The organism is Leptothoe sp. PORK10 BA2, assembly GCF_034932105.1.
In the GTDB taxonomy this organism is placed as follows: Bacteria; Cyanobacteriota; Cyanobacteriia; order Phormidesmidales; family Phormidesmidaceae; genus Leptothoe.
Genome location: NZ_JAYGIG010000005.1, coordinates 1 through 102378, shown reverse-complemented (window position 1 = coordinate 102378; position 102378 = coordinate 1). Strand labels below are relative to the sequence as shown.

General features: G+C 52.2%; 69 protein-coding genes and 3 pseudogenes. 33 read left to right on the top strand and 39 right to left on the bottom strand.

Annotated features, from left to right (window positions below):
• Nucleotides 1–129 precede the first annotated feature (129 nt).
• From VB741_RS02815 to VB741_RS02805, 3 genes and pseudogenes are all read right to left on the bottom strand, one after another.
• Nucleotides 130–1257: pseudogene (locus tag VB741_RS02815) on the bottom strand (IS256 family transposase); the annotation flags it as partial.
• Between the two features lie 134 nt (nucleotides 1258–1391).
• Entirely contained in the window at nucleotides 1392–2396 is a 1005-nt protein-coding gene (locus VB741_RS02810) for a WD40 repeat domain-containing protein (RefSeq protein WP_323363624.1), read from the bottom strand.
• A gap of 250 nt (nucleotides 2397–2646) precedes the next feature.
• Nucleotides 2647–3195: a phosphoribosyltransferase gene (locus VB741_RS02805; RefSeq protein WP_323363623.1), complete on the bottom strand. Its 549-nt coding sequence runs from the start codon at nucleotides 3193–3195 to the stop codon at nucleotides 2647–2649.
• A gap of 130 nt (nucleotides 3196–3325) precedes the next feature.
• Between VB741_RS02805 and VB741_RS02800 the strand changes: the two genes are divergently transcribed.
• Nucleotides 3326–4732: an MFS transporter gene (locus tag VB741_RS02800; RefSeq protein WP_323363622.1), complete on the top strand. Its 1407-nt coding sequence runs from the start codon at nucleotides 3326–3328 to the stop codon at nucleotides 4730–4732.
• Between the two features lie 21 nt (nucleotides 4733–4753).
• Here the strand turns inward: VB741_RS02800 and VB741_RS02795 are convergent, their stop codons facing one another.
• On the bottom strand, nucleotides 4754–5179 hold the full coding sequence (locus tag VB741_RS02795; RefSeq protein ID WP_323363621.1) for a HEPN domain-containing protein: 426 nt from the start codon (nucleotides 5177–5179) through the stop codon (nucleotides 4754–4756).
• 298 nt (nucleotides 5180–5477) lie between these two features.
• On the opposite strand from VB741_RS02795, the gene VB741_RS02790 reads away from it, so the two are divergent.
• Nucleotides 5478–7244, top strand: coding sequence for a serine/threonine protein kinase (locus VB741_RS02790; RefSeq protein WP_323363620.1), 1767 nt, complete (start codon nucleotides 5478–5480; stop codon nucleotides 7242–7244).
• Nucleotides 7245–7343: 99 nt separating this feature from the next.
• Here VB741_RS02790 and VB741_RS02785 read toward each other — a convergent pair whose 3' ends face one another.
• Nucleotides 7344–8177, bottom strand: a complete 834-nt coding sequence (locus VB741_RS02785) for a prohibitin family protein (protein ID WP_323363619.1) — start codon at nucleotides 8175–8177, stop codon at nucleotides 7344–7346.
• Nucleotides 8178–8269: 92 nt separating this feature from the next.
• Complete coding sequence (gene purM, locus VB741_RS02780; RefSeq protein ID WP_323363618.1) at nucleotides 8270–9352, bottom strand: phosphoribosylformylglycinamidine cyclo-ligase; 1083 nt, start codon at nucleotides 9350–9352, stop codon at nucleotides 8270–8272.
• A gap of 517 nt (nucleotides 9353–9869) precedes the next feature.
• Between purM and VB741_RS02775 the strand changes: the two genes are divergently transcribed.
• Together VB741_RS02775 and VB741_RS02770 are read left to right on the top strand one after the other, a co-directional pair.
• Nucleotides 9870–10841 (top strand): septal ring lytic transglycosylase RlpA family protein, encoded by a 972-nt coding sequence (locus tag VB741_RS02775; protein ID WP_323363617.1) that lies wholly within the window; start codon nucleotides 9870–9872, stop codon nucleotides 10839–10841.
• Nucleotides 10842–10997: 156 nt separating this feature from the next.
• Entirely contained in the window at nucleotides 10998–12563 is a 1566-nt protein-coding gene (locus tag VB741_RS02770; protein WP_323363616.1) for a bifunctional pantoate--beta-alanine ligase/(d)CMP kinase, read from the top strand.
• Between the two features lie 416 nt (nucleotides 12564–12979).
• Here VB741_RS02770 and VB741_RS02765 read toward each other — a convergent pair whose 3' ends face one another.
• Together VB741_RS02765 and VB741_RS02760 are read right to left on the bottom strand one after the other, a co-directional pair.
• The gene (locus VB741_RS02765) at nucleotides 12980–13744 is read right to left on the bottom strand and encodes a YebC/PmpR family DNA-binding transcriptional regulator (protein ID WP_323363615.1); all 765 of its coding nucleotides are present in this window, start codon (nucleotides 13742–13744) and stop codon (nucleotides 12980–12982) included.
• Between the two features lie 201 nt (nucleotides 13745–13945).
• A complete protein-coding gene (locus VB741_RS02760) occupies nucleotides 13946–14968 on the bottom strand; it encodes a glucokinase (RefSeq protein WP_323363614.1) in 1023 nt (340 codons plus the stop codon).
• 211 nt (nucleotides 14969–15179) lie between these two features.
• Between VB741_RS02760 and cofH the strand changes: the two genes are divergently transcribed.
• From cofH to VB741_RS02740, 4 genes are all read left to right on the top strand, one after another.
• On the top strand, nucleotides 15180–16328 hold the full coding sequence (gene cofH, locus VB741_RS02755; protein WP_323363613.1) for a 7,8-didemethyl-8-hydroxy-5-deazariboflavin synthase subunit CofH: 1149 nt from the start codon (nucleotides 15180–15182) through the stop codon (nucleotides 16326–16328).
• 249 nt (nucleotides 16329–16577) lie between these two features.
• Complete coding sequence (locus VB741_RS02750; RefSeq protein WP_323363612.1) at nucleotides 16578–17300, top strand: hypothetical protein; 723 nt, start codon at nucleotides 16578–16580, stop codon at nucleotides 17298–17300.
• The gene (locus VB741_RS02745; RefSeq protein WP_323363611.1) at nucleotides 17227–18078 is read left to right on the top strand and encodes an alpha/beta fold hydrolase; all 852 of its coding nucleotides are present in this window, start codon (nucleotides 17227–17229) and stop codon (nucleotides 18076–18078) included. Before VB741_RS02750 ends, VB741_RS02745 begins: the two co-directional genes overlap by 74 nt.
• Nucleotides 18079–18507: 429 nt before the next feature.
• Complete coding sequence (locus tag VB741_RS02740; RefSeq protein ID WP_323363610.1) at nucleotides 18508–19215, top strand: 2OG-Fe dioxygenase family protein; 708 nt, start codon at nucleotides 18508–18510, stop codon at nucleotides 19213–19215.
• A gap of 48 nt (nucleotides 19216–19263) precedes the next feature.
• Here the strand turns inward: VB741_RS02740 and VB741_RS02735 are convergent, their stop codons facing one another.
• From VB741_RS02735 to VB741_RS02720, 4 genes are all read right to left on the bottom strand, one after another.
• Nucleotides 19264–19647, bottom strand: a complete 384-nt coding sequence (locus VB741_RS02735) for a hypothetical protein (RefSeq protein ID WP_323363609.1) — start codon at nucleotides 19645–19647, stop codon at nucleotides 19264–19266.
• Between the two features lie 77 nt (nucleotides 19648–19724).
• Complete coding sequence (locus tag VB741_RS02730) at nucleotides 19725–20762, bottom strand: alpha/beta hydrolase (protein ID WP_323363608.1); 1038 nt, start codon at nucleotides 20760–20762, stop codon at nucleotides 19725–19727.
• A 346-nt stretch (nucleotides 20763–21108) separates the two neighbouring features.
• Complete coding sequence (locus VB741_RS02725; RefSeq protein ID WP_323363607.1) at nucleotides 21109–21756, bottom strand: hypothetical protein; 648 nt, start codon at nucleotides 21754–21756, stop codon at nucleotides 21109–21111.
• Nucleotides 21757–21913: 157 nt separating this feature from the next.
• Complete coding sequence (locus tag VB741_RS02720; RefSeq protein ID WP_323363606.1) at nucleotides 21914–22603, bottom strand: response regulator transcription factor; 690 nt, start codon at nucleotides 22601–22603, stop codon at nucleotides 21914–21916.
• A 135-nt stretch (nucleotides 22604–22738) separates the two neighbouring features.
• Between VB741_RS02720 and VB741_RS02715 the strand changes: the two genes are divergently transcribed.
• Together VB741_RS02715 and VB741_RS02710 are read left to right on the top strand one after the other, a co-directional pair.
• The gene (locus VB741_RS02715) at nucleotides 22739–24337 is read left to right on the top strand and encodes a sensor histidine kinase (protein ID WP_323363605.1); all 1599 of its coding nucleotides are present in this window, start codon (nucleotides 22739–22741) and stop codon (nucleotides 24335–24337) included.
• Nucleotides 24338–24637: 300 nt separating this feature from the next.
• Nucleotides 24638–24946, top strand: a complete 309-nt coding sequence (locus VB741_RS02710) for a tetratricopeptide repeat protein (RefSeq protein ID WP_323363604.1) — start codon at nucleotides 24638–24640, stop codon at nucleotides 24944–24946.
• 227 nt (nucleotides 24947–25173) lie between these two features.
• Here the strand turns inward: VB741_RS02710 and VB741_RS02705 are convergent, their stop codons facing one another.
• The 5 genes from VB741_RS02705 to VB741_RS02685 form a co-directional block, all read right to left on the bottom strand.
• Nucleotides 25174–26385: a pentapeptide repeat-containing protein gene (locus VB741_RS02705; RefSeq protein WP_323363603.1), complete on the bottom strand. Its 1212-nt coding sequence runs from the start codon at nucleotides 26383–26385 to the stop codon at nucleotides 25174–25176.
• 462 nt (nucleotides 26386–26847) lie between these two features.
• Nucleotides 26848–28614, bottom strand: a complete 1767-nt coding sequence (locus tag VB741_RS02700) for an ABC transporter substrate-binding protein (RefSeq protein WP_323363602.1) — start codon at nucleotides 28612–28614, stop codon at nucleotides 26848–26850.
• 150 nt (nucleotides 28615–28764) lie between these two features.
• Nucleotides 28765–30246 carry a DUF2330 domain-containing protein gene (locus VB741_RS02695; protein ID WP_323363601.1) on the bottom strand — a complete coding sequence of 494 codons (1482 nt, stop codon included), beginning with the start codon at nucleotides 30244–30246 and terminating at the stop codon, nucleotides 28765–28767.
• Between the two features lie 262 nt (nucleotides 30247–30508).
• Nucleotides 30509–31369 carry an RnfABCDGE type electron transport complex subunit D gene (locus tag VB741_RS02690; protein WP_323363600.1) on the bottom strand — a complete coding sequence of 287 codons (861 nt, stop codon included), beginning with the start codon at nucleotides 31367–31369 and terminating at the stop codon, nucleotides 30509–30511.
• Between the two features lie 168 nt (nucleotides 31370–31537).
• Entirely contained in the window at nucleotides 31538–32911 is a 1374-nt protein-coding gene (locus VB741_RS02685; RefSeq protein WP_323363599.1) for an aminopeptidase P family protein, read from the bottom strand.
• 102 nt (nucleotides 32912–33013) lie between these two features.
• Between VB741_RS02685 and VB741_RS02680 the strand changes: the two genes are divergently transcribed.
• Nucleotides 33014–34246 (top strand): molybdopterin molybdotransferase MoeA, encoded by a 1233-nt coding sequence (locus VB741_RS02680; RefSeq protein ID WP_323363598.1) that lies wholly within the window; start codon nucleotides 33014–33016, stop codon nucleotides 34244–34246.
• A gap of 262 nt (nucleotides 34247–34508) precedes the next feature.
• Nucleotides 34509–36542: a hypothetical protein gene (locus tag VB741_RS02675; RefSeq protein ID WP_323363597.1), complete on the top strand. Its 2034-nt coding sequence runs from the start codon at nucleotides 34509–34511 to the stop codon at nucleotides 36540–36542.
• A gap of 33 nt (nucleotides 36543–36575) precedes the next feature.
• Here the strand turns inward: VB741_RS02675 and VB741_RS02670 are convergent, their stop codons facing one another.
• The 3 genes from VB741_RS02670 to glgX all read right to left on the bottom strand — a co-directional run bounded on the left by VB741_RS02670 (nucleotide 36576) and on the right by glgX (nucleotide 41755).
• Nucleotides 36576–38684, bottom strand: coding sequence for a cation:proton antiporter (locus VB741_RS02670; RefSeq protein ID WP_323363596.1), 2109 nt, complete (start codon nucleotides 38682–38684; stop codon nucleotides 36576–36578).
• Nucleotides 38685–39140: 456 nt separating this feature from the next.
• Nucleotides 39141–39485, bottom strand: coding sequence for an MGMT family protein (locus VB741_RS02665; protein WP_442786275.1), 345 nt, complete (start codon nucleotides 39483–39485; stop codon nucleotides 39141–39143).
• Nucleotides 39486–39559: 74 nt separating this feature from the next.
• Nucleotides 39560–41755 (bottom strand): glycogen debranching protein GlgX, encoded by a 2196-nt coding sequence (glgX, locus tag VB741_RS02660; RefSeq protein ID WP_323363594.1) that lies wholly within the window; start codon nucleotides 41753–41755, stop codon nucleotides 39560–39562.
• Nucleotides 41756–42196: 441 nt separating this feature from the next.
• On the opposite strand from glgX, the gene VB741_RS02655 reads away from it, so the two are divergent.
• Together VB741_RS02655 and pip are read left to right on the top strand one after the other, a co-directional pair.
• Nucleotides 42197–42349: a hypothetical protein gene (locus tag VB741_RS02655; protein ID WP_323363593.1), complete on the top strand. Its 153-nt coding sequence runs from the start codon at nucleotides 42197–42199 to the stop codon at nucleotides 42347–42349.
• A gap of 103 nt (nucleotides 42350–42452) precedes the next feature.
• Complete coding sequence (gene pip / locus VB741_RS02650) at nucleotides 42453–43400, top strand: prolyl aminopeptidase (RefSeq protein WP_323363592.1); 948 nt, start codon at nucleotides 42453–42455, stop codon at nucleotides 43398–43400.
• Nucleotides 43401–43455: 55 nt separating this feature from the next.
• Here pip and VB741_RS02645 read toward each other — a convergent pair whose 3' ends face one another.
• Nucleotides 43456–43947, bottom strand: a complete 492-nt coding sequence (locus VB741_RS02645) for a hypothetical protein (protein WP_323363591.1) — start codon at nucleotides 43945–43947, stop codon at nucleotides 43456–43458.
• A 442-nt stretch (nucleotides 43948–44389) separates the two neighbouring features.
• Here VB741_RS02645 and VB741_RS02640 point away from each other — a divergent pair, with 442 nt between their 5' ends.
• The 4 genes and pseudogenes from VB741_RS02640 to VB741_RS02625 form a co-directional block, all read left to right on the top strand.
• A complete protein-coding gene (locus tag VB741_RS02640; RefSeq protein WP_323363590.1) occupies nucleotides 44390–45526 on the top strand; it encodes a tetratricopeptide repeat protein in 1137 nt (378 codons plus the stop codon).
• A 448-nt stretch (nucleotides 45527–45974) separates the two neighbouring features.
• A complete protein-coding gene (locus VB741_RS02635) occupies nucleotides 45975–51623 on the top strand; it encodes a phytase (protein WP_323363589.1) in 5649 nt (1882 codons plus the stop codon).
• Between the two features lie 106 nt (nucleotides 51624–51729).
• A complete protein-coding gene (locus VB741_RS02630; RefSeq protein WP_323363588.1) occupies nucleotides 51730–58713 on the top strand; it encodes a choice-of-anchor I domain-containing protein in 6984 nt (2327 codons plus the stop codon).
• A gap of 475 nt (nucleotides 58714–59188) precedes the next feature.
• Nucleotides 59189–59316 (top strand): annotated as a pseudogene (locus tag VB741_RS02625) (IS4 family transposase); the annotation flags it as partial.
• Between the two features lie 15 nt (nucleotides 59317–59331).
• Here VB741_RS02625 and VB741_RS02620 read toward each other — a convergent pair.
• Together VB741_RS02620 and crtL are read right to left on the bottom strand one after the other, a co-directional pair.
• Nucleotides 59332–59817: a response regulator gene (locus tag VB741_RS02620; RefSeq protein ID WP_323363587.1), complete on the bottom strand. Its 486-nt coding sequence runs from the start codon at nucleotides 59815–59817 to the stop codon at nucleotides 59332–59334.
• A gap of 261 nt (nucleotides 59818–60078) precedes the next feature.
• Nucleotides 60079–61323 carry a lycopene beta cyclase gene (crtL, locus tag VB741_RS02615; protein ID WP_323363586.1) on the bottom strand — a complete coding sequence of 415 codons (1245 nt, stop codon included), beginning with the start codon at nucleotides 61321–61323 and terminating at the stop codon, nucleotides 60079–60081.
• A gap of 286 nt (nucleotides 61324–61609) precedes the next feature.
• Here crtL and VB741_RS02610 point away from each other — a divergent pair, with 286 nt between their 5' ends.
• On the top strand, nucleotides 61610–62929 hold the full coding sequence (locus VB741_RS02610) for a glycerate kinase type-2 family protein (protein ID WP_323363585.1): 1320 nt from the start codon (nucleotides 61610–61612) through the stop codon (nucleotides 62927–62929).
• Between the two features lie 49 nt (nucleotides 62930–62978).
• Here the strand turns inward: VB741_RS02610 and VB741_RS02605 are convergent, their stop codons facing one another.
• Entirely contained in the window at nucleotides 62979–63407 is a 429-nt protein-coding gene (locus VB741_RS02605; RefSeq protein WP_323363584.1) for an ArsR/SmtB family transcription factor, read from the bottom strand.
• 171 nt (nucleotides 63408–63578) lie between these two features.
• On the opposite strand from VB741_RS02605, the gene trxA reads away from it, so the two are divergent.
• From trxA to VB741_RS02580, 5 genes are all read left to right on the top strand, one after another.
• Nucleotides 63579–63914 carry a thioredoxin gene (trxA, locus tag VB741_RS02600; RefSeq protein WP_323363583.1) on the top strand — a complete coding sequence of 112 codons (336 nt, stop codon included), beginning with the start codon at nucleotides 63579–63581 and terminating at the stop codon, nucleotides 63912–63914.
• A gap of 155 nt (nucleotides 63915–64069) precedes the next feature.
• Nucleotides 64070–64375 (top strand): DUF4342 domain-containing protein, encoded by a 306-nt coding sequence (locus tag VB741_RS02595; RefSeq protein ID WP_323363582.1) that lies wholly within the window; start codon nucleotides 64070–64072, stop codon nucleotides 64373–64375.
• A gap of 169 nt (nucleotides 64376–64544) precedes the next feature.
• On the top strand, nucleotides 64545–65585 hold the full coding sequence (locus tag VB741_RS02590) for a hypothetical protein (RefSeq protein ID WP_323363581.1): 1041 nt from the start codon (nucleotides 64545–64547) through the stop codon (nucleotides 65583–65585).
• 144 nt (nucleotides 65586–65729) lie between these two features.
• A complete protein-coding gene (locus VB741_RS02585) occupies nucleotides 65730–66353 on the top strand; it encodes a Crp/Fnr family transcriptional regulator (RefSeq protein WP_323363580.1) in 624 nt (207 codons plus the stop codon).
• Nucleotides 66354–66558: 205 nt separating this feature from the next.
• The gene (locus VB741_RS02580; RefSeq protein ID WP_323363579.1) at nucleotides 66559–68298 is read left to right on the top strand and encodes an ATP-binding protein; all 1740 of its coding nucleotides are present in this window, start codon (nucleotides 66559–66561) and stop codon (nucleotides 68296–68298) included.
• On the opposite strand, the gene hpsE is transcribed toward VB741_RS02580, so the two are convergent.
• The 6 genes from hpsE to VB741_RS02550 all read right to left on the bottom strand — a co-directional run bounded on the left by hpsE (nucleotide 68295) and on the right by VB741_RS02550 (nucleotide 78319).
• Nucleotides 68295–69278 carry a hormogonium polysaccharide biosynthesis glycosyltransferase HpsE gene (gene hpsE, locus VB741_RS02575; protein WP_323363578.1) on the bottom strand — a complete coding sequence of 328 codons (984 nt, stop codon included), beginning with the start codon at nucleotides 69276–69278 and terminating at the stop codon, nucleotides 68295–68297. The genes VB741_RS02580 and hpsE overlap by 4 nt on opposite strands.
• A gap of 203 nt (nucleotides 69279–69481) precedes the next feature.
• Nucleotides 69482–72991: a transcription-repair coupling factor gene (gene mfd / locus VB741_RS02570; protein ID WP_323363577.1), complete on the bottom strand. Its 3510-nt coding sequence runs from the start codon at nucleotides 72989–72991 to the stop codon at nucleotides 69482–69484.
• 149 nt (nucleotides 72992–73140) lie between these two features.
• Nucleotides 73141–74499 (bottom strand): 8-oxoguanine deaminase, encoded by a 1359-nt coding sequence (locus VB741_RS02565; protein WP_323363576.1) that lies wholly within the window; start codon nucleotides 74497–74499, stop codon nucleotides 73141–73143.
• Nucleotides 74500–74556: 57 nt separating this feature from the next.
• Nucleotides 74557–74925 carry a hydroxyisourate hydrolase gene (gene uraH / locus VB741_RS02560; protein WP_442786274.1) on the bottom strand — a complete coding sequence of 123 codons (369 nt, stop codon included), beginning with the start codon at nucleotides 74923–74925 and terminating at the stop codon, nucleotides 74557–74559.
• Between the two features lie 223 nt (nucleotides 74926–75148).
• Nucleotides 75149–76315, bottom strand: coding sequence for an FAD-dependent urate hydroxylase HpxO (gene hpxO / locus VB741_RS02555; protein WP_323363574.1), 1167 nt, complete (start codon nucleotides 76313–76315; stop codon nucleotides 75149–75151).
• A 123-nt stretch (nucleotides 76316–76438) separates the two neighbouring features.
• Nucleotides 76439–78319, bottom strand: a complete 1881-nt coding sequence (locus VB741_RS02550; protein ID WP_323363573.1) for an iron uptake porin — start codon at nucleotides 78317–78319, stop codon at nucleotides 76439–76441.
• Nucleotides 78320–78817: 498 nt separating this feature from the next.
• Between VB741_RS02550 and VB741_RS02545 the strand changes: the two genes are divergently transcribed.
• The 3 genes from VB741_RS02545 to VB741_RS02535 all read left to right on the top strand — a co-directional run bounded on the left by VB741_RS02545 (nucleotide 78818) and on the right by VB741_RS02535 (nucleotide 81714).
• Complete coding sequence (locus tag VB741_RS02545) at nucleotides 78818–79957, top strand: ABC transporter substrate-binding protein (protein WP_323363572.1); 1140 nt, start codon at nucleotides 78818–78820, stop codon at nucleotides 79955–79957.
• A 125-nt stretch (nucleotides 79958–80082) separates the two neighbouring features.
• Entirely contained in the window at nucleotides 80083–80913 is an 831-nt protein-coding gene (locus VB741_RS02540; protein WP_323363571.1) for an ABC transporter ATP-binding protein, read from the top strand.
• A gap of 24 nt (nucleotides 80914–80937) precedes the next feature.
• The gene (locus VB741_RS02535) at nucleotides 80938–81714 is read left to right on the top strand and encodes an ABC transporter permease (RefSeq protein ID WP_323363570.1); all 777 of its coding nucleotides are present in this window, start codon (nucleotides 80938–80940) and stop codon (nucleotides 81712–81714) included.
• A 175-nt stretch (nucleotides 81715–81889) separates the two neighbouring features.
• On the opposite strand, the pseudogene VB741_RS26235 reads toward VB741_RS02535, so the two are convergent.
• Together VB741_RS26235 and uraD are read right to left on the bottom strand one after the other, a co-directional pair.
• A pseudogene (locus VB741_RS26235) lies at nucleotides 81890–82021 on the bottom strand (transposase); the annotation flags it as partial.
• A gap of 88 nt (nucleotides 82022–82109) precedes the next feature.
• Nucleotides 82110–82616, bottom strand: coding sequence for a 2-oxo-4-hydroxy-4-carboxy-5-ureidoimidazoline decarboxylase (gene uraD / locus VB741_RS02530; protein ID WP_323363569.1), 507 nt, complete (start codon nucleotides 82614–82616; stop codon nucleotides 82110–82112).
• A gap of 245 nt (nucleotides 82617–82861) precedes the next feature.
• Between uraD and VB741_RS02525 the strand changes: the two genes are divergently transcribed.
• The gene (locus VB741_RS02525; protein ID WP_442786273.1) at nucleotides 82862–84304 is read left to right on the top strand and encodes a glycoside hydrolase family 13 protein; all 1443 of its coding nucleotides are present in this window, start codon (nucleotides 82862–82864) and stop codon (nucleotides 84302–84304) included.
• A gap of 110 nt (nucleotides 84305–84414) precedes the next feature.
• On the opposite strand, the gene VB741_RS02520 is transcribed toward VB741_RS02525, so the two are convergent.
• The 5 genes from VB741_RS02520 to VB741_RS02500 all read right to left on the bottom strand — a co-directional run bounded on the left by VB741_RS02520 (nucleotide 84415) and on the right by VB741_RS02500 (nucleotide 91807).
• Complete coding sequence (locus VB741_RS02520; protein WP_323363567.1) at nucleotides 84415–86001, bottom strand: WD40 repeat domain-containing protein; 1587 nt, start codon at nucleotides 85999–86001, stop codon at nucleotides 84415–84417.
• Between the two features lie 63 nt (nucleotides 86002–86064).
• Complete coding sequence (locus VB741_RS02515; protein ID WP_323363566.1) at nucleotides 86065–87195, bottom strand: glycosyltransferase family 4 protein; 1131 nt, start codon at nucleotides 87193–87195, stop codon at nucleotides 86065–86067.
• Between the two features lie 217 nt (nucleotides 87196–87412).
• The gene (locus VB741_RS02510) at nucleotides 87413–88612 is read right to left on the bottom strand and encodes an NAD-dependent epimerase/dehydratase family protein (protein ID WP_323363565.1); all 1200 of its coding nucleotides are present in this window, start codon (nucleotides 88610–88612) and stop codon (nucleotides 87413–87415) included.
• Nucleotides 88613–88908: 296 nt separating this feature from the next.
• Complete coding sequence (locus VB741_RS02505) at nucleotides 88909–90120, bottom strand: esterase-like activity of phytase family protein (RefSeq protein ID WP_323363564.1); 1212 nt, start codon at nucleotides 90118–90120, stop codon at nucleotides 88909–88911.
• Nucleotides 90121–90163: 43 nt separating this feature from the next.
• Nucleotides 90164–91807, bottom strand: coding sequence for a hypothetical protein (locus VB741_RS02500; protein WP_323363563.1), 1644 nt, complete (start codon nucleotides 91805–91807; stop codon nucleotides 90164–90166).
• Between the two features lie 534 nt (nucleotides 91808–92341).
• On the opposite strand from VB741_RS02500, the gene VB741_RS02495 reads away from it, so the two are divergent.
• Together VB741_RS02495 and VB741_RS02490 are read left to right on the top strand one after the other, a co-directional pair.
• A complete protein-coding gene (locus tag VB741_RS02495; RefSeq protein WP_323363562.1) occupies nucleotides 92342–93307 on the top strand; it encodes a phycobilisome rod-core linker polypeptide in 966 nt (321 codons plus the stop codon).
• A 288-nt stretch (nucleotides 93308–93595) separates the two neighbouring features.
• Nucleotides 93596–94837 (top strand): hypothetical protein, encoded by a 1242-nt coding sequence (locus tag VB741_RS02490; protein WP_323363561.1) that lies wholly within the window; start codon nucleotides 93596–93598, stop codon nucleotides 94835–94837.
• Between the two features lie 217 nt (nucleotides 94838–95054).
• Here the strand turns inward: VB741_RS02490 and VB741_RS02485 are convergent, their stop codons facing one another.
• Both VB741_RS02485 and VB741_RS02480 read right to left on the bottom strand, forming a co-directional pair.
• On the bottom strand, nucleotides 95055–95849 hold the full coding sequence (locus VB741_RS02485) for a glutathione S-transferase family protein (protein ID WP_323363560.1): 795 nt from the start codon (nucleotides 95847–95849) through the stop codon (nucleotides 95055–95057).
• An 81-nt stretch (nucleotides 95850–95930) separates the two neighbouring features.
• Nucleotides 95931–96713: a DUF4230 domain-containing protein gene (locus tag VB741_RS02480; RefSeq protein ID WP_323363559.1), complete on the bottom strand. Its 783-nt coding sequence runs from the start codon at nucleotides 96711–96713 to the stop codon at nucleotides 95931–95933.
• Nucleotides 96714–96942: 229 nt separating this feature from the next.
• On the opposite strand from VB741_RS02480, the gene VB741_RS02475 reads away from it, so the two are divergent.
• The 3 genes from VB741_RS02475 (at nucleotide 96943) to VB741_RS02465 (ending at nucleotide 102334) form a co-directional block, all read left to right on the top strand.
• On the top strand, nucleotides 96943–97350 hold the full coding sequence (locus VB741_RS02475) for a hypothetical protein (RefSeq protein WP_323363558.1): 408 nt from the start codon (nucleotides 96943–96945) through the stop codon (nucleotides 97348–97350).
• 210 nt (nucleotides 97351–97560) lie between these two features.
• Nucleotides 97561–100440: a CHAT domain-containing protein gene (locus VB741_RS02470; protein WP_323363557.1), complete on the top strand. Its 2880-nt coding sequence runs from the start codon at nucleotides 97561–97563 to the stop codon at nucleotides 100438–100440.
• 247 nt (nucleotides 100441–100687) lie between these two features.
• Nucleotides 100688–102334, top strand: a complete 1647-nt coding sequence (locus VB741_RS02465) for an NACHT domain-containing protein (RefSeq protein ID WP_323363556.1) — start codon at nucleotides 100688–100690, stop codon at nucleotides 102332–102334.
• Nucleotides 102335–102378: the final 44 nt, after the last annotated feature.

The following is a 102378-nucleotide window of genomic DNA, read 5'->3' as shown; positions in this document are numbered from 1 at the left end:
ATATTGTTGGGACTAGATTGGCGTTCATATTCCAACTCTAGTCCTATTTCCTGCTTGATGCTCTACAACCTCCAACTGACAATACTTCAGCCCCTTTACTGATGGCCGAGGAACACCGGTTACGCCCATGACCTTCAACGCCGATTCATCCGTTGGAAAGGAGCGATGATTTCGTAAAACCTTCCGCAAGGTCATATTGAGGGATTCAATGGCGTTTGTGGTGTAGATCGCCTTACGAATATCAGCAGGAAAGGCAAAGAAAGGAATAATTCGGCTCCAGTGGTTGAGCCAAGACTTACTAATGGTGGGGTATTGTTTGTCCCAGCGCTGGGCAAAAGCCATCAGAGCCTGTTCTGCCTCAATTTCCGTGGCAGCTTTGTAAATTGTCTTCAAGTCAGCGGCCACTGCCTTACGGTCTTTGTAGGACACATAGCTGAGCGAATTTCTGACGAGATGGACAATACAGAGCTGAACCTGAGTTTGTGGAAAGACAGCCTCAATCGCCTCTGGGAATCCGGTGAGGCCATCGACACAAGCGATGAAAATATCTTTGACTCCTCGGTTTTGGAGTTCTGTGAGCACCGATAGCCAGAACTTGGAGGATTCATTCTGAGTAACCCACATGCCCAGGAGTTCCTTATGCCCCGCTAGATTTACCCCCAAAGCCAGATGAATGGCTTTATTAATCACTCGTCCTTCATGGCGCACTTTGACGACAATCGCGTCCAGGTACAGGATCGGATAAATCTCATCAAGACTGCGATTCTGCCATAATTTCCGTTCCGCTTCGACGGCTTCAGTGACGTTGGATATCAGGGTATGAGAGACATCCACCCCATACAAGTCCTTGAGTTGGGCTTCGATGTCACGGGTACTCATGCCACGGGCATACAGAGAAAGGATTTTATCGTCAAACCCGTTAAAGCGGGTCTGGCCTTTGGGGATAAGCTGGGGTTCAAAGGCTCCGTTGCGGTCGCGGGGGATTGCGATCTCGGCAGCACCAAAATCTCCTTTGATGGTCTTTTTGCTATGACCGTTGCGGCGATTGCGGGGCACTTCTGGCTCTAGCTTTGAGCGTTCTTCTTCTCTGTGAGTATCGAGTTCTGCGCTTAAACATCGTTCAATAAGGGCTTTACTCAATTGCTTGAAGATCCCGCCTTCTCCCATCAAGTCTTCAGGGTTACGGTAGTCTTTGAGTAGTTCATCAATAAGTTCGGGTCGAAAGGTCATTGGGCGTGTCTCCGGTAGTTTGTTCATTAGATCTTGTTTTGACCTTTGACACAAACTAATTTACAGTCCCTTCAGTGCCTTACCGGCTTCTGGCTTCTGACCCCTGAATCCCCACCCAGCCAGGATTTCCCGGCTTAAATTGATACCCCACCTTTTGTCCCTTAGCTAGCTGAGCAGCCTGTCTTTTGATCACTCAGCGGCCACGTTTTCACTAAGCCATCATAGCCACCGCTTGCTAGCACGATTCCCTGTGGGTCAAACGCAAGGCCATAGACAAATCCCGAATGCCCTCGCAAGGTACAACTTTCTGTAGATTGTTCCCAATCCCAAACCTTGATGGTTTCGTCAAAACTACTGCTGGCTAACGTTGCTCCATCGGGACTGAATTCTACGTTAGCAACAACAAAATCATGGCCAGTCAGAGTTTTTTCAACAGCCGCCGTTGCTAAATTCCAAATTTTTATACTGGGGTCGTAACTACTACTCGCGATGTACTGTCCATCAGGACTAATGTCAACATCTGTGATTCTATCCGTTCCTGACTTATAGGTCCGGACGGCTTTTTTATCAAGCATATTCCACAGGGTAACAACGCCATCTTGATCACCAGCGACTAACTCCTGGGGATTGGTTGGCGAAAATGCCAGACCGTTAACCGGTGGTCCAGACTCTAGCAACGTAGATGATTCCAGTTTTTTTTCTAGATCCCACAGACGAATAGTGCCTTTACTACCTCCGCTAGCTATCAAGGTCCCATCAGAATTAACAGCCAAGCTAACAATTCGGCCGGAACGACCGGAAAATCGGTGTTCTTCCTCACCAGTCTCTGAGTTCCAAACAGTGATATCGCCATCCCCGCCCCCTGTGATCAAATACTGTCCGTTAGGTGTAAACAGTATGCTATTGACCCGTCCCGCATGGTTGATTGTGCGCTGCACCATACCTGTATTAAGGTCCCACAGCTTGACCGTTTGGTCATAACTACCGCTAGCCAGCAGGGTAGAATCTGGCCGTAGGGCTACGCTGAGTACGGTGGCCGTATGCTGAGTGAGGGAACGCTGCGTTGGCGTTGCCGCTGGCAAAGATTCAATACCAGATGGTTTCTGGGAGATATTAGAGGTTTGATTTAGGCTGCGCCAAATCAGTCCAAACGTTATGCCAATCATCCCAATTGCGACCAAAACAAAAATAGAGGGGATGATAACTTGATTTCTCTGGACCATTGTTTACTTATTTCACTCCGCTGTTACGAGACTGGCAAATTCCCGTTGAAAAAACATAAAGCGTAGGGAGGCTAGCATTGTTTTACCTAGGGTTATTCGGCAATGCTGGGCTCTGCATAGTGCCATGGTTCATGTATAAAAATTATTTTAGATAGATGCTTACTTGTGACCTGTGTCATAAGAATGGTTCAGTCTATCCTTTTGACTCCCGTATTAGCGTATCAATGGTCATCTCTTCATACTTCTCAAAGGGTTGATGAATCCACGGATTGTTGGCCAAATAGTCAACGTAGTAATCCGGCTTAATGACTGAACAGTCTTTGTACCAAAGTACGGCGGTTCTAATATCGTCAATATAGAAACCATATCGTTGTTCTAACCAACGGATGCTGCGCTGCAAACTTTGGCCTGAGTCTACTAGGTCGTCTACTAAGAGAACATGGGTACCAAGGTTGGTGGTGGTCATGCTGAGATCCCTAGAGAAGGTAATCGCCCCACGGGTTCGGTTACCTTCGCCGCCATAGGATGACGTTGAGAGAATTGCCAAGGGCTGATCATAAATACGGCAGAGGATATCGCCAATCCGTAAACCTCCTTTGGCCAGACAAACAATTTGGTTAAATTGCCAGCCTGACTGATGAATCGCAATGGCTAATTTTTCAATGGACTGATAGTAGTCTGACCAGGAAACGTAGAGATCGTTAGAGTCGTTGGAATTTTTGAGATTAGAGGGGACTGACATAGGTAACTGGGAATAGGGAATGACACAAATAGGGCAATAATATAACGTTGGCGTTGCTGAGTACCGTGTCTTAGATCGGTTTATCTTCTAAATCGGCGACTGCATAATTTCTCACAATTCCCCGGACCCTATGGAAACTTCAGACAAATTACAGTCCCCACCCAAATTGACTTGGCCAGTAAAATTGGCCTATGGGGCCGGGGATCTGGGGGCTGGTCTAACGTCTAACTTACTGGCATTTTCATTTCTGATCTTTTTAACGAATGTTGCTGGGCTAGAGCCATTAACAGCAGGTTCCGTGCTTTTGATTGGCAAAATCTGGGATGCGGTCAATGATCCAGCTATTGGCATCCTGAGCGATCGCACCCGCTCCCGCTGGGGTCGACGCTACCCATGGATCGTGCTGACGGCCATACCCTTTGGGGTCACCTTCTACCTGAATTGGATTGTGCCAGGGTTGACTAGTCCAATCGCGCTGTATTGGTATTACGTGGTTATTTCCGTTGTCTTTCAGATATTTTTTACAACGACAAACTTGCCATACTCCATCCTGACCGCTGAAATGACTGAGGATTATGACGAACGGACTGAACTCACGTCATTTCGCCTGTCATTTTCCCTATTTGGGGCTGTGTCAGTGTTAGCCCTGGGGTTGATCGTCAGCCAAATGGTGGCCGATCCGCAACGACAGTATCAAATACTCGGCTCCCTGGGCGGGGTGATTTCCATCGCAGCTATCTTCTGGTGCGTCTTGGGTACCTTTCCCTATTACAAGCGACAGGCCGCCTATCGTGGGCGATCGCTCAATTACACCGGCAACGAAAAGAGCAGTTCGTTTCTGCAGCAGATAAAAACTGTTTTTAGCAACCGACCATTTTTATTTGTTGTAGGCATCTACATGTGTTCATGGCTGGCGTTGCAAATTACGGCCACGATTATTCCGTTTTACGTCACCTTTTGGATGGGGGCTGATAACTATTTTTTAGCGGCCCTGTTAGTACAGGGGACTGCCATCTTCATGATGGCGATCTGTAATTTATTGGCCAAACGCATTGGCAAAAAAGGACTGTATTTCCTAGGCAGTGGTATTTGGGTGATCGTACAGATCGCCTTATTTTTCTTACAGCCAGGGCAACTGAGTTTTCTCTATGGCCTCTGTATCGCAGCCAGCTTTGGTGTAGCCACAGCCTATGTTGTACCTTGGTCAATTTTGCCTGACGTAATTGAGTTAGACGAACTCAATACCGGGCAGCGTCGTGAGGGGGTGTTTTATGCCTTCATGACCCTGCTACAAAAAATGGGATTGGCTATCGGTATTTTTCTGGTTAGTTTAGCCCTGCAGACCTCTGGTTTTGTGAAGGCGGCGGCTGAGCAACCAGAATCAGCCCTGTTGGCTATTCGTTTCTTTATGGGACCGGTGCCGCTGGTGCTGGTACTGTGCGGCATGGTGTTGGCGTACTTCTATCCGATTACCAAAGCCAGCCATACAGAAACCTTGCTCAAGCTGGCTGAACGCCGCAAACAGGAATCACCCTAGGGCCGTTGTCCAGCCTTGGGCCTATACTCGGCCTGTACTGATCTCAGCTCGGCCTGCAGCTACCGGCTCTGCTTTGAGGTAATGCTTGGCCAGATCTAGGAACGCTTTAGCCCGGTTGATGTGCTGTTTAGCCCCGATTAGGGTTGCCTTTTCGTCATGGCAATAGTCGGCTCGTAGTCTTGCTTCTAATCCGCTGTTGAGATAAACACCGTAGGGCTGAAATAGGGGGCTTTTTTCGGAAAACCGCTCTGCGAACAAGCTGTTGACGGCCTCATGTTGTGTGGGTATGGGCGTTGTTTGCTCTAGAAGCAGAGCCTCAGCTACGTACATCATGGCGTAGTAGGCTCGGGAGATGGCAATATCGTGAAAATGACTGTGGGCGAGTAACTGAGCCGCTTTGATATTTTCCTTCGCATTTAGAAGGCGCTGCCATTGCTCAGACTTCATGGATGGAAAACTCCGAAACATTCTGAAAACATCCGTCCCAGCGGACATTAAAGCACAAACTAGTCCCAGTGTTAAAGGTTTTTAACACTATAAATGGACAACGGTTAGAGGGGGGATGGGTGCAAGGGGGGCTAGGGGACTTGGCCCAACAACATCCAAACGGTCAAGATACCCGATAGTATCTTGTTCAGAAGATTTTTCGCAGCAAAATATGACCCAGTTCCTGTGCTGTCGTCAATATCATGCGGTGGAGGAAATTTTATGTTAAAGATTATCCTGTGGAATCGGGTGGATTGGCATGGTGAACAGTGCGAACTTGGTGGGCACCAGTCTCCAAAATGGCAAGTATGTCATTAAGGATGAGCTGGGACGAGGTGGGTTTGGTGTAACCTATCGTGCGGTCCGTCATCCGCTTAACCAGGTGGTGGTCGTTAAAACCCTATACTGGCCAGAAAATTCGTCCAGACAAGAGCAGCAGGGGCAACAGCTACAGCAATTTGAAGCGGAGGCTCGCCGTCTGGCCCAGTGTAAGCATCCCAATATTGTCAATGTAACGGACTTTTTTGTAGAAGCTGGGCGGCCCTATCTGGTGATGGATTTTATTCCAGGCCAGCCCCTATCGGCCATGATCTTTCCCCGTCGACCCCTGGGGGAAGAGTTGGCTTTGCAGTATATTCGACAAATCGCCAGTGCGCTGCAAACGGTCCATGGGCAGGGGTTACTCCATCGGGATGTAAAGCCGCAAAACGTCATGGTGAATGGTGCCAATGCAATTTTGATTGACTTTGGTATTGCCCGTGAGCTGTCTAGTGGCCAAACCCAAACCCATACCAACCTGGTTTCGGAAGGCTATGCTCCCCTGGAGCAGTATTTGCCTAAGGCGCGACGTTCGGAGGCTTCGGATGTCTATGGTTTGGCGGCTACGCTGTATGCGGCGGTGACGGGGGAGGTGCCTGTGGCGTCTGTGTTGCGATCGCACCAACCCCTCACTCCGCCAAGGCAGCTAAACCGCAACCTGAGTCCCGGTCTGGAGCAGGCTATTCTCCAGGGCATGGCCCTAGAACTATCCCAGCGCCCCCAGTCCATTGCCACCTGGTTAACGCTGTTGTCCTCATCCTCGACCCCAGGGGCATCGTTGTCTCAGCGGGGGCGTCAGACCGGCTCAACCACCCAGCCCACCCAGGTTGTTGCTCCTGGTTATCCCACCGGCTACGGTCTGAATCGGGATGATTCTCGCACGGTCGCCACTGAGATTCCCCCAGACCGAGTCTCAGAACGGTCAAGGGCTCGTCCCCAGCGCCAGGGACCCGGCCTATTTAAGATGTTAATGTCGCTGATGTTGCTCGGACTCTTGACAGGGCTGGGTTTTGTTGGCTATCGCGTCTATACCGCTGTCCGACAAGCCATGGACAACGTTAGGGAGAAAACAGCCAACCTGCCTGAGATCTCTGTGCCTGAGGTGCAGCTACCCGATGTCACACTACCCGACATCAAGCTACCGGAGCTAGAGGAAATTTTGCCTGAGGAAACGCCTCCTACGTCGGCAACGGATAGTGAGGTTACGGCGGATATTGCACCAGAGCCAGAACCAACCACGCCCCAGACGTCCGATGCTCCACCGTTGATATTGAGTAACAGTGGTGACCCTAATACGGCAGCGCCCGGTGGCGGCAATGGGGGGGTATCCATCCCTGGTTTTGCCCCTGGCACCAGCGCCAGTGCGATCGCAAATCGTCTAGGCACCCCCACCCGCCAGTCGACTTCGCCATCGGCCACCACCGCCGTCTATGAGCTAGACCCCAATCGGGCGTCTGTCGCCTACGTTTATGACGCTGGGGGTAACACCGTGCAGCAGGCCGAAGCGGTGTTTGCCCCGTCTTACGATCGATTGATTATGCGGGTTGCCCTGGCGGGGATGCTGGATGGCCAGTCCACTCAGGAGATTGAAACCGGCCTAGAGCAGGTGCGCACTGGTGAGGTAGAACGCTACCCGTTTGAACAAAACGGCCTTACTGGCAGCATCGAACGCAACAGCAATGGGTTTATCCACATTTATGTGCGTTAGGTGCGCAAACAAAGGCCCCCTTGTGTAGAGATGTTCCATGGAACATCTCTACACAAGGGGTTGCGGATATTAGACGAAATCATGCCGTAAAGGTAGGGCCTATTCCTTATCCATGTTGAAGATAAAGGGTATGCCACTGCCCTTATCTCCACCTATCACTAACACCCTGGGAACCTGGGAACCTCCATCTTTCCAAGCTTCTATCGCTTCCTTTTGCAAAACTAGATCACCCCCTTGGGCCTTGAGGGTTTCTGCCAACAGGCGCTGGGCTTCGGCTCGACCCTTTGCCCGGTTGATTTCTGCCTGGGCCTCCTGCTCGGCCTGCTGGGCGACATACACCGCGCGGCGGGCGCTTTGCTCAGCAATTTGCTTTTGCTCCACTGCGCGGGCAAACTCTTCGGAAAATGACAAGTCAACCACACTAGTGTCGAGGATGATGATGCCGTACTTTTCTAGACGACTGCTGAGGGCATCGTCAAAGTCTTCCTTGAGTTTGGTCCGTTGGGTAATGGCTTCCTCAACCGTGCGGCGAGCGGCGGCAATTTTGAAGGATTCCTGGGTTTGGGGAGCGATGATTTTAGCCACCACATTTGCCAGGGTGCCTTGCTTGCGTCGAATTTCGACAATGTTGGCCGGATCTAGGCGAAAGTTGATGGCAAACCGAGCCCGCAGATCTTGAAGGTCCTTAGTGGAACTTTCCGCAGGGACTTCAAATTTTTGGACCGTCATGTCGTACACATCCACAAAGGACACCAGGGGTGGCTTGATGTGGATGCCCTCTAACAGCGGTGAGTTTTGAGCTTTCCCTAGAATGCTCAAAACCCCGGCCTGACCAGGGTTGATGATGACTAGGGTACTGGTCAAAATCAGGCCAGTAATAATGGCTAAAAGTGCGATCGCAGCTGGTTGCCAGCTACCTGTCCGAGCGCTCAAAATCAATTCCTCCGATTGGATTTAGGATGGGCTATGCCCACCGTCCTCATGGGTAAAATTTTCTAGACAAGAAATTTTTACCCCAACGTATCCTAACCTTCCGGTAATCCTGTGACTACTCCATTGCCGTCAAGAGTCCCCTCAATTACCGTACCAATCCGATAGGCGGGCTGAAAATGGGCCAATGCGTCATCAACCGCCGACTCTGGCACCACCACAACAAAACCAATACCCATATTAAACGTCCTAAACATTTCAGCCGGAGCCACATTCCCCGCTGCCTGGAGCCATTTAAAGATCGGCAACAATGGCCAACTGTCAGCCTCTATATATATAGATTGATTTTCCCCCAAACAACGGGGCAGATTTTCGGGAAAACCGCCCCCCGTGACATGGGCCATGGCATGGATCTCTAACCCAGCCTGAAGGGCCGCTAGCACGGGTTTTACATAGAGCTGGGTGGGAGCCAGTAACACCTCTCCCAGAGACTGACCTGCCAGCATCTGGGGACATTCATTCCAGCCGTAGCCTATGGATTGATCCGGAGCTGCCGCTTTGTCTCCTAACTCTGGCCGTCGAGGCGCTTCTGCCATAATTTTACGCACCAAGCTATAGCCGTTACTGTGCACACCGCTGCTGGGCAAGCCAATCAGCACATCCCCAGGCTGGACCTGGGATCCATCCAAAATAGCTCTCTTCTCTACAATGCCGACACAAAAACCCGCCATGTCATACTCACCCTGGCCGTAGAACCCTGGCATTTCAGCGGTTTCACCCCCCAGTAAGGCACAGCCCGACTGGCGGCACCCCTCCGCCACCCCAGCCACCACCTGGGTCAACTGGTCAGGGGCCAACTGACCCGTGGCCAAATAATCTAAAAAGTAGAGGGGTTCGGCCCCTGATGTGAGGACGTCATTCACGCACATAGCCACCAAATCAATCCCCACCGTATTGTGACGGTTGAGCATGTGGGCCAATTTAAGCTTGGTGCCCACCCCATCCGTGCCGGAAACCAATACGGGCTGCTCATATCCCGGAGGTAATTCAAAATAGCCCCCAAATCCCCCCAAACCCCCTAACACTCCAGGGCGATAGGTCCCTTCCACCAGGCTGCGAATGGTCTCCACAAACGCCCGTCCCGCCTCAACATCCACACCCGCTTGCCGATAATCCATGGGCCTCACCCGAAATAACTTGATTACTCTACTTTGGACCGTGGGTACTGCCCACCCCACCCCAATGCTTATTCTCGATTTGTTATCCCTGCTTGTCCGTTTTTAAGAGCATTACGTCAGGAAAACTGAACATAGGAAGTCACTAACCTCCCAAAAAACGCTTTTAATTTTTTTTGCATCCATTAATAATCTGGAACCATTACAAACCGACACATAATTTTTCGAAAACTAATTATGCCAGTGGGACAGCTCAAAAACTGTCTACAAACCTTACCAGTTGACGAATGGCGGAACTGTGTGAAGAAACCATGAAGTTATCCATCTAGGCCATTGTCTGTTCCCACGGGCAAAAATGCGGATCTGAATCAGAAATCCTTCGTGGTAGATTGGCACTCGTTGACTTTTTTGATTTGTCCGCGATGCATCGTCATCCTGAAGCTGCCCTATTCAATTCATTGAGTTTGCTGCCACTTCTCGCTCTGCGATGTAGACGCTTATGCCTAGTGCCATCTAGTTGATGAATAAACAATTTATCTGGCATGTAGCAGCTACAGTCTTGCTGACTACCGCCACCCAATTTTTTGAACAGGCCCACGCCGAAGTTTTAGATATCAGCGATACCAGCTCCCACGCCGAAGTTTTAGATATCAGCGATACCAGCTCCCAAGAAGCCATTGAGGTTTCCACCAATAATCAGTCTTTAGAGCCGTCCTTGACCGACACGTCTCAAGCCCTCCTGAGGTCAACGGCCACCGTGCGAGTCAATGCCCACCAGCATGAGAACAGACAAGCCGCTACGGTCTACATCAAAAATATTCCTGTATTAACCTATATCGACTCAGGCGAATCTACTGACGTCGTTTCTGGTTGGCTCCAGACAACCGATGCCAAAGCTGATGATGGTGTCCTGGCGGATGCGGCAACCCTATCTGCCCAGTTAGAGCAACTGTATGGTCAAAACATTACCTTTACTGCCCATTGGCAGGAAGGTAACTACGTGGTGATGGCTGGGGATAGTCCTTTGGTGACCCTGGGGGACACCGTTCAGCTGCCCGATGCCACGGACAACGAGGCAGAGGATGTTCTGCAGGTGACGAATCGACTACGCCGTCTCTTAGGGAATGAGGCTGAACCGGTCTCTGAGGTGATTGGCCGACCCGCTCCGCCGCCACCGGCTCAGCAGATAGCAGCCGTACGCTCCAGCTACAACGGCATGGCATCTTGGTATGGGCCTGGATTTCATGGCCGCACCAGTGCCAGTGGTGAGTCATTTAACCAGCACGCCATGACGGCCGCTCACCGCACATTGCCCTTTGGTACTCAAGTGCGGGTAACTAACCTGAACAATGGTCAACAGGTGGTCGTCCGCATTAACGATCGCGGTCCCTACAGCCATGGTCGCATTATTGATCTATCCGCCGGGGCGGCTAGGGCCATTGGTCTCCAGTCCGCTGGTGTCGGACCTGTACAAGTGGAAGTGCTGCAGTAGAAACTGCGCTTTAGGTTTTCCCTATGGGTCGGGGCCTGCCAGGTCCCGACCCATTTCTAGCATCTTTGAAATCAGGGATAATCAATTCGGAGCCAGCAGATGGGGCGGTCTGCTATCGTTAAATCTGGTGTCTGGCGAGGCTGCTGGGGAACGATCTTGCGTTTATTGAAAACGGTAGTCGGACTGCAATGTTGGCGAGAAAAGCAGTCGGGTTCTATTGGCCTAGTGCCCACTATGGGGGCATTACATGCAGGACATCTGAGTTTGATCCATCGGGCCCGTCGGGATAACGATGTGGTCGTTGTGAGTATTTTTGTTAATCCGCTGCAGTTTGGCCCTAATGAAGACCTGGAAGCCTATCCCAGGACGCTTGATCAGGATGCTGATCTGTGTGCAGCTGCCGGGGTAGATGGCATTTTTGCCCCCACGGCCTTGGATTTATATGGACCTAACTTTAGGGATAAGGATGCCCTGGTGACGGTATTGCCTCCCCCTGGGTTGGCCAATCGCCTGTGTGGTCAATATCGCCCTGGGCACTTTAACGGTGTCGCTACGGTTGTCACGAAGTTAATCAGTTTGATCAGACCCCGGCGGTCTTATTTTGGCCAAAAGGATGCCCAGCAGCTCGCTATTATTCGTCGACTGGTGCAGGATTTGAACCTGCCGGGGGCGATCATTGGCTGCCCGATTGTGCGGGAGGCCAATGGCCTGGCCCTGAGTTCTCGAAATCAATATCTAAGCGAGCAAGAACGTCGACAAGCCGCTATACTCTATCGGGGGTTAAGCAGCGCTAAACACAAATTTCAAACATCAGGGGTGCGATCGCAACAGTCCCTAGTTCGCACTGTGTTTCAACATCTAGAAACAGCACCTGCCATTGATCCCCAGTATGTTGAACTGGTGCATCCCCACACATTGGAACCCCTAGCAGAGATAAAAACAATTGGTATGTTGGCAGTAGCAGCATTTGTCGGTACTACCCGCTTAATTGATAACGTTGTATTACGGTCACGACGACCGATTATCGCCATTGATGGTCCAGCCGGAGCCGGTAAGTCGACCGTGGCCAGGCAGCTAGCCCACCAGTTGGGGCTGCTCTACTTAGATACGGGGGCCATGTATCGTGCCCTAACTTGGTATGTCCTATCCCAGGGATGTGATCCTCAGGATGAGGTGGCAGTGGCCGACCTACTCCCCAAGTGTGAGATTCAGCTCGTTGCGACCCAGTCGGGGACAGAGCCCCACCCCCCCGAAGTTTTTGTCAATAATATTGCGGTCACCCAGGCGATTCGTACGCCTGAGGTTACGGCCCAAGTCTCCGCCGTGGCCGCCCAGGGGATTGTGCGTCAGGCCCTTGTGGCACAGCAGATGCAGTACGGCCAGGCCGGTGGTGTGGTGGCCGATGGTCGAGACATTGGTACCCATGTATTTCCTGACGCTGAGCTGAAAATCTTTTTAACCGCATCGGTGGAAGAACGGGCCCGTCGTCGTCAGCAAGATTTAGCCAGCCAACAACAGCCCGTGCCTGAACTGATCGAACTGGCAAAAGCAATTAGCGAACGAGATCATAAGGACAGCACGCGAGAGATTTCTCCCCTACGGCAGGCGGATGATGCCATTGAAGTGGTGACGGATGCCCTCACGGTTGAGAAGGTATTGGATAAGTTGTTAATGCTTTACCATGAAAACGTTCTGGCTGGGGACGAAGCTGAAAACGAGTGAGACGATTGGCCCGATTAATTATCATGTTTTAGAAACCTTAACGATGGGTTTCCGCTGACGGGTGTCCGAAGCTGGATTGAAGTTAACAAGACGGAATATACGTAACTTGGCTTATAAATCTGGCCTTTTACCCCTCAAACTTACGTGTTTACGAGGAAGCGTTTACCTAATCTAGCAAGTGACAATAGGTTTAACTCTGAAGAACACGGGCAAGGCAACAAATCATCCGAGGGGGCATTTTGGATGATTTATTAATTCTTGTGTAACCGCGTTTTTACAGGTGAGCTGTCTGACCCTGGGGGCTTTATGGGGTCAGACATTTTTCTTTTAAAACAGGGGTCGGGCCAGACCACCCATCGACAAAGCTAGGATAAAACAGTCTGAATCTCTATCCAGACAATCTTCTGTTGGATATCCTAAAAGACCGCAGCCAATATCTCCTCACCCATGTCAAAGTTGGCGGTTACAGATTGAACATCGTCGAGATCTTCTAGGGTATCCATCATTTTGACTAGGGACTTGGCTTGGTCGATGTCCGTGACATCCACCGTATTGCTAGGGACCCAACGCAGTTCAATATCTTTGACGCGGTAGTTCTCGACTTTGAGATAATTGCTCAGGACTTCTAGATGATGGGGAGGGCAAAATACTTCTGCGCCGGGGGTGTCTTCATCCACCTCAGTCAGTTCATAAGATTCGGCCCCCCCTTCAAGGGCTGCTTCTAGCAGGGTATCTTCGTCCAGATTGCCAACTACGACGACAACACCTTTTTGCTCAAACATCCAACCCACACAGCCCGTTTCCCCCAGGTTACCGCCGTTCTTGCTAAAGGCGGCCCGCAAATCAGCGGCGGTGCGATTGCGATTATCGCTGAGGGCCTCTACGAGCACCGCCACACCACCGGGGCCATAGCCTTCGTAACGGATGGATTCTAGGTTGCCGTCGCTGCCGAGTTTACCGCTGCCTTTTGCGATCGCACGGTCAATATTGTCATTGGGCACCCCCGCCGCCTTGGCCTTGTCAATGGCTGTCCGCAGCTGAAAATTGCCATCCGGGTCACCGCCGCCATACTTGGCCGCCACAATAATCTCCCGCGACAACTTAGCAAACACCTTCCCCTTAACCGCATCAACCCGCGCCTTTTGACGCTTGATATTCGCCCATTTACTATGCCCTGCCATGGCGTCTTAGCTTTTGTAAGTCAGTCCCTTATTGTAGCGATAGGTTTTGCAAGGAAAGTGGAAAGGTTTACACAATTTGCGCAGCCCTCAATGCGGCCCCGCGTTGAAGATTTATGCAATTTGTGCAGCCCTCAGGGCGGCCCCGCGTTGGAAGATTTACGCAATTTGTGCAGCCCTCAGGGCGGCCCCGCGTTGGAAGATTTACGCAATTTGCGCAGCCCTCAGGGCGGCCCCAATCAGACCCACACTTTGATTCAGAACTAAATGGACGGGCACGTCTTTTAATAGGGGACTCATGCGGCCTTTGTGGCCAAAGGCAGATAGAAAACTACCGTTGCGAATCAGGTCCATATTTTTGGCCGTTACCCCACCGGCAGCGTAGAGACCGCCATAGGGCAAAAGTTTGAGGGCCAGGTTGCCCGCCGCTGCCCCATAGGCATCAATAAACAGATCCATGGTACGCCCCGCCAGCCGATCGGTGGTGGCGGCTTGAGAAATCGCGGCGGCCGGGTCAGTCAGCTGGCTGCGGTGGCCTGCCCCTTGCTCCCAACTACGGACAAGCTCCGCCAGGGTTTCGGACTCTGTAGAAGCACCCCGATCCCGTAAAAATTGATAGATGGAAATAATTCCCTGGCCTGAGACCACTCGTTCCACGGAAACACGGGAGATGGAATGTTTTTCCAGCAGGTAGTGCAGCAATTGGAACTCCAGTTCGGAGCGGGGGGCAAAGTCCACATGGCCACCTTCCGAGGGAAAGACCTGATATTCTCCGCCGCAATTGATCAAAAAGCCTTGGCCCAGGCCGGTACCCGCACCGATAATGGCAATGGGGGCCTGGGGATTGGGGATGCCTGGCTGCAGCGTATGCAGATCGTCTGGCGTTAACCCCAGCACTCCATAGCCCACGGCGGCAAAATCATTAATCAGCTCTACGGTTTTCAGGTTGAGTTCTTCGGCGATGCGATCGCTACTCAGCAACCAGGCCAAGTTCGTCAACTGGGAGCGATTGTTTGCCACGGGGCCGGCAATGGCAAAGCAGGCCGCTTGGGGGGAGGGGGTACCGGGGGCTGTCGCTAAAAAGTCTTTTACCATAGGCACTAAGTCAGGGTAGTCGCCGCTGACAAAGCGCTGCTCATGGAGGGTTTCCTGACCGCTGCTGTCCGAGTTCACTAAGCGTAAAATGGTTTTTGTGCCGCCAATGTCACCCGCTATTAGTTGAATCATAATGATTTCAGGATAAGGTCAAGATTACAGTGGAAGGAAAAGGATAGGCATTGAAGAGGACATGCCAAATTAGGACATGCCGTTGCTGATTTAGGGGGAAGATATTAAAACAATTCCCCAAACAATTCTCCATAATTGTGACAATTTCTAGACGTATTTAGATCCCATCCCCTATTCCATCCTCTACTCGATAGCCATCGCTGCCAGTGCAATGCCCCCCATAGCCCCGCAAATAACCACCACCGTAGCTAATATTTTAGACCGCGCCCTAGACGGTGAAGATATTTCCCCCCAGGATGGTCTGACCCTACTAGAGCAAACAGACCCTACACTGATCGAAGCGATTCGAGTCGGTGCGGATCGGCTGCGACAGCAGCAGGTGGGGGACACCGTCACGTTTGTCATCAATCGCAACATCAACTACACCAACATTTGCGAACAGCACTGTAGCTTTTGCGCGTTTCGTCGAGATCAGGGACAGCCGGGGGCTTACTGGCTCAGCTGGGAGACTATTCTAGGCAAGGCGACAGCGGCGGTGGCCGAGGGCGCAACGGAAATCTGTATGCAAGGGGGGCTCAACCCCACCGCTAAAATTAATGGCTTGGCCCTGACCTATTATCAACGCCTGGTTAGGACCATCAAGGATCAGTTTCCCGCCCTGCACATCCATGCATTTTCACCCCAGGAAGTGCAGTTTATTGCTCGGGAAGACAATCTGGACTTTGCCACGGTGATCCAGGAACTGGCCCAGGCGGGAGTAGACTCCCTTCCGGGCACCGCCGCTGAAGTGCTGGACGACCGGGTGCGACGGGTGATCTGTCCGGAAAAAACTGACACCGCCACCTGGGTGGCCATTGTCTCCCAGGCCCATCGGTTGGGGCTGCCCACCACGAGTACCCTGATGTCGGGTCACATTGAAACCAAAGCCCAACAGATTGCCCATTTAGATCAACTGCGACGACTACAGCAGCAGTCCCTGGCCCACGGGCCCACGGGTATTACCGAATTTATTTTGCTGCCCTTTGTGGGGCAGGATGCCCCCAAGCCCTTGCGTAGTCGGGTCGGGCGAGACCAGCCGGTGATCCCAGATGCCCTATTACTCACCGCTGTGGCCCGGATTTACCTGGGACACTGGATTAAAAACCACCAACCCAGCTGGGTCAAGCTGGGATTAGGAGCCGCCACCGAAGCCCTGCGGTGGGGCTGCAACGACATCGGGGGTACCCTGATGGAAGAACACATTACCTCCATGGCCGGAGCCCAGGGGGGGACCTGCCAGTCGGTGGAGGATTTGGCGGGGGCGATCGCCACCCTCAAACGGCCCAGTCACCAGCGAGATACGCTTTATAATCTGATATAGGTTGGATCTGCCAATCATTACATTTACCCAAATTTCTACCCCTTGCCATGGCAGCTTTGTAGACTAATTTAGGGGCGTTTCATATCGCTTGGTCCTCATAGTTCGTGCCATCATTGATTCCCAAGACCTTTAACTAGCAGCAGCTATGGGCGGTGTAATGGGCTAAATGCATTCAGCCCATGGAAATCAATCAAAGAGATCAAGCTAATTCACTCTATTTTTTAGTTCTAATTGTTCCTAGCAGCTGCAATGCTCAAACTCATCAACATTTTGCCCTCGGCCAAGCAGCATAAGCTCCGCAGCCATCTCAACAAACACCGTTGCCTATTAACCTCCGACACCTCCAGCTATGGCACAGGGCGAAAACGCTATTGGCTACAACATCAGCCGGTTTTAGGCAGCGGTGGCCGTCATTATCAGCCCGCTTACCAACAGGCAGAATTCTGGCATTTTTGCCAAACCATCTATCAACGGGCCAGTCGCATTGCCCTACCGGAACAGGAGCCGATGAAACCGGACTTAGGCCTTGTGGCCTACGGTGACGTGGGGATTCGTGAGCATCGAGACGATCCCTATGCGGCTTGTCCGGCTGTCACCATTAACCTTTCCACCGTTCCCACCCAGTGGGGCTATACCGCCATCTATGACAGTTATGAAAAGCGCCGCCCCAGACGGGTGTCTGAGGAAATTCATCATCTGCCACCGGGGGCGATCATCGTGTTTAATAGCCAAAATCCCCATCGGGTGATCAGCCCCGATCCGGAACGCTGGTCCATTAACCTTTGGCGCATCGCTCCTGCTTGCCGACCCTACTTTCAAAGCTATTTAGAAAATCAGCCCCTAGCCCAGGGCCAGGCTAATGAGGTAAGCTTTTTCCCACAGGTGGGAGAAAAATACTATGGCCAAGAGCGAGCAGAAGGACGTGAATATTGGGGATCTCCAGTGGGTCTACCGCGAACTGGTCCCCGATAGCCCTAATAATAAACCGCCTGTGCTCATGCTCCATGGGTTGGTCTCCCAAAGCTATAGCTGGCGAGAGGTGATGCCAGCCTTAGGTGAGCAAGGCTTTCGCTGCATTGCCCCCGACTGGATTGGCCATGGCTCATCGTCTAAACCCGATATACGGAAGTTTGCTTACGACCCAGGGGCCTATCTCAAAGCCCTGGGGGATTACATTGAGGCTCTAGAACTCGATCGTTTTTCCTTAGTGGTACAGGGCTTTTTAGGGGTGACTGGATTGCTCTATGCTGCCCAGAACCCCGACAAAGTCGAAAAGCTGATTATTCTCAATACGCCCCTACCGCCCCAGGCTGATATTCCCCTGAAGATCAAAATGATGGGCTGGCCTATGATTGGGGATGTCATGACCCAAGATCCTCTCTTGGTGGACCGTACCTTGGAAGGTGGTGGTCCCTATCAAGTCGCCGATGACGATCTTGATGTGTACCGGCGTCCGTTTCTAAAAAGCTCTGATGTGGGGCGCTCCCTAATGTGGACCATTCGTGCCATGAAGGTTCCCCAGGTAGTGGAGCAAATTGCCCAAGGCTTTGCTGATTGGTCACGCCCCACCCTGGTGGCTTGGGGTAAAGCGGATCCCTGGTTGTCGGCGGACAGTGCCGAGGCCTTTGCTAAGGGACTGGCTGATGGGGAATATGTGGAGCTGGACCAGGTGGGCCACTATGCCCAGGAAGATTGGGCAGAGAAGGTGAGTGAGACCATTGTGCCCTTTCTGCGGAAACAGGAGCTCTGACCATTGACCATTGATGTTATTAAATAGAAATTTAAAATTTCACGCCCCATCGGTTGATACCTCACTGATGGGGCGTTTTAGGTAGATCGAGCCAATCTGCAAATTATAGTGTTGGTCGTCTTGGTTAGGTCAATTCCTATCCGTTGAAGGCGTTAAGCTACCACACCCATTGCTGTAGTAATGGGTGAAAAGTTCTAGGTAATACTACTAGGTGCCGTAACCTCATCTTGCGATTTGAAACCCAGGTCACACCAGCTGTCTGAAATATATCAAAAAATATTGATATGACAGTTCAACGCAATTGTCATGTAGCGATTTTCGCTATTTGTTCAAAATTACTATCTGGGTTTTATGCAAAGTCTAAAGATCAAGACACAGGCAACGCGGTCTGTTCCATCCACTTTTTCAAACCATAATCTGGCATTGACCATGCCTCTATTGAGCAGATGTGAGAGGCTTGAATTACTCTCATCCTGTGGTTCCCTAGGCCCAGATCCCAGCTCTCGCCATTTTACGAAACGGACTAAAAGTATTGCCTACGTGATGTGTATTGAAGGGCAATGGTTTCAGCTGCGGGCTGACTTTTTTAGTCAGCCCCAACAGTACAATGACTTTTCGGGAGGATACAAACGGTTCTATCGAGAATTGCCTGCGGAATTTTTGGGTTGTAGGGCTACGCAAAAGTTGCTCACGGCGTTTCAGCAGACCTATCAGTTGCCTGAAAAAGAGTTGATACTAGTCCAGGTGCAAACCAGCCATGTCAATTCCGACAATGTCGATCAATGCTTGACCGGCCAGGGTATCCATTCAGATGGGGCCGATCGGGCCATGTTGGTTTGTTTGCAGCGGGACAATGTCACCCATGCGGAGAATGCTATTTATCATGATCTCCATGGGCATCAGGCGGTTTTAGAGCCGTTTATTTTGCCGGAGGGTCATGGGTTATTGTGGCAAGATAATCGGGCATTTCACCATGTGGCACCGGCCCAGCTGGCGGATCCGCAAAGGGAGGGGAGTAGAACGGTTTTAATTGCCCATTATCCGGCTTTTCATTATTTAGCTGGTAAAACCAATCCCAATAATACCTTGGGGACTAATCAAGTTGCTGATAATAGGCGACTGAGACTCCAACATTAGGCTCAGGATCGATTAGGGATTGGTTAGGGACCCTATGGGCAGGGGACATTACTCATTTGGGTGAATGTCCCTTGCCTTTAAGGCGGATTGGATCTGTATCAGAAGGGAGGTTTGTTCTTGTTGTAGGCTTTCTAATTTGGCTAGAAGAACAGTGAGTTTTTGTTCTTCTAGTGCTTTATTACTAGGGGTTAGGGGCGTTTTGGTTAATAGCCAACGCCCTAGGGATAGGGGAAATTTGCCGATCCATATTAGGGTGAGCCGGAAGAGCTGACTAACTAGGGAGAGGGAGAGTTGGACGAGGATGATTAGGGTGATTGCGATCGCAACTAGCCAATAGGGATGATGCAACCCCCACAAAATCGATGTTGCCGCTGGCGTCAAGAGTGCCTCGGTTACCCAGCCTGCTAACAATAGCTCTACCCTGCCACCCACAACCTTAATTCCCTCGGTAGGTTTTGCCCACCCTACACTGTTGCCGACCGTTGCTGTTGATTGCCAATGTCAACGACCTAATCATCCCATCGCTCCCGCCGAAAACGCTGACGATGCTTCATCTCTCGTTTTACCGCAATCTCCCATTTATTCACCAGGGTCATCATGGCGGGCGTATCCCGTGAAACCTTATGCTGCCAACCGAGATCAGCCACCACCGAATTAAACGTACGACGTTTGGTCATGCGGTAGGCAATTTCTTCCACCTCATGCCACGTCAAGTTACTGTTAATGTAGGCCAGAGTAATGACATTCAACAGGTTGGTAAACTGATTGCCCTCCATCTCAGTCATCATCGTGTGTGGAATATCCAAGACCCGATCAAAACTGTTGTACCAACAGTAGGGCTGATGCTCCAAGGCAGCCTCAAAGAACCGTTGGTGATCATAGTTATTAACAGCCCGATCACTCTCACTGGAGATCATAAAAATGGGAGCGATGGGAGACTCTTTCACCCGCTTAAAGTTGTAATTAGCAATCTTCAGCACCGCCCGCAGGGCAGCCAGCTCAAACCCTGGATAGCTAGGCCCTAGAAGCCGTTCCCATTCACAATAGGTATCCACATGTTTCACAAACAGATCGATGACCTTACTACTGGAATTAAAATAGGGTGCAAACAACAGGGTGCGGTAAATGGCATCGGCCTTTTCCATGGCTAGCCAGGTGGCCAGAGTGGCTCCTGCCGACAAACCGCCCACCACTACTTTTTTCCCCATGGACTGGGCAATTTTGAGCCACTGCAGTCCAAACTTTAGGTATGCGCGGGGGTCATCGACTAGGGGCGGTGGATTGTTCGCCCCCCAGTGACCGGCTAAACCATGGCCCGGTAGCAGGGGCACCAAGACGTTACAACCAGCTTTATGTAGGGCTTCTGCCATGGGGATAAACTGATACGGACCCGCCGTAAACCCATGGAAAAATAGACAAACTTTGTCAGTCGGTTCACCATGGAATCGAAAATATGACCGGCAAAGATTATCAGTCAGTGACATCTCTGATTCACGGTCCGATATTTTGCTTTGTATCACCGTTTTAAGGGTCAGGTAGTCCGTCATGGAAATTCAGTGACTGGGCACAGTCGAATACTAACGCCCAGACTTACCGGAATCCCAAAGATTGCGGGACTGCTTAATATCTTTGAGCCAGAAGGTGTTGACCAGGGTAGCGGTTGAGACAGGCAGAAAGTCCTGGTTGAGATGAAGCGGAATCAGGAGCCAGTTAGCAGGAGCCAGTCAGCAGAAGCCAGTCAGCAGGAGCCAGTCAGCAGGAGTTAGCCAGTAATCAGTCAGCGCTACAGGGGCTCAGACACCCCCATAGACGATGGGGCTCGCTGGCGCACATCGTCTATGGGGGGATTGGGGTGGATGGGGGCTAAGGTTGATCATCGCCCCCCTAACTCACCTAGAAGCCAGCCGCACCGCAGGACTCCAGATTACGGGAAAGTTGCTGGCGCTGCTCCTCGGAGAGAATTTCCATCAGACCCTGCTCAAACTGCGTCTCTGCGGTATCCAGACTCGTCTCTTCCTCCGCACTTAGATCAGGCTCCAGTGCCTCCATTTCGGCATCCAGCTCTGCTTCGAGGATGGCCAGCTGCTGCTGCTGTTCAGGGGTTAGGAGGCTGGCGAATGCTTGGTCATACTCTGCCTCCACCAGCTCCAGGGCCGCCTCCTGGTCATCCGTCAGGGCTGGCTCGTCGCCAGTCTCTGTCAATAGCTCGGGGGCAATTTCGGCAACGCGGTTGTTGGCCCAGTCATCTAACTCGGCTATTTGCTGCTCTTGTTCAGGGGATAGTAGGGCCATGACCTTTTCCTCGAAAGCTTTTTCTAATTGTTCCATCTGGGTCTCTGTTTCAGGAGAGAGGGCCACGTTATCGAGGGTATCGCCGAACTGGTCTTCTAGGCTTTGCAACTGGTCTACTTGGAGATCGCTTAGTTCAATGCCAGAAAATTGATCTGGACAGCTGAGTTCCTCCGCCCGAAGCGGAGACGTTAACGGCATGGCAAGTAGGGAAATGGCACCGAGTAAAGCGGAAAAAGTGTTTAGTTTCATTGTGAGTTAGAAATCAAGATTTCTTTGCATCAACCTGTTTACTCTAAGCAACGGCTTGGAGGGATCTGGGGAATAATTCGGGTAGAAATCGGTTAGTGGGCAAACTGGCTGCCTGGAAAGGCCAGTACCGTGCTTTCCCATAGTAGAAAAAGACCCTCTAGGGACTGGTCTCAGGCTGTTTTAGCCGATAGCCTACCCCATGGACCGTTTCAATAAAGTCTGAGGAAGCACCAGCCTTTTTTAGTTTTTGTCGGAGGCTTTTGAGGTGAGATTTGACGGTCTCGTCATCGGGGAGGGCTGCCGTTGGCCAGCATTGATCGATCAGGACCGATCGGCTTAACACTCGGCGGCCACTGCGTAGAAATATTTCGAGCAGGCTAAATTCTTTGGGGGTAAGTTTGAGCGGGAGGCCGTTGTAAAAAACTTCATGGGTGGCGGCATCGAGTTGGACCTGCTCCCAGGTCAATAGGGTACTCGATTCCCCTAGGGTGCTCCGCCGCAGCAACGCCCGTAAGCGTGCCAATAGTTCCAGCAGGTCAAAGGGTTTAACGACATAGTCGTCGGCCCCGGCATCGAGCCCCGCTACTTTGTCGGTATTGGTATCACGGGCCGTTAGCATTAAAATCGGTAGGCGTTTCCCTGACTCCCGCAGTTGTCGGCAGAGATGGATACCATTGATCTTTGGCAGCATGACATCTAGCACCATCAGATCATAGGCTAGGTCCGTGGCCTGAATCCAGCCCATTTCTCCGTCGGTTACCCAGTCCACCACATGGCCTTCGTCGGTTAATGCCTCAGTCAATCCTTCGCCTAGTTGCAGGTCATCTTCGACTAAGAGAATGCGCATGGGACAGGTTTAAGTTGCTAACTCTGACTATACCGACGGTTAAATCGAGCTGTCTAGACTATGGTGGATCTTGAAAACTACTTAATTTACTTAGTTCAATGTAGCCGCTATTGATAATTATTATCCTGTTTTCAGATGCGTTTTTCTCGTACTCAACAATGGTTAACGGTGGGGTTTGGGGTTGCGATCGCAACCCTCCTAACCACAGCCTTCTTGGCCCGCCGTGCCATTATGGATCGGGTCCCTCTCCCTGGGGAGATTGAGCTAGATAGTCATGGGTATGGCGATTTGAATGATGTACTGGTTGCGATCGCAGAAACGGAAATCAGCCACCAAACCTATCTGTCTAGCGGGAAGCCAGAAGACTTAGATCGCTACTACACAAAATTTGAGATCGTTAATAGATATTTAGGAGAAATCTCCCTAGAGACTCAGCTACTCAAAGAAGAAACTGCCCTCGAAAATGAAACTATCCTCAAGGAAGACGCCAGCCTGGAAGAAGCCATTGCCCTTGAAGAAGCCTTAATTTATCGAGAAGCCTTAGAACGATTACAAACAACAACGGAAGCTTGGATCACCATTTTAGAAGACAGTATTCAGCAGGGCAAACGTGGGCAACTCGATCTGGCGACCCAGTTAGCCATCATCCAACAGAGTAGTGAAGCCCGCATTGATATTCACCTCGCCCTACAGAACTTAATGGACGAAGGTAGCATAGAACGACAATCAGAGATGGCGGACACCAGCGTTAGTCTCAACAATGAGCTGTGGCTCATGGGTCTAGTCGCTGGGCTAGGCATTATTTTCCTAGGTGTTTTATATGGTTGGATAATGCAAACCCTAGGACACCATCAACAACATAGGATGGTACAACAACAGACCATCAACGCCCTATTGGGAAAGCTCGAAACGAAAACCACTAGCTTAGAACAGACAGAAGCCAGTTTAGCGGTTGAACTCAATCGCCGTCAGGAAATTGAAACCACCTATAAAGAAATTGAGCAAGCCAAGGAAATCACCGATCTAAAGCTGAACTTTTTCTCCTTAGCATCCCACGAACTAAGAACGCCCCTCAGTGCCATCTTAGTCTCCGCCCAATTACTCGACAATCCCAATGTCGCTTGGTCTGAAGCCAAGCGATCGCGAAATCTCCGACGGATTCAATCGGCGGCAAAAACGATGGCACAGCTATTGTCCGATATCCTGTTGTTAACTCGGGCTGAAGCCGGAAAGCTAGAATTTAACCCACAAATCATTGATTTAGAAGACTTTTGCCAACAACTTGTAGGGGAAGTCAAGTTCAACACCCAGGCACAGCAGCATATAGCCGTACATCAACAGGGAATCTGCGATGAAGCTTATCTGGATGAAAGACTCCTCAGGGCGATGTTAATGAGTCTTCTGACCAACGCCATCAAATATTCACCCCCAGAAAGTGAAATTCAACTGACCATTGTGGGTGAGCAAGGCCATGCCCAGTTTCACGTCAGCGATCAAGGCATTGGCGTGCCCGCCGCCGATCAGCAACATCTGTTTGAATCCTTCCATCGAGGTGACAATGTAAAATCCGTATCTGGCACTGGCCTAGGCTTAGCTGTGGTTAAGAAGTGCTTAGAACTCCATGGTGGCAAGATTGAAGTAGAAAGTCAGCTAGGGGTGGGTACAACCTTCTCCATCGATATTCCGTGGGTGGAAGAACACACGGAGGGAATAATCCAACTGACTGAAAGCTGATGCGAGCAAACGCTAACTCTGGCCCAAAACGATCCTAAGGGCTGGACCAAAGGTCGAAGGGGCGCAGGTCAGCAAAAAAAACTTTACCGGGAACCGTCCTTACTTGTGGACAGTCTTGGTTAAAAGGGGTGGCTAGTTGACGGCAATAATGCCAGATGGCCTATGGGTTTCACTCTATCTACCCTATATTAGGATTCAGAGGATTGAGTAACTAGGATGATATTTAGACGGGGTAATAAACAGGGCAACCGTTCTGCTGACAGTCTTTATAGAGAGGCTCGTGATCGGTGGGCAAAGGTTGTGAACCTGAGCATCTATGACAATGAAGATATGCTGCGTTCAGTGGTCAGACTACTGGAAAAAGCCAGGCAGCAGAATGCTAATCATGTGCCATCGCTAGTGTTATTAAGCGATCTCTTGATGCAGCTGAATGCTGATGGTGAAGCCATGCAGGTGGTCGAATCACTCCTGCGGCTTGAACCCAATAACCAGACCCACGCCAGAAAAAAAGCTCTGATCCAACAGCTGCGGATAGAGCGTAATGATAGTAACCGTAATGCGCTGCGGGAGTATGTCGAATCACGGTGGACAGGAACCAGTGATTGGTAAGGCGGTTGAATGTCTAGGTTAAATCAATGAGTTAAATGACTATGGGGCGGCAGCAATTCTCATTATGAGAATGATTCTCACTCAAATGTCTGATTTCAGTGGCTTCAAATGGCTAGACCCTGCATTCTGTCGTCCAAACGATCAGGAGTAAAAGTCTTTGAAAGCCCTGATTTCAGTACAAATGTTTCAAAATGAGAATTGCTGATGGGGCGGTGATTGGGCAGATCTCACTCATGGATATTGCCATTGGGCATGATGGTGCCCGTTAGCCTGGCTGCCGTTAATTTGACCATGATTTTGTCACCATAGCCGACGATGGCACCGCTCAGGTCCGCCCCACTCAGGTCTGCACCGCTCAGGTCTGCGCCAATCAGGTTCGCCTCCCGCAAGTTGGCGTGGCTCAAATTGGCTTGGAGTAAGTTGGCCCTAAAGAGCTTAGCCTTGTGTAAGTTTGCCTGGTTGAGATTGACCTTATGCAAAAACGCATCGCTGAGGTCCGCCTCCTCTAGGTTAGATTTGCTCAGGTTTCGCCCTGAAAAATCCTTTTCCTTCAGATTGGCTCCCCTAAAGTCAGATCCTTCCAAATCAGAATCTCTGCGAGCAGAGGCTTTCTGCGGTGGGGTGTAGGCTGAGGCCTGGGGGACCTGATAGATATAGTCCGCATAGCCATCCGTGACGGGGCGAGGGATAGAACTATAAGCGGCAGAGCTATAGGCGGAGCTATCGCGCCCGCTAGATGATGGGCTGCGTCCATTGCTAGGCCAATTACTTTTGGCTGTACTTTTGGCTGCACTATTATTACTGGCTGCACCATTGGTCTCCATCCCAGGGGTGGAACCGTTGCCATTAACATTACTGTGGCCTGTCTTCGTAGAGTCGGAGCCGTGAGCTGCCCCATGGGGGGCACCTTGATTAGAACTATGGCCGTTTGTCTGGGCTGATGAGGTTGAGCCGTTGGTGCGGCCATTATAGCCATTACCACTGCCATTGCCGTTTGTAGACGACGACCGGTAAGAGGAGGTGGGTCTACTACCATTTTGGGTAGCCGTTGTAGACCCATTGGTTGAGCCAGATCCGTTGCCAGACCCGTTAGTAGGTGCCCCAGAACCGTTAGTGGCACCGTAGGACGTATATCGACTTTCGCTATAGGGGCGATATCGGCTACTGCCGTAGCGTTCAGGGTTGTAATTGCTGGCTCTAGCTGGTTTGGATGATTTAGCTGGGGTTTTGTCGTCCCGCAGATACTGCTTGAGACGGCTGCGGGCATCGTTGATCCGTTTCAGCTTATCTTGGGCTTTATCGCGTAGTCGTGTGTTATCAGCCGGAATCCGATCGGGATGCCAGATAAATACGAGGTCTTTATAAGCCTGATTGACGTCTGCGAGTGACGCACCACGCTCTAATTCCAGTACGTTATAGGCTTGGGCGATATCGTCCATAGGTAGCATTATAAAAGCGGCGACGTAACGGTCAGTTGATGGAGACAACACCGGGATTTGCCCAGAAGGCGCTGCCGTACAGTCCCTAGTCTAAAAATGATTAGAAATAATAAGCCTATCCATGGGTGAATTGTTCGATGTACGCAGATTATGACCATTGTATTAGGCGCTTTCCCTAGAACCTCCAATTCACTTAAGGCTCCATTGCAATTCCGTATCAAAGCGGTCTATTTATTAACAAACTCAATAATAAATAAATCGACGTTGCTAAGACTTGAAATGTTTTAGGCGGGTACCAACTCAAAGTGGGACGTTTTCCCAAGGATAGTATTCCGAAGTCAGGAGTCAGGACCTCACTGGCTTCTGGCCCCTGATTTCCCACCTAGCCAGAATTTTCTGGCTTAAGTTGATACCCTTTTAGGCACACTCATAAATCGGCAATGGCCATAAATCATCCATCAATTATTTTTGGGCCAAGCTAAGTTCGTAAATATTCCATAGGGCTCCTAGGGGTGAATATTTGACATTCTGAATTTTGTTCCGAATGGCGGACATGGAGTACTGGTTGATCAAATAGATAAATGGCAACTGTTCCTGGACGATCCGTTGGGCTTCCACGTATATTTCACGGCGCTTGGCCTCGTCTAGCTCTTGGGCTCCTTTGATATATAGCTGGCCGATTTCTGTTTCCCAATCCGCCACTACACGACCCTCAATCGGATCTTGCCCAGGTAGGGGTTTTTGATTAAAAGCATGGAGGCCGCCATCTGGATTCCACACATTGGAGCCGCCATTGGGTTCCAATCCGCCGCCAAGGCTAATCAGATGGCATTCCCAATCCAGGCTATCCCCTAGTTTTTCCACCAGGGAACCCCAGCTGATGGGGGTAAAATCTACGGTGATGCCAATTTTACTCAAATCCTGTTTGATTTGGGCTCCGATCGCTTCACGGACTTTATTGCCAGCATTGGTGATCAGGGTAAAGCGCACCTGGTTACCTTCGCTATCTATCAGTTGATTGTTGGTGTCATATTGAAAGCCAGCGGATAGCAGTAGGTCTTTGGCGGTTTCCAGGTCGTAGTTATAGGCCTTAATGCCGTCTTTCTCGGGGCTGGCGGAATAGGGACTGAGGGGGAAAATGGATGAGTCCTGGAGGACGCCCAAGCCTTGATAGATGTTGTTTAACATGGTCGGGCGGTCAATGGCGTAGGCCACAGCCTGCCGAAATTCTAAGGTGTTAAACCATTTGGATTTGATGGGATTTACCAGGGGTTTGCCACCTCGGGCACCCTTGTTGAGGTTAAAGGAAATAAATAGGCTGCCGGGGGAAGGACCGCCGTTATAGACGGTAAAGTCGCCCCGTTTTTCTTCCCGTTTGAGGAGGGAAAAGTTATCGGGCGTAACACCGGTCAGGTCTAGGCCGCCGGAGCGAAATTGGACGAACTCACTGTCTTGGGATTCCACCACCTGCCAAATAATTTCTTCTAGGTAGGGCTGGGGATTACCCTGTTGATCCGTACGCCAATAGTGGGGGTTGCGTTCAAATATGACCCGTTCACCTGGGGTAAAGGCCTTGAGCCTAAAGGGGCCATTGACAATGATGTCTGTGGGTGGTGTGTTGGTACCCCAGGTGGATAGAAACAGGGGGTTACCTTCGGAATCTGTCTCCGTCAGGGTCTTTGCCAAGGCGTGCTTTGGCAGGATGTTTACACCGGTATTGCGCAGGAAGGGGGCGTAGGGCTCGGGGACTTCAAACTTGACCTGGCGTTGGTTGATTTTGGTGATTTTGGGTAGGGTACCTGCTTCGCCAACCCGCAGAACGTCGCGAATTTGGGTGGGAATGGCTTCGTTTAGATAGATGTCGTTATAGGTAAAGACCACATCGTCGGCGGTTAGGGGTGCACCGTCAGACCATTTCAGGCCCTCTCGCAGGGTATAGGTGAGGGCCAAACCATCGGCGGAAAATTGCCAAGACTCAGCTAGCTCGGGTTCAATCTTGCCGGTTTCATAGTTCTCAGTGATCAGTCCCGCATAAGTAAGGCCAAAAATATTGGGCTGTTCATTGTTCAGGGCGGAGTTAAAAGTCTTGGGATCGCTGAGGACGCTATAGACCAGGCGCGATACTTGGGTGTCGCTGGCTTTGAAGTTGTCTAGAGAGCAGCTGGAGAATGCTACCACCATCACTAAGCCCATTAACCAGTAGGGCCACCGACCAAATCGTTTGAACATCCGCAAGGGCATAGATATAGCTAGACACAATTTCTAGCTATTCTAGCGGGTTGGTTGGCGATTAATGTCTGGCCACCATGGCCGATGGTTACCCCAGGGCATCCACAAGGGATGCCCCTATTGATGTCCATTAGTCTGGTGGGCACCAGACTAGCTTTTGGGATATCGGATTAACCAGGGGGACGGTGTGGGCTGGGGGACCTCGTCGCTGATCCGCTGGCGGATGGTTTGAAGATCCCGACCGGTCAGACGGGCTAGATTTTGCGACTCTTGCTCAAACCGGGTCATTAAACTGCGTAAATACTGCTCCCCCAGATCTTCAGCACCGTTGACAATGTCCCGATACGTTTGGCCGGTCCATTCCTCTAGTTGACGTCGAGCTTCTGCGTTAGGATATTCCTCCCGTAGCCGGGCCGGACAGTCAAGGCTGCCAGTAAAGGCATGGCGTGTGACATAGCGTCCTTGGAAAAATTGATGGTTGGAGGTGGTCTGAAACATCAGGTCTTCGGGAAACTTGTCACGGCTGTAGCGCACATGGAGCCGGGAGATAAAGATGGAAGACGGCTCTGGGAGAGGCGGGGCGATGACGGAACCGGGGGCTGGTCGTCGCTGTTGGGGGGATGGGTTCACCCAGTTGACGCCCGCTGCTTCTAGCTCATCCGGGCTTAAGACGGGAGCAGAACAGGGGTCGCAGCTGCGCATATCCCAGGCATATTCCAAGAACGCCACATTTTTATTTTCTTGCTCATAGCGGCGCTGAAACATTTCTGGGTAAACTTCGCCAAAGTCATTCTGAACAAATAGGGGTAAGTCAATATCAGTGGGGATATTCACTGTGCGGTAGTTGGTCAGTTCGATGCGACCCTGCGGTGATAGTAAATAGACGATCAGATCCTGGTCACCTGCGGCGTTGAGCATACCCAGGCGGATGGGTAGCATGAATTTGGGTGAGTCGTAGGTGATTTGTAGCGGTCGTAGGGATTGGTATCCACTGCTATCAAACTCATCCAGGTTGACCCTGGCGACGAAGAATTTCATTCCCTGACGAATGTAGGGAGCCAATACCTGGCTAGCTCCGTTGGGTAGTTGGTATTGATTTTGTCGGAGCCAGGTTTCTAACCCATCCGATTCGCGGGCGCTGAGAATGAGGATGTCATATTCTCCGACGGAGAATTGTTCTTCAATGGTGACACCGAGTGCTGCCGAAGATGTGGGTGCTGGGGATACTTGGGCACGAGCTACACCATCTGCGGCGCTTAATTCGAACTGTCGCAGGTGGGTCATAATTTCGCAGGGGTCACTGTCGAAATATTCCACTAGGCGGGGGGCGCTAAAGGCGTCGAGGCGATCTAGGACTATTTTCTCGGCAACGTCCACCTGGCCTTCGCCAATGATGGTGGGGACGGGCACTACCAGGGCAAAGTCGCTGACGTCTCCCTGGTAGTCGTTGCCCATGGTGAGGACGGTGTGGTTACCGTTGCGGGCAATGGCGACCTGGGAGGCTTTGTTGTATAGCTCGGTGTCTGCCTTGGCGACGTAGAAGCCGCAGAAGGCATGAGCCGGTTGAGGGTGGAGGGTGATGGTGACGATGGCGATGATGGCTACCATTGCCATGCGTAACAGGTTAGTCATGGAGGGTTTCCTAACTCGAAAAAGATTAAAGATTGGGGGTTAATGCAGGATTTGTTGCCTGAATCCGATGTCTCATCCCCTGCTCGGAGGAGCAATGAGGTGGGTTTTTCAGGAGTGTTTGCAAAATTTTCCCTGATGGGCGTTAGCGGTTAACCCACCTCACCCGCTGGGCAACCGCCCAAGAAAGGATGTTTTATGTGGGTAGATGTTTTTTGCTTTAATTAGAAGAAAATTAGAAGAACTCTTGTGAGACGCTTTTTGTTTATCTTGCGGATGATAACTCTACTTTTCTAAACTGTTTCCATTCAAACCTTGGAGATTCCCACAGTTTGTCTAGCAAGATTGTCAGCGGTGCTAACAAGAACAATGCCCAGAAGACTGCTGTGGAGAGATAGAATTGATTGCGTAAGACAAAGGTCAGCAATGCAATTGAGCCTGCCCAAATTAGTCTGGCCGGTCGGGCATTGGGAATGGATCTGGGGTCGGTCACCATGAACAATGCAAATAACAGTAGGGAGCCGCTGGACATGCGGTGGGCCCACACATCCCAGGTCCAGCCAAGATATAGATTACGGACGGCTTCTAGTAGGGCATAGCTGGCTAAGAACATGCCGGTGGTGTCCCAGCGGCCGACGCGTTTGAGCACCATGCCGCCGGCGCTGATGAAAATTAGGCTGTACCAGATTTCGTCACCCCATTGGCCGGGGGAGACCCAGGCATCGTTGGTGAGGGTGAGGGCGGCGATGATGCCAAGGTTGGCGGGGTTAAAGAAGTGTTTGTTGTTGGTTTTGAGGAGGAATTTGCTTGCGATCGCAATGCTAGCAGCAAAGACCATGGTGGCAACGTGGTCGGTGCGGAGCAGGAGGCTGAGGCCCAATGCGGTGATGAGGGGACTGCGCCAATTAAAGCCTGGCTTGTGGTCTGAGGTGACTGTCTGGTGTGACATCACCCAGGAAAGCAGTCCCTGGGTAGCCAGAGCGGTGAAGATTGCTGTGGCGACTATGGTTGGCTGTAGGGACCAGTCGCGCATGGCGACGCCCAAGCCGAGAAATAATGTCAGGCAAAGGATTTGATAATCCCGTGCGTCTTTGAAGACGGGAAAAGGCGATCGAAGTTTATCCACAGACTGCTTTCCGTACAGGAAACTATGGCCGCTAGTATGGCTGATGCAAATCCTGGATGGCTGTTAAGTTACAAAAAACGAAACGAGTTGAATTTTGTTGCCCGCCCGCTGATTAACCCAGGTTAGGCTAACGATCTAACCTGCCAAGTCGTGTCATATCCCAACGCCTTAACCTTGAGCTACTGCCGATTCCACCTCATTTGCCTGGGTAGGTAATGCTGCCGTCAAGACCTCACAGCCATGATCGGTAATTAGCACGTCGTCTTCGATGCGGATTCCTCGCACATCGGCAAATTGGGCTAGGCGGTCCCAGTTGACCATGGAGGTGTAGCGATCGCACGTTTCCCGATCCGCCAAAATCCCCGGCACCTGATAAAACCCAGGCTCGATCGTCACCACCATCCCCGGCTGCAACGGCCGGTCAAGCCGTAAGAACCCCAGACCAAACCGCTCACTGCGGCTACGTCCAGGGGCGTAGCCCGCCAGATCCCCCAGATCCTCCATATCGTGAACATCCAGCCCCAACAGATGCCCCACTCCATGGGGAAAGAACAACGCATGGGCATCTTGCTCCACCAAATCCTCCGGCTGACCCACGAGAATTCCCAGATCCACCAGTCCCTCTGCCAAGATATGACAGGCCAACAGATGTAAATTCTTATATTCCACCCCCGGTTTTGCTGCCTCAATACAGGCATCATGGGCCGCCAGCACCACCTCATAAAGGTCCCGTTGCGTCGATGAGAACGTGCCACTGACAGGCCAGGTGCGGGTAATATCCGATGCCCACCCGGTCTCAGTTTCTGCCCCCACATCCGCCAGGATCAGGTCATTCTCTCCGAGCAGATGGTGATAGTGATTGTTATGGAGGACTTCCCCATGGACCGTAACAATGCTGTTATAGGCGCAGTTCATCCCCTCCGCCACAATTACCTGCTCCATGGCCGCTCGAATGTGAGCTTCCGTCAGTCCTTTGCCCATGGCCGTAGCAGCCATGCCAGTTTTGTGGGCGTTGACTGAAACCCTGGCAGCCTGACGGATTTCAGCCAGCGCCTGGGGATCGTGGCCCAGGCGCAGCTGGACGATGGCCTGAAGTAGAGCCAGATCTTGCCCTTGGCATTGTTTAGCCATGGGAATAGAACGGTTGAGGAGCTGTTCTTGCTGGGCCGCTGTCGCACTATCCTGCACCCTGAGCGTCGCCACGGGCTCTCTGACAAAGTGTTTTAAGTCCTCTAAGGGTAATGCTTTGCCCGCACCGATCTGATGGGCCAACTCACTGCGGGTGGGACTAGGTCCATGCCATAACGCCGCCGCCGGTGTAGCCTCATCCATAAATAAGGTGAGATGCCCATCTGCTAGATGAATCACTGCATTTTCTAAGGTCAGTCCGGCAAAGTAGAGAAAGTGACTGCTGGGCCGAAAGGGATAGGTATTGGCGGGAAAATTGCGCGGGGAGGCCTGCCCTGCCCAGAGGATGACGGGGGTATCCAGGTGCTTGGCCAGATTTTGGCGACGGGTTTTGAGGGCGGCAGCGAGGGTCATGGACTTTTCATGGGTTGAGTAACGTGATCGTAACTGTCACCTTTGATATGGTGTGGTGTGACTGATACTGAATTAAATCTAACTCTGAATCTATCGAAGCCTATGGTGCCTGCCAACGATGCGGAAAAATTGATTTTGGACCTGGTCACCCCCATTGCGGATTTGGAGCAGGTGGCGGTGGAGGATAGTCTGGGGCGGGTGCTGGGGCAGACGGTCAGCAGCCAGCTGGATTTTCCCCATTGGGATAATTCGGCCATGGATGGCTATGCGGTGCGGTATAGGGATGTGGCGACCGTGCCAACCCAACTCACCGTTGTGGAGGAAATTCCGGCGGGACAGGTGCCCCAGCGTCGGGTTCAGCCGGGGGAAGCGGCGCGCATTTTTACTGGGGGGATCCTGCCTGCGGGGGCCGATACCATTGTGATGCAGGAAAATACCCAGAGGCAGGGGGAACAGGTGACGGTGTTGACCGCTCCCATGGCCCAGGAGTTTGTGCGTCAGCAGGGAAGTTTTTATCAGGCCGGGGCGGAACTGCTGGGTGCTGGAGTCAAGATTGGCGCGGCGGAAATAGCGGTGCTGGCGGCGGCCCAATGTGTGCCGGTGCCGGTGTATCGACGGCCTCGGGTGGCGATTTTATCGACGGGGAATGAACTGGTGGAGGTGAATCAGCCCCTGGGGCCTGGTCAGATTGTGGATTCCAATCGCTATGCCCTAGCGGCCCTAGTGGCCCAGACGGGGGCGGTGCCCGTGCCCTTGGGCATTGTGCCGGACCAACGGGCCGCGACGCGGCAGGCCATTGCCGAGGCCCTGACCCAGGCGGACATGGTAATTTCCTCCGGCGGGGTGTCGGTGGGGGACTATGACTATGTGGATCAGATCCTGGCGGAACTGGGGGCCACGATCCACATTCGCTCGGTGGCCGTTAAGCCAGGCAAACCCCTGACGGTGGCAACATTTGGGGATGCTGAGCCGGGGGGGAAGCTCCAGCTTTACTTTGGGTTACCGGGGAATCCGGTTTCATCCCTGGTGAGCTTTTGGCGGTTTGTGCAGCCCGCCCTGCGGAAGCTCTCGGGCCTAAATGCTGACTGGTTTCCCCGGTTTGTCTGGGCAACAACGGACAGCGATCTTCGGGCTGAGGGGCGACGGGAGACCTATTTATGGGGACAGCTATCGATGGGGGATAGGGGCGATCGATTTACCTTAGCCAGCGGTGGCCACAGCTCTGGCAACCTAGTGAATCTCAGTCGCACTAACGGATTGGCTAGGGTACCCCTGGGGGAAACCCTGGTGAGGTCGGGGGAAAAGATTCAGGTGCTGGCGTTGGGGTTGTCCTGAGCTGGCAGACCTGAGTTGGAAGACCTGAGCTGGGATGTGGTGTCTAGCCCCCTACCTTGATATGATTCGGGACGGGACAAACCTATAAAGGAAAACTATAGAAGGGCAAAATGGCCCATTGGCAGGATAATGTGGCCCATGACTTGGCCCATGCCTTCAGTTATGATTGGGCCACTTTAGTGAATTAGAGGTATGCATTACCAATTAGTACGCTAAAGTATCGCCATATTCAGCACAAATTTTTCTCTGGCTGATACGTTATATGAGTCCCAAACGAGATCCTCGTCACAAGTCTATTGCTGTTCCCCGTAGTCGGTCCCAGCAACCGGGTGTACCACCGCGCAGGCCAACTCCATCGGCTCCATCCTATGCCGGTGTGGCGTCTGGCAATGTAGCTGATGTGTCAGTCCCAGCGGTTGAGGATACGTCAACGCCAGGATCGGGGTTTAAGGGATTAGGGCTTTTTCGCTGGATCAGTAGCTGGCAGTTTTTATTGCTAACGATGTTAGTTCTGCTGACGGGGACCTTGGCCTTTGCGGTTACGAGCCTATTTAGGATACCTAATTTGCCCAACTGTCGGGCAATTTTTTGGCCCACGGCATCGGCAGCCGTCCGGCTACAATGTGCTGAATCTTATGCGGCTCAAGGTAGTGTTGACTTCTTGTTAGAGGCGATTGAGCTGGTTGAGAAGCTGCCCGAGGACCATCCCCTGCGAGCTGAAATTGACGCCAAGGTGGAAGACTGGGCCAATCAAATCTTAGAGCTGGCGGATGAGCAGTTTCATTTGGGTGAGCTGGAAACTGCGATCGCAACCGCCCGAAAAATTCCCGCCAAAACCGCCGCTGCCGACCAGGTAGAAGGTAAGGTTCGCCGCTGGCAAAGAATTTGGGGAGAGGGGGCAGAAATCTTTGACCAAGCCAAAGAGAAACTGGTGGAGGGTAACTTTAAAGATGCCTTTGGTTTATCGGTGCGGCTCCTGGATGTGAGTAATGACTATTGGTCTAAAACTAAGTACGACGAACTGACCAAGCTGATTGGCCTGGCCCGAGAAGATAGCGCCAAGCTGGGTAAAGTGACCCGTTTGATGGAGCGAGCAACCATCAGTAGCTTTAAAGAAGCTCTGAAGCTGTTGGGCTCCATCAAACCTGAAAGTGTGCTCTATGGCAAAGCCAAGGACATGAAGAAAACCATTGCCAAGGACATGTTGCAGGTGGCGGAAGAAGCCCTAGCCCGACAACAACTGTCCCAGGCAGAGGAAATTTTAGCTGCCATCCCCAGAAATGAGGGGTTGGACCTGGAAATTGCTGATTTTCAGGTATTTACTGAAGCCTATCGGCGCGCTTGGAGCGGTGATGCCTTGGGTTTAGACGGCGCCATCAACCGCTTACAAAGCATAGGGCGAGATCGTCCCCTATATGATCGGGCGCAGAAATTGATCGGCCAATGGCGAACTGAGATCAAAGCCCTAGCCGTCCTAGATGAAGCGCGTCAGCTTGCGGCTCCAGGCAATGTGAATGACCTGCGGGCGGCGATTTTGCAAGCCAAACAGGTGGATCGGGATAATCCCCGTTGGGATGAGGTGTCTACCCAAATTAGCCAGTGGGAAAATCGGGTGCAAACCAGCGAAGATCAGCCCATTTTAGATATTGCCGATCAGCTGGCGGCGGTGGGCACCCCCCAGGCGCTGCGGCAGGCCATTCAGGAGGCGAGCCAAATTTCCTCTGGTCGGGCCTTGGCCGATGCGGCCCAAACCCGGATCGATCAATGGCAAAGTCGGATTGAATCGATTGAGGACCGACCCCTGTTGGAACAAGCCCGACAGCAGGCGGCAGCGGGGGATTTAGCGGGTGCGATCGCAACCGCCTCCCGCATTTCCCCCGGTCGATCCCTCTATGGCGAAGTCCAAAATGATCTAGCAAACTGGCGCGACCAAGAGCAAAATCGCATCCTGCTGCGAGAGGCCAATAACCTGGCCCAGTCGGGCAACGCTAATGATTTAGCTAGTGCCATTAGTACTGCCAATCAAGTGTCATCGAGTAGTTCCCAATATCAAAACGCGCTCCAGCAAATTAACCGCTGGAGCTGGGACCTACTGAGTTTGGCGGAGAGCGAATCCCGCAGTAGTTTAGCTGCCGCCATTCGCCTCGCCGATCAAATTCCGTCCCAAGCCGAGGCTTATTCCAGTGCCCAGGGCCGCATCCAAACTTGGCAGGCGGAGGCCGCAGCGGCCCAAGCCCCCAACCCCAGCGAAACCGTCACACCCCAGGATTTTTCCGAGACCAATCCCGCCGATTGATATTGAACAACCCTCCTATTCTTCAGCTCAGGTTTAAGCAGATATTTCAAGCGGAAAGAGTCGCTTCGATAAAAAGAGTGCCACGGAACATTGGGCGTTCTTCAAAATCGTGGTGCCCCAATGATCCAGGGGTAAGTCTCGGCCAGGAATTAAGGCTTTGCCATCGAGCACAATGATATCTGTCGGATGAGTCATGCGCAGGACGATCGCCGAGACATCCTTGTAGGGGAGAACCTTGATTTTCAGGTCTGGTAATGGGCCATGGGACAGATGGGGTGAGGGCTCTAGTCGTTGACTAATCTGCTGCCGATAGTGGTCCTGCTCTGTCTCGGAAGCACTGACCGGACAAAAATAGAGCACGGTCACCGCCCCTTGAATGGCCGCCGCCAAATATTGCGCAAATTCAAGTTGGTAATGTATATCCGGTTGAATTATCCAGAGGGGCACAATCACCCGTTGGATATCTTTAGGCGCAGACCGCAGCTGCATTACACTCACTGCACAGGGGCTATTACGCAAAACTTGATCGACCACACTCCCTAACAAACGAGCTTGGAACGTAACCATATCGCCATAGCCCATGAGAATCATCTGAGTATTCTGTTCTTGACTGGCGTGGCAGATGCCCATGGCAATATCCCGGTCGATCCGAAGGATGGGTCGGATCGGAACCTTCCACTCCCTACCCATTTCGACAGCTTTGGTTAACCGTTGGCGGGCCTGTTCCAAGGTTGTATTAAACTCAGGGTCGTTTAAAGAATGGCTGGGTTGAGCGATGGCTAAGGGTAACAGTTGGCCCTGATATTGTTGGGCTAACCGGCTCGCGATGTCCACAAGATCCGGCTCCGTAACCGGATTACGAATAGGCAGAAGAATGTTTAAGCCCGACGAAATTGTCTCTTCAAGGGCCTCTTGATGGCTCTGCAGCAAGGGTTCGGAAGCAGATAACGGTAAATCATCATCCGGGGTCGACAGTTGGCTAGCATAGTGACGGGTGATCACGGGGCCAAGGGTTGAGGTCACCAGCATTAGCACAATCACACTGTTAAAGACGGCTTCTGAGAGTAACCCCGCCTGGTAACCGACCAACGCTGCGGCCAGGGTCGCAGCCACCTGGGGAAGCGATAGGGACCACATGGTCAGGGTTTCTGGCCAGGAATAATGGTAAATCAGCTTCACGCACCAAGCAGCTATAAATTTGCTGAGAATCAACCCCGAGACAATGGCCATGACCAGCAAGGGGCTCTGAACTAAGGTTTGAAAAAAGGTAGGAATGTCGATCAACAATCCCATGCCAATAAAGAAAAAGGGAATGAACAATACTCCACCGACAAATTCCACTTTTTCCTTCACGGCACCTCTGCCGAGGACATCATTGACGGCAAGACCGGCTAAAAAAGCTCCGACAATATTTTCAATGTGGATGACCTGGGCACCCACTGACGATACAAATAAGGCCAGCAAAATAAACAAAAACTGGTTCCCTTCATCGTTCCCTGTACGCCGAAAATACTCCTTGCCCAGGCGGTCTAGACCCCATAAAACCAGCGTTGAATAGATCGCCAGGGCCAGTAATTGCAACGGTAAACTAAACCAGGTAAATTCTCCTTGGTGAATAGAAATGCAGATGGCTAAGACCAGCAATGCCCCGATATCGGTAAAAATGGTAGCCCCAACGGTAACCGTGACACCTTCATTCCGAACCACCCCTAGGCGCTGGATCAGGGGATAGGCCAGCAATGTGTGAGACGCCAGGAGTGACCCAATCAGGATGGAACTATTCCATCCCATGTCAAACTGTAGGCCCAGGATGGTACCGGTGATCAGGGGAACTGCAAAGGTCGTCATACCAAAGGTCAACGATCGATTGCGGGTTCGGCGAAAGGCTGTCATATCAATTTCGAGGCCCGCGACAAACATCAGATATACCTTGCCGATATCTGATAGCAGTTTGACGGTTTCAGTGTCAGGCTTTAGCAGTTGCAGACCGGAGGGCCCTAATAAGGTACCCGCCAACAAAAGGCCCACCAGTCCTGGCAATCGTAACCGCTCTGCCAGGGGCGGTACAATTAAGCTGGCCAGTAACAAAATCGTAAATGAAACGATAGGATTCTCGATTAACCAATTTGAAAACGATTCCATGCGTTAAGCGTCCTTTGACGGGTAACATTGAACTTTGACAGGTAACATCGAAGAAAATAGAAAAATAGAAAAATAGAAAAAATATTCGTTGCCTTAGAGGTTGGATGAAAAGGTTTTGAGGTTGTAAGAAAACTCACACAGTATAGGCTAAAAGTTACGTATCCCTCTAGCCTCGTGTGAGCCATGCTTAAAGCCTACACCAGCAGCCTAAGTCGTGATCAATTCGAACTGGTTGACCTGTTTAGAGTGTGACGACTGATACGTTGGTCCATGGGGCGGTCGGCTACGATGCAGGCAAAAAGACGAAGGTTAGGACAATTCATATCCTTGAAGGCGTTGGTGGCAAACAGGTTCTTGAAAAAGTCGCTCGTTTGGGGCAAGCGGTCGCCCGACTCTATTTCATTTTTATTCTAGGTTTTCGCGGACGGACAAGTCGATCGGATCGGTCGATCGGATCTAGTGACCAAAATCGATCGTTTCTATCATCTCCGCCGCCGGTTGCCAGCGATATTGGCTAAGGTTAATCTTATTCCCTTCAAATTCAATCCCTTCCTCTTCTAACAGCACCCGCTGCAGGTCGTCTGACCCGTCGCGAAAGGCAGAGGTGGAGATTTCTCCTTTAGCATTGATGACCCGCTGCCAGGGAATTTCATCCTCCGGTGAGACCTTGTAAAGCGCATAGCCCACCACCCGAGGTTTGCCGATCAGACCAGCTAGCTCGGCGACCTGACCGTAGGTAGCCACTTTCCCTGGGGGGATTTGACGGACAACGGCATAAATTTGGTCGTAACTGTTGGCCATGGGAAAGTAGAGGAAATCAGCAGAGACAAGGCAAACAAATGGAGCCTGGGCGCAGCCCACCGGGTGGTGGGACATTATTCCTGCTTTGGCAATGTGCAGGTGGCCCCATCGGGACCGGAACTGGTATCAAAACAGTGGGGACAGACCAACAACATTAGGGAACGGGCGGCGACGGGGACCATTTGGCCATGGTTATAGGTGGGACCCTCCTCAATAAAACCAGTGGGATATCGGGTGTCGAGGATTACTTGCCAGTCTTTTTGTTGCACCGAGGAGGGAATGGCATATTCCTGGAGTTCGGGGTAGGCGTTGAAAAACAGTAATATGCTGTCGTCAATGATGCGCTGCCCCTGTTTATTGGTGTTGAGTAGTTCTTCTCCGTTGAGAAATATGCTGATGGCCTTGGAGCCACCGTCATGCCAGTCTTCGTCGCTGATGATGGTGCCGTCGGGGTTGAACCAGGCAATGTCAACGACACCAGAGCCATGAATCTCTCGACCCAGGAACCATCGACACCGGCAGAGAATGGGATGTTGTTTGCGAAATTTGATCAGCTGTTGGGTGAAGGTGAGTAGCTCTTGGTTACGGTAGCGAAGATTCCAGTCAAACCAGGACAGTTCGTTGTCCTGGCAATAGGTGTTGTTGTTGCCGTGATGGGTATGGCCCATTTCATCGCCGCCAAGCATCATGGGTACCCCCTGGGAGAGGAATAGGGTGGCTAGGAAGTTACGCTGCTGTTGCGATCGCAACGCCAACACCTCCTCCTGGGTGGTCTCCCCTTCCACCCCACAGTTCCAAGACCGGTTATAGCTCTCCCCATCCCGATTGCCCTCACCGTTTGCTTCGTTATGCTTCTCGTTGTAACTCACCATGTCCCGCAGGGTAAAGCCATCATGGGCGGTGATAAAGTTGATGCTGGCATGGGGCAGCTTGCCATTTGCTTGGTACAGGTCAGAACTACCGGTAAACCGAAAGGCAAATTCACCGAGACGGCAATACTGATCGCGCCAAAAATCGCGCATAGTATCGCGATACTTGCCATTCCACTCGGACCACAGTAAGGGGAAGTTACCCACCTGATACCCCCCTTCCCCTAGGTCCCAAGGCTCCGCAATCAGTTTCGTCGTAGACAGCACCGGGTCCTGGTGAATGATATTAAAAAAGGCGGCGAGACTATCCACTTCGTACAGTTCGCGGGCCAACGCCGACGCCAGATCAAACCGGAACCCATCCACATGCATCTCCTCGACCCAGTAGCGCAAGCTGTCCATAATCAGCTTAAGTACCTGGGGATGGCGCACATTGAGGGAATTACCACAGCCGGTAAAGTCCATGTAGTAGCGTGGATTGAGTTTCACTAGCCGGTAGTAGGCTTCGTTATCGATCCCCCGCAGGGAAAGGGTGGGGCCAAAGTGATTCCCCTCCCCCGTGTGGTTGTACACCACATCGAGGATGACCTCAATGTCGGCCTCATGGAGGGCCTTGACCATGGCCTTAAATTCTTTCACCTGCTCCCCCGGATCCTCAGCAGAGCTGTAGCCAGCAAAGGGAGCAAAGTAGTTCAGGGAGTCGTACCCCCAATAATTGTGCAGACCCACCCCAATCAGATGACCGGGGTAGGCATTGTAATGGTGGACCGGCAGCAACTCAACAGCCGTTATCCCCAAAGACTTGAGGTGTTCGATGGCAGCGGGATGGCCCAACCCCGAGTAGGTGCCCTGCAATTTGGAGGGAATTTCGGGGTGCTTGCGGGTAAATCCCTTGACATGCACTTCGTAGATAATGGTTTCATGCCAGGGGGTGTCGGGATGCCGGTCATGGCCCCAGTCAAAGTTTTTATCCACCACCACGCCCTTAGGCACAAAGTCCTTGTCATCCAGGTCGGACTTTTCCAAGTCGCGATCGCCATCGGCAAAGTGATCCATAGGAAAGCCAAAAATGGCGGGACTAAATTTCATGTCACCGCTAATGGCTAGGGCATAGGGATCTAGCAGTAGCTTGTTGGCATTAAACCGTTTGCCTTCCTTGGGTTTGTAGGGACCATAGGCCCGATAGCCGTAGTGCTGTCCGGGACCGACATCCGGCAGATAACCATGCCACACATGGTTAGTTACCTCCGGCAGGGCAATTCTGCGTTCGTTACCCTGCGGATCAAACAGACACAGCTCCATGGCGGTGGCATTTTCCGAGAAAATCGCAAAATTAGTTCCCTGTCCGTCCCAGGTGGCACCCAGCGGGTGGGAACGGCCGGGCCATACTGCTGCTGACATGGTAGATTGCGCCAAAACTGTCCGATATCAAAAACTGCTTTAGTATATTAAGCCCCCTACATTTTTCGCTATTATCTTTAAAGTTAAAAAAGCCCAGGGGGATAAACCGCATCCCCAGGCTCTATAACTATTTCAGGTTAATTTTCCAAAAAAGGAATGAAGCTGCCCCCTCCCCGATCAAAAGCTGTCATGCCTTCGATTGCAATTCCCTGCTGCTCGGTCTATGACCCCTATCATCACACGTAGGTGTGAGAGCGTGTAGCGTAACACCTCCCACACTGATAAAACCACGGAAAAAAGCCGGGTAGGACACCAAGTTTTCCTGAATTCTTGTGACAAAAATCACATAGCGCCCAAGGATTGATCACCCAAATTTTTCGGGAAACTGGGCCACAATTGTTGAATTCATTGATATAGAGAATTTTGAAAATCGCAAAGTCAATGCCTAAAGCCTGTACAAAACCGTTGAAACAGCAGCCGTTTCAAACCTATCGCGATCCTGAAACGGGTCGTTGGTACGTGGTACGGACACCAACGCCAATCCAAACCCTAAGCTCAACGTTAGAGCAGCCCCAAGACCAGAAAGCGGGGTAGTTGCAAGAGGATGCCGGAGAATACTCGATGATTCGAGACCTAGGTGTGGTGAGATGGGATAATTGTGGAACAAAAATAACTGGGCAAATCGTTAATAGCCTTCATGCGTCAACCCTATCCACCGATTCAACCCTATCGTCAAGGCCAGCTGCAAGTTTCTCCTCTCCATACGCTACATTTTGAAGAGGTGGGCAACCCCCAGGGAAAACCTGTAGTGTTTTTACATGGTGGCCCTGGCGGCGGTATTGTCCCTTTCTATCGACAGTTTTTTGATCCAGAGCGTTGGCGGATTGTTCTGTTTGACCAGCGGGGCTGTGGCCAAAGCAAGCCGCATGCCGAACTAACTGACAACACCACCTGGGATTTGGTGGATGATATTGAGCGATTGCGATCGCACCTGGCCATCGAGCAATGGACTGTATTTGGGGGCAGCTGGGGCAGCACCCTGGCCTTGGCTTATGGCCAGCGTTACCCCCACCACTGTGTGGGGTTAATTTTGCGGGGCATTTTTATGCTGCGTCCGAAGGAAATTCGCTGGTTTTACCAAGAGGGAGCCAGCTATATTTTTCCCGATGCTTGGGAGCAATATTTAGCGCCCATTCCCGCAGCGGAGCGCCATGATTTGGTGGCCGCTTACTACCAGCGGCTGACCAGTGCCGATCCGGCGGTTCGCCAGCAGGCGGCTCAGGCCTGGGCCCGATGGGAAGCCAGCACCAGCTATCTAATCCAAAATCCCCAAACCATCGAGCGCTTTAGTAACGATGAATTTGCCGATGCCTTTGCTCGGATTGAATGCCACTACTTTACCCATGGGGGCTTTTTCTCCTCCCCCAATCAGTTACTGGAAAATGTATCGGTCATTCGCCACATTCCAGCGGTGATTGTCCAGGGACGTTACGATGTAGTATGCCCCATGACTTCAGCGTGGGAACTACACCGCGCCTGGCCCGAGGCGGAGTTGGTCATTGTTCCCAATGCGGGACATTCGGCCACAGAACCAGGGATTTTAAGTGCTTTAATCGAGGCCACAGATCGGTTTGGGCAGACCTAGGCAAACCTGTTGCCAGACCATGCTACATAAACCGATTCCGAGCAAATCCTTGGGGTTATCCCAACAGCAGAACAACAACTGAAACCAGGATAATGACCAGGGTTAAACTGACCAGGCGCTTGAGGGCCATGGCGCGTCGATAGGCCCCTAGGGAGCGGTCTGGCCATGGGAACTGGCTGGCTGGCCAATGATAGAGCCGGAAGTAGGGACTAAGCTTGGGTTGCCGTTGAATGGCAGGGGAGTGAATCGTTTGATTCGCCCAAGCATCATCCCCATATAGGTAGGATTTCAGTAGGGAGTCGAGTTCTCTATCTAGCCAACCGGCGGATTCTAATAGCTGTCTAGCTCGGTAAATGGTGGTGGGGGTGATGGATGTAGCCTTTATTACATCATCATCGGCGGACTGGCAATTTTCGCTACCTAAATGATGAAAGGCAGCCCTGGGAAGAGGAAAAACTAGTATGCCGTTGATTTCCTCGGGAATCCATCCCTTATCGAGCAATATCTGGGCAACATCTAATTCAGTTTTTAGGGAAAGAACGGCCATCGCCCCAATGTGTAGGTGTTCTCACTGAACGTAACATAGCCTTCTAGGGGACTCCTCAGACGATCGCGTGCAATCACATAGGTTTCATCGAAATGTCTTTAAGATCAAGGTGACCTTCATCTTGATTTCATAGCCCAGCCTAGCTAGAACATATCCCTACGCCAATTGGCGTAGAGCGCTAGGAGTAATGGCATAGATGGATTTACTTCAGAAAATATCTTTTCCGGCTGGGCATTTTGTTAGGAAATTAGCAAAATTGATGTGAAGCATTTGCTAACTGCCATGAACCAAAGTGATTTGTTCGGTAACAGTAAATACGGATCAAGATACTAATTTAATGCCTAAGCTTCAGTTATCACCCTGATTTTATTTTCAGCTGGGATGGTTAATCTGCTGGTAGCGGGTCGGTAATAACGACGGAATATAAAGGGTTTATATATTTATGGATATGCAAAGTTGGTACACAGGGCAAAAAGCACGCTTGATCCATCGGCGTGGGTGTACCTTGGCACGTCAGGGAAATCATCAGAGTGCGATCGCAACTCTATCTAAAGCAATAGCAGATCATCCTGATGTGGCGTCGGTTTATATTAGCCGTGGCCTGAGCCATCAAGCCTTGGGGCAGCTCAATCAGGCGCGTCAGGACTTTATCGCCGCCATTGACTGTGCGGAGAATCCAGCCATTGCTTATTACCAGCGGGGCCAACTGTCCCTGGCCCAAGGCAGTAGGACCGATGCCCTCAACGATTGGCAACGGGCCATTGCCGCGCATCCCAACTATGGCGATGCCCACTACCAGTTGGGCCTGGCCCAAAGTGAAACTGGAGATTTCCCAGCCGCTCTAGCCAGTTTTAATCAGGTGCTAGAGATCAACCCTAATCGGGCTGAAGCTTATTTAAAGCGGGGGCATGTGCGCCAGCAGCTGGGAGACATCGCAGGGGCCAGGGCGGATTGGCAACTGGCAGTGCTGAATGATGCCTCCCTCGGTGAGTTGGTGCCGTCATCCCTGCAGCCAAACGCTCTAACCCCTGTCCAAGAGTTATTGCAAACCGCTTTACAGCCGATGCAGGTGGGGGTGAAACAACGGGGAAAAACCTTAGAAATTTCCCTCCATCGTCAGGTGGGTGAGGGGGTGAGTTATTTCACCCTACCCAATCGCCTTCGTGACTTGCTGTTACCCTTAGAACTGGCAGAATGCACCCAGTTTAGGCTGATGGGTTATGTGGGCAATGTACGTGGCCCGGAGTGGGAAAAAACCTACGATTTATATAAAGATCAACCCTGTCCCCCCAGCCATTGGCCCACCGCATTAGCCGCCCTCGTTACCTTTCCCCCCGTAGGGGTGACGGCCCTACTCTATGCCAGTCAAGTCCACTGGTTTTATCGTCAGGGGAAATATCTCGACGCCCTACGGGCTTCCCATGCCGTTAGGCATTTGTCCCTAGTGGGGACGGGGGTGATGTGTATACTGGTGGCATTTCCCTTAGGTTATACGGCTATCCAGTCGCTTCAAGATGAGCCTGCTCCACCGGAAAGAACGGCACGGGCCATTGATCATGATTTTATTCAGATTGAGTAATGCACTGAGTGACAGAAAAGCGTAGCTTACGTCCCTCGTTCACAACAATCAACTATAAAACCAATTATAAAACAGCCGCCTTCAACAGCAAGAGGGCGGTTGTTTTTTTATGGCGTTTAAATTGTTTTCCAGGACGATAATGTTTCCATAACCCTACCTTTACCTAGGCTCACTATTGTTTTCTTTGGACAATAGTAAAATGGTTTCATATTAAAGGGGACAGGGAATGTTGAGTTAATCTCTTCTTAACCCAGCCTTCTTTGAACCCTAAGACTTAACTATTGCTCGGGGGATCCAGCTTTATGGAGCTGTGTGTTTAATCACGCCCACGTTCAAAACTGTTCTTTTTCTGTAGAAGAATCGACTGGTTTTAACCTGGGCATCATAAAGTCCAAAAACCTATCCTCATCGTTCTGCCCGCGGTCTCACCCCAGGCTGCTTATTTGTTATGACAACTCCTGTCCCCATTCGATTCGCTACGTTTAATGCCTCTCTCAATCGCAGCAATTTAGGAGAACTAATAGCCGATCTTTCCACTCCGGATAATGCCCAGGCTCAATCTGTCGCTACCATCATTCAACAAGTTAATCCTGACGTATTACTGATCAACGAATTTGATTATGATGCCAGTGGCGAAGCTATTGAACTGTTCAAGTCGAACTATTTAGAAAATGGTGATACTCCGGTTGAGTATCCTTATGTCTATCTTGCTCCTTCAAATACAGGTATTCCATCTGGGGCTGATTTTGATAATAATGGTGCAGTGGATGGTCCTGGTGATGCCTTTGGCTTTGGTTTTTTCCCAGGGCAGTTTGGCATGGTGCTGCTGTCAAAGCATCCCATCAATAGTGAGAACGTTCGCACCTTTCAGAACTTCTTGTGGCGAGATATGCCGGGAGCATTGCTGCCAGATGATCCCAGCACGTCTGACCCCCAAGATTTCTACTCTGCTGAGGAGCTAGAAATCTTCCGACTTTCTTCGAAGAGTCATTGGGATGTACCAATCCAGGTGAATGGTGAAACAGTGCATGTGTTGGTGAGCCACCCTACTCCACCAGTCTTTGATGGAGAAGAGGATCGCAACGGGACTCGCAACCATGATGAGATTCGGTTTTGGAGTGACTATGTTACTCCCGGTGAGGGTGACTATATATATGATGACCAGGGAACAACAGGGGGCCTAGGAACAGGCGAACGCTTTGTGATCATGGGGGATCAAAATGCGGATCCCTATGATGGCGACAGTACTGGCAACGCTATTCTGCAGCTGTTGGATAATCCCCTGGTCAATGTGTCGGCTACCCCTGGCAGTACCGGTGGTCCCGATGCAGCGGAGCGACAGAATTCTAACAATCTAGAGCACCTGGGCGATTCTGCCTACGATACGGCTGACTTTGGTGAGGCTGAGTTTGGTGGTCCTGGCAATCTGCGGGTGGACTATGTGCTGCCCTCGGCCAACCTGGATATAGCTGATGCGGGCGTTTTTTGGCCTGCCGAGGGTGAAACTGGCTTTGAACTTACAGGGGCTGGGTTCCCGCCAGTCAGCTCAGACCATCGCTTGGTGTATGCCGATGTTGAGGTTGTGCCCTTCGGTGCTAGCCAAGCTCGTCAGTCCGTGGAAAGTGTTGAATTCCTGGGTGAAGTTCAATTTCCCACTGGATTTGAGTTCTCTGGCACTGAGGTGGGTGGCCTATCGGGTCTGACCTATGATACAACCCGTGATGTCTACTATGCTCTGGCTGACGACCGCAGCCCAGATGCACGCTTCTATACCCTTGGCATTGACCTCAGCGATGGCAGTTTAGACGATGGCGATGTCACATTTTCGGATGTTACCCAGCTGCTAGATACCGATGGTGAACCATTTGAGAATGGTAGTCTAGATCCAGAGGGAATTGCCCTTACCAGTCGCGGCACGCTATATGTCTCCTCTGAAGGGGATGCCAACGCCCTGATTGATCCCTTCATCCGTGAAATCTCCCTATCGGCCGAGTTTATTCAGGCTCTGCCTATTCCTGAGATTTATTTGCCCACGGTGGATCGCTCCAGTGGTATTCGCAACAACCTGGCATTTGAGAGTCTCACCATTACTCCGGACCAGCGTTTTCTCTACACGGCTACTGAGAATGCTCTGTTCCAAGATGGTCCGGGTGCCAGTCTGGAGGAGGGTAGCCTATCCCGCATTCTCAAGTACGACCTGACCACCGGGGAGCTGGTGGCATCCTATGTGTATGAGGTTGAGGCGGTGCCTGAAGAGCCCATCCCTGCCGGTGACTTTAGCACTAATGGCCTGGTGGAACTGCTGGCGGTGGATAACAACGGCACATTACTAGCTCTGGAGCGTGGCTTTTCCGTGGGCCAGGGCAATACGGTTAAGTTGTTTGAGATCCAGACCCAGGGAGCCCTGGATGTCCTCAATACCGATGACCTCTTCCGGGAGGAGGCCCTGGAGGATGACGGTGAGATTATCCCCCCTGGTCCCTTTGAGATTGATCCTGCCGTTACTAAGCGGGAGATTCTCGATATTGAAAGGGATCTGGGCATTGCCCCTGATAACTTAGAGGCTTTGGCCTTTGGTCCCAAGCTGGCGGACGGTCGTCAGTCGTTGATTATTGCTAGTGATAATAATTTCAACCCCGATGGTCAGTTCACCCAATTCCTAGCTTTTGGGCTGGACTTTGAGACGACGCCTGCGGCGCTGCCAGTGGTGGAAACTCCCCTGACCCAAGACGATGCGGATGCCACCACACCCCTGCTGGGTGATTCTGACGATCCGGCGATTTGGGTGAACCCTGACAACGGGGATGAGAGTCTGGTCATTGCCACCCTCAAGGACGGTGGCCTTGCCGTGTTTGACCTCCAGGGCAATGTGGTGCAAACCGTTGCCCCTGATGAGTTTGGGGATATCCGCTATAACAATGTGGATCTGATCTACGGTTTTGACCTGGGTGGGGAAAGCGTTGATCTGGCGGTGGTTAGCGATCGCAACAACGACACCCTCGCCATTTTCAAGGTCAACCCAGACACCCAGCAGCTAGAGGATGTCACCGCTGACGGCATTTTAGAAACCATTTTCGGTGTGGATGATGGGGAAGCCACGGCCTACGGACTGGCTACCTACACCAGTCCGGTATCTGGCACCTCCTATGCCTTTGTCACTCAGGCCGATGGCAATCAAGTGGCTCAGCTAGAGCTAGTGGACGACAATAGTCAGGTCAGCGCCCAGGTGGTGCGAGTCCTAAACCTGCCCGTGCCCACGGGTGACCCAGTGGATTCTCAGTCCGAGGGCATTGTGGTGGACCAGGAGCTGGGCTTTTTATATGTGGCCCTGGAAAATGAAGTCGGCATTCTGAAATTCTCGGCGGAGCCTAACGGTGGCGACAGCTTCCAGGTGGTGCAGCCGGTGGGTGCCGATTACCTGGAGCCCGACATTGAGGGCCTCAGTATCTACTACGGTGCCGATGGCAGCGGCTATCTGATTGCTAACAGCCAGGGGGATTCTTCCTATGCCCTGTTTAGCCGTGAGGGCACGAACGAGTACCTGGGTAGTTTTGTGGTTGGCGCTGGTATTAATAACCATGGAGGCATTGACCAGGTCAACGAGAGCGACGGTCTCGATGTGATCAACGTGGCTTTGGGGTCTACCTTTCCTAATGGCCTACTGGTGCTGCAAGATGGGGCTAACGATCCTCAGAATGTGGCAGAGAATGACGAGGAGCTAGAAAACAACAGCACTAACTTTAAGTTTGTTCCCTGGGAGTCGGTGGCTGGTGCCTTTGAGAATCCCCTAGATATTGACCCCAAAGGCTACGATCCTCGCAATCCTGGCGTTCATTCCCTGGTGAACGGTGTTGCCAGCGGTGATGTGACGGACAATTCTGTCGTTCTGTGGGCACGCAGCACCTTTCCCGGTGAGGTGATTTTTGAATACTCCACCAGCGCAGACTTTAGCGATGTTGTTGGCACCACCATGGCCACGGTGACCGACATCAACCAGCCGGTGAAAGTGGATGTGGCAGGTCTAGATTCTGCTACTGAATACTTCTATCGGGTGACGGATGCTGCTGGGGATAGTGAAGTGGGTCGATTTAAGACGGCGGCTACCGCTGGGGAACAAACCGGTCTGCGCTTTGGGGTGACGGGCGACTGGCGCGGTGAGATTGCCCCCTATCCCGCCATTAGTAATGTGGCGGCCAAGCAGCTTGATTTCTTCTTGGCCCATGGTGACACCATCTATGCGGATGATGATTCCCCTGCGGTGCTCAATCCTGACGGGACGCCTAAGGATCAGGCGGTAACCATCGATGAGTACCGGGCTAAGCATAATGAGGTTTACAGTCAGCGCTTTGGTCAAAATGTGTGGGCTGAGGCGCGGGCTTCCACATCGTTCTACGCCACTATTGACGATCACGAAGTCACCAATGACTTTGCTGGCGGTCAGCCCTTGGGCACTGATGAACGTTTTCTGGAGGCGTTTCCTGGGGATGATCCCAACGCGCTGATTAATGATAGTTCTCTCTATGAGAACGGTTTACAGGCTTTCCAAGAGTACAATCCCATTCGGGATGAGTTCTACGGTAAGACCGGCGATGCGGTTACAGAGGATGAGCGGAAGCTCTACCGCTACAACACCTTTGGTAGCGATGCGGCCACCTTTGTGTTGGACACTCGTTCTTTTCGAGATACGGCCATTCCCACCCCGGTAAATCCCTTTGATCCCAGCCAGGTAGCGGCTACCCTTGCGGCTACATTTACCCCCGGTCGTACCCTCATGGGTCAGGTACAGCTGGATGACCTCAAGGCAGATCTTTTAGACGCTGAGGCTGCTGGAGTGACCTGGAAGTTCATCATGGTGCCGGAGCCGTTCCAAAATCTCTTTCCTGGGATCAATACTGATGCCTGGGATGGCTACAACGCCGAGCGTACGGAAATCCTGAAGTTTATCGAGGGTAACAACATCGATAACGTGGTGTTTGTGGCGGCGGATGTGCACATGACAGCGGTTAACAATATTACCTATCAGGAAGTGCCGTTTGGTGAGCACATTGCCACGGGGGCGTTTGAGATTACCACCGGGGCTGTGGCCTACGAAGATCCGACAGGCCGCTTCTTGGGTGAAGTGTTTACGGCTGGGGATCCTGCATTGCGGGCGTTTTACGACAGTCTGCCCATTGCACCGGATGGGGATGATGTGGCCAATGACAAGGATGACTTTGTCAAAGCAGCCATTAATAATTCCCTGCTGGCACCGTTGGGCTATGACCCCATTGGCTTAGACGACAACTTGGCCCAGGCCGAGGGCTTGATTGATGCCACCCTGTTGCAGGGTGATTACTACGTGGGCCACAGCTCCACCTGGAGTGAGTTTGAAATTGACCCCGTAACCCAGGCCCTCACCGTAACCACCTGGGGGATTGATGGCTATACCGAGGAGGCACTGCTGGCTGATCCGGCAGCCATTATTAACCAGGAGCCGGTGATTCTCAGTCAGTTTGTGGTGAATCCCCAGGGAGAGATTCTAGGGGGCACTGATGCCGATGACACGTTGGTGAATGGCGACGAGGGTAGTAAGCTGGCCGGTTTTGATGGTAACGACCTGCTGGCGGGAGCCCTGGGTGATGATGTAATTCTCGGCGGTGACGGTGATGACGTTCTCCGGGGCGATCGCAACTCCCGCCATGCCCAAACCGGTGAAGCGGGGGGTGACGACCTGATTTACGGCGGAGGTGGCAACGACCGCATCGGTGGTAAGTCGGGCAATGACCGCCTCTTTGGGGATGGGGGTGACGATCAGATTTGGGGGGATGCTGGGGACGATTTGCTGCGGGGTGGTTTAGGGAATGACACTCTCACAGGAGATAACAACTCCGGTGGCAGCGGTATCGATACGTTTGTGCTGGCCATTGGCGAAGGCACAGACACCATCGTTGATTTTGAAGTTGGTGTGGATCTGATTGGTCTAGCCAACGGGTTGAGTCTGGGACAGCTAACTCAAATCGTCCAGGGCAGTGATCTGTTATTGGCGACGGCGAATGAAACCCTGGCCCTGGTGCGTGGGGTAACCACTCTGGCGATGGAGTCTTTTGTTCAGGTTTAACCACAGGCCACGGGGAGAAGTTCATCAGTCTACCTTCTCCCCGTGGGCTATGGGGACTGGACGTGATTTTTGAATAGCGTTTATTTAATTTATTTGTGGAGAGATCATGGCAGATTTTTTAGAAAGAATTGGCGGCTTTACCAGCGAACTTGGCGCTGAGATTGCTGCATTTGATCCTGCTAGCCAGTCACTGTTTGTGGTGAGTGGTGATACCGAAGTGCAGTTATTTAGTTTGGCTGACCCCAGCAATCCCACTCTGTTGGGTGTGTTGGATGTGGCTGACTTTGTGCCCAATATTGGTGGGGTAAATAGTGTAGCTGTGGCTAATGGGGTGGTTGCGATCGCAATCGGGGCTGACCCCCAAACCGACCCTGGCTTTGTTGCGGTTGCTGATATCGCAGCGGTTGCCGCTGGTGACCCCACGGCGTTTCGCGTAGTACAAGTGGGTGCCCTACCCGACAATGTTGTCTTCACCCCCGACGGGACCAAAGTGTTGTCGGCCAATGAAGGTGAACCCGCCGATGGTGTTGACCCCGCTGGCTCCATTAGCATCATCGATGTAGCCAGCGGCGTGGCCAGTGTTTCCCAAGCCAGCGTGACCACCGTTGGTTTTGAAGCCTTTAACGGCAGCGAAGCTGACCTCCGGGCCGATGGTGTACGCATCTTTCCCGATGCCACCGCCGCCCAGGACTTTGAACCTGAGTACATTGCAGTTTCCCCCGATGGTTCCCAGGCCTTTGTTACCCTGCAAGAGAACAACGCCCTAGCCGTGATCAACTTAGCAACCAACGAAGTTGAAGGTATCCTTCCCCTGGGTGCTAAAGACTTTAGCCAGGGGCTACCCAACCTGACCACTTTTGATATCACGGATCGGAGCGATATCACCAACGGGGGGGATGCCCTGACCACTGCCACGGGTGAAACCATCGAGCTGGGTGGGTTTTCCGGGCTTTGGTACGACGGCGTGGCCGATAACGGCAACCTTAAGTTTCTGGCTATGCCCGACCGGGGGCCCAATGGCGAGACCAATGCCAACGGCGAGCGGCCCTTTTTATTGCCGGACTATCAGGCTCGCATCGTTAGTTTAGAACTGAATGAAGCCACGGGTGAAGTCTCTATCACCAATGAACTCTTTTTAACCCGTGCCGATGGTGTAACGCCCATTACCGGACTGCCCAACATTCCCGGTGTCGATGAAAAAGCGGTTGATGCAGCCGGAAATCCAGTGGATCTCGATAGCCTAACGGAGATCGATGCGGCGGTCTTTGGGACCGACTATGATCCCCTGGGAGCCGACCTGGAGGGCATCGTCCGGGCTGACGATGGTACATTCTGGATGGTGGATGAATATCGCCCCGCCATCTATCACTTCGATGCCAGCGGCGCACTCATCGACCGGTTTGTTCCCGAAGGAACCGTAGATCAGGCCAATGGGGCCAACCCCGGTGCTAACTTTGCCACCGGAACCTTTGGCACGGAGACCCTGCCCGCTGACTATCTCAATCGTCGGGAGAACCGAGGGTTTGAAGGCATGGCACTGGATACTGATGAGGGGATTCTCTATGCCTTTATCCAAACCCCGTTAAACAACCCAACTCGGGCTGATGGAGATGCCTCCAGCGTGATTCGCATGATTGGCATCAACCCTGAGACTGGCGAGCCTGTTGCTGAGTATGTTTACCTGCTCCAGGACCCGAGCGTGGGCAACAACGTCGACAAAATCGGTGATGCGGTTTACGCCGGTGACGGCAAGTTCTTTGTGATGGAGCGGGATTCTTCCCTGGACTCCACTGCCCAGAAGTTTGTCTTTGAAGTGAATATCAAGGGGGCCACTAACGTTCTCGGTCAGGACTTCGGTGCGGCAACCCTAGAGCAGCAAACCCCTGATGCCCTGGCTGCTGCGGGCATCCAACCGGTTAATAAAATCAAAGTCACAAACCTGCCGTCCATCGGCTACCTGCCTACGGATAAACCTGAAGGTCTGACTCTGTTGCCCGATGGCCGCCTGGCGGTGATCAACGACAACGACTTTGGTATTGTTCCCGGTGTCTCGGACGTTCAACTTGGCATCATTGACTTTGATGGTGACAATGGTCTCGACGCTAGCGATCGCGATGGCGGCATTAATATCCAGAAGCAGCCGGTGTTTGGCTTGTTTATGCCAGATTCCATTGCCTCCTTCGAAGCCAACGGCCAAACCTTCTACATCACTGCCAATGAAGGGGATGACCGGGGTGACGCCGACGAAGAGGGCCGGGGCGATGCTATTCGCATTAAAGACCTGGCTGATGTTGTTTCCTTGGGTCGTTCTGGTCTGGCCCTGGACGAAAGCTTTGACCCAGCCCTAGTCGAAGACGAAAATCTAGGCCGTCTGACAGTCTCCTCCATCGATGGTGACATTGACGGCGACGGTGACTTGGACCAACTGTTCTCCTACGGTGGTCGTTCCTTCTCCATTTGGGATGAGAACGGCAACCAGGTGTTTGACAGCGGCAGCCAGATTGCTGAGATTACAGCTGCCCTAACCCCTGAGTTGTTTAATGCCAACAACGGTGACCCGGCTGAGGTTGACACCCGTTCTGATAATAAGGGAGCGGAACCTGAGGCGGTGACCGTGGGTGAGATTGGTGGTGTGCCTTTCGCCTTCGTGGGTCTAGAGCGGGCTGGCGGTGGTGTGTTGGTGTATAACCTCAGCGATCCCACCAACCCTGAGTTTGTGCAATATGCCCGCAGTAATGAGGATATTGCCCCCGAGGGTCTCACATTTATCTCGGCAGAAGATAGCCCCAGCGGTCAGCCGTTGCTCATCATTGCTAACGAAGTGTCTAACACCCTAGCCATATACGAAACCAATGTGGCCGCTGCCACCATCTCTGAAATTCAGGGGGCTGGTCACGTTTCTCCCCTAGACGGTGAACTGGTTCAGACCGAAGGCATTGTGACAGCAGTAGACTTCCGTGGCTTCTATGTCCAGGGTGCCGACGATGGCAACGATGCCACCTCCGAAGGTCTGTTTATCTCCACCAGTGGTAGCCCCACCGTTAGCGTTGGGGATGAGGTGCGGCTGTTTGGCGTAGTCAGTGAATTTATCCCTGGCGGTGCTAGTACGGGCAATCTTTCCACCACCCAGATGAGAGATCCCGATGTGGTCATTCTCTCCTCTGGGAATGCCCTACCTGAAGCAGTTGTAATCGGTGAAAGTGGTCGCCTGGCCCCCAGCGAAATTGTGATCAGCAACGATGAGCTGCCCACTAACCTGCAGGAAGATGCCGGTAACTTTGATCCCATGGATGACGCCATTGACTTTTACGAAAGTCTAGAGGGTATGCGGGTCACCGTGGAAGATGCCGTAGCGGTATCCCCCACCCGCGTCTTTAGCGCATTTTCCGCTGAGGCATTTACCCTACCCAACCAGGGGGCAGGCGTCACGCCTGAGGATAGTCTGACTGAGCGGGGCAGCATCAACCTCAACTCTGGTCCTGACAACACAGGCGATCAGAACCCTGAGCGGATACAGCTTCAGTTCAACCCCAATACCATGCCCGAGGGCTTTGATATTCCTGCCCTCAATGTGGGAGATAAGCTGGGGGATGTGACTGGCGTTGTGGGCTACAGCTTCGGTAACTTCGAAGTGAATGTGACTGATGAGTTTGAGGTGACTCCCGGTGGTCTAGAACAGGAAGTAACTAGCATTATAGGAGGTGAAAACGACCTGACCGTGGCTAGCTACAACGTGCTCAACTTGGCCGCCGATGGCATAGATACTGAACAGTTCGAGCTGCTGGCCAACCAGATTGTTACCAACCTGAACGCCCCTGACATTATTGCTCTGCAAGAGATTCAGGACAACAGCGGCGAAACGGATGACGGTACGGTGGATGCCAGTGAGACATTACAGGCGTTGGTGGATGCCATTGCCGCTGTCGGTGGTCCCACCTATGAGTTCTTCGATGTCGCTCCCGAAGACAACACCCAAGGCGGCGTCCCCGGTGGCAACATCCGCAACGCCTACCTATACAACCCAGAGCGGGTTGAGCTAGACTCCTTCGCTGCCATCGACCAGGATGCCGCCTTTGAAGGCGATGTTCGCAAACCGCTGGTGGCCAACTTCATCTTCAATGGCAACTTGGTGACCGTGGTCAACAACCACCTCACCTCTCGCTTTGGCTCCTCCCCCATCTTTGGCGGTCCCCAGCCCTTCGTCCAGGCAGGCGAAGCAGAGCGCGAAGCCCAGGCCCAGGCCCTAAACGACTTTGTGGACAGCATTGTCAACACCAACCCTGACGCCAAGGTGATTGTTCTCGGTGACTTGAATACCTTTGAGTTCACTAACGATCTGGCTGAGATTCTGCCCGGTACCGGCGATGAGAAGGTGCTGACCAATCTGGTGGAGCAGGCCGTTGCCGCTGACGATGCCTACACCTTTATCTTTGATGGCAACAGTCAGGTGATCGACCACCTGTTCGTGACTGACTCCCTGCTAGAGGGCGCTGAATTTGACATCGTCCATGTCAACAACGACTTCACCCGCGATGACAACGGTGCCCTATTCACAGACACCCTTGTGGCTAGCGATCACGAGCCCATATTAGCCAAGTTCACCCTAGAAGAAACCATGACCGAACCATCCATCTTTACCCTGCAGCTGCTCCACGCCGCTGACCAGGAAGCCGGTATCCCCGCCCTGGAAGACGCCCCTCGGTTCTCTGCTGTGCTCAACGCCCTGCGGGATGACTTTGAAAACACCATCACCCTGTCTTCTGGTGACGCCATTCTACCGGGTCTCTTCTTTAGTGCCAGTGAAGATTTATTCGGTGGCCAGGGTCGAGCTGACATCCTAATTCAGAACGAGTTGGGCTTTGAAGCCATTGCTCTGGGTAATCACGAGTTTGACCTGGGTACTAGTTTGTTAAGGGATCTCATCGCCGGTGGTGAAGATGATCCAGCGACACTCGATGTAGATGAGTCCTTTGTCGGTGCTCAGTTCCCTTACCTCAGCGCCAACCTGGACTTCAGCACCGATGAGAATTTGGCTGACTTGGTGGTGGCTGATGATAGGGCACCTCAGGCCAACAGCTTAGCCGCAACAACTGTGCTAACAGTCGGCGGTGAGAAAATTGGTGTTGTGGGTGCCACTACACCTACATTACCGATCATTTCTAGCCCTGGTGACGTTACCGTTCTGCCTGAGGATTTTGACGGCACCCCCACCGCTGAACAGCTAGATGCCCTAGCTGCCGAAATTCAGAAAGACGTGGATGAGATGCTGGCCCTTAACCCCGGCCTCAACAAGGTGATTGTCCTAGCCCATATGCAACAGATTAGCATCGAGCAAGCGTTAGCCACACGTTTGACCAATGTGGATGTGATTGTTGCCGGTGGTTCTAACACTCGCTTAACCGATGAAAACGACCGTCTGAGAGATGGTGATGCAAGCCAGGGTACCTATCCCATCTTCACCACTGGGGCTGACGGTAATCCAGTAGCTATTGTCAACACCGATGGTAATTACAAGTATGTAGGTCGCCTGGTGGTTGACTTTGATGAGAATGGCATCATCATTCCTGAGAGCTATGACGCAGACATCAGTGGTGCCTATGCCACAGATGATGCGGGGGTAGCAGCTCTGGGTGCAGAAGGGTTGGTTGATCCTGAAATTCAGGCGATTGTGGATGCCCTGGAAGAAGTCATTGTTGCCAAGGAAAGCAATGTCTTTGGTATCAGCGATGTTTACCTCAACGGTGTGCGCGCCAGCGTGCGGACTGAGGAGACCAACCTGGGTAACTTGACTGCCGATGCCAACCTGGCCATCGCCAAGGAAACTGATAATAGCGTTGTCATCTCCCTCAAGAATGGCGGCGGTATTCGTGATGACATCGGTCGGGTGGTTGTCCCTGCTGGTGGTACTGGTGAGCCTGAGCTGCTACCCAACGAAGAGATTCCCGGCGTTAAGCCTGAGGGTGGTATCTCTGAGACTGACATTGCCAACAGTCTGCGGTTTAACAATGGTCTCACTCTGTTGACCATCACCGCTGAAGAGCTACTAGCCGTCATTGAGCATGGTGTAGCTGCAACTGCTGAGGGTGAAACTCCCGGTCGTTTTCCCCAGGTAAGTGGTCTGGAGTTTAGCTTTGACCCCAGTGCTGAGCCCGGCAACCGCGTACAGTCTCTAGTGGTCCTTGACGAAGCAGGTAACGATGCTGACGTGATTGTCGAGAATAGTGAACTGGTAGGTGATGCTAGTCGTACATTCCGCATGGTTACCCTCAGCTTCCTGGCTGGCGGTGGCGATGGCTATCCCTTCCCTGCCCGGGATGTGGTTGAGTTGGCCCAAGATGCTGCTGCCGCTCGTACGGGTGTGGCCACATTTGCCCCCGATGGCTCTGAGCAAGATGCTTTAGCTGAGTACCTGGCAGCTAACTTTGGCACTGCCGAGACGGCCTTTGGTGCTGCTGATGTTGGCTCCGAAGAAGATACTCGCATTCAGAATCTGGCCTTCCGTGAGGACACTGTGATTGATGATGGCGGCGGTGGTAACGGCGGTGTTGACCCTGATGCTGATGTTGTTGGTACTGGTGGCGATGACGTCTTAGCTGGTGGTGAGGGTGATCAATCCATCAGCGGTGGCGATGGTGACGATATTCTCCGTGGTGACCTCAACAGTCGTAATCCCCAGGGCAAGACAGGCGGTGATGATGCTATCTTCGGCGGTGCTGGCAATGACCGCATCGGCGGTAAGGGCGGCAACGACCTGCTGTTTGGGGATGAAGGCGATGACCTGATCTGGGGTGACGATGGCGATGACCTGCTAGTCGGTGGCACCGGCAACGACATCCTTACTGGTGATAACTTCTCCGGTGGTCAGGGTGCTGATATCTTTGCCTTTGCAGTGGGTGATGGCACCGACACCATCACTGACTTTGCAGTGGGTATCGATAGCATCGGTCTGCTGGGTGGTTTGAGCTTTGGGGCAATCACTCAGTCTGTTCTAGGCAGTGATTTGCTATTGGGCACTGGTGGCGAAACCCTTGCGGTGATTCAAGGGGTGACGGTTCCTCTGGCAGAGACTTCCTTTGCTCAGTTCGTCTAAATGCTCTGATTAGCCTTCGTTCAGGGTGATCGGTTTGCTCTGTAGTCTCTTCTATGGAAAGCCGATTATCCTGAATGCAAGCAGGGAATAACTTTAAATCGGGTTGGTGTGTCATTTTTGCGCACACCAACCCGATTTGCTGTAGAACGATGAGTAAAGTTCAAGAGCTGCATCAACAAGCGATGGATTTGGCCGAGCAGGCTGATCTGAGGAAACTACGTGGTAATGTGGCCCCCAGGCTAAGAAAACTCTGAAGCAGGCATTGGTGCTGGAAGTGGCAGCTGCTGGCATGGTTATAGATGGCCTATCCACTGAATCTACCCGATCTGTCCTGCATCGCAGTGCAGCGATCCTGGTTATTGAGTGTGGTGAGTTGCAGCAGGCCGAAAAATTGATCGCTGTGGCTTTAGCGGGTTTGTCACCCCCGAATATTGAGGTAGAGCGGAAGGACTTGTTGATTCAGGTTAATCTGCATCGGTGGATATATGCCATGGAGATATGGACTGCGTGGGCTTTCAAATTGATCGCGCTCAAACCCCATAAACGGCTCTATTTTCAACGGGGTTTTTTCGCTCTATATCCCTTATGCAACAGGCTATGTAGATACGTTGTCACCCTTTAAGAGAAATTAATGTCCAAAGCTTGGGCGTTCAAAGCTTGGGCTGAGTTTTCAACGTATTGCAATTTTAAATAGTGGCCAATGCATTCGAATATGGAGTCGGGTTGAATCGGTTTGGTAATAATGTCATCGAAGCCCACGGCATGGGCATGATGGCTAAAAATTGGCATCGTTTGGGCGGTGATGGCAATAATCGTGGTGGGTGGTTGACGGGCAATGCGTTCTGTCGCTCGAATCAGCCGGGTGGCTTCGCGGCCTCCCATGCCAGGCATGAGCAAATCCATCAATATGAGTTGAGGCTGCCATTCTTGCCAGAGGATAAACGCGTCGGAGCCGTTAGTGGTTTGGTTGACGATAAATCCACTCCGCTCCAGTAATCGCACCAACAGGGTGCGATTGACGGGGTGGTCATCTACTACGAGGATGCGACATTCGGTTTGGTCAGCAGCCAAATAGGGAAAAGGCTTGGGCAGTCTTTTGCTCACGAGATGATTGGGTAACTGTTTAAACTAATGTTCAAATCAAACTAAGTTCAAACCTTTAACCCTGAATATTTACCAATAAGGCTTGATATATCCCCTAGAGTGCCCTAAAAAGCAGGCGACTGTAGTTCCTTTTCTAGGAAACCTTATGGAAAATCTATGTAGAGGTAACAATAGCTTGAATTTTTAGTAAATTTTCTGTTACAGCTTGACTAGTCAGATAGTTACCTCACTGTCTAGTCAGGCTGGGTTAGATGCAATGGGTTAGGGGGTGCCGATGAGGGATTTGAGTAACAGCTGTCCGTCGGTACCCACCCCACCCATGAGCCCCCCTCGGACCGGATTAGTGGTTTGGCTAAACATGGTGACCATGGCCATAACTAGTTCAAACGGGGTGAGGGTGTCGGCTAAAAAACCTGACCATTTTGTCTGGGGTAGTCGGAAGAAGCTATCAAAAAATTGACAGAGTTCTTTATGGCTGAAGCGCATGAGGGTTTCTAGCCCAAACTGGTAGATGTGGTGCTTGCGCAGACGCTCTGTGGTCCATAGGGTATGCCAACCGGCTGCGGCCACAGCAGTCCCTACTTTTCCTTGACCCAGGGCCGTGGCAATGGCATCCGCTACCTCCGGTGCCCGCCGCAGCATTGCCCCCACCATATATCCCGTCGCTGGGTGTACCATACTGGCTGAACCGCCAAACCCCAGCACCCGCTGGTTCAGGTCCGGCAGTGGCTGATTCATGGGAAACAGACAATGTTCTGTATGATGCACCTCCCTCACCTCCACACCATCGGCCTTCAGGCGCTGCTGTAGCCGTTCTTGCAGGGTGTCGTAGGCCATCGCTGGAGCCAGGGCTAGGGAGGTTTCTTCCACAAAAAACACATCCTCCCCCAGGTCCATGGCATATAGAAATGTGGGTGGTCCCCCAAGCTGCTTCGATGTCAGGTGTTCGGCCCGATAGTCCATCAACGAACACTGACCCGGTGCCACTGGTGGTTTGGAAAACTTGCCGACGATGCCATAGGCCACCTGGTAGGCCACGGGGGCATGGGTGGCTGGAGGGCGTTGTACTAAGGCTGCATGATGACCGGTGGTATCAATAATCAGCTTGGCCTGGAGTTCCTCACCGGCTGCGGTGGTGACCCAGCTATGGTCCTCGCCATGGGTCACCGCTGCGGCTTTACCCCGATGCCAGGTCATGGACTGTAGCTGATCGAGAAAGTGCTGCTGTAGTTTGTGCTTATCGAACAAGCCATAGTCGCGGCGGTGATGGGTGGAGGGAGTGGCGGCGGCCTGACCAAAATAGCTCACCGTATTTTGCCAGCGGTGGCCCAGTAAATGGCTTAATCCCAGGTCTGCTAGTTCATCACACCAAACGCCATAGGTATTGGGCCAGGGAGTATCTGGCGCAGTGGGGGCCAGACCTTGCAGGGATAAGCCATGGTGAGCTAAGGCCGAGGCCATGATCAGGGCGGCAGGGCCTGCCCCGATGATTAGTATGTCAAACACTGCTTTGGTTCTCTCCTGTCGATTGATCCCTACACTTATTATTAACTGTGATGGAATTTGTGGTCGGGCTGGGACTTGAAATACTCCGACGACAAATTCGGAACATTTTGCCCAGGTCGGTCAATCGATGCTCTCAGATGGGATCGATTCTGAGGCCATCTGTAGCTATCGGCTGAAGGCTTGCAGTCGATGGCGCCGCTCTTGTTGCTATTTATAGCTTTCAGCGATCTCCTGTGGTGTGCACTATCGGCGCAAAGCTATACATTGATTACTGAGAATTCATTAGATGATGTCTTCATCCTCCGCCCTACCTGCCATGCCCCCGATGCCATCCACCGACCTACTCAAACAACTCTTTGATGCCGCTGTGGCAGCTGCCATGCCCCAGGCGCAAGTGACCCGTGTGCTTGAGCCTTATTTTGCAAACAAGCCCACGGGTCGGGTGGTGGTGGTGGGGATCGGCAAGTCGGCGGCGGCCATGGCCAAGGCGGTGGAAGATGCCTGGACCAAAGCGGGGTATTCAGAGCCCATGGAAGGTTTGGTGATTACCCGCTATGGCCATGGCGTGCCCACAAAATCGATTGAGGTGATCGAGGCGGGGCATCCGGTGCCGGATGAAAACGGCATGGCGGGTGCACAACGGATTTTGCAGCGGGTGCAGCCTTTAACTGCTGCTGACCTGGTGATTTGTTTGATTTCGGGGGGGGGATCTGCCCTGTTTACCCTGCCGCCGGAGGGCATTAGTTTGGCAAATTTGGCGGACATTAACCGTCAGCTGTTGGCCTCTGGGGCCGACATTGTGGCCATGAATACGGTGCGTAAGGCTTTGTCATGCTCCTCTGGGGGCCGCCTCTCGGCCATGGCCTATCCGGCCCAGGTGGTGTCGCTGATTATTTCGGATGTGGCGGGGGATAGTCTTAGGTCCATTGCCTCTGGACCGACGGTGGGGGACCAGGCCACCGCTGCGGATGCCCTGGAGATCATAGATCGCTATCACATGATCATTCCTGAACACGTTCGGGCCTATTTACACCGTAATCCCAACCCGGTAATTGCTCCTGGGGATGAGCGCCTGGGCACCACCACCAATCATCTGATTGCCACCCCCCAGCAGTCCTTAGAGGCAGCGGCAAAGGTTGCGATCGCACATGGCTACACCCCCCTCATCCTCAGCGACGCCATCGAAGGCGAAGCCCGCGATGTGGCCTTAGTTCACGGGGCCATTGCCCGCCAAGCCAAACGCCACCACCAGCCCGTTGCTCCCCCCTGCGTCATCCTCTCCGGCGGTGAAACAACGGTTACCGTCCAACAAAACTTTGTGGGCAAGGGGGGGCGCAATAGCGAGTTTTTACTCGCCCTCGCCCATTACCTCAACGGCGAAGCAGGCATTGCCGCCATTGCCTGCGACACCGACGGCATCGACGGCAGCGAAGACAATGCCGGAGTCCTGATCACCCCAGAACTATGGCAGCAGGGAGAGCGGGCCCAACATTATCTCAAAACCCATGACAGCTACAGCTTTTTCGCATCCATTGGGGCTTTAGTTGTCACGGGGCCGACGTTGACCAATGTGAATGACTTTCGGGCAATTTTGATCGAAGGGTAAAAGAGGGAGAAAGGGGGTTTGGGTGCCTGGATAACGGGTATTTTCTTGGCTAGAAATGTCCTTCTTCCTGCCCCTTTACCCCTGCCTCTCTGGCTCTGTCTTCTTGCTCCTCACAAATCTGCACATCTCCCGCTGCCACGGTTCCGTCTTCTTGCTCCTCACAAATCTCCACATCCCCCACTGCCGCCAACACCGCCGCCAATACTCCCGGAAACTTAGCCTCCAGTTCATCGGCCCGCAGGGAATTCAGATGCTGGGTACCCATTTTTTCCGTGTGGATGATCCCGGCTTCCCGCAGAATTTTGAAATGGTGGGACAGGGTGGATTTGGCAATTTCGTCGCCGCCACAGCTACGACAGGCTTGCTCACCCTTTTGGGCGATGGTTTTGACAATTTTTAGCCTGACCGGATCGCCTAGGGCGTAGAGCAATTCTGCCAATGTTATTTGATTGGTATCTGGATGGGAAAGGGGTCGCATAACTGCATTATGACATGGGAGCCAGGGGAACAGATTGGGTTTAGGAGGGGTTTACCTCCCTAACTAGTTCGGCTTTATGGAACTATAATTAGGGCCATGGATTAAAACGCAGGAGCCTTGCTAGGGCTACTGTATTACTGGTTTGTTGGTTTTCAAGGAGATCTTAAATAAATGACTGAAAATGTATTAGTGAACGAAGTGTCTGATGCCAGCTTTCAGACCGATGTCCTCGATAGCGACGTGCCAGTGCTAGTAGATTTTTGGGCTCCCTGGTGTGGTCCTTGTCGCATGGTGGCTCCCGTGGTGGATGAGGTGGCCACTAAGTTTGAGGGGCGGGTCAAGGTGCTGAAGCTGAATGTGGATAATCATCCCACCAGTGCCAGTGACTATGGTGTACGCAGTATTCCCACCCTGCTGATCTTTAAAGCTGGGAAGGTGGCCGATACGTTGGTTGGTGCCGTACCTGTTAGCACCTTGTCAAGCACCCTTGAAAAATATTTGGACTAGTGCCCCGCCAATGACACCAAATTAAAAAGAAAGCTTAGGATTACGGCCTGTTCCTAGATATACCCGGTATCAAAGGGACAGGTTCGTCATTAACGCTCTGTTTTTGACGAGCCGATCAAAAACACCGTTTGCTAAACGTTAGGTTTCATACAACTATGAGCTATTCTGATTCTCCCAACTCAACGCCGCCTGATTCTGATCCTACTCCAGAAACCACTACAGAAGAATTTGCGGTGAATAGTGACAATCTAGTGAGCAAGGTGCAAGAGCTAATTAATGAGAGTAATGTCCGTCGGATTTTGATTAAAAATCCTGAAGGTCGGGTGCTGTTTGAAGTGCCCCTCACCGCTGGTTTGGCGGGTGGGGCTATTGGTCTGGCACTGTTTCCACCGCTGGTTGCGATCGCATCCATTGCCATGCTCTTTGCCCGCTTTACCCTGGTTGTTGAGCGCCGGGCCTAGGCTAGGTGGACCTTGGAACTGAGCTAATCCCATAGACGATCTACCTAATTGCCTAGCTCTAGTCCCTAGGCAATTAGGCTAAAGCTGCTTGAGGGCCATCATTTGAGTCCCATGGTTAGATAGATTAATGATCTTGAGATAGACAGTTCCCTCGGGCGATATTTAAGCCATGCCGATATTGAATAGATGGAATCGGGGATTTTGGTTAATTTTCCTGCTATTGGCATCCGCCGGATTCTTCATCCACTATAGTTTTTGGCAAACTCCTGCGGAGGACTTGCAGGGCCACGATATGTACTATATCTGGCTAGAGGGTAAGCGTATCCTGGCTGGAGAAAATCCCTATGGCAGAATTTTGGCTGGTAATCTGCGGGAGAATGATAAATACGCCACCTATTTTCCCCTGGCCTACTGGTTATCGGCCCTGGTACAAAAACTCGGATTTTTAGAATATCGCCACTGGCTATATTTTTGGCGACCCCTATCCTTTGTCTTTCACATGGGTATTGTGGGGCTGACGTTGCAATACTTTCACCGGCGAGGGTTATTGATCCTAGGCACTGCCGCTGCTGTTGTTCTTTTGTTGGGTCGCTGGAGTATCTACATTGTTCGTGTACACCACCTAGAATTTGCGGCTATCTTTTTTCTGGTTTACTCCTTGGTGCTGTTAAAAGAGAAAACTAGACTGGCCCTCTTGATGTTTAGTTTTTCCCTAGGGATTAAACAAATTGCCATATTTGCCCTACCGCTATACCTAATTTGGCTGTGGAAGCATCGCACTGGAGACTTTAAAGGCCTAAAGGAACTGGGGATCGGCACCCTGATTATTTTCTCCGTGCCCCTGGTCACATCCCTGCCTTTCTTAATCTGGAATGCAGAGGGCTTCTTTAAGTCGGTCTTGTTTTCCGCTACGCGCCTAGGAGATAGCCACATCAGCGGGGCACCCTCCATTGATGTGATGTTTTCCCAAGACTATCCCTGGCTGATTGGCCTCAGGGCTAAACTGTTGATGCTATTCCTGATGGGATTATTTTACCTCAGCTTCTTAACAGAACAAATCGGCATATTTTTAGCCACTGCCATGACCATGATGGCCTTTCTGTACTTTAATTCAGTCCTATTTTTGCAGTATTTTGTCTGGCCCCTATGTTTGATTCCCTTTGCCTTAGTGGAAAGTAGAAAAAGTGAAAGTAGAAAAAATGAAACCTGATAGGGGATTAAAACCTGTATGAGTAACTGTATGGCAATTTTAAGTCAATGCTCAGCCTAATTGATGCTGGCCTTAGGTGACCATTGGGGGAGGGCTTAGATTAGGGTCTTAATTTATTAGGCATCGTAGTCTACATGTCTTTCAATGGAATCGTTGGACAATTACATTCAAGCTCTCAACCACTTGTTGCAGCAGGAGCTAATCGATACTAAGCCCATATTATTGTCTCTTCAGCCAGGAGAGATTATCTTTCATGCGGATGAAGCTGCCCAGCATATCTTTGGGGTACAAACGGGCAAGATTCAGCTGGTGCGCTACCTTGAAACCGGTCACATCAGTCACCAATATGGGGTGGAAAATGGCATGTGGTTTGGCGAAGATGCTTTGTTTAATGCGGTATATCAGAATTCTGCGATCGCAACCCAACCCTCCAAAATCATCGCGATTCCCCAACACACCTTCCTCACCTTGCTCCGGCACGACCCAGAAATTTCCCTCATCTTCGTAGGTCAGCTAGCCGAACAACTCTACACCGCCAAAACCATCATGACGCTGCGCTGTATCCGCTCAGCCTACGCCCGTGTCCTAGCCTATTTAAATGCCCTCAAACCATCTGGCAAAAGCACCTTTGTGCTCAACTGCTCTGTGAAAGAGATAGCCGAACAAATTTGCCTGACACCGGAAGTCGTTTCACGCGCCCTAAGAAAATTACAAGACGACGGCATCATTCAGCGCCACCAGCGTAAAGTTTCATTTTTGAAACAATAAAAAAAATGATGATATGGCTGAAAGCTGGAAAGCGATAGCGATGGGCAACGCAGTCGGTTGCAGGCTTTCAGCCGCTGGCTAGACCTTTGGCATACGGCGCGATGCAAAGTTTCCGCCTAAACTTGATTTGAATCATGGATTCTCAGAAAATACTCATCTAAGATTCAGGTGAACCTAATCAAAAAAGTTAGTTCTGAGAAATGTCATGATTTCAATGAATGAGTCTCAGATTCAGGTTGCCTGTATTCCCAGCCATCAGATTCAGTCTCGGTGGCTATCGGCCATGACCTCACTGGACTACAGAGTTGGCCACCTACAAGCCTATTTAGCAGAACTGGTCTCTGGTCTCCGCCATGGTTTGGGAGCCAGTCAGGTGATGCTGGGCCAAGATGCGGTGGACGGCTATCGCTTTACCGTCAGCCCAGACCTCCATTCAGAATCCCCTCAAGATACTGAATGTTGGAGCAGCCTAGCCCACAATATTGTAAACCAAAAAATTCCGGCGATCGGCACCCACCCCCTCCAGGCCAGTCTTGTCGTGGCCTATTGTGGGGTGCCATTGAGCAGTCCCCATGGTAACTGTAGTGGCATTCTCCTGGCCCTCAGACCAGCCATTGAGCCCTTTCAGCTCGAACAGCAGCAGGTTTTGACCCTGATGGCCACCCAGGCGGCCATGGCCATTGAAATTGAATTACAGCGCTGCTCCTCTACCCTGAAGCCACCTTCAGCAACGGATACAACCAGTGATCCGCTGTCGCTCTTACAGGGTAATTTGCTGTCCATCAATCAGCAGTTAACCCGAAAATTAGATCACTATCGGGCAGAGCTGCAGCAGGTGTCGGCCCAGTTACAGCTGGAAAGAATGGCCCATTCTTCCCTAGAACAGCGCTTTCGCAAAATTTTTGAAGGGTCTAACGATGCCATCTTTGTGATCGACCCGGCCCAGGATCGGATTCTGGAAGCCAATCTCCGCGCCACTCAGTTGCTAAACTATTCGCGGCAGGAATTGCTCAACTCCATCAAAATTTCCCAGATCCACCCTGACGAAATGCCAAAACTGATGGCATTTACCCAATCTGTTTTTCGCCAAGGCCAGGGCTGGACCGATGAGTTGACCTGTTTAACCAAACATAAACATCAGCTGTCTGCCGAGATTTCGGCCGCTCCCCTGGAGTTTGAAGGGCAGCAATGCATGATTACCATGGTGCGGGACATTAGCACTAGGAAATGCCTAGAGGCCGAACGGCAGCAAGCCGAAGCGAACGCTACAAAAGCCCTCGCTCACCTGGCCGAGGTGGGTGAGCTCGCATCCATGATTGTCCACGAGATTCGCAATCCGCTGACCACGATCCTGATGGGGCTAACGAGCTTTCAAAAGCTAAAGCTGGATAGCCGTTTCCAATCTCGACTGGACATTGCCTTAGAAGAAGCTGAGCGACTCAAGCGTTTGCTCAACGAAATCCTGCTCCTCTCCAAGCCGCAAACCCTCGACCGGAAACCGATCGAACTCAACCAGTGGAGTACGGACCTGCTCGCCTCCCTCCAGTCCCATCCTGCCGTGACCGATCGGGTGATCAGGTTCAATGCCAACCCCATTTCAACCATCGTAGCTGCGGATTCTGACAAACTCAAACAGGTGTTTATCAACCTGATTACCAATGCTTGTGAGGCGGTCCGGGCTGGCGAGAAAATCACCTGGGACATTAGCCACTCCTCCAAGGCCGAGCATGTGACGGTACGGATTAACAATGGCGGGAATCCCATTCCGCCCTCAATCTTGGAGAAAATTACCACGCCCTTTTTTACCACCAAGTCCCATGGCAACGGTCTGGGCCTGGCCATTGTGAAACGGATTGTGCTCGCCCACAAGGGGCAGTTTACAATTGCCTCGGATGCTGTATCCGGTACCACGGTGACGATCCAGCTACCCCTGCTAATCCGTTAAGGCTGTTCTCTAAAGACCGTCATGTCCATGGGGGGCAAGAACAATCGCACCCATAATCCATGGATGGGGCTGAGAAAACTGTGTACCAATAACGTCCGTTCACAGGCGGTGACAATATCCGTCGGGTAAAGCTGTTTTGTTTTAATAATGTGGACCAGGAGTTTACGCAGATCATTCACGCCGTGCATGAGCAGCATCCAGGGACGCCGCCAGGGGTGGTAACGAACACAGCGGAGGGCATAGCGGCTCACCCCAATGCTCTGAAATAGGTGGAGCAAATAGGCGGGTCGCAGCCGGGTTTCAGGAATCACATGGGTGAGCTGCATCTGGGGATTGTGCCAAATGGGCCAGCCTCCCTGGCGAATGTAGCTGAGGGTTTCCACATCTTCTCCTTTGGCCTGGAGGCTGGTGCCACACACCCCCTTGAGGGCGGGTTCTACTGGCACACATTGCTGCCAGGCCCGACGGCGGATGACCATGCCTGCCCCGGCGGGGAGTACTCCCTGCCGCTCATATGGAAACGCCGTATCGCCCCGCTGAATAATGGCTAAACAGCTGGCAATACGTTCAAATCCTTGGGGTGGCTGGCTTTCATACTGACCGTTAATGGCACTGCCGTAGGCCCCCACCTGGGGCTGGCCTTGACCAAATTCATAGGCTTGGGCCACCCAATCCTCGGCGGGCAGGGTATCGTCATCGAGAAAGCCCACTAGCTCGCTGTTGGCAACCTGCATGGCGCAGCGTCGAGCATAGGCCAATCCTTGACGGGGTTCAAAGATATATCGGAGGGAACTGTGGGTCGGCCACTGTTGCTGATGGGTGTGAATACATTGGGCCGTCTGGTCGCGGCTGTTGTTGTCAACGATCAGGATTTCCCAAGTTAGAGTCTGGGGGAGGCGCTGTCCCCTTAACCTGTCTAGTAATATCGGTAAACGATGCTCACCGTTATAGGTACAAATAACAACCGAAAAATCAGTCACAGTAGGGGGAACAAGGGGAGGAGAATGAGCCTTTACAGAAGCCTTTATAGAATATAAAAAAGCGCCCTGAATACATCCGAGATCACCCTGAGTTAGTCAGCACCATCATATGCATCCTAGGTTAAGGCTAGACCAAGAAAAGGTCGTGATCCAGGAGTCTCACAGGAGCTTAAACATTTCTATGCGGCAGCTTTGTAAAGCGGCTAAGAGACCCGACCCCCCGCCAAAGCGGGTTCCGTTAATGCCCCGCGCATATAGCCCAACCACTCAATCAAATTCTCCAACTGCTTGTCTGGTTTCATCACCCCTAGGCCCCGCACCGTCACCTTCCCCGACGCATACACAAACCGCGACTTCAAATGTCCGGGCACCTTCTCATGCAGCAGCTTCCAAGCTGGAGCCTCCATGGGTGTTTCCAGTACCACATGCTGCTGGCCCTCCGGCTTGATCTTGGCAAAGCCCAAGGGCTTGGCAATCTGTTTTAGCTCCAGCATCTTCACCAGCTGCTCCACCGCCGGGGGAATTGGCCCAAATCGGTCGTTTAAATCGGTCACAATTTGCATCAGTTCCCGCTTCGTGTCGGCGGCCACCAGGGCACGGTAAACGCCCATTTTCTGATCGGTGTCATCAATGTAGTTGTTGGGAATGAAGGCCGTCAGCTTCAGATCGACCTGGGTCTCATCCACCTGGGGAATCTCCTGACCCCGAATCTCTGCGATGGATTCCTGCAGCATATCCATATACAGGTCAAAGCCAATCACCTCCATTTGGCCCGACTGCTGTACCCCCAACAGGTTGCCAATGCCGCGAATCTCCATATCCCGCATGGCCAGCTGATAGCCGGAACCCAGCTGGGTAAATTCCTGAATCGCCCGCAGCCGCTTGCGGGCCTTGTCCGACAGTTTGTCCTGGCGGGGGAAAAACAACCAGGCATGGGCCTGAATGCCGGCCCGACCCACTCGACCCCGGAGCTGATACAGCTGGGACAGGCCAAATTTTTGGGAGTCCTCGATCAAAATGGTATTGACTCGAGGAATGTCTAACCCCGATTCGATAATGGTGGTACACACCATCAGGTCCGCCTCGCCACTGCTAAAGGCCAGCATGGTTGCCTCTAGCTCGCCTTCCTGCATCTGGCCGTGGGCCACCGCTAGGCGGATGGACGGAATCATCTCTCGAATCCGGGCGGCGATCTCTTCTATGCCGTCCACTCGAGGGACAACATAGAAAACCTGTCCCCCCCGGTCTAGCTCCTGACGGATGGCGGCCCGCACCTTTTCAGGATCAAAGGGGGCCAGGTGGGTCATAATCGGGCGGCGGGATGGCGGCGGGGTAGTAATTAGGCTCATTTCCCTGACGCCGGAAAGGGACATGTACAGGGTGCGGGGGATGGGGGTGGCGCTGAGGGTGAGCACGTCCACCTCGGTTTTCATGGCTTTGATTTTCTCTTTTTGGTTCACCCCAAACCGCTGTTCTTCGTCCACCACTAGCAGACCCAGATCCTTGAATTTGACCGCTTTTCCTAACAGCTGGTGGGTGCCCACCACGACGTCCAGTTCCCCGGTGGCCAACCGCTGAAGAATGTCTTTGCGTTCACTGGCGGTGCGGAATCGGTTTAACAATCCTACCTGGATGGGGTAGGGGGCAAATCTCTCTTTGATGGTGTGGTAGTGTTGCTGGGTGAGAATGGTGGTAGGGGCTAGCATGGCCACCTGTTTCCCGGCAACCACCGCTTTGAAAATGCAGCGGATGGCCACTTCGGTTTTGCCAAAGCCCACGTCGCCACACACCAGACGGTCCATGGGGCGCAGGCTTTCCATATCCCGTTTCACATCTTGGGTGGCCTTAAGCTGGTCGGGGGTGGGTTGGTAGGGGAAGGAGTCTTCTAGTTCCTGTTGCCAGGGCATGTCTTCAGGATAGGAAAAGCCTTCTAGCTGGGAGCGCTGGGCGTAGAGTCTGAGCAGATCTACGGCAACTTTTTGGATCGCTTTTTTGGCGCGGGCCTTCGTCGTTTCCCAGGCCTTTCCGCTCATTCTATTCAGCTGGGGATTTTTCTCCGCCGATGCGCGAAATCTCGACAGGGAGGCCATTTGGTCCGCCGCTACCCGCAGGAGACCATCGGCATATTTAATCACCAGGTACTCTCGGGTCTCCATATCAATGGTGAGACTTTCTAATTTGAGAAACTGGCCGATGCCGTGGTTGCGGTGGACGACAAAGTCGTTGGGTTGTAGTTTGTTGGGATCGACTTTTTGGGATGCGGCCCGGCGGCGTTTGCGCACATAGCTGGGGGTGGCCAGGGTATGTTGGCCAAAAAACTCTCGGTCGGTGACGATGCCAATGCGAAAGGTGGGCAGGATAAATCCTTCCAGCTCGGCTAGGCCGGAATATTTGAGCCCGACGGACACATACTGGGTGTGGAGCTTTTCGATGGCGGGGTAGTCTTTGGGGTTGGGGATAAACTGGGCTGAACAGTCGTGTTCTTGCAGGAGGGCGACGGAGCGGCTGGGCTGGGCGGAGACGAGCCAGATTTTGTGTTTGCGATCGCACTCCCCCCGCACCGTCTCCGCCAACCGACCAAACTGATGGGGCACCGCCGGGACCGGACGGCTGGATAGGTTCAACCCTTCTCCATCCACGGCAATTTCCGACAGCAGCACCTGGGAAAACAGCGATAGATCCTCCAGGGCCTGATCCAAGGTGCGATGGAGCTTCGGCACCCCGTTGCCCGGCAATCGAATTTCTGCACTGGCCCCCAGGGTTTCATTCACCTCATGCCAGTAGGTTTCCACCTGGTCATACCAGCGGCTGCTATGGGCCCGGCACTGATCCAGCTCATCAATGGCAATCAGCACATCTTCCGACAAATAGTCCAATAGGGACGCAGGCTGGTCAAAAGCAATCCCCAAAAACCGCCGTAGCCCCTCCACCCGCTGACCATTTTCATAATTCTCCTGAGCCTCCGGCAGCATCAGGTCCATCAGCACCCCTTGCTCCGCCAAGGTGGCCGCAATCAAGGGACTAAAATCCGTCGTCGTCAGCAACAATGTCGAAATCTTATCCAACGACCGCTGATTCGCCGGATCAAACTCCCGCAGCCGCTCCAGCTCATCCCCAAACAGTTCCAACCGCACCGGCAGTTCCGCCGACACCGGAAACACATCAATGATGTCTCCCCGCTGGCTCCACTGGCCCTCCGTTTCCACCGTGGGTACCTTTTCATAGCCCAACGTAGCCAGGGTGCGGGACAGCTGCTTCAGGTTTAGCTCCATGCCCTGTTCCAGCTGTAGACAGTAGGGCTTAAACGCCCCCACGGGCGGCAGGTGGGGCTGCAACGCCCGCTCCGTCGCCACAATTACACTAGGCTTATCAGCATCCTTCAGCAAATCCGCCAGCACCTGCAGCTGGCCCCAGGTCATCTCCGACTCCTGGTCAAAAGGATCATAGGGGGATGCTTCCGAAGTGGGATATAGCGACACCCTGGGCCAACCCATGGCTTCTAACTGGGCCGTCCAACGCCCCGCCTCTTCCAATGTTGCCGTCACCACTAGCATGGGTCGATCCTGGGCTTGGGCCAAGGCCGATGCCACTAGGCCCTTGGGTAAACGCGGCACCCCACTTAGCACCAGCCGCTGCTGCTGATCCAGCTTGGTGAGCAGTTCTTGAGTTAGAGCGGTCTTACTGAGGGCACGGACAACGGACGAAAGAGCCATGAAAGCAATCGCAAGGGGTTACAGCATCTATAGATTGTAGAACCTGATTTACGTAACATGGCGACCGATCGGGGAGCGGCCCCGGGGTGAGGGTCGCCATCAGCGGTGGTAGCGTGCCTAGCTATGGGGTTTTTCCTTTAATTCACCCATTAATTCACCAAGCCCATCGCCAGGCGATTACAGGTTTCGATCAGCGGTGCCATGGACACCGTGACTAATCGCCCCTGATCAATCACTTTTTTGCCATTGATGAAACTGTAGTCTACGGCGGGGGGCTGACAGAAAATCAGGGCAGCTACTACATCGTGGTGACTACCCACAAAGGCGGGAGTATCCAGGTTAAAGGCGATAAAGTCCGCTGACATGCCGGGGGCCAGATGGCCAATGTCGTCCCGCCCTAGCACCTGGGCCCCACCCCGGGTGGCCATTTCTAAGGTTTCCCGAGCCGTCAGTGCCGCCGCCGACTGATCGCGCACCCGGGCTAAGAGAAAGGCGGTTCGGGCTTCCTGCAACAAATTGGAGGCATCATTAGACGCCGCGCCATCCACCCCAATCCCCACGGGCACACCCGCTGACAACAATTTACGGATGGGGGCAATGCCACTGGCCAGCCGCATGTTGCTACAGGGACAGTGGGCCACCCCAGTGTGGGTATGGGCAAATTTTTCGATGGCAGCATCGTTCAGTTGCACACAGTGGGCGTGCCACACATCGGCCCCAAGCCAACCGAGGGATTCGGCATAGTCCCCTGGCTGCAGGCCAAATTTCTCGAGACTGTAGGCCACATCGCTTTGATTTTCGGCCAGATGGGTGTGGAGGCGCACACCGGGATAGCTCCGGGCCAAGGCCGCCGACTCCCGCATCAGATCCGGTGAGACCGAAAAGGGAGAACAGGGGGCTAGCACTAGCCGCAGCATGGAATGGCGGTCGTTGTCGTGGTACTCCTCAATCAGCCGTTGGGAGTCTTTGAGGATCTCGGCTTCCGTTTCCACTAGGCGGTCGGGGGGCAGTCCCCCCTGGCTTTCCCCCACACTCATGCTGCCTCGGCTAGCGTGAAACCGCAGGCCAATGGCTTGGATGGCTCGAATTTCATCGTCCAGGGTGCAATCGTTGGGAAAAATGTAGAGGTGATCGCTGGCGGTGGTGCAGCCGGAGAGCATTAACTCGGCGGCGGCCATTTGGGCACTGGCATAGATCGCCTCACTGGTGAGGTTTGCCCAGATGGGATAAAGGGTTTGCAGCCAAGTGAAGAGATCGCAATTTTGGGCAGCGGGAATCGCTCGGGTCAGGGTTTGGTAAAAATGGTGATGGGTATTAATCAGACCCGGCAGAACAATATACCGACCTTGCAAATCCACCACTTCATCCGCCGTTGTTGGCAGTGCCTCCGTAGTGCCCACCTGCTGAATAACATTGTCTTGAATCCACAATGCTCCATCCCGGATTTCCCGGCGCTGGTCATCCATGGTGACTAACGTATGAATATGCTTGACCAGTAAAGTGCCCATGCTGTCCTTATGTATACTCTCAATGACCCTATATGAGACTTTAAATAGTAACCACGATTAACTGCCGCGATATGTACTATAGGACCATGGGGACACTAGCAGCGGTACATGGTAATGGGCTGTTGGGTCAGCGATCGCAAACCGAATCGGAATCAGGTCTAAAAAAGCTGGATTTGGTAGCGGGTTAGGGCTAGAGGCAAAGTAATCCCCGATCCAAAATTGCAGCTCATAGGTACCAATGGCCATGTCCTCGGCGGCTAACAGGGGCTGGTCTGTGCGGCCATCGATATTGGTCACCTGATGAGAAAGGCAACGGCGACTATCGCCATTGGCACCATCGCCATCAATGCCATAAAGTTTCACCGTTACCCCAGCCGCAGGACAGCCCCCGGCCGTATCTAAAATATGGGTGGTGAGTTTACCCATGTTTAATGTTGTTGTCATGGCTGTCATGGCATCAGCGAGGCAGAAATATTAAATAGTTAGGAACTGTCAAGAAATAACCTAAAGAACCATTAAGAAACAACTTCGTGATTTGGGTTTTATGGGCTAAATTTTTGCACAAATCGAGCTAGAACACCGATAATTGACTCCGCCGTACCCCAAACTTAGTGCAACTAGGGATACCCTAACTACACAACGAACCCTATCAGTGCAACGGACCGAGCAAAATCGTCTCGGCGATGGCGTTCATAATGTTGGTGCCATCCTCTGAAGCCAAGTCGGCATACCACTGCTGGGTTTTAGCCGGAACTTTCCCATGGGTCATATTGGACCGTTTGCGGGCCTTAAGAATAATCTCCGACACCCGCTCTAGACGGCTTGCTTGATAGCGTTCTAGGGCATCTGCCACGCTGATATTGGTGGTACATAAACAATTGGCCAAAGTCCAGGCATCCTCCATGGCTTGGCACCCCCCCTGGCCGAGGTCGGGAGCGGTGCTGTGGGCGGCATCGCCAATCAGAGCCACTCGTCCTTTCACCAGGGTTTTCAGCGGTTCAATGTCGTGAATTTCGACCCGATTTGTTTGGGTGGGGTCCAGCTGTTGGATCAAGGTTTGCACGGGAGTCGCCCACCCGTTGAAATGGGCCGAGAGTTCCTGTCGGTAGTGGTCGGGGTTATTCTCGGTACCTTTGGGCAGGGGCACATCCAGAAAAAAGTAAAACCGATTGTCGCCCACGGGCATCACCGACGCCCGTTGACCATCGGCGACGTAGATATCCCAGCTGTTGGGAGGTGCCAACTCATCACTGACGGGGACTAGCCCGTTCCAGTTAACGTAGCCCACATAGCGCCGTTCTGTGGGCTGACCCAACACATGGGTGCGAATGATCGAGTGGGTGCCATCGGCCCCGATCACCACATCGCCGGTGGCGCGATGGCCATCTTCAAAAATCGCCGTTGCTCCATCAGCCGTCTGTTCGATGGCGACACAGCGCTTGCTGAACTGTACGTTCTCCATCCCCAAGGCGTCCAGGAGTATCCGTTGTAAATCGGTGCGCGCCACCGGGTAGGGCGCTTGGCCCACCTGCTTCACCAAGGGTGACAGACTAAAGCCAGTGAGCCGCTCGCCGGTTTTGCCATCGTAGTAGGCCATCTGTTCCATGGGCCCGCCGATGGTTGCGATCGCAGCCCCCAGACCCAGCCGATTCAGCACCTTCACCCCATTTGACCAAAGTGAAATACCTGCCCCCGCGGGTCGCAAGGTCCCCACCCGGTCATAGATCTCCACTTCGTAGCCCGCTTGTCTCATGGCCAAGGCCGTAGTGAGACCGCCCATCCCAGCACCGACAATAATGACCTTGAGGTTTTCCATAAACCAATTAAATCCACAATGACCAGATAAATTCCCTGGAACTAACCCAGATCGAAGGTAGGGTTGCACTACAGCCCAACCCTACCCTCAACATGATATTTTATGCAGACCCACTAAACACCCTTAAAAGGAAAACTGGGTTTGCAAATTGAAAACATAGATGTCTGGATTATCACCAAAGTTATTCGCATTGCCAATCCAGTAAACAGAAGGAACAACGGCGAAATTCGGAGTGACCGGGTAGCGATAAGAAACCTCAATCTCCTCCTGGACAGCACCATCACCCCCACCTGAGATCAAGAAATTCCGCCCATCGGTCACATCAAAGGGTCTGAGATATGAAATTGTTGCCAACGATCCGGACTTCAATAGGTCATGAAATGCTAATCCTAGCTGGAGAGATTGGGCATTAACTTCGCCATCAGGCCGTCCTGGAGTAATCACAGACAAATCCGTACTGCCATAGCTGTAGCGTCCAAAAAAACCAAGCCAATTTAACGGCTGCCAATCAAAATTGAACATAAACGTGTCAGCCGTGGCACCATCCAGCGGTCCACCAAACCCATCATCCGCAAAGCCGTAGAGGGGTTCACTAACGGCCCCACCGACAAAGCCATTAGCATTAGCTTCTAACTCACTAAGGGTATACAAAAATCTCAGCGTTAAGTTATCCGTGGGATACACTTCCGCCTGGGCGGTCAGGGTATTGGCCCCATTAAACAATCCTCGGGTGGCATCACTGGATGCACTGTTTCGGATAAACTCTGTAGCTTCAGCCAGGTAGCCTACGGATAGCTCCAATGCGTCAAACACATCCCATTCAACAACTACACCAGCCCCTCGGTCTACGGCATTCACCTGAGTACCACCACTAGAGTTAAAACTGTTGGCCCCAGTGACTAGAAAGGTGTATTTGTTGTCGTCAAAGTGTCGGTACCAGTTGATCTTCGGCCCTACTGTTACCAAAACCTTGTCTCCCAGGGGAAACGAATAAAACGCTTCCCGCAGAATCACATCATCTTCTAATTGGCCCCCTTGCTGGGCCGTAAACGGGGTACCAAAGGTATTAAATAGACCCGCCGAGGCAAAGGTATTCGCCGGTGCAACACCGTCACCCACAGCCAGCTGTAAGATAAGTCTGTCTTTTCCTGTAAAGGATGTCAGCAGGTTGAGCCAGGTCAAATAGCTAAAGGTAACTTCAGGATCATCGGTAATGGTGCGAACAACGGGAGCACCGGTGGCATCGCGGGCCGGGGCAAAGACGCTGATGCCCTCTGCCTGGATGTCACCGCTGGCCGTCACCCCGGTTAGATGGGTAAATAATCGGCCACTCAGCTTTGTTGTGGTAGAAAACTGAGTGTCTTCCAGTGTGGCTACATCTGCTTCTAACGCGTCAAGCTGACTACGAATCGAGGCTAATTCTGCCGCAAAGTCTTCTTGTAAACGTTGAATGGTCCCTAGATCCGAGTCTTCAGGGGATCCCGTCAACGCAATAATCACATCCAGACAGGCATTTAAACCTGCTGCAAACTCATAGCGAGTCATGGCTCGATTGCCACGAAACGTGCTATCTGGATAGCCTTCGAGGCATCCATATTCTTCTACTAGACGAGTTAATGCGGTGTAGGCCCAGTCCGTTGGTAGAACATCGTCGAGTTCACTAACACCAGTAACCTGGGACAGTTCAACCGGCGCTACCAAATCTGTTCTGTCATGGGTCGTGGTGCTTTGAAGGTGGAGTAAGTCAGTTTCAACATCCAGAAATGGGACGTAGGCTGGACTAGTCTCTTCTTGGTCAAGATTACTGATACTGGAGATCGCGGGCACATTTTCCAGCGACCCAGCTCCTGCTGCTGCATTACTTAGCCCTAGCAGCTCAGCCTCAGAGTCGTAAACCGCCTCAGTATTATCAGCACTTAAATTATCAACATTTAAAAGCTCGGTCTCAGCCTGGGCACCAGCAAAAAGACTTCCGCCTAGAACAACTCCAACACCTGCAGTCAATAATACTTTACAGAGAAATATAGGGCAGGTAAACACCTTCCCATCTTTGGGCCTTATGGACATCCAGCTAATCCTCACACCGTGGAATGTTATGCCTGCTTACGCTATCAGCAAGAATAGAGGGTTACTGTATACAGTGAAACATTACTTTGTTCGATACATAACCTTAAATACTAAGACACATACCTAGATAGTGTAGCCATTAAGCTGTTGCGATCAGCGATGTTGTGGAGTGATGTGTGGGTTTAACTCTGTACTCACTGCAGCGGGCGTTAATACCTGATTTTGTATTCAGAAGCACAACAGGGGGATACAACTAGATTTACATTAAATTCTTGTTTGTATACAGAATACAGTTATTTGACTGTGGAGGTTTCCATATCAATCCATCTCCTCCTGTTTTGTAGCACTAGCTAGTTGTGTATGGGGGCATCGTCTCTTCACAACCGTCTCTTCACAACGATGACCACAAGGACTTTGATAAAAATTTGGAGAATAATGATGAAACAATTAAAGTTTAAACGGGCATCTCAACTGGCTTTAGTCTTGGCATCAATGGCGATGTTAGCCAGTTGTGGCTCAGCTCCCACTGCCACTGCGCCAGATGCTTCTACGGAACCGACAACTACTACTACAGCAGCTCCTGCCGATCAGCAAGAACTGAAGGATGTTCGTGTGCAGCTCTCTTTTCTTAAGCAAAGTCTAGATGCACCCTTAATTATTGCGATCGATAAAGGATACTTCGCTGAAGAGGGCTTAAATATTACCTACGAACGAGGATTTGGCAACTCCGATACAATTGGCAAGCTGGGTACAGGCAAATTTGATTTTGCGTTTAGCGACATGTACAACACCATGGATTTTAACGAAAAAAATCCAAACGATCAGATTATGGCCATTGCCATTACTCAAAATAGAGCTCCCTTTTCTGTAATCAGCCTGAAGGAAAGTGGTATTAGCAAGCCTGAAGACCTCGCAGGGAAAAAAATGGGAGCCCCTACGGGAGATGGGCCTCGTAATCTTTTTCCTTTATTTGCAGAGCAAGTAGGCATAGATCCCAATTCCGTAGAATGGACAACTATGGAGCCTAAATTACGGGAAGCCTTTCTGTTACAAGGTCAAGTCGACGCGATTACTGGTTTTTCTACTTCAGCCTTGCCTAGCTTACTTAAGGCTGGCAAGACCATGGACGATATCAATGTATTTTACTATTCGGACAATGGCTTAAATTTTTATGGCAACGCTATTTTAGCTAAGTCAGCCTTTGTCGAGGAGAATCCTGACGTTGTAAAAGCCTTTGTGAGAGCTTATTTTCGAGGCTTTCAAGATATGTTGAAAGACCCTACCGCTGCACTGGATGCCGTCATTGCCTCTGACGATAGTAAGTTAATGGACCGAGAGGCTGAGAAGGTTCGTCTAGAGATCGCCTTAAAAGAGATCTTCGTCACGCCGGAGGTTGAACAGGACGGTTTAGGTGGTCTCAATGAAGAGCGCATGACAAAAACCATTGAGCAGGCGGTTCAGGGATTTGGCCTCACCTCTACTCCCACCCTAGGCGATATTTATTCAGATGAGTTTTTACCCTCGACAGAAGAATTGACTTTACCTACAGCCAGCGATCGTAAACCTCTGATATAAGACGTTCCACTGCTTTTGGCTGGTACGGCTTAGAGGTTGTTTGAAAAGCCCAAGGGCATCTCCGGTTATACCTAACCAGCCAAAAAGTCCTGTCAATTATGGTCTGAATGTAACCTTTAAAATCCATGGTACAACCTACAGCTGGCTCCACTACTTCTACATCGCAGGCCCTAGACACATCACCACTACTGGAATTTGACAAGGTCGGCCTAGAGTATCCCTTTGAAGGGAGTATGCGCCGAATCATTGACGAAGTGAGTCTGGCTATTAAGCCTGGGGAGTTTGTCTCCTTTGTGGGGCCAAGCGGATGCGGCAAGACCTCCATTTTAAGGATGGTTTCCGGCCTAAGCCCAGCCCCCTTGGGGGAGATTCGCTATCGGGGAAAGCCTATTACTAAGCCCCTCAATAATGTGGGTATCGCATTTCAAAATCCGGTGATGCTGCCTTGGCGGAACACCATAGACAATGTGATGCTGCCCTTGGAGATTGTCCAGCCCTATAAGGGTCAATTTCGGCAGAAAAAGTCTGAGTTTATTCATATGGCTCAGGATTTGCTGGCTACGGTCAGACTTCAGGACTTTCAAAAGCAGTATCCTTGGCAGTTGTCCGGTGGCATGAGACAGCGGGTTTCTCTGTGTCGTTCGCTCATTCACCAACCGGAAATTTTGCTCCTAGATGAACCTTTTGGGGCGCTAGATGCCTTTACCCGTGAAGAGATGTGGACCATGTTGCAGGCTCTCTGGATGCGGGTCAAATGCGTCAGCATTTTGATTACCCATGACTTGCGCGAGGCTGTTTTCTTGTCCGATCGCATATTTGTTATGGGGCCACGTCCAAGTTCGATTATTCATGAGGAGCAGATTAATCTGCCGCGTCCTAGAACACTTGAGATGAGACTATCTGATGAGTTCAACCACTATTTTGCCACTATTCGTCGCCACATTCATCACAATTAGTAGTCTTTTACCCATAGTTGTACAATGGCATCTTCTAATTTCGAGAGATTTCTCAAGTCTAAATCTGCCGGATTCATCCTCCCCCTAATTGCCACCATTCTGCTTTTTGTGCTGTGGGAAGTGGCTGTCATTATTTTCAAAATTCCTGAATTCAATCTGCCATCACCCACTAATATTCTCAAGGCTGGGATAGAATTTGCGCCTCAGCTGCTTGCCAATTCTATCCGTACTCTATGGACCACTTTGCTGGGCTTTTTTCTCGCTGTTATCGTCGGAGTTATTCTAGGGTTTTTCATTGGCTACTCCAAATTTGCCTACCTGACGCTGTATCCTCTACTGGTGGCTTTCAACACTATTCCTAAGGCAGCTATTGTACCGCTCTTTGCTATTTGGTTCGGAGCTAATGCAATTCCGGCAACACTAACGGCATTTTTATTGGCATTTTTCCCGATCGCCGTTAACGTTGCCCTAGGGTTAGAGACCGTTGAACCGGAAATGAAGGATGTGCTGCAATCACTGGGAGCTTCTCAGGTTGAAACGTTCCAAAAGGTGGGTTGGCCACACACCTTACCCTACATTTTTGCATCCCTCAAGGTTGCGGCCTCCTTTGCCTTTATTGGTACCGTTATTTCGGAGTCGGTGGCGTCCAATGCTGGGCTAGGGTATCTGATTGTGCAAGCTACATCAGACTTTAATATCCCCTTGGCCTTCGCTGCACTCATCGTACTGGCCATTATGGGTGTTATGCTCTACGTCTTTTTTATCTACCTAGAAAAAAAGGTGATTTACTGGGCCCGCTAGGTGGGTTAGCAAAGCCTTCAGTCGTTACATTCAACCGGTGGCTCCGTCGCCCAGCCCGATCGCTTTTAGCGGTCAGACTGGGCGACGATTTTTAATTCGTCTTGGTTTTAGACCATTAGACATCTTCAAAAAACGAATTATGCGGCATGCTGTAGCAATCCGCAGATAGATTTGGTCATATGATGAAGGCTTGGTCAACGACTTGGCGAAACGGTTTGCCAGATTGAATGTGTTTTCGCATCCGGTTGTTCAGCACAAACCATTGATGCTCAATCGGGTTCAAATCCGGCGAATAAGGCGGGAGATACATTGGGATTAGGGGTGGTGTTCGTGCCAGAGTTGTTTAATAATCAACTTCTTTAATCATTGGCAGTGCCCTAGGGAAATCCTTTTCCCTAGGGCATTTCCATCACCAAGTCAGATAATCGAAATCGAGCAATTTTAGCAATCTCCCGTAGGGCCGTTTGAATCTCCTGCTCTTTGGAATGATGGAGACGATGTTCAAATTCCGCCAGGACTTTTTCACGGGTTTGACCTTTGATCGCCATGACAAAGGGCACCCCAAATTTCTGTCGATAGGTCAAATTTAACTGTTTCAGGCGTTCATACAGGGACGGACTGATGTGATTAAAGCCCACGCTTGCTTGCTCCTGAACAGACGCATCTGCCATCTGGCTCCGACTACCTAGTTCTGGGTGGGCCTTGATCAGCTCAATCTGTTGGGATAACGGCATTTGCTCAACAATAGCTACCATTTTCCCATGGAGATCTAGGACATTGGCAAAGGGGCGATCGACCCAAACCTGTTCGGCGATGCCGGGAGTCCCTTCGAAAATATGGCCCAGCAATGCTATAAAGTCATCCTGTGCCATGGGATTGAGCTGTTCAATGGAAACTTGCATAAGGGTTTTCCTTAACCTGTACGTTCGTGGGCCAACTCTCCCAAAATATACAACGAACGTTCTTGCACTAACCCCGCCCGATCTTAAGCGAAGGCCAATGGAAACCATGATATAGCTTTGCGCCCATAGTTTACACCATGGGTTTGAGTGCAGGTTTTGCCCGCCTATTCTTTAACCATCCTAATAACCGAGCGATTTACCCCGACAACTCGCTACCCTAAGCGATGCAGTCTGTCATCGCTCCTATGCAAATCCAAACTCCTGACTGGGTTAAATATGCCGTCTTCTACCAAATTTTCCCCGACCGTTTTGCCCGCACCCAGCGACGACCACTCCCCCCAGCCATGCAGGTCCCCCTGGAAGATTGGCAGGCCCCACCCACCCTCAGTGGCTATAAAGGAGGGGACCTGTGGGGAGTGGCTGAAAACCTGGATTACCTGCAAGATCTGGGAGTGAATGCTATTTACTTTACCCCCATCTTTCAGTCCACCAGTAACCACCGCTACCACACCCATGACTACTACCAGGTAGATCCACTCCTTGGGGGGAACCAAGCCTTTGCAGACCTCATAGATGCTGCCCACCAGCGTAGTATTAAAGTTGTTCTCGATGGTGTTTTTAACCATGCTAGTCGGGGCTTTTTCTTCTTTAATGACATTCTTGAGAACGGTCCCCATTCCCCCTGGCTGGATTGGTTTAAAGTAGAAAAATGGCCCCTGTCTGCCTATGATGGTGCCAAGCCAGCTAACTATGAGAGCTGGTGGAACAACCGGGCTCTGCCGGAGTTTAACCATGATAACCCCCAGGCCCGGGAGTACATTATGCAAATAGCTGAGTACTGGCTGCACCAGGGCATTGATGGCTGGCGACTGGACGTCCCATTTGACGTGAAGGCGGCAGGGTTTTGGCAAGAATTTCGACAGCGGGTAAAGGCGATTAACCCGGAGGCTTACATTGTGGGTGAAATTTGGACCGATGCCCGCCAGTGGCTGGATGGCACCCAGTTTGATGGGGTGATGAACTATCTCTTTACGGGGCCAGCGCTGGCCTTTACGGGCAAGGATAAGGTGGTGATGGAGTTGGTGGAGAATCCGGCCTATTTCCCCTATCCGGCCTTGGATGCCCAGGGCTATGGACAGAAAATAGAAGAGTTACTGGCGCTGTATCCCTGGGAGATTCAGCTGACCCAGTTAAATCTGTTGTCGAGTCATGATGTGGCCCGGGCGCTAACGGTGATGGATCACGATCAGCGCAGCTTTGAGCTGGCGGTGTTGTTGCAGATGACGTTTCCCGGTGCGCCGAGTATTTACTATGGAGATGAGGTGGGTCTGGCTGGTGCTCACGATCCGGACTGTCGCCGCAGTTTTCCGACGGAGACGGATTGGAATGGTCCGCTGCTCAGGTGGCATCAGGAGTTGATTGCCCTACGGCATCAGCATCCGGTGTTGTGTACGGGCACCTATCAAACCGTGGCGGCGGTGGGGGAGATCTATGCATTTGCCCGCACGGATGCCAGTGAGAACATTGTGGTGGTGCTCAATGCGGGAGCAGATGCAGGGCAGATTACCCTGCCGGAGATCGGGGCAGATGCACGGGTGCTCTGGGGAGATAGCCATGCCTTAGGGACCTCCCAAGAAGTACGGATGTCCCCTCGATCGGGGGTGATGATTACCATGGCGGTTGCCTGAATTTTAGGGGATCACAGCCCATGGGCAACAGTCTCTTCTATGGCTAAGGAGCTGTTAAAAATTAATGAATGCCTTTGGTAGTCCCTCTTTTTCTCACCCAAGTCAGCCTTTCACTGCCACACTTTCACCGGTTGGTCCTTGCCACTGCTGATCAGGATTTGTTCTAAGGAATCAAAGGCCACGGCTAAAACCCAGTTGCCGTTGCTATCGAGGGTTTTGGTGAGCTGTTGGCTGGATAGATCCCATAGTTTGAGAGTGTTGTCGACGCTGCCGCTGGCCAGGGTTTTGCCATCGGGGCTAATGGCCAGGGTGACTACCCGATCTTCGTGGCCGCTGAGGGTAGTTTGGAGGTTCCCACTGGCCATGTCCCACAGTTTGATGGTGCCATCCCAGCTGCCACTGGCTAGGGTTTTGCCATCGGGGCTAAGGGTCACGGAGCGAACGGCGTCCTGGTGGCCGATGAACTCTTTGCGCAGGGTGCCCGTGGCTAAATCCCACTGGCGGACGATGCGATCGCTACTGCCACTGATCAACGATTGGCCATCGGGGGCGATCTGAACTGACCATACCGGTACGCCGATGGAGGTGGTGTAGAGGGACTGGCCAGTGCTAAAGTCCCAGGCGGTAATATTGCCGTCGTAATCGCTGCTGACCAGGGTGCGCTCATCGGGGCTAAGGGCCACGGACCAGATCGGGGATGGCCCAGGGGTGAGGCTGTACATCAGCTCCCCCGTCCCCAGTTGCCACACCTTAATGCCATCGCTGCCACCACTGATTAACCAATGGCCAGAGGCGGACACGGCTAGGGTTCTGACCGTATCGTCATGGCCGCTGAGGGTGCGCAGGGTCGCTCCAGTTTCCCGATCCCAAATTTCAATTTGGCCGTTGTCCCCACCGCCAATTAAAAGCGAACGACCATTTTGGTCGGTATGGGTGGCGATGGCCCAGACCTGACCGTTGCTATCAAAGGACTTGGCCAACGTCAGCGGAGCCGGTGGAACGAACGACAACAGTTGGGCATGGCTGTCTGGGATGAAGTTGCCCATGGGGATGATGGTGCTGTCCCTCTGCCATATTGGGACCAACGCTAACCCCAGGGTCAGAGCACCCAGAGTCAGGCCAGAAATCCAGGCGGGGTGATGGGTGAGCCGATGGACAAGGGGGCTGAATGTCTCAATGATGGGCTGCCTCAGGAGATGATGGGGTTCGGGGTTGCCATCAGGTTTTTTCTGGGTGCTGCTTTCGGTGGTGCTGTTTTCGGTCTTAACCTGACTAACCGCGAGTTGAGCCCCGGTCAGAATGGCCTGTTGCAGATCCACCCGAGCGATGTGGGCCCCGGTCAGATCCGCATTACTCAGATTGGCCCCCCGCAAATTTGCATCATCTAAGTAAGCGTCTCTCAGGTCCGCCCCCGTCAGATTGGCCCCTTGCAAATCTGCCCCAATCAGACAGGCGCGCCTGAGGTTAGCCCCTTGTAGGTCAACGTCTCTAAAATTACCTTCAAAAAAATAGCCCTGGCTTAAGTCTTGTCCTGCCAGGCTACAGGGCGTCTTGGGGTGACGATGGCGATACTGATTCCAGGCATTGATGTCGCTACTGAGCAGAGCTGGGTAATTCACGGTCAGTATGTATCCCTGAAGAATGATGCTGGATGCGATCGCAATCATTTGCGATCGCATCCAACAAACTGCTTTCAAATACTTCAGCAGCTTTACCCTCTATTCCACATCAGGAAAAATGACTAAATCAATTTTGTTGTCTTAAGCCACCATGGGCACATCCATCGCCAACACCTCAGCATAGAAGGCTTGCAATTGTTGAGTTGCCCCGCGCCAGCCCCAGCGCTCCGCTTCCATGCGAGCATTCCGCCGCAGCAGATCATTCTCTGTCCGGGCTGCTAATAACCGCTGAGTTGCCTTAATGGCCCCTGCCTCGTCATGGGGGTCAAACAAGAACCCATTGGTGCCATCGGTGACAATATCTGGAATTCCCCCTGCATTGGCCGCCACCGTGGGACAGCCTGCGGCCATGGCCTCCAGCAACACCAGCCCCAGGGTCTCTGTGCGAGAGGGGAAGATAAACGCATCTCCAGACGCATAGGCAGAGGCCAATTCCTCACCCCCGAGATAGCCCACAAAATGAGTATGGGTCCCAGCAAAATGCTCCTCCAGTTCTTCCCGATAGGGACCATCCCCCACCAACGCCAGACGAGCATTGGGAATGGCTTCTAAAATCGGCTTGATCCGATCCACTTCCTTTTCCGCCGATAGACGGCCCACATATAGCAGTAACGGCGCATCGGCATGACCTTCACTCAGACGCTCCCGCATCTCCCGACTGGCCAAACTGGGACGGAATAAGTCCGTATCCACCCCCCGCTGCCACACCTTCACATTGGCAATGCCGTGTTCGGTGAGTTCCTGCTGCATGGCCGTAGAGGTACAGAGGTTGATGCGCGCATTATTGTGCACCGCCTTAAGCAGCTCCCACAACATGCCCTCAAACATGCCAAAACCATAGTGCTCCAGATACTTGGGCAGGTGAGTGTGGTAGGACGCCACCAGGGGAATCTCTAGAGCCTTGGCGTAGTACACCCCTGCCAACCCCAGCACAGCAGGATTGACCACATGGATCAAATCGGGGTTAAAAGCTTCTATCCCTTCACCGATGGAGGGCCGAGGTAGGGCTAACTTGAGCTCGGGATACAGGGGCATGGGAAAACCCGAGATCCCTTCAATTTTGGCTCCCTTATACTCCGTCAGGCCACCCTCTGGGCAAAACACGCATACCTCATCTCCCAGGGCCTGCAACTGCTCGACCGTGTGCTTGAGACGAGTGACAATACCATCGACCTTGGGGAGAAATGTTTCGGTAAACAGAGCAATGCGCATACGTTTGGCTGTAATGGAAGATGAATGTATCAAAAAATACTGGGCTGTAATTATTCAACCGCGAAATTGTCCCGGGCTCAAGCTTTCTCCACTTCGTTTTTGGGGCCAGTCCTGGGAGTCAACAAGGCCCCAACGATAAAGGCAGGGAATGGGGCCTGATTGCCCAAATCCCTGCCTTTTAACGGTTCTTTAACCTGCCTTTGCCATTTCAAACAGCTTAGCTAGCCGGAATGGGGGTGGGGACAGTAGCCATCTGTTTGCTCCACTTAGAGGTGCAGACAATCCTGGACCGATCACAGCGGTCTAGGTACTTCTTGGCGATTTCGGTAACTTCCAACATCAGGCCCTTGTCCAGCTGAGTAGGCTGCAGCCCCATGTCTAGGAAGCACTGGTTATCGACCAGCAGTTCGTTTTCGGCGGCTTCGTTGCGGGGATTTTCCATATACTGAATTTCAGCATTCGCCACATCGGCCACGATCCGAGCGAGGTCTCGCACCCGGTGGGTTTCAGTCATCTGGTTCAGAATTTTGACCCGGTCTCCCTTGGCGGGGGGATTATTGATGGCCAGTTCAACACAACGTACGGTGTCTTGAATGTGGATAAAGGCACGGGTTTGGCCACCGGTGCCATGCACCGTCAGGGGGTGGCCAATAGCGGCCTGCATCAGGAAGCGATTGAGCACGGTGCCGTAGTCGCCATCGTAGTCAAAGCGATTGATCAATCGCTCATCCATGGAGGTTTCTCGGGTGTTCGTACCCCATACGATGCCCTGGTGTAGGTCGGTGACCCGGACTTGGTCGTTCTTATTGTAGTAGGCAAAGAACAGCTGGTCTTGGGTCTTGGTCATGTGGTAGATACTGCCGGGGTTGGCCGGGTGCAGAATCTGTTTTTCGATCACTTTGCCGCTATCGGTCACCACCTGGATATCGAGATACCCTTCAGGGATTTTCATCCCAGCGGTGCCGTAACCATAGACGCCCATGGTGCCGAGGTGAACCACATGGATATCTAACTCGGATTCCACAATGGCGCAGAGGACATTGTTGGTGCCGTTGAGGTTGTTGTCGACGGTGTAGCGCTTGTGGCGAGACGACTTCATGGAGTAGGGGGCCGCCCGCTGTTCAGCAAAGTGAACAATCACATCGGGGGCATAGTCGCTAATCAGGTTTAAGAGTTTGTCATATTCCTGGGCGATATCGATATTAAAGAACTCAACCGTTTTGCCACTGATTTCTTGCCACGCCGACAGCCGGGTGGACATGGGGCTAATGGGAGTTAGGGAAGAAATTTCTAGTTCATTGTCAATATTGCGGCGGGATAGGTTATCGACAATAGCAACCTCATGACCTGCGTTTGATAGATGCAGTGCGGTGGGCCAGCCACAAAAGCCGTCTCCACCTAGTACGATTACTTTCATCCTTTAGCGCTTAAGCCTCCTTCATGATTAGCAAGAATTATACAGAATATGGGTATTAATCGTTGCCGTGGGTACGGAGACGGGGGGATGACCAAGGGCTGAATAGGACGACTAAGAAAACTAGGCAAAGCGCTAGGGGAATAGGCTTGGGCAATATCTTTCTGGGATGAAACAACGAAGCCAATTGTGTTTTTAATTCTTCTAGAAAAGAAAAATTATTTCCCAAATTTTGCTGCAATTTGCGGGGCAGGTTGCACCAAAATTTGGGGCATTTTTTGGGGCATTTTGCGGTGAATTTATAGACCCTTCAGTTTAAATAGCCAAACCTGGGTTTCTTGGCGCTGGTCAAAGTTATTATCACTGACCAGAATCAGGCTCTGGCTGCCGTCCCCCAGTCTGGGGCCTAGGGTCATGGCTTCCAGGTTGTCGGGGGCTAGGGGGGTGAGGTCGGCGACGAGCTGTTTACGAATGGGGGTGATGCCGCTGGTGTCGCCTTGGAGGGTTGCGATCGCACCCACATCACTCGCCACACCCATGGCTAGCTGATACAGCTTAATGGCCATCCCCTGTAGCCCAAAGGCCCGCTCCAGGGCGAGAAAATGTCCCCCCCCATCGATGGATAAAATTTCCGAGAGACCATTGACCAAGGCTCCGAGGGGAGCGGCATCCATGGCGTAAAAATGCTCTGAAATCAGAACAGTCTGGTTGGGGTCGATTAAATAATGGAGCCAGCGGTTTTTAAAAGGTATTTCGGGGTCAAGGTCTAGATCCTGGTATAGCGGTCCTTCGGTGGCGGCAAACAGCCGAAAGGGTTCATAGGAGCCGCCGGGGGCGCTGATGGTTAGGGCTTCGAAGCCGATGTTTTCTTGGATGCCCTGGGTTTGTCCGGCTGGGGCCGGGTCACCTGTGGCCGGGTCACCTGTGGCCTGGGCCAACAAATACCGATCCGGTACCCGAAAATCGGTTTTGAGCCGTCCCGTCTCTAGCTCAAACTCCTGCAGCCGAGGGGGGACTTGCTGGCGGGGGGAGCCTTCGCTGGAGACAATCAGACTGTTGCTGGGGGTGAGTACCAGGCCTTCTCCATCCAGGGGAGCCATGGAGTTACCGTCGCGGTCCGTTAGCTCGGTCACCGCCTCCACCGTAATGTTGTTGATGCCCGTAGGGCTCAGGTCCAGGTTCAGGGTGTAAAACCGGGGGCGTTGGCGATCGTCGGAGAGGGCGTAGAAGCGGCTGCGGTTGCGGTCATATGCGATCGCAGATAAACCACCCACCCGAGTCCCTTCAAATTCATCCATAGGCAGCACCCAATGATCCACCGCCTCCACGGACAGATCCAAAAACAGCCGTTCCTCCGCACTCACCTGAGGAAGGGTACAACTGGTCAGACCCAATACCAGGAACCCTAACCCGATCAAGATACCGAGCCAGTTGGTCCATTTACGGGTCCATTTCTGGGTCCATTCATCGACCCATTTTCCACCTCTGCCGCCTTGCCTAAACCCACCCATTAACCACGCCTCTGATCAAGCTCTCCCAGGGTAACAAAGAGATTCACGATGCGCTTGCCCCATTGGGGTCTTCCCACCACTCTTGCCAAGCAACAACATCGTAGCCAAACTGCTGCCCGGTCAAACTATGCAACGCACCGACAAAATCCCCCACTAACCACAGAGGATCGTCCTGGGTGGTCAACCGTTCCACCATCGCCCCGATCACGGCCCGATCTAGCGTCTCATTTTGTCGCCCCAACTGCCCAGCGACCCAGGCCGCCGCCGGGGCTGGATGCCAATATTTCTCCCGGTCATTGGCCGGTTCAGTCCAGGGCGCTTGCAATAAATCCAGGGGCACCTGGCCATGGCCATTTAGGCCCATGGCCCAGAGCAAATACCACTGGGTGACATCGGTGGCCAAGACCGAAACCTTATTTTCAAACACCTGGGCCGATTCGACCGGCAGGGGTGTTTGGAGGTATTGGGCCAGCTGGTGACCTACCGCTGGGTCATGGGTCAGACCCAGGGGCATTAAGGCCGTTGCCAAAACCGCTTGGGCATTCCCTCCGGTGTAGGTGGTCGGGTCACTCAATACTGTTTCCACCTGGGCCAATAGGCTGGCTATAGGTTGGGCCGGGTCTTCCGATGCCACCATCGGCTGCGGCATTGCCACCAGGGCCTGTTCCCCATCGGCCCGCTGCCCATCGCTAGCTGCCACCGGGGCTCCAGCGCCCCCGGTCGGTGAGGGTCCCCACAATACCCCTTGGCCATCGTCCCCCTGGCCCCCCACATAGACCTGCCCCCCATGCACGGCCACATCCAACGGTCGCAGGGTGGTAAATTGCTGCACCGCTGCCCAGGTCAGCCCGTCTTCACTGCGCCACAGATAGCCCGCCCCTGGGGTAGAACTAATCGCCCACAGCACCTGGTCCGTAGCGGCAAAGGCACTAATCCGATAGCCATCGAGGGCCATCACCGGGGCTGTGTGCTCCCCATCGGTGCGCCATACCCCATAGCTGTCATCAGGATTTTGGTTGACGCCATAGACATGGCCCTGAAACGCCGTGAGTGCCTTTACCCGTTTGCCATTGGGCCAACTGTTGACGGGTTTAAAATCAGCAGCTTGGGCCAGGGCCTTGTCCCACCGTAAAACCTTACTGCCCTGTTCATGGACCGCCATCACCTCAGCAAATAGCTGATCGCCGGAGGATACCAAGTTAGTCACCCGACTCACCCGACGGGCGGGGGTGGGATACCCATAGACCAGCCCCCAGGTTTTGCCCCCATCCGATGAGCGCTGCACTCCACCGCTCCAGGCCCCCGTCGATGCCCACAGAGCATCCCCATGGCTGGCCATGGCATGGACATGAAACGCTTCCCCCTGAGGCAGAATATGCCATTGCCACTGGTCCCCATTGGTGACCATATATTCCCCTAAGTCCGCTGAAAAGCGGGGGTCTTCAAACGGCCAGTACAGCAAACCATCCGCCACCACGGGGTGTCCGGCCCCTTGACTAAAGAGATGCTGTTCCAGCCGGGTATCCCCGGTAACCGGCCCATAGCTGTAAATATCGGCGGAGTTGTGGTTATTAAAAAACACGCTGTTGGCAAACCACAGCCGATTGCCATAGCTGATCAGATGATTGACCTCGGCCCAATGCCCTGGCTGGCTGAGGGGGACCAGGGGCTGGGCCAGCTCAGCCACGTTCACTACTACCCCGTTCACCCCTGGTTGCGAAACAGCTGAACGGGGCTGACAGCCAACCAGCGTCAACCCTAGACCCAGAACTAACCAAAGGAAGTACCTTTTAAACCTAGAAAATCCTATGGAAGTCATATTTTTTAAGTTTTGTAACGTTTTTAATCTTTCGAATATAAAAACTCAAGGGTCTAGCTCTCTGTCCGTGGGTTGAAATTGGATTTGCTTGCGGATAAACTGTTTCTGCTAAAGCCTGATGAAAGCTTTTGGAAGCAGGGGTTTCAGGTAATAGACCCCGGCCCCGGCCTCAGGCATAGGTAAGGCTAAATGTATCCCATTCTAGGTTCATTGACGGGACGCATAGGCACTGATAGAATTTTCTCTGTATCCTATGTCCTGTTTGGGTTTCAAACGCATTTGTCCATGCATTTGTCCATGGGGTAAGTAGGGCAAAAAACACAGTCTTGACGACATCGAACCCAGTTCGGTTACTTAGGATCGTACAGCTATTAAAAATTGTCTTTTCTTGGGGCTTTAAAAATGCTTAAAGGGTTATCTGGCATCTTAGAAAAATCTAAGAGTCTCAAGTTGCCAGGGCTGAGTCAAACTGTACCCACTCAAACGAAAGATGTCAGTGAGCCCAACGCTGTAGCTGCTCCTGCCCCCGTTCAGTCCCCCGCGACAACCTCTGTCGCTGGGGATAAAGACCAAGAACAGGCTTGGACCGAAGCTGAAATCAAGATTAAAGCTATAGCGACCAAGTATCGGGCTGCCTATGCCGGTCTGGCGGCAACAGAAGCAATTGGGAATGCTTTGTCGGTGGAGAATGGCGATCTCGTCATTGCCGCCGCCTATAAGCAGGTGTTTGGTAACGCCCACCTGATGGAAAGTGAGCGCTGTGTGAAGGCCGAATCCCAGGTGCGGAGTGGGGATATCACGGTGCTTGAGTTTATTCGCCAACTCGCTAAGTCTGATCACTACAGATCCCTGTTCTGGGAAAAGCATCCCAATGTTACGGCCATTGAGCTGAATTTTAAGCATCTGCTGGGTCGGCCCCCTGAAAGCTATGCTGAGATTTCTGAGCATATCCAAATTATTGCAGCGGGTGGGTTTGAGGCCGAGATTGATTCCTATTTAGATAGTGATGAATATCTCCAAACCTTTGGCACGATGTTTGTGCCCTATCTCCGGGGGTATGACACCCAGATTGGGCGGAACTCCGTTGGTTTCTCCCGTTCGTTTTCCCTATTTGGCACTGCCTGTGGCAGTGATAAATCTAGGTTTGGCGGTGATGCCCCTGGCCTAAAGCCAAATCTGCTGGCCGATGCCCCCGGTGGGCTGCCTGCCCTTAGAGACATTCCTAATTACTCTGCTGAGGAATTGGTGGCACGGGGTATTATGTCTGCCCCTCGTGCTCCCCGTGTACCGAAGGAACTATACGCTATTGCTAGGGGGCTATTGGCGGAAATGGCCGAGCGGAAAGGAAGCCCCATTGCCAATTACTAGGGTGCTATCCCCTGGAGCAGCTGGTTGCTCACCCTAGCTTTCTGGTGAGTCTGGCTAAACCCTGCCTAAAATTCGAGCCAAAGTGGCTGATCGCTCCATCGGTGATCAGCCATTTTTTTATGCTTTTATATTGATTACTTCGGGGTACTTCGGCTAACTTCGCTCCACGACGTACCCACTACGATAGGTTCTGGTCACTGCAAGTCACTCATGGGGGATGCAAAATACCCTCGGGCACAATGGGAAAATCCAAGACTCTCCATGGGGATGCAATTGCCCCTTGATGCCATGTTGACTAAACTGTTTCGTTTTCTGCGACGTTTTTTACATCGAACTCGGACCATCAATAATGAGCCCCTGAATCGGGTCAGTTTGGTGGTGATTGTTCTGATCGATATTGTTATCCTGTCCAATGTGTTTATGGGCTTAAATGATATTGCCCAGTGGCCCCTGGCTCCTGCAAATGCCTATCCTTGCTATAGCGAGTGGAGTGACTATCGTAGCCAGACCGATGAGAATAAGGCCTTTGAGCGGGACTTGGGGATTGTTCGGCTGGCGGCTAGCCTCAATCCTGACCCCAATATTGATGGTTTTCAGCAACAGTTTCGGCAACAGGGCATCGATCATTTAGGGCAGGTGAGTCCGGTTTGCTTGCAATATGGGCAGGTGAAGGATGCCATTCGTGGGACCGATACGGCCAATCTGTTGCAGGGAATGGTGAAGAAGGAAGATGCGATCGCAACCCTAGAAAACAAAAATTCCACCCTGCGCCAAGAATATGATTCCACCTTGCTAGAGGAGATTGCTGGGCAGCCTCGGGACCAGTCGATCAACCAGGTTGGTGCGGCGGGGGTGAAGACCGCCCTAGCGGAGAATGATGCCAAAATTAAGACCCTAAAAGCTGAAATCTTAGCTTTAAAGCAGGCTCTCCTGGCAAAGCCGGAAAGTGCGGCGTTTTTAGCGTTGCTCCAGCAGGATGGCCAGTTCCAAACGGTGAAGCATGAATATAACCGGGCCACATTTTGGTATCCCAGTAAGCAGCTGGCATTCCAGGGGATTTTCTTGGTACCGCTAATTCTGATTGCCTTTGGCGTTTACACCGTCGCCCAGCGTCAGCGCCATGGCTTAATTGCCTTGATTAGCTGGCATCTGCTGGTGATCTTTTTTATCCCGTTGATCCTCAAGGTATTTGAGTTTTTACAGGCGGGGGTGATCTTTAGTCTTGTTTTTGACCTGGTTACTGCCCTCTTTGGCCGCCTGTTGTTTTTGGTCAGCTACATTTATATTGTGCTGATTCCGTTGGTGGGCTTTGGCATCATTAAATTTGCCCAACGGTTTATGTTTAATCCGAAGCTACAGGCGGCGAGTCGGGTGCAAAAGTCTCGCTGTATTAAATGTGCCAAGAAGATTAAGGCCCATGATGACCATTGCCCCCACTGTGGTTACCAGCAGCATCGGGAATGTGGGCATTGTCATCAGCTGACCTATAAGTTTTTACCCTATTGCAGTCACTGCGGGGCCGCCAATTAGTTAACGTCGATTTTTGAGGGTAACCACTGCGGGCCGCCAATTAATCAATAACGATTTTTGAGGGTAACCACTGCGGGCCGCCCATTAGTTAACGCTAATTTTTGAGGGTGACCACTGCGGGCCGCCCATTAGTTAACGCTAATTTTTGAGGGTGACCACTGCGGGCCGCCCATTAGTTAACGCTAATTTTTGAGGGTAACTACTGCGGGGCCGCGAATTAATCAATACCGATTCTCACGGGGCCGCTGCCAGCATCCTTAGGGGGGATGGAACGCTCTATGCGATAGTCCGCATAGAGCTGGTCGCGCCAAGCCCAGAAGCGCTCATATTCCGGGGCATCCGCCAGACCGGGGACGCCCTTTTCCCCTAGGCCCGAGGGGAGGTCGACGTAGCGCTGGGCGGGGAACTTGAGGTACATGGAAATCCCCGCCACGGCAAAGTCTGCCAGGGTGGGCTCACCGTTGACCAGGTAGGGATGCACCGCCAGGATGGCACAGATGGAGGAGAGGGCCTGGTGCAAACTGAGGGTGGCGGCCTTAATGTCATCGGGACCAAAGCCGATGCCCGTGCCGAGCAGGTTGAGGAAATCTCCCGGAACGGCGCTGACCAGACCCTTGATCACCTCGGGGGTGGAGGCGGGTAACAGGGCGGTACGAAAGCTGGGGTGCTGGCTAAAGGCCCCGATCATCACTTTGCGGGCGTTGGGACCAATGGACTCGTCGGCCCAGTCTTCGAGCATGAGGCACAGACCGCGCATGGCTGCATCGGCGGGCAGGATGGGGCGGGCAGGATAGGTGGCGTCTAGGTAGGTTGCGATCGCAGTGGAATCCGCCACCACCGTCTCCCCATCCTTCAGCACCGGCACCTGGCGCTGGCCCGACAGCCGATACAGCTCCACCTGTCCCATCCCAGGCGTGACCTCCACCGCTTTATAGGGCAGCTGTTTATAATCCAAAATCAGCCGGACCTTTTCACAGTAGTGGGACGCTTCAAACTGGTATAGCTCTAGCATGGGGTAATGATTAAATGGTTCCTAAACTTGGCATTGATACCCTTGTACCTCAAAACCAAGCGCTCAAAACCCAAAACTCCCTTAAGAGCAGCCTACCGGTGCCGCCACCTGCACCGTCAAATTTTCATAGCCCAAGGGTGTCAGCAGCTGCCGCATGGTTACCTCAGCCCGTTCGCTAGCCATGGTTAAAATCCCCTCATCACAGGCTCCCTGGCGAATCCGCTTGAGGGCTTCCTGCTGAGCCAGGGTTTGCAATTCCGGGGCCCGGTCTGGCCCCAGTTGCAAAAAGCCCCGGTCATAGTCATACACTTCCGAACGGGCCACATCTAGCTTGCTGTCCAATATTTTGGGCGCAGGCAGGTTGACCACCAAGCTAGGCGGCAGATCGTCCCCATTCTCAATCACCTCAATATTCTCTTCACTGATGGCACCGAGGTCGATACCCGCCCGCACTTCTCCATGGGCCATATACAGTAAATTCGTCTGACCAATCACATAGTTACCCACCTTGCGGTTGCTCTCCGTGGGTACCACCGTCTGCATCGAAAAAATGGCCGTGGTCAGCTCACTGGCTCCCTTCACCTGCTCCACCACCAAGGTGCGCACGTCCACCTTATCCTCCGGCGGTTTTGGCGTGAACATCAGTTTCACCCCATCCATAAACTGCTCCCCGGTGCGCCACATGCCGTAGCCCGTCACCGCTGCCACCACCAAGCCACCCCCCAGGACGACCATGGACAGCATGGACCCAATCTGCCCTAGCCCTGGTGGCCGGGAGGGTGGATTCCCCAGCTTATCCTTCTGCTGCTGGCCTGCCTGACGATTGCGGCTGCGGTTAGCAACCCGAGGGGGACGAGTAAACATGACACCGACCTAGAACGCTAGGGATGATTCTAGCGTCTGTTGTCAAGAATGCACGGCCCATGCACCCAGTTATCTCAGATTCCACACATTGGCTGAGGCCATCCCTGGCCAACATACCCAAGTAAACCCGCCGTATCCCTGGCAAAAGCGTCTCCCCAGCCAACGATTTTGCCAGGGATACGCGATAAGGTGTATACAACTATGCCGACATTGCTGATATTGCCGACCTATGACCGCCTCTTCCCGTGAAACGAATCAACAACGCCTTCAACTATTTCGGAACAACCTGCTCAAACTCCACAAGCTGCTTTTAGAGTCAGAGCGCGTCCGCTACGAGCAAGCCAATGGTCCGATCAAAAATAAGGGTGAATTCTTTCAACTCGTCATCAGTGACGATGCCTTTGGCTGGCTCCGTCCCATTTCTAAATTTATTGTGCAAATCGATGAGTTTACAAGTGCAAAAGAGCCCTCAGAAAACCCTGAGGAAACAGCAGCTATTTTGTTGGAAAAAGGACGGCTAATGATGAAGCCGGATGAATATGCCGTCACCCCCCTGGCTGCCAAGTATTTTGAGGCAATTCAGGCCGATCCCGACGTGGCCCTGATGAATGCGGAAATTACCAAAGTCTTTCGCTAGGTGCTGTTAATCAATCCCCCAATGGCTTTGGTATGCCCCCCTTTGCCAGGGGGATGGGGGACTCCTTAACATTCATTGGTTTTGCCGATCCTCCTCCATCCCCCCTGTAAATAAAGGGGGAAGCCAGGGAATTCATGCAGTTAATCATTAACAACTCCTGAGCGGCCCAATTTTTACCCCGTATCCTGACCAAGGAGTGATTCATCCCCCATGGGCACTATGCATCGTTTGCGGCGTCTCAGTCTCCGCCGTTGGATAGGATTGAGCTTGTTGGCCATCCTGACCATGGTCACCGTTTTATCCACGACGTTGTCCGCCTCTGCCCAGGATACGATCCTCCACCTCTCTGGCGCACTGACGGACACCGATGCTCAGTTTGCCAGCGACAATAGCCGCTACGACGCCTATACCTTTGAAGGTAAAGAGGGGCAAACAGTTTTACTGTCCCTGGCCAGTGTCAACTTTGATAGCTATCTGATTTTGTTAAGTCCAGATGGCGAGCCAGTGGCTGAAAATGACGACGTCAGCCCTTTTTCTCGCCATGCCCAAATTTTGAGCCGCTTACCCCAAGCAGGCACCTATACGGTCTACGCCAATGCCCAGGATGCTGCCGGACGGGGGGCCTATGAATTGAAGATTAGTCACTTGTCTGCAGCCGCCTATGACCTTCAGCAACAGGCGCTTTCCCATCAGATTGAGGGTGAAACCGCATTTTTGCAAAATGATTACACCACTGCAGTCACCCAATTGGAAACAGCCCTGAAGCTATACCGACAAACGCCGCATCCACCCAGCATTGCCGCCACCTTAAATATTTTGGCTCGGGTCTACTTGATTGTTGGCCGCACAGACCCGATTTTACCCGCCTACGAAGAGTCCCTTGGGATTTATCAGCAGCTCAACCGTGAGGGGGATGCGGTCAGGGTCTTGAACAATATGGGGAGTTTTTTCTATAGCCAGAGTAACTATCCGTCTGCCTTAGCCACCTATGAAAGGGCATTGGCCATAGCTCAGAATCAACAGGATGTGGATGCTGAAGCCTCTCTCCTGGGGCACATAGGACTGGTGCTGACGGATGTGGGACAATTGCCCCAGGCCCTCACCTTACTAGAGCAGGCCCTGGCGTTGAAAACAGCCATCAACGATCAGGAGGGGATCAGCGCCGTCCTAAATAACCTGGGCCGGATTTATGATCTTTTAGGACAATTTGACCGCGCCCTAGACTACATGAAACGCTCTCTGGAATTCTCCCAACAGCTGGGTAACCGCCAAAGTATAAGCCTTTCCTTAGCGAATATTGGTGCGGTGTACCAAAGTCGCAAGGATTATGATCAGGCCATTGACTATTACCAACAAGCCTTGGCCATTCAGCAGGAGATTGAGGATCCCTTTGGCAAAGCCTTGGCCCTGAACAATTTGGGCACCACCTACGATAAACTTGGGCGGCTGGACGAGGCCCTAGAGCTGTTTCAACAGTCACTGCAGATATTTCAAGATTTGGGGAACCAATCCGCCATTGGGCGAAACCTGAGTAATATAGGTCTGATCTACTTTCAGTTAGGTCAGGAAGAACAGGCGGAAACCTATTATCAAAGGGGGCTGTCCCAGGTCCAAGCGGTGGGAGACCGCTATGCAGAAGCTTTGATTTTAGAGCACCTGGCAGAGCTGCGATGGCAGTTTAAGCGGTATGACGATGCTGAACCATTGGTGCGGCAGGCGATATTGATTCTCGATCAACTGCGGGACCAAAAGCTCTCCGATGCCGATAAGGTGGCTATTTTTGATCTACAACAGAAAACCTATCAGGCTCTGCAATACATTTTGATTAAACAGGATCGGGGAGAAGCGGCGCTGATCGCAGCTGAACAAGGGCGAGCCCGAGCCTTTGCTGAGTTGATTACCCAAAATAGTAATCTTCCTCTGCCGACGGTGGATGACAGTTTAGATGGTCAGGCGATTCGAAAAATTGCCCAACAACAGCAGGCTACCATTGTGGAGTATACGATCTTAGACCAGCTGGATGTGGCGGACCAATATTATGCTTGGGTGATTACGCCCCAGGGTGACCTGACCCTAAGGTCATTGTTGGTCAATGAGGCTAACCTGGATGAGGCGATCGATCTGGATCAATTGGTCTCGCTCACTCGGGGCGAGCTCGGGGATAGTCACCGGGGCTGGGTTGCTACCCAGGCTGGCTTTCAAACCATAGTCAATCCGGGGCAGGGGTATCGAAAACTGTACCAGCAGCTGATTGAGCCCCTTGAGGATCTGTTGCCCACGGATCCGATGGAGCAGGTTGTTTTGGTGCCCCAGGGGAATTTGTTTTTAGTCCCTTTCCCAGCGTTAAAGTCTAGCGAGGGAGAGTATTTAATTGCTGAACATACGCTGCAGACCATACCGTCCATACAGGTGCTAGATCTGACTCAACAGTTACAGACCGCAGCCCAGGCGACGACGTCTGCTCAAGACATGTTGGTGGTGGGTAATCCGATTATGCCCAGCATTTGGCAGGCGGATGGGGATCTCCCCTTGCCTCCTCTGCCAGGGGCGCAGGAGGAGGCCCAATCGGTGGCGGCACTGCTCAAAACAGAAGCCCTATTGGGCGCTCAGGCCACTGAAAAACAGATTAAACAGCGGTCCTTAACCGCTCGGGTGATTCACTTAGCCACCCATGGGTTGTTGGACTATGGTGACCCGAGAGAATCGGGGGTGAGGGATATGCCAGGTGCGATCGCACTCACCCCCTCCGACGGTGAAGACGGTTTACTCACCTCGGCAGAAATCCTCAACTTGGACTTAACCGCAGAGTTAGTTGTGCTGAGTGCCTGTGATACGGGGCGGGGAGACATTACCAGCGATGGCGTTTTAGGGTTATCGCGATCGCTGATCACTGCCGGTGTACCTAATGTGATTGTCTCCCTTTGGGCGATTCCAGACACACCCACAGCGGATCTGATGACCGCCTTTTATGAACAACTCAACGCCGGACTGGATAAGGCCCAAGCCCTGCGTCAGGCCATGCTACAGGTGCAAGCAGACTATCCGAATCCTCGGGATTGGTCCGGCTTTACGTTGATTGGTCCAGCCTAGGATGCCAGATATTGGTGTGAGCGCACCGGAACTCTAGCTAACCCGCCACCCGCTACGCCATTATCTTGTCCAGACGCCACCAAAGCCACCTGTTTTACAAATAGCGCTTAACCGGCCAGCTGAGTCAATTTGCAATTCCATTGTGAAATCTGTATTTAAACGCAATTTCAAAGCCTCAACCCACCAAGATAATTTAGAATCGCTCTAAATCCCCCTTACTTTGCCTGAAAATTCCACCTAACTGTCTATGTCTAATGCCATATTGCTGCTAAAAGCCATAGGTCCCGCTCTGGCTCAGGGGCTGCTAACTGCTTTTGACGTTAAGTCTAAATTGGCTAATGCTGTTGAGCCTAAGACTATAGCTACGGTGACCCGTGATGTTTTAACGCCTTCAGCAAACAGTCAGGATACATCAGGGCAAATAGAGGCCATGGCCAAGCAAATGGCCAATGCTATTCGTCCATTAGTTGAAGGCCAAAATAGGCAGGTTTCGATAGCGAGTCGAGATTCGATTTTGTTTGGGTTGGCACAGACACTGTTAGAAGCTGGCCTGACACAAACGGGTCTGGCGGAGATGAATTTTGATGTAGATGCACTGGAGCAGCATCTGCTCAAAGCAAATCCAGGGGTGGATCGTGATTTTTCGGCAGCGGAGCAGGCGATATACCGTCAGACAGTGAGAATGGCGAGTCAGCACCTGATTGAGGCTGCATCGACGGTGGAGGGGTACGAGCAGGCAAAGACCACCGCAGTTTTGCAGCGGTTGGCAGCAATTTCTAAACAGCTAGGGATAGCGCGGGATCTAGCGATTCAATCAGCAGATCAGTTTGTGGAACGCTATCGCGGCGTAGTCCAGGATGAACTAGATCGTCTGGAGGTATTTGGCTTACCTCGAATGGATCGGTTAACCAGCCAGCAAAGACTAAGTATGGCTTATATTACTCTGTCAGCCAGTGGGGTGATGGATGAGGACGATAATGAAACTATTTCTGCACTCAAAAGAAGTCATCAAGAGATCGAGGGAGATTGGGCAGGGAAAGGGCTTAAGCGGACTTTAGACCAGGTGGATAAGGCCATGGGTGACTGTCGGCGACTGGTGATTCGGGGTGGGGCGGGGGCAGGTAAAAGTACCCTGATGCAGTGGCTAGCAGTACGGGCCGCCAGTATGGAGTTTGAGGGACATCTGGAAGCTTGGAATATTAAAATTCCATTTTTTATTCGTCTCCGGAGTCTAGTCGGTGAAGACTTTCCTGCGCCTGAACAGTTTCCGGCATTGATTGCCAAAAATATTGCTGCCCAAATGCCAGATAACTGGGTGCATAAATACTTGGAGCGTGGACAGGCACTGGTATTGATTGATGGTGTAGATGAGCTGCCACGCAAAACCCGAGAAGTTTTCTTTAAAGCATTACAAACGTTGGTACGAGACTTTCCACAGGCAACCTATATTGTTACCTCTCGACCTTCTGGTCTGAAAAGTGAGGAAGGGGGTGTTTGGGAAGAATGGGAAGACTGGGTTGGCAACCAAAAATTTAAGAATTTGACGTTGGAGCCGATGACGGCAGCCAATGTGGAAGCGTTTGTGAATCGTTGGCACGCGGCATTTTCACAAGCTCGGTCGGATAATTCATTCGTAAGTAATCTGCTCTCAAATTTGAGTCAGAGTCCCGAGCAAACAGCAGAGAAATTAAATCGTCAGTTACAACAGCGTCCAGAGCTAATGCGGTTAGCATCAACTCCATTACTCTGTGCAATGATTTGCGCATTACACCTGGAACGATTAGAAAATCTACCCAGTGAAAGGTTAGAACTCTATGGGCGTAACCGGTCTCGCGCTCTAACTCAAGCAAACAGGGGCCAATCGACTGCACCGAGTAGGTTTCGGTGTGGATAAAGGCGTTCAGTTTCATGCTGAATGCGAAAATGAGTAAACGCTTG

Bases quoted from the DNA above. Each gene is read 5' to 3' on its own strand.
- VB741_RS02610 (WP_323363585.1), top strand. From the start codon at position 61,610: ATGATGTCTTCATCCTCCGCCCTACCTGCCATGCCCCCGATGCCATCC.
- VB741_RS02635 (WP_323363589.1), top strand. From the start codon at position 45,975: ATGACAACTCCTGTCCCCATTCGATTCGCTACGTTTAATGCCTCTCTC.
- VB741_RS02685 (WP_323363599.1), bottom strand. From the start codon at position 32,911: ATGACCCTCGCTGCCGCCCTCAAAACCCGTCGCCAAAATCTGGCCAAG.
- VB741_RS02475 (WP_323363558.1), top strand. From the start codon at position 96,943: ATGACCGCCTCTTCCCGTGAAACGAATCAACAACGCCTTCAACTATTT.
- VB741_RS02795 (WP_323363621.1), bottom strand. From the start codon at position 5,179: ATGAAGTCTGAGCAATGGCAGCGCCTTCTAAATGCGAAGGAAAATATC.
- VB741_RS02675 (WP_323363597.1), top strand. From the start codon at position 34,509: ATGAGTCCCAAACGAGATCCTCGTCACAAGTCTATTGCTGTTCCCCGT.
- VB741_RS02480 (WP_323363559.1), bottom strand. From the start codon at position 96,713: ATGTTTACTCGTCCCCCTCGGGTTGCTAACCGCAGCCGCAATCGTCAG.
- VB741_RS02505 (WP_323363564.1), bottom strand. From the start codon at position 90,120: ATGGGTGGGTTTAGGCAAGGCGGCAGAGGTGGAAAATGGGTCGATGAA.
- VB741_RS02730 (WP_323363608.1), bottom strand. From the start codon at position 20,762: ATGACGGACTACCTGACCCTTAAAACGGTGATACAAAGCAAAATATCG.
- VB741_RS02515 (WP_323363566.1), bottom strand. From the start codon at position 87,195: ATGCGCATTGCTCTGTTTACCGAAACATTTCTCCCCAAGGTCGATGGT.
- VB741_RS02805 (WP_323363623.1), bottom strand. From the start codon at position 3,195: ATGTCAGTCCCCTCTAATCTCAAAAATTCCAACGACTCTAACGATCTC.
- VB741_RS02525 (WP_442786273.1), top strand. From the start codon at position 82,862: ATGCAAATCCAAACTCCTGACTGGGTTAAATATGCCGTCTTCTACCAA.
- VB741_RS02670 (WP_323363596.1), bottom strand. From the start codon at position 38,684: ATGGAATCGTTTTCAAATTGGTTAATCGAGAATCCTATCGTTTCATTT.
- VB741_RS02495 (WP_323363562.1), top strand. From the start codon at position 92,342: ATGCTTAAAGGGTTATCTGGCATCTTAGAAAAATCTAAGAGTCTCAAG.
- VB741_RS02545 (WP_323363572.1), top strand. From the start codon at position 78,818: ATGATGAAACAATTAAAGTTTAAACGGGCATCTCAACTGGCTTTAGTC.
- VB741_RS02765 (WP_323363615.1), bottom strand. From the start codon at position 13,744: ATGGCAGGGCATAGTAAATGGGCGAATATCAAGCGTCAAAAGGCGCGG.
- hpxO (WP_323363574.1), bottom strand. From the start codon at position 76,315: ATGGAAAACCTCAAGGTCATTATTGTCGGTGCTGGGATGGGCGGTCTC.
- VB741_RS02470 (WP_323363557.1), top strand. From the start codon at position 97,561: ATGGGCACTATGCATCGTTTGCGGCGTCTCAGTCTCCGCCGTTGGATA.
- VB741_RS02630 (WP_323363588.1), top strand. From the start codon at position 51,730: ATGGCAGATTTTTTAGAAAGAATTGGCGGCTTTACCAGCGAACTTGGC.
- VB741_RS02715 (WP_323363605.1), top strand. From the start codon at position 22,739: ATGCGTTTTTCTCGTACTCAACAATGGTTAACGGTGGGGTTTGGGGTT.
- VB741_RS02790 (WP_323363620.1), top strand. From the start codon at position 5,478: ATGGTGAACAGTGCGAACTTGGTGGGCACCAGTCTCCAAAATGGCAAG.
- VB741_RS02725 (WP_323363607.1), bottom strand. From the start codon at position 21,756: ATGAAACTAAACACTTTTTCCGCTTTACTCGGTGCCATTTCCCTACTT.
- VB741_RS02595 (WP_323363582.1), top strand. From the start codon at position 64,070: ATGAGCTATTCTGATTCTCCCAACTCAACGCCGCCTGATTCTGATCCT.
- VB741_RS02665 (WP_442786275.1), bottom strand. From the start codon at position 39,485: ATGGCCAACAGTTACGACCAAATTTATGCCGTTGTCCGTCAAATCCCC.
- VB741_RS02775 (WP_323363617.1), top strand. From the start codon at position 9,870: ATGAATAAACAATTTATCTGGCATGTAGCAGCTACAGTCTTGCTGACT.
- VB741_RS02580 (WP_323363579.1), top strand. From the start codon at position 66,559: ATGATTTCAATGAATGAGTCTCAGATTCAGGTTGCCTGTATTCCCAGC.
- pip (WP_323363592.1), top strand. From the start codon at position 42,453: ATGCGTCAACCCTATCCACCGATTCAACCCTATCGTCAAGGCCAGCTG.
- VB741_RS02750 (WP_323363612.1), top strand. From the start codon at position 16,578: ATGCTCAAACTCATCAACATTTTGCCCTCGGCCAAGCAGCATAAGCTC.
- VB741_RS02490 (WP_323363561.1), top strand. From the start codon at position 93,596: ATGTTGACTAAACTGTTTCGTTTTCTGCGACGTTTTTTACATCGAACT.
- purM (WP_323363618.1), bottom strand. From the start codon at position 9,352: ATGGATTATCGGCAAGCGGGTGTGGATGTTGAGGCGGGACGGGCGTTT.
- VB741_RS02485 (WP_323363560.1), bottom strand. From the start codon at position 95,849: ATGCTAGAGCTATACCAGTTTGAAGCGTCCCACTACTGTGAAAAGGTC.
- VB741_RS02605 (WP_323363584.1), bottom strand. From the start codon at position 63,407: ATGCGACCCCTTTCCCATCCAGATACCAATCAAATAACATTGGCAGAA.
- VB741_RS02745 (WP_323363611.1), top strand. From the start codon at position 17,227: ATGGCCAAGAGCGAGCAGAAGGACGTGAATATTGGGGATCTCCAGTGG.
- glgX (WP_323363594.1), bottom strand. From the start codon at position 41,755: ATGTCAGCAGCAGTATGGCCCGGCCGTTCCCACCCGCTGGGTGCCACC.
- VB741_RS02810 (WP_323363624.1), bottom strand. From the start codon at position 2,396: ATGATTGGCATAACGTTTGGACTGATTTGGCGCAGCCTAAATCAAACC.
- VB741_RS02535 (WP_323363570.1), top strand. From the start codon at position 80,938: ATGGCATCTTCTAATTTCGAGAGATTTCTCAAGTCTAAATCTGCCGGA.
- VB741_RS02760 (WP_323363614.1), bottom strand. From the start codon at position 14,968: ATGATTCAACTAATAGCGGGTGACATTGGCGGCACAAAAACCATTTTA.
- uraD (WP_323363569.1), bottom strand. From the start codon at position 82,616: ATGCAAGTTTCCATTGAACAGCTCAATCCCATGGCACAGGATGACTTT.
- trxA (WP_323363583.1), top strand. From the start codon at position 63,579: ATGACTGAAAATGTATTAGTGAACGAAGTGTCTGATGCCAGCTTTCAG.
- mfd (WP_323363577.1), bottom strand. From the start codon at position 72,991: ATGGCTCTTTCGTCCGTTGTCCGTGCCCTCAGTAAGACCGCTCTAACT.
- VB741_RS02540 (WP_323363571.1), top strand. From the start codon at position 80,083: ATGGTACAACCTACAGCTGGCTCCACTACTTCTACATCGCAGGCCCTA.
- VB741_RS02585 (WP_323363580.1), top strand. From the start codon at position 65,730: ATGGAATCGTTGGACAATTACATTCAAGCTCTCAACCACTTGTTGCAG.
- VB741_RS02700 (WP_323363602.1), bottom strand. From the start codon at position 28,614: ATGTTCAAACGATTTGGTCGGTGGCCCTACTGGTTAATGGGCTTAGTG.
- VB741_RS02720 (WP_323363606.1), bottom strand. From the start codon at position 22,603: ATGCGCATTCTCTTAGTCGAAGATGACCTGCAACTAGGCGAAGGATTG.
- VB741_RS02640 (WP_323363590.1), top strand. From the start codon at position 44,390: ATGGATATGCAAAGTTGGTACACAGGGCAAAAAGCACGCTTGATCCAT.
- uraH (WP_442786274.1), bottom strand. From the start codon at position 74,925: ATGGGTAAACTCACCACCCATATTTTAGATACGGCCGGGGGCTGTCCT.
- VB741_RS02695 (WP_323363601.1), bottom strand. From the start codon at position 30,246: ATGACTAACCTGTTACGCATGGCAATGGTAGCCATCATCGCCATCGTC.
- VB741_RS02565 (WP_323363576.1), bottom strand. From the start codon at position 74,499: ATGGGCACTTTACTGGTCAAGCATATTCATACGTTAGTCACCATGGAT.
- VB741_RS02465 (WP_323363556.1), top strand. From the start codon at position 100,688: ATGTCTAATGCCATATTGCTGCTAAAAGCCATAGGTCCCGCTCTGGCT.
- VB741_RS02645 (WP_323363591.1), bottom strand. From the start codon at position 43,947: ATGGCCGTTCTTTCCCTAAAAACTGAATTAGATGTTGCCCAGATATTG.
- cofH (WP_323363613.1), top strand. From the start codon at position 15,180: ATGCCCCCCATAGCCCCGCAAATAACCACCACCGTAGCTAATATTTTA.
- VB741_RS02655 (WP_323363593.1), top strand. From the start codon at position 42,197: ATGCCTAAAGCCTGTACAAAACCGTTGAAACAGCAGCCGTTTCAAACC.
- VB741_RS02740 (WP_323363610.1), top strand. From the start codon at position 18,508: ATGCCTCTATTGAGCAGATGTGAGAGGCTTGAATTACTCTCATCCTGT.
- VB741_RS02680 (WP_323363598.1), top strand. From the start codon at position 33,014: ATGGTGCCTGCCAACGATGCGGAAAAATTGATTTTGGACCTGGTCACC.
- VB741_RS02510 (WP_323363565.1), bottom strand. From the start codon at position 88,612: ATGAAAGTAATCGTACTAGGTGGAGACGGCTTTTGTGGCTGGCCCACC.
- VB741_RS02705 (WP_323363603.1), bottom strand. From the start codon at position 26,385: ATGGACGATATCGCCCAAGCCTATAACGTACTGGAATTAGAGCGTGGT.
- VB741_RS02590 (WP_323363581.1), top strand. From the start codon at position 64,545: ATGCCGATATTGAATAGATGGAATCGGGGATTTTGGTTAATTTTCCTG.
- VB741_RS02800 (WP_323363622.1), top strand. From the start codon at position 3,326: ATGGAAACTTCAGACAAATTACAGTCCCCACCCAAATTGACTTGGCCA.